Annotated in this window: 99 protein-coding genes, 3 tRNA genes and 1 other RNA gene (2 of these 103 only partly in view); 42 read left to right on the top strand and 61 right to left on the bottom strand. The window is 72.4% G+C overall.

Features of this window, described 5'->3' with window-relative positions:
• The 4 genes from ITJ40_RS08570 to ITJ40_RS08555 form a co-directional block, all read right to left on the bottom strand.
• Positions 1-939, bottom strand: partial view of a carbohydrate ABC transporter permease gene (locus ITJ40_RS08570; RefSeq protein ID WP_194666625.1) — the 5' portion only. The gene continues 24 nt to the left of window position 1, outside the view; the window shows 939 of its 963 coding nt (coding positions 1-939); its start codon is at positions 937-939; its stop codon lies beyond the left edge, outside the window.
• Positions 940-1,015: 76 nt separating this feature from the next.
• On the bottom strand, positions 1,016-2,332 hold the full coding sequence (locus tag ITJ40_RS08565) for an ABC transporter substrate-binding protein (protein ID WP_194666624.1): 1,317 nt from the start codon (positions 2,330-2,332) through the stop codon (positions 1,016-1,018).
• A complete protein-coding gene (locus tag ITJ40_RS08560; RefSeq protein WP_194666623.1) occupies positions 2,329-4,491 on the bottom strand; it encodes a glycoside hydrolase family 36 protein in 2,163 nt (720 codons plus the stop codon). Before ITJ40_RS08560 ends, ITJ40_RS08565 begins: the two co-directional genes overlap by 4 nt.
• A gap of 72 nt (positions 4,492-4,563) precedes the next feature.
• On the bottom strand, positions 4,564-7,272 hold the full coding sequence (locus tag ITJ40_RS08555; protein ID WP_370532017.1) for a CBM35 domain-containing protein: 2,709 nt from the start codon (positions 7,270-7,272) through the stop codon (positions 4,564-4,566).
• Between the two features lie 603 nt (positions 7,273-7,875).
• On the opposite strand from ITJ40_RS08555, the gene ITJ40_RS08550 reads away from it, so the two are divergent.
• Complete coding sequence (locus ITJ40_RS08550; RefSeq protein ID WP_194666621.1) at positions 7,876-8,706, top strand: siderophore-interacting protein; 831 nt, start codon at positions 7,876-7,878, stop codon at positions 8,704-8,706.
• Here the strand turns inward: ITJ40_RS08550 and ITJ40_RS08545 are convergent.
• From ITJ40_RS08545 to zapE, 9 genes are all read right to left on the bottom strand, one after another.
• Positions 8,672-9,577 (bottom strand): SDR family oxidoreductase, encoded by a 906-nt coding sequence (locus ITJ40_RS08545; protein ID WP_194666620.1) that lies wholly within the window; start codon positions 9,575-9,577, stop codon positions 8,672-8,674. The genes ITJ40_RS08550 and ITJ40_RS08545 overlap by 35 nt on opposite strands.
• Before the next feature lie 139 nt (positions 9,578-9,716).
• Entirely contained in the window at positions 9,717-11,726 is a 2,010-nt protein-coding gene (locus ITJ40_RS08540) for an endo-1,4-beta-xylanase (protein WP_194666619.1), read from the bottom strand.
• Positions 11,727-11,896: 170 nt separating this feature from the next.
• On the bottom strand, positions 11,897-13,192 hold the full coding sequence (locus ITJ40_RS08535) for an endo-1,4-beta-xylanase (RefSeq protein ID WP_194666618.1): 1,296 nt from the start codon (positions 13,190-13,192) through the stop codon (positions 11,897-11,899).
• A 141-nt stretch (positions 13,193-13,333) separates the two neighbouring features.
• Positions 13,334-14,194, bottom strand: a complete 861-nt coding sequence (locus tag ITJ40_RS08530; RefSeq protein ID WP_194666982.1) for a putative protein N(5)-glutamine methyltransferase — start codon at positions 14,192-14,194, stop codon at positions 13,334-13,336.
• Positions 14,191-14,388: a hypothetical protein gene (locus ITJ40_RS17045; protein ID WP_228511883.1), complete on the bottom strand. Its 198-nt coding sequence runs from the start codon at positions 14,386-14,388 to the stop codon at positions 14,191-14,193. The genes ITJ40_RS08530 and ITJ40_RS17045 overlap by 4 nt, the downstream gene beginning before the upstream one ends.
• 6 nt (positions 14,389-14,394) lie before the next feature.
• On the bottom strand, positions 14,395-14,622 hold the full coding sequence (locus ITJ40_RS17040; protein ID WP_228511881.1) for a hypothetical protein: 228 nt from the start codon (positions 14,620-14,622) through the stop codon (positions 14,395-14,397).
• A 195-nt stretch (positions 14,623-14,817) separates the two neighbouring features.
• Positions 14,818-15,657: an aldo/keto reductase gene (locus tag ITJ40_RS08520; RefSeq protein WP_194666617.1), complete on the bottom strand. Its 840-nt coding sequence runs from the start codon at positions 15,655-15,657 to the stop codon at positions 14,818-14,820.
• Positions 15,658-15,900: 243 nt separating this feature from the next.
• A complete protein-coding gene (locus ITJ40_RS08515; protein ID WP_194666616.1) occupies positions 15,901-17,187 on the bottom strand; it encodes an ammonium transporter in 1,287 nt (428 codons plus the stop codon).
• 251 nt (positions 17,188-17,438) lie between these two features.
• On the bottom strand, positions 17,439-18,503 hold the full coding sequence (zapE, locus tag ITJ40_RS08510) for a cell division protein ZapE (protein ID WP_194666615.1): 1,065 nt from the start codon (positions 18,501-18,503) through the stop codon (positions 17,439-17,441).
• A gap of 167 nt (positions 18,504-18,670) precedes the next feature.
• Here zapE and ITJ40_RS08505 point away from each other — a divergent pair, with 167 nt between their 5' ends.
• The 7 genes from ITJ40_RS08505 to ITJ40_RS08475 all read left to right on the top strand — a co-directional run bounded on the left by ITJ40_RS08505 (position 18,671) and on the right by ITJ40_RS08475 (position 26,354).
• Complete coding sequence (locus ITJ40_RS08505) at positions 18,671-19,582, top strand: sulfurtransferase (protein ID WP_194666614.1); 912 nt, start codon at positions 18,671-18,673, stop codon at positions 19,580-19,582.
• Positions 19,579-20,019 carry a SufE family protein gene (locus ITJ40_RS08500; RefSeq protein ID WP_194666613.1) on the top strand — a complete coding sequence of 147 codons (441 nt, stop codon included), beginning with the start codon at positions 19,579-19,581 and terminating at the stop codon, positions 20,017-20,019. The genes ITJ40_RS08505 and ITJ40_RS08500 overlap by 4 nt, the downstream gene beginning before the upstream one ends.
• A complete protein-coding gene (locus ITJ40_RS08495; RefSeq protein WP_194666612.1) occupies positions 20,016-20,762 on the top strand; it encodes a dihydrofolate reductase family protein in 747 nt (248 codons plus the stop codon). Before ITJ40_RS08500 ends, ITJ40_RS08495 begins: the two co-directional genes overlap by 4 nt.
• A 93-nt stretch (positions 20,763-20,855) precedes the next feature.
• Positions 20,856-21,452 carry a DUF3000 domain-containing protein gene (locus tag ITJ40_RS08490; protein WP_194666611.1) on the top strand — a complete coding sequence of 199 codons (597 nt, stop codon included), beginning with the start codon at positions 20,856-20,858 and terminating at the stop codon, positions 21,450-21,452.
• Positions 21,449-22,948, top strand: coding sequence for an HRDC domain-containing protein (locus ITJ40_RS08485; RefSeq protein ID WP_194666610.1), 1,500 nt, complete (start codon positions 21,449-21,451; stop codon positions 22,946-22,948). The genes ITJ40_RS08490 and ITJ40_RS08485 overlap by 4 nt, the downstream gene beginning before the upstream one ends.
• Positions 22,949-23,019: 71 nt before the next feature.
• Positions 23,020-24,228, top strand: coding sequence for a thiolase family protein (locus tag ITJ40_RS08480; protein ID WP_194666609.1), 1,209 nt, complete (start codon positions 23,020-23,022; stop codon positions 24,226-24,228).
• Entirely contained in the window at positions 24,225-26,354 is a 2,130-nt protein-coding gene (locus ITJ40_RS08475) for a 3-hydroxyacyl-CoA dehydrogenase NAD-binding domain-containing protein (RefSeq protein WP_194666608.1), read from the top strand. The genes ITJ40_RS08480 and ITJ40_RS08475 overlap by 4 nt, the downstream gene beginning before the upstream one ends.
• A gap of 64 nt (positions 26,355-26,418) precedes the next feature.
• Here ITJ40_RS08475 and dxs read toward each other — a convergent pair whose 3' ends face one another.
• From dxs to dut, 5 genes are all read right to left on the bottom strand, one after another.
• On the bottom strand, positions 26,419-28,371 hold the full coding sequence (dxs, locus tag ITJ40_RS08470; protein WP_194666607.1) for a 1-deoxy-D-xylulose-5-phosphate synthase: 1,953 nt from the start codon (positions 28,369-28,371) through the stop codon (positions 26,419-26,421).
• A gap of 114 nt (positions 28,372-28,485) precedes the next feature.
• Positions 28,486-31,299: an aconitate hydratase AcnA gene (gene acnA, locus ITJ40_RS08465; protein ID WP_194666606.1), complete on the bottom strand. Its 2,814-nt coding sequence runs from the start codon at positions 31,297-31,299 to the stop codon at positions 28,486-28,488.
• Positions 31,300-31,524: 225 nt separating this feature from the next.
• Positions 31,525-32,193 (bottom strand): DUF3159 domain-containing protein, encoded by a 669-nt coding sequence (locus ITJ40_RS08460; protein ID WP_228511875.1) that lies wholly within the window; start codon positions 32,191-32,193, stop codon positions 31,525-31,527.
• A 119-nt stretch (positions 32,194-32,312) separates the two neighbouring features.
• The gene (locus ITJ40_RS08455) at positions 32,313-33,005 is read right to left on the bottom strand and encodes a DUF3710 domain-containing protein (protein WP_194666604.1); all 693 of its coding nucleotides are present in this window, start codon (positions 33,003-33,005) and stop codon (positions 32,313-32,315) included.
• Positions 33,002-33,472, bottom strand: coding sequence for a dUTP diphosphatase (dut, locus tag ITJ40_RS08450; RefSeq protein ID WP_194666603.1), 471 nt, complete (start codon positions 33,470-33,472; stop codon positions 33,002-33,004). The genes ITJ40_RS08455 and dut overlap by 4 nt, the downstream gene beginning before the upstream one ends.
• Positions 33,473-33,510: 38 nt before the next feature.
• Here dut and ITJ40_RS08445 point away from each other — a divergent pair, with 38 nt between their 5' ends.
• Positions 33,511-33,960: a DUF3093 domain-containing protein gene (locus ITJ40_RS08445; protein ID WP_194666602.1), complete on the top strand. Its 450-nt coding sequence runs from the start codon at positions 33,511-33,513 to the stop codon at positions 33,958-33,960.
• 46 nt (positions 33,961-34,006) lie between these two features.
• Here the strand turns inward: ITJ40_RS08445 and ITJ40_RS08440 are convergent, their stop codons facing one another.
• Positions 34,007-34,300 carry a DUF4193 domain-containing protein gene (locus ITJ40_RS08440; RefSeq protein ID WP_012038342.1) on the bottom strand — a complete coding sequence of 98 codons (294 nt, stop codon included), beginning with the start codon at positions 34,298-34,300 and terminating at the stop codon, positions 34,007-34,009.
• A gap of 325 nt (positions 34,301-34,625) precedes the next feature.
• On the opposite strand from ITJ40_RS08440, the gene sepH reads away from it, so the two are divergent.
• A complete protein-coding gene (gene sepH / locus ITJ40_RS08435) occupies positions 34,626-35,810 on the top strand; it encodes a septation protein SepH (protein ID WP_194666601.1) in 1,185 nt (394 codons plus the stop codon).
• 59 nt (positions 35,811-35,869) lie between these two features.
• Here sepH and ITJ40_RS08430 read toward each other — a convergent pair whose 3' ends face one another.
• On the bottom strand, positions 35,870-37,009 hold the full coding sequence (locus ITJ40_RS08430) for an alkaline phosphatase family protein (RefSeq protein WP_194666600.1): 1,140 nt from the start codon (positions 37,007-37,009) through the stop codon (positions 35,870-35,872).
• 69 nt (positions 37,010-37,078) lie between these two features.
• Between ITJ40_RS08430 and ITJ40_RS08425 the strand changes: the two genes are divergently transcribed.
• Positions 37,079-39,625: a DNA topoisomerase (ATP-hydrolyzing) subunit A gene (locus ITJ40_RS08425; RefSeq protein ID WP_194666599.1), complete on the top strand. Its 2,547-nt coding sequence runs from the start codon at positions 37,079-37,081 to the stop codon at positions 39,623-39,625.
• An 81-nt stretch (positions 39,626-39,706) separates the two neighbouring features.
• Here the strand turns inward: ITJ40_RS08425 and ITJ40_RS08420 are convergent, their stop codons facing one another.
• Positions 39,707-41,785 carry a DNA topoisomerase IV subunit B gene (locus ITJ40_RS08420; protein ID WP_194666598.1) on the bottom strand — a complete coding sequence of 693 codons (2,079 nt, stop codon included), beginning with the start codon at positions 41,783-41,785 and terminating at the stop codon, positions 39,707-39,709.
• Between the two features lie 213 nt (positions 41,786-41,998).
• Between ITJ40_RS08420 and ITJ40_RS08415 the strand changes: the two genes are divergently transcribed.
• Positions 41,999-42,226 (top strand): hypothetical protein, encoded by a 228-nt coding sequence (locus ITJ40_RS08415; RefSeq protein ID WP_012038337.1) that lies wholly within the window; start codon positions 41,999-42,001, stop codon positions 42,224-42,226.
• A gap of 114 nt (positions 42,227-42,340) precedes the next feature.
• Here ITJ40_RS08415 and ITJ40_RS08410 read toward each other — a convergent pair whose 3' ends face one another.
• From ITJ40_RS08410 to ITJ40_RS08390, 5 genes are all read right to left on the bottom strand, one after another.
• The gene (locus ITJ40_RS08410) at positions 42,341-43,075 is read right to left on the bottom strand and encodes a glutamine amidotransferase (RefSeq protein ID WP_194666597.1); all 735 of its coding nucleotides are present in this window, start codon (positions 43,073-43,075) and stop codon (positions 42,341-42,343) included.
• A complete protein-coding gene (locus ITJ40_RS08405; RefSeq protein ID WP_194666596.1) occupies positions 43,072-44,352 on the bottom strand; it encodes a Mur ligase family protein in 1,281 nt (426 codons plus the stop codon). The genes ITJ40_RS08410 and ITJ40_RS08405 overlap by 4 nt, the downstream gene beginning before the upstream one ends.
• A 3-nt stretch (positions 44,353-44,355) precedes the next feature.
• Positions 44,356-45,825, bottom strand: a complete 1,470-nt coding sequence (locus ITJ40_RS08400; protein WP_194666595.1) for an RNA polymerase sigma factor — start codon at positions 45,823-45,825, stop codon at positions 44,356-44,358.
• A gap of 247 nt (positions 45,826-46,072) precedes the next feature.
• The gene (locus ITJ40_RS08395; protein WP_194666594.1) at positions 46,073-47,395 is read right to left on the bottom strand and encodes a nitrate/nitrite transporter; all 1,323 of its coding nucleotides are present in this window, start codon (positions 47,393-47,395) and stop codon (positions 46,073-46,075) included.
• A gap of 75 nt (positions 47,396-47,470) precedes the next feature.
• Positions 47,471-48,391 carry a proteasome assembly chaperone family protein gene (locus ITJ40_RS08390; protein ID WP_012038332.1) on the bottom strand — a complete coding sequence of 307 codons (921 nt, stop codon included), beginning with the start codon at positions 48,389-48,391 and terminating at the stop codon, positions 47,471-47,473.
• A 173-nt stretch (positions 48,392-48,564) separates the two neighbouring features.
• Here ITJ40_RS08390 and ITJ40_RS08385 point away from each other — a divergent pair, with 173 nt between their 5' ends.
• The 3 genes from ITJ40_RS08385 to sucB all read left to right on the top strand — a co-directional run bounded on the left by ITJ40_RS08385 (position 48,565) and on the right by sucB (position 53,038).
• The gene (locus ITJ40_RS08385; RefSeq protein ID WP_194666593.1) at positions 48,565-50,073 is read left to right on the top strand and encodes a leucyl aminopeptidase; all 1,509 of its coding nucleotides are present in this window, start codon (positions 48,565-48,567) and stop codon (positions 50,071-50,073) included.
• Positions 50,074-50,164: 91 nt separating this feature from the next.
• On the top strand, positions 50,165-51,538 hold the full coding sequence (gene lpdA, locus ITJ40_RS08380) for a dihydrolipoyl dehydrogenase (protein ID WP_194666592.1): 1,374 nt from the start codon (positions 50,165-50,167) through the stop codon (positions 51,536-51,538).
• 60 nt (positions 51,539-51,598) lie between these two features.
• Entirely contained in the window at positions 51,599-53,038 is a 1,440-nt protein-coding gene (gene sucB / locus ITJ40_RS08375) for a 2-oxoglutarate dehydrogenase, E2 component, dihydrolipoamide succinyltransferase (protein WP_194666591.1), read from the top strand.
• 25 nt (positions 53,039-53,063) lie between these two features.
• Here sucB and ITJ40_RS08370 read toward each other — a convergent pair whose 3' ends face one another.
• Entirely contained in the window at positions 53,064-54,470 is a 1,407-nt protein-coding gene (locus ITJ40_RS08370) for a serine/threonine protein kinase (protein ID WP_370532016.1), read from the bottom strand.
• 498 nt (positions 54,471-54,968) lie between these two features.
• Between ITJ40_RS08370 and ITJ40_RS08365 the strand changes: the two genes are divergently transcribed.
• The gene (locus tag ITJ40_RS08365) at positions 54,969-55,679 is read left to right on the top strand and encodes a DUF4191 domain-containing protein (RefSeq protein WP_194666590.1); all 711 of its coding nucleotides are present in this window, start codon (positions 54,969-54,971) and stop codon (positions 55,677-55,679) included.
• Between the two features lie 54 nt (positions 55,680-55,733).
• Positions 55,734-56,465 (top strand): DnaJ family molecular chaperone, encoded by a 732-nt coding sequence (locus ITJ40_RS08360; protein ID WP_194666589.1) that lies wholly within the window; start codon positions 55,734-55,736, stop codon positions 56,463-56,465.
• 24 nt (positions 56,466-56,489) lie between these two features.
• Here ITJ40_RS08360 and ITJ40_RS08355 read toward each other — a convergent pair whose 3' ends face one another.
• Positions 56,490-56,918, bottom strand: a complete 429-nt coding sequence (locus ITJ40_RS08355; RefSeq protein WP_194666588.1) for an RDD family protein — start codon at positions 56,916-56,918, stop codon at positions 56,490-56,492.
• 193 nt (positions 56,919-57,111) lie between these two features.
• On the opposite strand from ITJ40_RS08355, the gene glnA reads away from it, so the two are divergent.
• A complete protein-coding gene (gene glnA, locus ITJ40_RS08350) occupies positions 57,112-58,536 on the top strand; it encodes a type I glutamate--ammonia ligase (protein WP_194666587.1) in 1,425 nt (474 codons plus the stop codon).
• Positions 58,537-58,628: 92 nt separating this feature from the next.
• Here the strand turns inward: glnA and ITJ40_RS08345 are convergent, their stop codons facing one another.
• Positions 58,629-61,649 carry a bifunctional [glutamine synthetase] adenylyltransferase/[glutamine synthetase]-adenylyl-L-tyrosine phosphorylase gene (locus ITJ40_RS08345; RefSeq protein WP_194666586.1) on the bottom strand — a complete coding sequence of 1,007 codons (3,021 nt, stop codon included), beginning with the start codon at positions 61,647-61,649 and terminating at the stop codon, positions 58,629-58,631.
• Positions 61,650-61,707: 58 nt separating this feature from the next.
• On the bottom strand, positions 61,708-63,045 hold the full coding sequence (locus ITJ40_RS08340; protein ID WP_194666585.1) for a glutamine synthetase family protein: 1,338 nt from the start codon (positions 63,043-63,045) through the stop codon (positions 61,708-61,710).
• Between the two features lie 85 nt (positions 63,046-63,130).
• On the opposite strand from ITJ40_RS08340, the gene panB reads away from it, so the two are divergent.
• The gene (gene panB, locus ITJ40_RS08335) at positions 63,131-64,000 is read left to right on the top strand and encodes a 3-methyl-2-oxobutanoate hydroxymethyltransferase (protein WP_194666584.1); all 870 of its coding nucleotides are present in this window, start codon (positions 63,131-63,133) and stop codon (positions 63,998-64,000) included.
• A gap of 9 nt (positions 64,001-64,009) precedes the next feature.
• On the opposite strand, the gene ITJ40_RS08330 is transcribed toward panB, so the two are convergent.
• Positions 64,010-64,192, bottom strand: coding sequence for a hypothetical protein (locus ITJ40_RS08330; RefSeq protein ID WP_086513456.1), 183 nt, complete (start codon positions 64,190-64,192; stop codon positions 64,010-64,012).
• Positions 64,193-64,266: 74 nt separating this feature from the next.
• Between ITJ40_RS08330 and ppgK the strand changes: the two genes are divergently transcribed.
• Positions 64,267-65,088: a polyphosphate--glucose phosphotransferase gene (ppgK, locus tag ITJ40_RS08325; protein WP_194666583.1), complete on the top strand. Its 822-nt coding sequence runs from the start codon at positions 64,267-64,269 to the stop codon at positions 65,086-65,088.
• A gap of 68 nt (positions 65,089-65,156) precedes the next feature.
• On the opposite strand, the gene rnpB is transcribed toward ppgK, so the two are convergent.
• The 7 genes from rnpB to ITJ40_RS08290 all read right to left on the bottom strand — a co-directional run bounded on the left by rnpB (position 65,157) and on the right by ITJ40_RS08290 (position 69,514).
• An RNA gene (rnpB, locus tag ITJ40_RS08320) (RNase P RNA component class A) lies at positions 65,157-65,537 on the bottom strand.
• Between the two features lie 43 nt (positions 65,538-65,580).
• Positions 65,581-66,315: a zinc ribbon domain-containing protein gene (locus tag ITJ40_RS08315; protein ID WP_194666582.1), complete on the bottom strand. Its 735-nt coding sequence runs from the start codon at positions 66,313-66,315 to the stop codon at positions 65,581-65,583.
• Between the two features lie 91 nt (positions 66,316-66,406).
• On the bottom strand, positions 66,407-67,234 hold the full coding sequence (locus ITJ40_RS08310) for a Nif3-like dinuclear metal center hexameric protein (protein ID WP_194666581.1): 828 nt from the start codon (positions 67,232-67,234) through the stop codon (positions 66,407-66,409).
• Positions 67,235-67,286: 52 nt separating this feature from the next.
• Positions 67,287-67,478, bottom strand: coding sequence for a hypothetical protein (locus ITJ40_RS08305; protein ID WP_194666580.1), 192 nt, complete (start codon positions 67,476-67,478; stop codon positions 67,287-67,289).
• An 85-nt stretch (positions 67,479-67,563) separates the two neighbouring features.
• Entirely contained in the window at positions 67,564-68,175 is a 612-nt protein-coding gene (locus ITJ40_RS08300) for an energy-coupling factor transporter transmembrane component T (RefSeq protein ID WP_194666579.1), read from the bottom strand.
• Positions 68,172-68,876 (bottom strand): ABC transporter ATP-binding protein, encoded by a 705-nt coding sequence (locus ITJ40_RS08295; RefSeq protein WP_194666578.1) that lies wholly within the window; start codon positions 68,874-68,876, stop codon positions 68,172-68,174. The genes ITJ40_RS08300 and ITJ40_RS08295 overlap by 4 nt, the downstream gene beginning before the upstream one ends.
• Positions 68,873-69,514 carry a biotin transporter BioY gene (locus ITJ40_RS08290; RefSeq protein WP_194666577.1) on the bottom strand — a complete coding sequence of 214 codons (642 nt, stop codon included), beginning with the start codon at positions 69,512-69,514 and terminating at the stop codon, positions 68,873-68,875. Before ITJ40_RS08290 ends, ITJ40_RS08295 begins: the two co-directional genes overlap by 4 nt.
• A gap of 77 nt (positions 69,515-69,591) precedes the next feature.
• On the opposite strand from ITJ40_RS08290, the gene ITJ40_RS08285 reads away from it, so the two are divergent.
• Positions 69,592-70,185 carry a TetR/AcrR family transcriptional regulator C-terminal domain-containing protein gene (locus ITJ40_RS08285; protein WP_194666576.1) on the top strand — a complete coding sequence of 198 codons (594 nt, stop codon included), beginning with the start codon at positions 69,592-69,594 and terminating at the stop codon, positions 70,183-70,185.
• Positions 70,186-70,226: 41 nt separating this feature from the next.
• Here ITJ40_RS08285 and ITJ40_RS08280 read toward each other — a convergent pair.
• Positions 70,227-70,299: transfer RNA gene (locus ITJ40_RS08280), tRNA-Val, on the bottom strand.
• A 92-nt stretch (positions 70,300-70,391) separates the two neighbouring features.
• Here ITJ40_RS08280 and ITJ40_RS08275 point away from each other — a divergent pair.
• Entirely contained in the window at positions 70,392-71,081 is a 690-nt protein-coding gene (locus ITJ40_RS08275; RefSeq protein WP_194666575.1) for a hypothetical protein, read from the top strand.
• Between the two features lie 18 nt (positions 71,082-71,099).
• On the opposite strand, the gene ITJ40_RS08270 is transcribed toward ITJ40_RS08275, so the two are convergent.
• On the bottom strand, positions 71,100-71,573 hold the full coding sequence (locus ITJ40_RS08270; protein ID WP_012038310.1) for a peroxiredoxin: 474 nt from the start codon (positions 71,571-71,573) through the stop codon (positions 71,100-71,102).
• Between the two features lie 241 nt (positions 71,574-71,814).
• Between ITJ40_RS08270 and aceE the strand changes: the two genes are divergently transcribed.
• The 6 genes from aceE to ITJ40_RS08240 all read left to right on the top strand — a co-directional run bounded on the left by aceE (position 71,815) and on the right by ITJ40_RS08240 (position 79,514).
• Entirely contained in the window at positions 71,815-74,541 is a 2,727-nt protein-coding gene (aceE, locus tag ITJ40_RS08265) for a pyruvate dehydrogenase (acetyl-transferring), homodimeric type (RefSeq protein WP_194666574.1), read from the top strand.
• A 16-nt stretch (positions 74,542-74,557) separates the two neighbouring features.
• The gene (locus ITJ40_RS08260) at positions 74,558-75,832 is read left to right on the top strand and encodes a helix-turn-helix domain-containing protein (protein ID WP_194666573.1); all 1,275 of its coding nucleotides are present in this window, start codon (positions 74,558-74,560) and stop codon (positions 75,830-75,832) included.
• 94 nt (positions 75,833-75,926) lie between these two features.
• The gene (locus tag ITJ40_RS08255) at positions 75,927-76,847 is read left to right on the top strand and encodes an ACP S-malonyltransferase (protein ID WP_194666572.1); all 921 of its coding nucleotides are present in this window, start codon (positions 75,927-75,929) and stop codon (positions 76,845-76,847) included.
• Between the two features lie 30 nt (positions 76,848-76,877).
• Positions 76,878-77,891, top strand: a complete 1,014-nt coding sequence (locus tag ITJ40_RS08250; RefSeq protein WP_194666571.1) for a beta-ketoacyl-ACP synthase III — start codon at positions 76,878-76,880, stop codon at positions 77,889-77,891.
• Between the two features lie 53 nt (positions 77,892-77,944).
• Positions 77,945-78,193: an acyl carrier protein gene (locus tag ITJ40_RS08245; RefSeq protein ID WP_012038305.1), complete on the top strand. Its 249-nt coding sequence runs from the start codon at positions 77,945-77,947 to the stop codon at positions 78,191-78,193.
• Positions 78,194-78,272: 79 nt separating this feature from the next.
• The gene (locus tag ITJ40_RS08240) at positions 78,273-79,514 is read left to right on the top strand and encodes a beta-ketoacyl synthase (protein ID WP_194666570.1); all 1,242 of its coding nucleotides are present in this window, start codon (positions 78,273-78,275) and stop codon (positions 79,512-79,514) included.
• 85 nt (positions 79,515-79,599) lie between these two features.
• Here the strand turns inward: ITJ40_RS08240 and ITJ40_RS08235 are convergent, their stop codons facing one another.
• The gene (locus ITJ40_RS08235) at positions 79,600-80,118 is read right to left on the bottom strand and encodes a DUF3145 domain-containing protein (RefSeq protein ID WP_012038303.1); all 519 of its coding nucleotides are present in this window, start codon (positions 80,116-80,118) and stop codon (positions 79,600-79,602) included.
• A 260-nt stretch (positions 80,119-80,378) separates the two neighbouring features.
• Here ITJ40_RS08235 and ITJ40_RS08230 point away from each other — a divergent pair, with 260 nt between their 5' ends.
• Positions 80,379-80,981: a PadR family transcriptional regulator gene (locus tag ITJ40_RS08230; protein WP_194666569.1), complete on the top strand. Its 603-nt coding sequence runs from the start codon at positions 80,379-80,381 to the stop codon at positions 80,979-80,981.
• Between the two features lies 1 nt (position 80,982).
• Here ITJ40_RS08230 and ITJ40_RS08225 read toward each other — a convergent pair whose 3' ends face one another.
• Complete coding sequence (locus tag ITJ40_RS08225; protein WP_194666568.1) at positions 80,983-81,834, bottom strand: DUF1684 domain-containing protein; 852 nt, start codon at positions 81,832-81,834, stop codon at positions 80,983-80,985.
• A gap of 95 nt (positions 81,835-81,929) precedes the next feature.
• Here ITJ40_RS08225 and ITJ40_RS08220 point away from each other — a divergent pair, with 95 nt between their 5' ends.
• A complete protein-coding gene (locus ITJ40_RS08220; RefSeq protein ID WP_194666567.1) occupies positions 81,930-82,118 on the top strand; it encodes a hypothetical protein in 189 nt (62 codons plus the stop codon).
• A 64-nt stretch (positions 82,119-82,182) separates the two neighbouring features.
• Here ITJ40_RS08220 and ITJ40_RS08215 read toward each other — a convergent pair whose 3' ends face one another.
• Positions 82,183-83,853: a bifunctional 3'-5' exonuclease/DNA polymerase gene (locus ITJ40_RS08215; protein ID WP_194666566.1), complete on the bottom strand. Its 1,671-nt coding sequence runs from the start codon at positions 83,851-83,853 to the stop codon at positions 82,183-82,185.
• 257 nt (positions 83,854-84,110) lie between these two features.
• On the opposite strand from ITJ40_RS08215, the gene ITJ40_RS08210 reads away from it, so the two are divergent.
• From ITJ40_RS08210 to ITJ40_RS08195, 4 genes are all read left to right on the top strand, one after another.
• Complete coding sequence (locus ITJ40_RS08210; protein WP_012038298.1) at positions 84,111-84,314, top strand: cold-shock protein; 204 nt, start codon at positions 84,111-84,113, stop codon at positions 84,312-84,314.
• Positions 84,315-84,431: 117 nt separating this feature from the next.
• Complete coding sequence (locus ITJ40_RS08205; protein WP_194666565.1) at positions 84,432-84,719, top strand: hypothetical protein; 288 nt, start codon at positions 84,432-84,434, stop codon at positions 84,717-84,719.
• 144 nt (positions 84,720-84,863) lie between these two features.
• Complete coding sequence (locus tag ITJ40_RS08200) at positions 84,864-86,429, top strand: sugar transferase (protein WP_194666564.1); 1,566 nt, start codon at positions 84,864-84,866, stop codon at positions 86,427-86,429.
• Between the two features lie 121 nt (positions 86,430-86,550).
• A complete protein-coding gene (locus ITJ40_RS08195; protein WP_194666563.1) occupies positions 86,551-87,861 on the top strand; it encodes an O-antigen ligase in 1,311 nt (436 codons plus the stop codon).
• 185 nt (positions 87,862-88,046) lie between these two features.
• Here the strand turns inward: ITJ40_RS08195 and ITJ40_RS08190 are convergent, their stop codons facing one another.
• From ITJ40_RS08190 to ITJ40_RS08180, 3 genes are read right to left on the bottom strand one after another with little or no spacing between them, the layout of a single operon-like run.
• The gene (locus ITJ40_RS08190; protein ID WP_194666562.1) at positions 88,047-89,066 is read right to left on the bottom strand and encodes a glycosyltransferase family 4 protein; all 1,020 of its coding nucleotides are present in this window, start codon (positions 89,064-89,066) and stop codon (positions 88,047-88,049) included.
• Positions 89,063-90,283 carry an oligosaccharide flippase family protein gene (locus ITJ40_RS08185; protein WP_194666561.1) on the bottom strand — a complete coding sequence of 407 codons (1,221 nt, stop codon included), beginning with the start codon at positions 90,281-90,283 and terminating at the stop codon, positions 89,063-89,065. The genes ITJ40_RS08190 and ITJ40_RS08185 overlap by 4 nt, the downstream gene beginning before the upstream one ends.
• Entirely contained in the window at positions 90,280-91,371 is a 1,092-nt protein-coding gene (locus tag ITJ40_RS08180) for a hypothetical protein (RefSeq protein WP_194666560.1), read from the bottom strand. Before ITJ40_RS08180 ends, ITJ40_RS08185 begins: the two co-directional genes overlap by 4 nt.
• A 463-nt stretch (positions 91,372-91,834) precedes the next feature.
• On the opposite strand from ITJ40_RS08180, the gene ITJ40_RS08175 reads away from it, so the two are divergent.
• Entirely contained in the window at positions 91,835-92,950 is a 1,116-nt protein-coding gene (locus ITJ40_RS08175; protein WP_194666559.1) for a glycosyltransferase, read from the top strand.
• A 154-nt stretch (positions 92,951-93,104) separates the two neighbouring features.
• Positions 93,105-94,304, top strand: coding sequence for a glycosyltransferase (locus ITJ40_RS17430; protein ID WP_194666558.1), 1,200 nt, complete (start codon positions 93,105-93,107; stop codon positions 94,302-94,304).
• 64 nt (positions 94,305-94,368) lie between these two features.
• Here ITJ40_RS17430 and ITJ40_RS08165 read toward each other — a convergent pair whose 3' ends face one another.
• From ITJ40_RS08165 to ITJ40_RS08150, 4 genes are read right to left on the bottom strand one after another with little or no spacing between them, the layout of a single operon-like run.
• Positions 94,369-95,484 carry an acyltransferase gene (locus ITJ40_RS08165; protein WP_194666557.1) on the bottom strand — a complete coding sequence of 372 codons (1,116 nt, stop codon included), beginning with the start codon at positions 95,482-95,484 and terminating at the stop codon, positions 94,369-94,371.
• Positions 95,481-96,602 carry a glycosyltransferase gene (locus ITJ40_RS08160; protein WP_194666556.1) on the bottom strand — a complete coding sequence of 374 codons (1,122 nt, stop codon included), beginning with the start codon at positions 96,600-96,602 and terminating at the stop codon, positions 95,481-95,483. The genes ITJ40_RS08165 and ITJ40_RS08160 overlap by 4 nt, the downstream gene beginning before the upstream one ends.
• Positions 96,599-97,180, bottom strand: coding sequence for an acetyltransferase (locus ITJ40_RS08155; RefSeq protein ID WP_194666555.1), 582 nt, complete (start codon positions 97,178-97,180; stop codon positions 96,599-96,601). Before ITJ40_RS08155 ends, ITJ40_RS08160 begins: the two co-directional genes overlap by 4 nt.
• Positions 97,177-98,463 carry a glycosyltransferase family 4 protein gene (locus ITJ40_RS08150; protein ID WP_194666554.1) on the bottom strand — a complete coding sequence of 429 codons (1,287 nt, stop codon included), beginning with the start codon at positions 98,461-98,463 and terminating at the stop codon, positions 97,177-97,179. Before ITJ40_RS08150 ends, ITJ40_RS08155 begins: the two co-directional genes overlap by 4 nt.
• A 170-nt stretch (positions 98,464-98,633) precedes the next feature.
• Here ITJ40_RS08150 and gmd point away from each other — a divergent pair, with 170 nt between their 5' ends.
• From gmd to ITJ40_RS08135, 3 genes are all read left to right on the top strand, one after another.
• Positions 98,634-99,686 carry a GDP-mannose 4,6-dehydratase gene (gmd, locus tag ITJ40_RS08145; RefSeq protein ID WP_194666553.1) on the top strand — a complete coding sequence of 351 codons (1,053 nt, stop codon included), beginning with the start codon at positions 98,634-98,636 and terminating at the stop codon, positions 99,684-99,686.
• Positions 99,683-100,696, top strand: coding sequence for a GDP-L-fucose synthase family protein (locus ITJ40_RS08140; RefSeq protein WP_370532015.1), 1,014 nt, complete (start codon positions 99,683-99,685; stop codon positions 100,694-100,696). Before gmd ends, ITJ40_RS08140 begins: the two co-directional genes overlap by 4 nt.
• A gap of 79 nt (positions 100,697-100,775) precedes the next feature.
• The gene (locus ITJ40_RS08135) at positions 100,776-101,705 is read left to right on the top strand and encodes a beta-1,6-N-acetylglucosaminyltransferase (RefSeq protein WP_228511869.1); all 930 of its coding nucleotides are present in this window, start codon (positions 100,776-100,778) and stop codon (positions 101,703-101,705) included.
• 9 nt (positions 101,706-101,714) lie between these two features.
• Here the strand turns inward: ITJ40_RS08135 and ITJ40_RS08130 are convergent, their stop codons facing one another.
• The 4 genes from ITJ40_RS08130 to ITJ40_RS08115 all read right to left on the bottom strand — a co-directional run bounded on the left by ITJ40_RS08130 (position 101,715) and on the right by ITJ40_RS08115 (position 106,608).
• The gene (locus tag ITJ40_RS08130) at positions 101,715-103,913 is read right to left on the bottom strand and encodes an acyltransferase family protein (protein WP_194666551.1); all 2,199 of its coding nucleotides are present in this window, start codon (positions 103,911-103,913) and stop codon (positions 101,715-101,717) included.
• A 258-nt stretch (positions 103,914-104,171) separates the two neighbouring features.
• Positions 104,172-104,245: transfer RNA gene (locus tag ITJ40_RS08125), tRNA-Ile, on the bottom strand.
• A gap of 12 nt (positions 104,246-104,257) precedes the next feature.
• Positions 104,258-105,517 (bottom strand): glycosyltransferase, encoded by a 1,260-nt coding sequence (locus ITJ40_RS08120; RefSeq protein WP_194666550.1) that lies wholly within the window; start codon positions 105,515-105,517, stop codon positions 104,258-104,260.
• A gap of 179 nt (positions 105,518-105,696) precedes the next feature.
• Positions 105,697-106,608 (bottom strand): DMT family transporter, encoded by a 912-nt coding sequence (locus tag ITJ40_RS08115; RefSeq protein ID WP_194666549.1) that lies wholly within the window; start codon positions 106,606-106,608, stop codon positions 105,697-105,699.
• Between the two features lie 39 nt (positions 106,609-106,647).
• Here ITJ40_RS08115 and def point away from each other — a divergent pair, with 39 nt between their 5' ends.
• From def to ITJ40_RS08100, 3 genes are all read left to right on the top strand, one after another.
• Positions 106,648-107,214 (top strand): peptide deformylase, encoded by a 567-nt coding sequence (def, locus tag ITJ40_RS08110; RefSeq protein ID WP_194666548.1) that lies wholly within the window; start codon positions 106,648-106,650, stop codon positions 107,212-107,214.
• Between the two features lie 77 nt (positions 107,215-107,291).
• A tRNA-Asn gene (locus tag ITJ40_RS08105) sits at positions 107,292-107,364 on the top strand.
• Positions 107,365-107,442: 78 nt separating this feature from the next.
• Positions 107,443-107,808, top strand: coding sequence for a hypothetical protein (locus ITJ40_RS08100; protein ID WP_194666547.1), 366 nt, complete (start codon positions 107,443-107,445; stop codon positions 107,806-107,808).
• A gap of 12 nt (positions 107,809-107,820) precedes the next feature.
• Here the strand turns inward: ITJ40_RS08100 and ITJ40_RS08095 are convergent, their stop codons facing one another.
• From ITJ40_RS08095 to ITJ40_RS08065, 7 genes are all read right to left on the bottom strand, one after another.
• Positions 107,821-108,849, bottom strand: a complete 1,029-nt coding sequence (locus ITJ40_RS08095) for a beta-propeller fold lactonase family protein (protein ID WP_194666546.1) — start codon at positions 108,847-108,849, stop codon at positions 107,821-107,823.
• Positions 108,850-108,916: 67 nt separating this feature from the next.
• Positions 108,917-109,822, bottom strand: coding sequence for a D-isomer specific 2-hydroxyacid dehydrogenase family protein (locus tag ITJ40_RS08090; RefSeq protein ID WP_194666979.1), 906 nt, complete (start codon positions 109,820-109,822; stop codon positions 108,917-108,919).
• A gap of 110 nt (positions 109,823-109,932) precedes the next feature.
• Positions 109,933-110,880, bottom strand: coding sequence for an ABC transporter ATP-binding protein (locus ITJ40_RS08085; protein WP_194666545.1), 948 nt, complete (start codon positions 110,878-110,880; stop codon positions 109,933-109,935).
• 112 nt (positions 110,881-110,992) lie between these two features.
• Positions 110,993-112,705 (bottom strand): ABC transporter ATP-binding protein, encoded by a 1,713-nt coding sequence (locus ITJ40_RS08080; protein ID WP_194666544.1) that lies wholly within the window; start codon positions 112,703-112,705, stop codon positions 110,993-110,995.
• Positions 112,702-113,685 (bottom strand): ABC transporter permease, encoded by a 984-nt coding sequence (locus ITJ40_RS08075; RefSeq protein ID WP_194666543.1) that lies wholly within the window; start codon positions 113,683-113,685, stop codon positions 112,702-112,704. Before ITJ40_RS08075 ends, ITJ40_RS08080 begins: the two co-directional genes overlap by 4 nt.
• A 1-nt stretch (position 113,686) precedes the next feature.
• Entirely contained in the window at positions 113,687-114,778 is a 1,092-nt protein-coding gene (locus ITJ40_RS08070; protein WP_194666542.1) for an ABC transporter permease, read from the bottom strand.
• Between the two features lie 148 nt (positions 114,779-114,926).
• Positions 114,927-114,977: the end of an ABC transporter substrate-binding protein gene (locus ITJ40_RS08065; RefSeq protein ID WP_194666541.1), read on the bottom strand. Its footprint extends 1,605 nt past the window's final position; the window shows 51 of its 1,656 coding nt (coding positions 1,606-1,656); its start codon lies beyond the right edge, outside the window; the stop codon is at positions 114,927-114,929.

Raw genomic sequence — 114,977 nt, 5'->3', positions numbered from 1 at the left:
GCGCAGGATGCGGATGACCGGGAAGGCGAGCACCGCGACCAGGAGGAAGAGCGCGAGGCTCATCGTCGTGGCCTGGGCGAAGAGCCCCTGCCCGAAGGTGCGGAAGATGAAGATGTTGAGGAGCTCCGTGGTCCCGCCCGGGCCGCCCTCCGTGGTGGCCTGCACCACGTCGAAGCCGTTCATGGAGCCGAGCAGCGAGGTCGCGACGTTGAACGTGACCGCGGGCGCGAGGAGGGGGAAGCGGATGGTGCGGAAGGTGGCCCACCAGCCCGCGCCGTCGAGGCGGGCCGCCTCGAGGACGTCGCCGCTGATGGTCTTGAGGCCGGCGAGGTAGATGAGCATCGAGAGGCCCATCCACTTCCACGCGTGGATCAGGGCGACGACGACGATGGTCCAGGTGGTGCTGCCGAGCCACGCGGTCGTGACCTCGGTGCCGGTGACGGCGCCGAGGATCGCGTTCAGGGCGCCGTCGGGCTTGAGGAGCGCCTGGAAGACGTAGCCGACGGCCAGGGCGGACATGACGACGGGGACGAAGAACGCGACGCGCGCCATGCGGTTCACGCGCGTGTCCGCCTCCAGGACGAGGGCGAGCACGAGCCCGAAGAGGTTCTGGAAGACGGCCACGAGGACGGCGTACACGAGCGTGATCCGGAGGCCGCCGATGAGGCTGCCGTCGGCGAGCAGGGAGGCGAAGTTGTCCGTGCCGACGAACGCGATGCTCGACTTGAAGCCCGACCAGTCCGTGAACGCGTAGACGAAGTCGGAGACGGTCGGGATGAGGAAGAACACCACGAGCACGACGAGGGCGGGGATGAGGAACCACGCGGGATGGTCGTGGGACTGGCGCCGGGTCGTCCCGCCGCGCCGCCCGGCGGCGGGGGGAGGGGTGGCCGATGGGCGCGCGGTCGGGGCGTGGAGTGCGGTCGGCGATGCGGTCATGGGGGCTCCTCGAGGATGCGGGGGTCAGGGCGGCGCTCGGCCGTCGCGTCGGGACGTGCGGGAGGGGCGGGCGGGATCAGAAGCCCGTCGCGCCCTGCGCCTTGGCGAGCTCGGCGAACTGCCGCTGGGTGGTCTCCGCGACCTGCTGGGGCGTCATCGTCCCCTGCAGCATGTCGGCGAGGTCGAGGTAGAGGTCCGGATTGGCGATGGCGAGCACCTGCATGGATCCCACGGCATCGGGGACGGACGCGGCCGCGGCCCGGAGCGCCTCGGGCACGTCGGACGGGGTGTCCACCCCCGTGAGGACCGGAACGGTCGACTGGTCCTGGACGAAGGCGGGGTAGCCCTCGCCCATCCAGTAGGAGAGGAACTGGCGCGCGGCGGCCTCCCGCTTCGCGTCGCCGGTGCGGAACGCGACGAGCGCGTTGCTCTGGTCGGGGATGAAGGTGGCGACGTTGCCCGTGGGGGAGATGGGGAAGAAGCCGATCTTCTGGTCCAGCTCGGCGGTGTCGGCCTTCGCCTGGAGCTGCGTGAAGAAGCTGTTCACCTGCATGACCATGGCGGAGCGGCCGGACAGGAGGGCATCGCCCTGGTCCTCGAATGTGGCCGTCCGGATGTCGGAGTTGAACAGGCCCTCGTCGACGAGCCCCTGGTATCCGTCGATGGCTCCCTGGATGGTGGGGTCGGTGAACTTCTCCTTCCCGGAGTCGACGCGGTCCCAGAGGCCGCCCTTCGCCGCGTCGGCGAGGGCGACGGAGACCCACCACTGCGTGGCCCACTTGTCGCCGCCCATCTCGAAGAAGGGCGTGACGCCCCTGGCCTTGAGCTCGCGTGCGTCGGCGAGGAACTCGTCCCAGCCGGTCGGGGTCGTGGTGATGCCGGCATCGGCCAGGACCTGCTTGTTGTAGTAGACGCCCTCGACGGCGGGGGTCGTGATGAGCGCGGCGTAGCGCGTGTCGTCGAGCAGGCCGGTGATGTCGGCGTAGTCCGCGGCGTACGAGCCGAGCCACGGGGCGCCGTCGAGGGGCTGGAGCTTCTGCTTCGCGTTCAGCGCCGTGAGGCTCGACGCGGTGGGCTGCCAGAAGGCGAGGTCGGGCTCGTCGCCGGTCGCGACCTTGGTCTGGACCCCCTGTTCGTAGGGGTCGGGGATGGTCTGCACCTCGACCTTGGCGCCGGTCGCCGCCTCGAAGCCCGCGACGACGCTGTCGGGGGTCTTCGTGCTGTTCTGGGCAGCCCAGATGGTGAGGGTCGTGCCGGTCAGGTCGGCGTCCTGGGCCGGCCAGGTCACGGGTCCGGCGGCGGGGCCTCCGGCTCCGGGATCGGTGCACGCGGTGAGCGCGAGGGCGGCGGTGAGGGCGAGTGCCGTCGCGCCGGTCTTCCAGGTGAGCTTCATCGGTCGTCCTTCGAGATGGGGTGGTGCGGGGAGGGGGAGGTGAGGGAGAACGTGCGGGCACCGACGGAGCCGGCGGGGGAGCGGACGGTGAGCGTGCCGGTCGCGGCGTCCCACCGGGTGGACCACCGGGCCAGCCGCCGCGGGAAGACGACGTCGACGTCGACCTCCCGGCCCCGGAGCGCCGGGAAGGCGAGCGCCTGCTCCCCGTCCGCGTCCCCGCGGTCCCAGACCGAGACGAGGGTGACGCGATCGGTGGAGAGCGCCGTGCTGACGAACCGGTCCTCCCATCCGGGCAGCCCGGTGGGCCAGGAGGGCACGGCGTCGACGAGCTCGGGACGGAGGGACCGCGCGGCCGAGACGGCCGCGCGGACGAGGTCCAGCTGCCGGCCGTCCATCCGGTTGAGGTAGCCGGACAGGAAGTAGCGGCCGAGCAGGCTCGTCACGAGGCAGAAGGCCGACTCCTCCTCCGTCATCGACGGCTGGGGGTAGGCCCAGCTCGCCGCCTGCTCGGGGAGCATCGACAGGGGGGCCGCCGCCGCGATGGGCGGGTACAGCAGGAAGTCCTGCTGGTCGGAGGTGGACTGCGACTGGACGCGGGACAGGATCGCCGGGTCGGCGCGCATGGCCCCGGAGGAGCAGGCCTCCAGGACGAGGTCGGGGTGGCGGTCGAGGACGCCGTCGAGCCAGGTCAGCACGGCGCGGGAGTGGCCGAGCAGCCCCGCGCCGGCGCTGGGGGCGTCGACGTCGGTCCCGGCCCCGGCGTCGATGTTGTAGTCGAGCTTGAGGTAGCCGACGCCGAGGTCGCGCACCAGGCGGTCGACGACCTCGTCGAGGTGGGCACGCGCCGCGGGGTGGCGGAGGTCGAGGTGCAGCCGCTCCTGCTCCTGGATCCGTCGGCCCGCGCGCTGGAGGAACGCGTCGTGGGGGAGGGACGAGGCGACGGGGCTCCGGACCCCGACGGACTCCGGCTCGAGCCAGAGCCCCGGCACCATGCCGTGGGAGCGGATCCGGTCGGTGACCTCGGCGAGGCCGCCCGCGAACCGGACGCGCGACGGCTGCCAGGCGCCGACGCTCGGCCACCAGTCGCCTCCGTCGTCGTACCAGCCGGCGTCGATGCAGAACACCTCGGCTCCCACGGTCGCAGCCGCGTCGACGAGCGGGAGCAGCTTCTCGGTCGTCGGATCGCCGTCCAGGGTGTTCATGTAGTCGTTGAAGACGATGGCCGGGCGCGCGTCGTCCGGATGCGCTCGCCGCGTCGCGCGACGGTGGCGCGTCAGCGCGGCGGCGGCCGCGTCGAGGTCGGCCCCGAGGGCGATGGTGACCGGCACGGTCGTGAAGGCCTCCCCGGGAGCGAGCGGCTGCTGCCACTGGTGGTCGACGTCGGTGGGGCCGGAGAGGGCGACGAACACGTCGTCGACGTGCTCGCCCACCTCCCAGCGCCATGGCCCGTTGTTCTCGACCTGCCACAGCCACGTCATCCCGCTCGCCGCGGAGACGGCGCCGCCGAGGGGGAGCGCGCCCCCGGTCGACCAGGTGCCATGCGCGGTGCGCCGGACGGCCGCTCGCGGCGTGTGGCCGGTCAGGTCCTGGTGGATGGCGGGCAGGTCGTCGCGCAGGCGGGTCGTCGTCCATCGCCCTTCGCCCAGCCAGTCGCTGCGGCCCTGGAGGAGCGACCACGCGTCGGCCGTCGGGAGCGACCCGTCCCGGGATCCGAGGGCGTGGGCCCAGGAGCTGACGGAGTGGAGGGTGAGCGGCGCGTCTCCCGTGTTCTCGATCGTGGTGGACGCGCTGAACGCCGCGTGCCCCGCGGCGCGGAGGCGGAGGGTGCTCCGGATCCCGTCGGGGGAGTCGGAGACGAGGTCCAGGCCGCCGTCCGGCGCGGTGCGCGCATCGGCGAGCCGGAGGGTCGCGCCGAGTCGCGACTGCACGAGGCGGGATCCGACGAGGGTGCGCCCGTGGCCGGCGGCGAGGACGTCCGTCACCGGGATGGCCCCGGGGATGCGCACCTCGACCCCGGCGGCTCGGGCGCCCACGAGGCGGACGGGCGCGTCCCCGTGCGCGAGCTCGAGGGTGAGGCCGGGGGTGCTCCAGAGGATCTCGCCGGACGGGAGCGACGTCGTCCGGTCGTCCCGGGGGAGCAGGAGGGGGTCGAGGGTCATGGGGGTCCTTTCGTCCCGCGTGACGGGAGGGGAGCCGGCCGGCGGCCTCGCGGTCGCCGGCCGGCGCGGGCGTCAGCGGGCGGTGGTGACGGGCGTGCCGACGACCTGCTTGGCGAGCGTGACGGTGTCGATGTCGGGGGCGTAGGCGCTCGCGTTGCCGAGGGTCAGCGCACCGCCCGCCGTGGTGAGGGTGATCGGCTGCGCGTAGTCCCAGAAGCTGCTCCAGGAGTAGTCGTGCCGGACGGTCACCCGGGATCGGGCTCCGCCGGCCTCGGAGACGTCGACGAAGCGGCTGATCACCTGCGGGTTGTAGTTGATCGCTGCCGTCTTGTCGGCGTTGGCCGCGGAGAGGGTGAGGACGTAGTCGCCCGCCCCCAGCCCGGACGGCCGGGTCATCGTCGCGGTGTTGCCCGCTCCGCCGCCCAGGCTGCCCAGGACGCCGACCGCGCCCTGCGCGTCGGCCGAGCCGTTCGACCCGCTCGACGCCGGGAGGGTGCGGACCGCCGTGGCGCCGGCTCGGGCGAGCTGCTCGGCCTCGACGCGGACGGCGTTCCCCGGCGCGGTGTCCGCGGCCCGCTGGCTGGAGCCGCGCGTGGTCGTGACGTCCGTGACGGTCGCCCCCATCGCCGAGGAGACGCCGATCTCGTTCACGCCCTGGGTCAGCCACACGCGGACCGTGGTGCTCCACGCGCCGGCCCCGGAGACGCCGCCCGCGGGCACCGACCGGTCGCCGACCTTCAACCCGAGCGAGGAGGCGCCGTCGGTCGTGTACCGCACGGCGACGTCGTGGTAGCCGTTCTCGGCCGCCGAGACGAAGAACGAGGCCGAGGCCGATCCGCCGAGCCGCGCACCGCCGTCCGCCGCGGCGCGGGGCTGCTGGTACACGAGACGGGCGCCGGACGCGAGGCGGGCCTCGGTCGCGGGGTACGTCGTGGGCTCGCCGTCGGTGGCGTCGCGCAGCTCGAAGCGGTCCAGCGTGACGCCGCTCCCCGGGAGCCTCGTCGTCCCGTCGCGGCTCGCCCGGAGCGAGAGCGAGTGGGTCCCGGCGCGGAGCGGGACGAGGACGTCGGTGCTGCCCCGGTACGTGGAGGACAGGTCGGCCGAGTACTTCACGAGCTGGCCGAAGGCGCCGTCCACGAAGAGCGCGTGCTGTCCGGGGGCCTGGCCGGCGCCGGCGAGCACGGACAGGCGGTAGGTGCCGTCACGGGGCACCGTGACGTTCCACGTGGCGGAGGATCCGACCTGGTCGAACCCGCCGACGTCGCTCCCGCCGGAGGCCATGAAGGACCACTCGCGCGTGGGATCCTGCGCCTGGACGGTGGCGTCGTGGAGTGCGGTGGACTCCGCCTCCACGCTGCTGACGAGCGAGGTGTCCACGGCGGGCCGCTGGGCGAGCGGCTTGGTGATCTGCACCTCGTAGGCGGAGTACCGGTCGCTGTTCGGGATGGTGAGGGTGGTCGCCCCGGAGGTGAGCGAGGCGCGCGTCGAGAGGACGACCGGGGGCTGCCCGGAGAGGCCCTCCGCGCCGTTCAGCCGCGCGGCGCGGACGACGACGTCGACGCTCGTGCCGAAGGTCGCCGGATCCAGGCCGGTCAGGTCGAGGCCGATGTCGGACGATCCGCCGCCGACGAGCACGGTCGCCTTGCCGTCGGCGTCGTCGCGCGCGCCGATCGCCTGCACCGTGTCGGCGACGTCGGCCTGCGGGGGAGTGACCTTCACGGTGCGGCTGCCGGCGAGGTCGCCGTACCACTTGAACATCCACCAGCCGCCGTTGGCGCCGTTGCTGCGGGCGGAGTTGTCGGAAAGGTTCCCGGCGTAGTTCCAGTAGGCGGTCTGGGCGTCGACCTTGCGGTCCTCGAACATCGAGAGCCACTGGACGAGCTGTCCGGGCACGCCCATGTCGCGGAGCATGCCGTACTCGGTGATGTCGACGGGGATGTCCGGCAGGCCGAGGTCGCGGAGGATCCCGCGGTACTGGTCGTCGTGCCCGCGGAAGGTGGCGAGGTTCTGGGTCCCGAGCTCGTGCCAGATGAAGACGTCGGGGAGCTCGGACCTCTGCTTGGCGTAGGCGAGCAGGTCGCGGCTGCGATCGGCGCGCCAGACCGAGTCTCCGGGCCCGCCGATCCTCGCCTTGCCGAGGCCGTGGGCCGCGTAGATCTGCTGGATCGCGTCGTACGCCGCGGACCAGTCGGCGAGGAACTGCGGCTTCTGGTTCGCCCAGTCGGGGTACCAGTTGCCGCCGTCGGGCTCGTTGAACGGGATGAACACGTACTTCTCGGGGTGCTCGGACTTCGTGGCCACCGCCTCCACGGCCTTGCGGAGGAGGGGCAGGTAGTCCCACTCGCCGTCGCCGTTCGCGTCACCGGGGCGCGTGCCGCCGTTGTAGGCCCAGTCGGGGTACTCGTCCTGCAGGTAGACGTACAGGTCCTGGCCGCCGGCGGCGAAGAAGCCCCGCTCGACATCGAGCGCGTCGCCGTTGGGGTGCTGGGTGCCCTGCGGCGGCTTCTGCGACGTGTTCGTGACGTGGGCGCCGGCGAGGACGGCGGGCGACGGGGAGCCGTCGTCGCCGAGCCCGTACAGCGTTCCCGTCGCGCCGCCGCGGAAGGCGCCGGTGCTGGTGCCGAAGTCGACGGCCACGCGACTGGTCGCGGCGGATGCGGATGCGGGGGACGCGACCAGCGACGCGCCGGAGAGCGCGAGCGACAGCGCGCCGGCGGCTGCGGTGCAACCGAGCAGCGCCCGTCGGAGGGGGGACCGGGTGGACTTCGACAACGTGGGCACTCCTTCGTACTTCCTCGAGGCGTTCACGGCGGCGTGAAAGCGCTGTCATGGATCATGACCGACGGCCATCTCCTGCGCAAGCGCTTTCAGGGATATTGCGCGGCTGTTCACGGAAGCGCTCGCGAGCTGCGCGCCGGGTCGAGCGCATCGTCCTGGCGGCGGTGCAGCTCGCGCGGGAGCGTCCCGACGCGGAGTCCTGGCGCACATCGCGGCCGTGGTGATCCCAGCGATGCGCGAGGCATCGGACCGGACATGATGGCCGGCGGCGTCTCGCCGTGGACCGCGCGCAGAATCCATCACCGATAATGCACATTATGTCACGTAACGTGTCAGGCCACCCCGCTTGCGCCTGCGGCGTCCCCCGAGGGCGCGCCGACGGGATCCGCGGCCCGGAGTCCCGTCCCGGCGCGATGCACGGGCCGGCATGCTCGAGGCCACCATGTCACCTGCGTTGTCTCCGGCGACGCCGTACGGGCCGAGCGGCGTCTGCTCGGCAGGGCTCGATGTCGGACCCCAGGCTCGCGTCGGCTCCCCCCGATGTCGGATGTCGAGCCGAGGCGGCTGCACGCACGAGGCGGCGGCGGTTAGGTTAGGCTTACCTTCATGCAGCGGACCAACATGCGGGCGACACGGACGAAGCCGGAGCGCGCGGAGCTCCTCATGCTCCGAGTGGTGCGTACCGAACGGGTGTCCCCGTCCTTCGTCCGAGTCGTGTTCACGGGTGATGACCTCGCCGGGTTCCGGCCCATGGGCTACGACCAGTGGTTCCGTCTCTTCCTGCCGCTCGACGGGGGCGACCTGACGCGGGCTCCGCGGAAGCTCGACGCCGTGAGCTTCGTGACGTACCTGACCGCGGCGAAGTCCGCGCGTCCGATGTTCCGGAGCTACACCGTGCGGGCGTTCCGACGGCTGCCCGACGGCGACGAGCTCGATGTCGACTTCGTCCTCCACGACGCGGGTGGCGGCCACCTCGCATCCGAGCCGACGGCGGCGGCCTGGGCGGTGGGTGCCCAGCCGGGTGACCTCGCGGGGATGATCGACGAGGGGATCGGGTTCGACCGGAACGTGCTCGGCCGGCCGATCGTGGTGGTGGCGGACGAGAGCGCCCTGCCGGCGGCCGCGGGCATCCTGGCGTCCTTGCCGCGCACCACTCGCGGGACCGCCATCCTCGAGATCCCCACGGAGGCCGATGTCCGGCCGATCGATGCGCCCCACGGGATCGACGTGCGCTGGATCGCTCGCGGCCCCGATCGTCCGCCCGGCGCCGCGGCGCTCGACGCGACCGCGCTGCTCCCCGTCGATGGCGACCACGCGGCCTGGGTCGCCGGCGAGCAGTCACTCGCGCGTGACGCACGACGCCACTGGGTCTCTGCCGGCATCCCGAAGGACCGGATCGCGTTCACCGGGTACTGGCGGTCCGGGCGCTCCAGCTGACACCGGACCCGCTCTCGCCCCGCCCCTCCGCCGCCAGGAACTCCGCCAGGCTCGTGGGCCGGCGGCCGAGCACGCGCTCGACGTCGCCGCTCACGTGCTCCATCTCGCCGGCGGCCATGGCGGTGTACGTGCTGATCCACGCATCCAGCTGCCACTCCGGCGCCTGCCACACGGCACGCGACGCGCGCGCCTCCTCGAGGGTCTCGTCCCGGTACGTGACGGGGCGACCCTGGGCGGCGGCGACCGTGGCGGCGATCTCCCCCATCGTCAGCGCCTCCGGCCCGGTGAGCTCGTAGGCGGCGCCGGCGTGGGCCTCCGGATCCCGCAGGGCCGTCGCCGCCACCTCGGCGACGTCGGCGCGCGTGACCGCTGCCACGCGTCCGTCGCCGGCGGGACCGCGGATAACGCCGTCCTCGCCGACGAGCTGGCTCACGAAGTCGATGTAGAAGGCGTCGCGCAGGAAGGTCCAGGCCATGCCGGACCCCCGGATCCGCTCCTCGGTCGCGTGGTGGTCGCGCGCCAGCGTGAACGTCGCGTCGGGGGCGGCACCCTGGAAGGACGTGTAGACCACGTGACGGACCCCGGCCTCCGCCGCCGCGTCGACGAAGGCGATGTGCTGCGCCCGCCGGTGCTCGTCCTCGGCGGCGGACACCATGAGCAGCGTCGACACGCCGGTGAGCGCCGCGACGGAGGCCGCGCGGTCTCCGTAGGACACCTGGTGCACGGTGGCGCCGGGTAGCTCGGGAGCGCGCGACGGCGTGCGCGCGAGCAGCCTCTGCGGGAGCCCCGCGTCGGCGAGGCGGCGGGCCACCGCTCCCCCGACGGCCCCCGTGACGCCGGTGACGGCGACGAGGCGGTTCTGCGTGGACATGTGCTCTCCCCTCCGCGCGGCGGCGGGCGGTCCGGACGGGATCCGGCGCGTCGCGCGATCGTCCGACACTATCCCGGCGCGCGACGCGGCCCCCGGCTCGCGAGGCGCCGGGGGCCGCGTCCTGACGTGCGTCAGGACGTCACGAGCCGGCGCGCGTCACGATCACGTCGAACTCGCTCGTCCGCACGTTGCCCGCGCGGTCCTTCGCGGTGCAGGTGACCGTCGTGGTGCCGACGGGGAGGATGGCGCTCCGCGGGGGCGCGCACACGACCCGCACGTTCCCGTCGCGCGTGTCGATCGCCGACGGCAGCGCGTACGGCACGCGCACGCCCGCGGTCTTCGTCGCCACGGCCGTGATGTCCTCGACGTCCTCGATGCGCGGCGCCGACAGGTCGGCCGGACGCGCGGGCAGCTGCTTCGGATCCACGATGCCCCAGTACGCGGGCGCGGCCTGCAGGTCGTTGTCGAACGGCAGCGGCTGCTCCCACGGACGCGCGATCGGCCACGTGCGCAGCCAGCTGCGCGCGTTGCCCACGCCCCAGAAGGTGACCGAGTCGATCGACGCGGCCTGCTGGCGGATCATCTGGAAGAGGTCGCGGTAGTAGTAGCCGACCTCGGCCGCCGCCTGCGCGTCGTCCGCGTAGACCGGCGTGTACGGATCCTGCGGCGCGCCGCTCACGTCGGCGCCCTCGTTCTGGTTCGACGCGTTGACGTCGAGCTCGGTGATGGCCTGCAGCAGGCGCGGGTCGACGCGCTCCACCGCGCGGATCGAGTCGCGCAGCCACGAGACGGGCCGCGCGAAGTCCACGTGCGCCTGGTGGCCCACCCCGTCGACCGGCACGCCGCGGGCCACGAGCGCGGAGATCAGCTCGAGGTAGTCGGCGCGCTTGGTCGGCACCTCGGTGTTGTAGTCGTTGATGAACAGCTTCACGCCCGGGAAGTGCGCGCGCGCCAGACGGAAGCCCTCGTCGACGAACCCCTCCCCCAGCACCTGGTACCAGCGGCTGTCGCGCATGTCGTGCGCGTTGGCGTTCGGGCCGTCGTCGATGACCTCGTTGACGACGTCCATCGCCCAGATGGGGCTCCCGCCGTCGGGGTAGCGCGCGGCGATGTGATCGGCGATGCCCGTGACGTGCGCCTCCATGCGCGCCTTCAGGATCGCCTGGTCGGCGGGGCTGTCGGTGAGGGGGCGGTCGCCGTCGAGGAAGAACCACGCCGGCGTCTGCGAGTGCCAGAACAGCACGTGGTAGTAGACCTTCGTGCCGGTGCGGTCGGCGTGGTCGAGCAGCTGGTCGATCTGCGCGAACGTGAAGCGGCCCTCCTCCGGCTGGACGCTCTCGGGCTTCCCGGCGTTCTCCGGCGTGAGCGCGTTGAACTGCCGGCCCACGAGGTCCGCTCCGGCGCCGACGGTCTCGCGCCCGTCGACGGCGACGCCCACGTGCTCGATGCCGCGGGCGCCGAGGACGTCCTTGAGCGCCGGGATGTCGGTCTGCACCGGGGTGCCGACGGCGTCGCCGAGCTGGAAGTCGTCGAGGAGGAAGTCGGCGCCGACCGTCCCCTCCACGTAGACCTGGGCCGTGTCGACCGGGCCGCCGAGCGTGTACGTGCCCGTCAGCTCGGTCCAGGCGTCGGCGGTGACGCGCGCGGCGGCGCCCGCCACCCCGTCGTAGCCGCTGCCGCCGTCGGTGTCGCGCTGCACGGAGAGCTTGAGCGACGCGGGCGCCTCCCCCGGTGTCAGGCGTGCCCAGACGGTCACCTCGACCTCCTGGCCGACGGCGAGCGACGACGTGACGTCGAGGGCGGCGCCGTGCCACTCCTGCGTGCGGTCGGTGACGAGCAGGCTGCCGGATCCGGTGCGCGCGGTCGTGCTGGGCGCGATCGCCACGCCGTCGCCGCGCGGGGCCCAGTCGCCGGTGCCGGACTCGAAGTCGGACCCCACCCTGGCGGGGGCGACGGCGTCGGCCGCCTGCGCTGGCGGTGCGCCGAGGGCGCCCGCGCCCACGACGAGGCCCAGCGCCGTGAGGACGGAGATGCCCCGCCGGCGGGCGGGATGGGTGCCGACGGGTCGGCTGCCGGTGGACCTGCTGCGGTCCGGGCTCGGAGGGCTGACGTCCGCGGGCGCGGACGTGCTGGTGCGGGGAATGCTCATCGTCGAACACCTCTCATGTGGTCCGACTTCGCTGTCGGATGCTCGCACCGTAGGCACCCGCACCTGCGGGGAGCAAGGTATTCGAAAACCTTTGTTGTGTTAGGCAACGAACGCGACGCGGCCCCCGTCCTCGGTGAGGACGGGGGCCGCGGTCGTGCAGCGTGCGGTGATCAGCCCTTCGGTAGCGGCGGACGCGGCGGGAGCTTCGACGCGTCCACGATGCCCCAGTACGCGGGCATGGCCTCCTGATGGATCCCGAACGGGAGCGGCTGGTCCCACGGCTGGTCGATCGACGGGCTGTGCAGCCAGGTCCGCGAGTTGTCGGAGCCCCAGAAGGTGACCGACTCGAGGTTGCCGGCCTCCTGCCGGATCATCGAGAACAGGTCCTTGTAGACCCAGCCCACGGCCGCGGCGGTGTCGTCGGGGTTCGAGTAGATCGGCGCCGTGTGGGCGCGATTCTGGCTGTTGCCCGTCGCGGCCGCCTGCGACGCGCTGACGTCCAGCTCGGAGATGGCCTGGAGGAGGTGCGGGTCGAGGGCCTTCACCGCGTGGATCGTGTTCCTCAGCTCCTCGATGTTGCTCCGGAGCCCGATGTGGCTCTGCTGCGACACGCCCATGACCGGGATGTTGCGCTTCAGGAGGTCGGAGACGAGACCGAGGTAGTCGGCGCGCTTGCTCGGCGAGTCGGTGTTGTACTCGTTGATGAAGAGCTTGACGCCCGGGAAGTACTTCTTCGCGAGCTGGAAGCCCTCGTCGACGAAGCCCTCGCCGAGCACCCGGAAGAAGGGCGTGTTCTTCATGTCGTGCGGGTTGCCGTTGGGGCCGTCGTCGATGACCTCGTTGACGACGTCCATGGCCCAGATGGGGCTGTTCCCCTTGGGGTACTTCGCCGCGATGTGGTCGGAGATCGCCTTGACGTGGGCCTCCATGCGCGCCCGGAGCAGCGCCTGGTCGGCGGGGCTGTTCGTGAGCGGACGACCGTGGTCGAGGAAGAACCAGCCGGGCGTCTGCGGTGGCCAGAAGTCCACGTGGAAGTACATCTTCATGCCGTGCGCGTCGGCGAAGTCGAGCAGCTTGTCGATGCCGGAGAAGTCGAACCGACCCTCGACGGGCTGGATCGCATCCGCCTTGCCCTCGTTCTCCGGCGTCATGGCGTTGAAGTGACGGGCGATGAGGTCGGCGGAGGCGCCCTGCACCTCGCCGCTGCCCATCGCCACGCCGACGTGCTCGATGCCGGCGGCACCGAGGACGTCCTTGAGGGCGGGGACCGCCATGCCGGAGACGGGGGTGCTCGGTGCGGCGGCGGACGCGGAGCCCACGGGGACGCCGACGGCGACAGCGGTGAGGACGGCGGCGGCCGACGCGAGGGCGGCGAGGCCGCGACGGGGGCGACGGCGGGCGTCGCGGTTCGGGAGGGACGGCGTCGTGCGGACGGACGCCTCGGGACGGGGTGGGGTGAAGGTCACTGGTGCCTCTCGTAGGGTGGATGGGACACGGCGACCCTAGGGAGGACCGGCAGCCCGCCGAGGGGTTTGTGGACAGGAGGCTACGAGATCCGCGGCAGCGCGCGGATCCCGTCCCCGCCTCGCCGTGGCGCGCGACGACGGTCAGCGCGGGCGGCTGCCCGTGACGACCCGGGTGCCGTCGTCCTCGTCGGCGCTCGCGTCGCTCGGTGCGAGCTGCGCGTCCAGGCCGGCAGCCGCGACGGCGTCGAGAGCGGCGTCGAGCTGCGCATCCGCGACCTCGACGAGGAGCAGCCCGCCGGGCGCGAGCCACGACACGCTCCCGCGCGCCACCCGCCGGAGCACGTCGAGCCCGTCGGAGCCGCCGTCGCGCGTGGCCTCCGGCTCGTGCAGGCGCGCTTCGGGCGGCATGAGGTCGAGCGCGGCGTGCGGCACGTAGGGGACGTTGGCCACGAGGACGCGGATCCGCCCCTGGAGGCCGTCGGGCAGGGCGTCGAGCAGGTCGCCACGGTGCACGTCGGCGCCGCGCGGCACGAGGTTCTCCGCTGCGCAGGCGACCGCGACCGGGTCCACGTCTGCCGCGTGCACGACCGCGCCCGGCACGTCGTCCGCGACCACGGCCGCGATGGCGCCCGATCCGCAGCACAGGTCGACGACGACCGATCCGTCGGCCGCCCGCGCCGCGGCGACGGCGGCCCGGGCCAGGCGCTCGGTGCGCCGGCGCGGCACGAAGACGCCGGGACGCACGATGATCCGGCGCCCGGCGAACGCCGCCCAGCCGAGGACGGTCTCGAGGGGCTCCCCCGCCACGCGGGCCGCGGTCATCCGCGCGAGCGCGGTCGCGCGGGCAGCTCCCCCGTCGCCCGGGTCGGCATCAGGATGCCGGTCCTCCGACTCGGCGACGAGCAGGGCGGCCTCCTCCTCCGCGAACACGCACCCGGCCGCCCGCAGCCGGGAGACCAGGTCGTCGCCGCGCCCGCCGTCGGTCGCGGCGTGGCCGCTCAGATGCGCTCCGTGGTGCCGAGGTGCTCCAGCAGCGCGGCGGCCCGCAGGAGGTCGTCGCCGCGCACGGGCGGCCTCGCCTGGAGCGCCGCGCGCTCGACCCACTCGGCGCGGGCGGCGCGGACGTCCATCAGGAGCGCCCGACCGCCGTCGGAGAGGTGCAGGTACGACCCCACCGGGTCCTCGGACTCGAGCACGAACCCCTACTGGATGAGCGACGCGAGGCTCGGCACGGTGGCGGCGCGGGCCGTCCGCGTGTCGAGGGCGAGGGACGCCCGGTCCATCCGCTCGGCGCCGGAGAGCCGTCGGAGGATGAGGATCTGCACACCCGTGAGGCCGTCCCAGCTGGCGTCGACGGACGCGTCGATGCGCTCGGACACGGCGCTGATCGCGTCGGCGAGGCGAGCGTGCGGGACGGCGTGATCGGTCACGATGCTCCTGACGGTGGTCCGCGCCCCACCCGGTCCGAGGCTCTTGCCCCCGGCCTGAGGGAGCGTCGTGTCGCTCACGCTAGCCCCTCGGGACTCCACGCACGAGCGTCGCGTCGGACGGGGGCGCCGACACGACGACGCCCGCCAGGCGGAGGGCCGGACGGGCGTCGTGCGGCCGGCGTGCCGGCGGTCCGATCAGGACGGGAACTGCGTGAAGTCCGCCGTCGCCGGGTCGGCGCCGAGGCGCGTGCCGGTCTCGAGGGTGTCGATCTGGGCGAGCTCCTCGACCGAGAGCTCGACCTCGATGGCCCGGAAGTTGGCGACGATGCGCTCGGGCGTGACCGACTTGGGGATCACGATGCGGCCCTGTGCGAGGTGCCAGGCGAGCACGATCTGCGCGGGGGTGGCGTCGTGCTCCTTCGCGAGGCGCGTGACGATCTCGGACTCGAGGTCGGCGCCCTGGCCGAGCGGGCTGTACGCCTCGACCTCGATGCCGCGCTCGACCGAGAAGGTCGAGAGGTCGTGCTGCTGGAACGTCGGGTGCACCTCGATCTGGTTGACCGCGGGCACGACGTCGGACTCGGCGGCCAGCTTCTCCAGGTGCTCCGGGAGGAAGTTGGACACGCCGATGGCACGGATGAGGCCCTCGGCGTGCAGCGCCTCGAACGTCTTCCACGTCTCGACGTAGAGCCCGTGCTTCGGGTAGGGCCAGTGGATGAGGTACAGGTCCACCGCGTCGACGCCGAGCTTGCGGCGGCTGTCCTCGAACGCGCTGCGGGCGCTGTCCGCGCCCTGGTCGCCGTTGCGGAGCTTGGTGGTGATGAAGAGCTCCTCGCGCGGGATGCCCGTCGCCGCGATGGCGGCGCCCACGCCCTCCTCGTTGTAGTAGCCGGCGGCGGTGTCGATGTGGCGGTAACCCGCCTCGAATGCGCGCTCCACGGCCTGCTGCGTCTCGGCCGGCGGGGTCTGGAAGACGCCGAAGCCCAGCTGCGGGATGGTGACGCCGTTGTTCAGGGTGATGAGGGGGGATGCCATGTGCTCTCGTCTTCTTCGTCTCGATGGTCACGTCGGGGCGGGAGGCATGGTCGTCCGCGCCTCACCGCCTCCGACCACCGTACGCCCGGGCCGCGCCCCACCCACCGGCTCGGGCGCCCGCTCCGCGCAGGGCGAACAGGTCGTGTCGCCGGATGCCCGGGCTGCGGAGCGGCGGCGGCACGACGGACGGGCGCCGCCCTCTCGCGAGGTGCGGCGCCCGTCATGGTCGATCTGCGGAGCGGGTCAGCGGCCGGAGGTCTCCAGCACGTAGCCCTCCTCGCCGTGGACGATGGTGTCGATCCCGGCGATCTCGTCCTCGTTCTTCACCCGGAAGCCCATGGTCTTCTGGATGATCGTGCCGATGACGTACGAGAGCACGAACGAGTAGATCAGCACCGCGAAGGCGGCCAGCGCCTGCTTGCCGAGCTGGTCGAGGGAGCCCGAGTAGATGAGGCCGACCTTGGTCGCGAAGATGCCGATGTACAGCGTGCCGATGAGGCCGCCGATGAGGTGGATGCCCACCACGTCGAGCGAGTCGTCGAAGCCGAGCTTGAACTTCAGCTCGATCGCGACGGCGCAGACGGCGCCCGCGACCAGGCCGAGGACGATCGCCCAGGTCGGCGAGAGCGCGGCGCACGCCGGGGTGATGGCGACGAGGCCCGCGACCGCGCCGGACGCGGCGCCCACCGAGGTCGGCTTGCCGTCGCGGATCTTCTCGACCACGAGCCAGCCGAGGATCGCGGCGGCGGGGGCGGCGATGGTGTTGAGGAACGCGATGGCCGCGATGCCGTCGGCCGCGAGCTCGGAGCCGGCGTTGAAGCCGAACCATCCGAACCAGAGGAGGCCGGCGCCGAGGAGCACGAACGGCGGGTTGTGCGGCACGTGCATGCCCTTGGCGAAGCCGACGCGCTTGCCGAGGACCAGCGAGAGGGCGAGCGCCGCGGCACCCGCGTTGATGTGGACCGCCGTGCCGCCTGCGAAGTCGATGGCGCCGACGTTGTAGGCGATCCACCCGCCGTCGACGGTGGATCCGTCGGCGACCGTGAAGTTGAAGACCCAGCTGGCGACCGGGAAGTAGACGACCGTGGCCCACACGCCCGCGAAGACCATCCACGCGCCGAACTTGGCGCGGTCCGCGATGGCACCGGAGATGAGGGCCACCGTGATGATCGCGAACGTGGCCTGGAAGGCGGCGAAGGCGAGGGTCGGGTACGACGACGTCTGGTCGCCGAGGGCCGCGGTGTAGGCGTCGCCGAGGCCGAGCTGGCCGAGGTCGATGCCGAGGACGCCGTCGATGCCGACGAAGCGCGGGTTGCCCGCTGCGCCGTCTGGCCCGTTGCCGAACGCGATGGCGTAGCCGTACAGGACCCAGAGGAGCCCGATGAGGCCCATGGCCCCGAAGCTCATCATCATCATGCTGATGACGCTCTTGGCCTTGACGAGCCCGCCGTAGAAGAACGCCAGACCCGGCGTCATCAGGAGGACCAGCGCCGCGGCGATCAGGAGGAAGGCGGTGTTGCCTTGATCCATGGTGTTTCACCTCTCGTAGATCGTGCAGGGGGTCGCACCGGACGGTGGCGAGCGGCCGCCCGTGTGGTCGGGAGCGTCGGCGCGAGCCGGGTGCCGGGTACGCGTCCAGTGTCGGGGGGCGAGGTTTCGCGGGCTCGCCGGACGTGTTTCCGGCGCGTTACACGACCGACGCGCACGTGAACATCGTGTTTCCGGGTGCGGCGGGGATGCCCGCGACGGCCCCCGATCCAGGGACGACGGAGCGCGGTGGGCTAGAGGTCGCGTCCGGCCGCGGTGAGCGAGATGAGCCGCGAGATCGCGCGCAGGTACTTCTTGCGGTAGCCGCCCGCGAGCATCTCGGCCGAGAACGCCTCGTCGAAGGGCGTGCCGGTCGCGAGCAGCGGGATCTGCGCGTCGTAGACCCGGTCGACGAAGGCGACGAACCGGAGCGCGTCGGTCTGGCCCTGCAGCTGGGTGACGTCGCGGAGGGCGATGGCGTCCACGCCCTCGATGACCTTCACGTACTTGGAGGGGTGCAGCCGCGAGAGGTGCGCGACGAGCTCCGGGAACCCGTCGACGGTCACGGCGCGGCCGCCGGCCTGGGCGGCAGCCGCGCGCGCGTCGAGGTCCTCGGCCTCCACCGTGACGGCGTGGCCCTCGAACGCCCGGCGCCGGTAGTCGAGCCCGTCGATGCGGATCGTGTCGAACCGGTCGCTCATGGCCTGGATCTCGCGCAGGAAGTCGGCCGCGGCGAAGCGTCCCTCCCCCAGCGCGTTCGGCGGCGTGTTGCTCGTCGCGGCGATGCGGGTGCCGTCGGCCACCAGGTCGGACAGCAGGCGCGTCATCATCATGGTGTCGCCCGGGTCGTCCAGCTCGAACTCGTCGATGGCCACGAGCGTCGCGCCGCGGAGGATCCCGACGGCGCCCTGGTAGCCGAGGGCCCCGACGAGCGCCGTGTACTCGATGAACGTGCCGAAGTACTTCGGTCCCGGCATGGCGTGCCAGAGCGACGCGAGGAGGTGCGTCTTGCCGACGCCGAACCCGCCGTCGAGGTAGACGCCGGGCTTGAGGGCGGGCGCCTTCCTCCGCGAGAAGAGTCCGCCGCGGGATCCGGCGCGGTCGCCGGAGAACGCCCGCAGCACCTCGACGGCCTGCGCCTGCGTGTCGTACTCGGGGTCGGGCCGGTAGGTGTCGAACCTGGCCTCGTCGAACTGGCGCGGGGGCACGAGGTGCGCGGCGATCTCGGCTCCCGTGATGCTCGGCGAGCGGCCGACGAGGGCGCCGGGCCCGGTCCCCTGCGCGTCGTGGCTGCGGGATCCGATGTCGGCGTTCGTCACAGGTGGGTCTCCGGCTGTCATGTGGCGGTCTCGGGAAGTCCCGCGCAGGGCGAACCGTTACCGTGGATGGTGGTCGACGCGGCGCGCGATGCGCCCGCGGGACACCCACCAGACTAATCCGCGTCCCACCAGCGCGGCCCCACCGGCCGCGAGATCAGGAGAGCCCCATGGCCGTCGAGCCGGACACCACCCCCAGGTTCGCCGAGTACGCCCACCCGGAGCGGCTCGTGAGCGGCGACTGGCTCCAGGAGCGCCTCGCCGACGGCGCGCTGACGCCGGGTCTCGTGGTCGTCGAGTCCGACGAGGACGTGCTGCTCTACGAGACCGGCCACATCCCCGGCGCCGTGAAGCTCGACTGGCACACCGACCTCAACGACCCCGTGCAGCGCGACTACGTCGACGGCGAGCGGTTCGCGCAGCTCATGTCGGAGCGCGGCATCGCGCGCGACAGCACGGTCGTCATCTACGGCGACAAGAGCAACTGGTGGGCCGCGTACGCCCTCTGGGTCTTCACGCTGTTCGGCCACGAGGACGTGCGCCTGCTGGACGGGGGCCGCGACAAGTGGATCGCCGAGGGGCGCCCCACCACGACCGACCGCCCCGAGGTCGCCCCGGTCGAGTACCCCGTCGTCGAGCGTCGCGACGAGGAGATCCGCGCGTTCAAGGACGACGTGCTCGCGCACCTCGGCAACCCCCTCATCGACGTCCGCAGCCCCGAGGAGTACACGGGCCAGCGCACCACCGCGCCCGCCTACCCCGAGGAGGGCGCGCTCCGCGCCGGCCACATCCCCACGTCGCAGAACGTGCCGTGGGCCAAGGCCGCGGCCGAGGACGGGTCGTTCAAGACGCGCGCGGAGCTCGACGCGGTGTACCGCGACGGCGCGGGTCTCGCCGACGGCGACGACGTGGTGGTCCTCTGCCGCATCGGGGAGCGCTCGAGCCACACGTGGTTCGTGCTGACGCACCTGCTCGGCTTCGAGGGGGTCCGCAACTACGACGGCTCGTGGACCGAGTGGGGCTCCGCCGTCCGCGTCCCCATCGTCCAGGGCGCCGAGCCCGGGGAGCTGCCCGCCCGATGACCGCATCCCCCGAGCTGCCTGCGGCGCTCGCCGAGATCCGCGACGACTTCCTCGCCCTCGAGCAGCGCGACCGTCTGCTGCTCCTCCTCGACTTCAGCAACGAGCTGCCCGAGCTGCCCGCGCGGTACGCCGAGCACCCCGACCTGCTCGAGCGCGTCGAGGAGTGCCAGTCGCCGGTGTTCATGTTCGTGGAGGTCGTCGACGGCGACGTGCACGTGCACGCCCAGGCGCCGGCCGAGGCGCCGACGAGCCGCGGGTTCGCGTCGATCCTCGCCCAGGGGCTCGACGGGCTCCCGGCCGACGAGGTGCTCGCGGTGCCCGACGACTACCCGTCGACCATCGGACTCGACGCGGCCGTGTCGCCGCTGCGCATGCGCGGCATGACCGCGATGCTGGGGCGGGTCAAGCGCCAGGTGCGCGAGCGGCTCGCCGGGTGAGGATCACCCGCGTCCTGCCCGTCCCGGGGCCGGGCGACGCGGCGCACGCGCGCGGGCTGGACGAGGACGGCACCAGGGAGTGGCTCGAGGACCTCTACCGCCCGGGATCCGCCGACCACGTGCGCCTCAACTTCGTGGCGTCCGTCGACGGCAGTGTCGTCGGCGCGGACGGCACATCCGACAGCCTCTCGAGCGTGGTCGACCGGCGGATCCTCGGGGTCATCCGCGAGCTCGCCGACGTCGTCCTCGTGGGCGCGGGCACGGTGCGCGCCGAGCGCTACGTCCTCCCCCGCCGGACCCCCCTGGCCGTCGCGACCTCCTCGGGCGACCTGGAGGGGCACCGGTTCGACCCCGATGCCGGAGCCGGCCGCCTCCTCGTTCTCTGCCCGCCCGAGGCGCGTGACCGCGCCGTCGCGACGCTGGGCGGCGTGCCCGCCGAGATCGTGTCGGTGCCGCTGGGCGCCGCGGCCGACGGCCGGATGGGGGGCGACGACGTCGTCGACGCGCTCCGCGGACGCGGCATGACCCACGTGGTGTGCGAGGGCGGGCCCGCGCTCGCCGCGTCCCTCCTCGCGGCGGGTCGCGTCGACGAGCTCTGCCTGACCACGTCGCCCGAGCTCGTGACGCCGCTGACGCCGCTCGTGCCATCGGGATCCGGCGTCCACGCGGCGATGCGGATCGACCAGCTGCTCGTCGACGACGACCATCGCACCTACGCGCGCTGGAGGGTGACGCGGGGCTGATCCCCTGGTCGCGCTGCCATCGGCGGTCGTGCCGCGTGTCCCCGTCGCGGCGTGGCTCCCGGGCCGGGGCGCGCCGGAACGTAGTCTGCCCACGTGGTAGACACCCGTGACAGTGCCGAGGATCCGCCCGAGTTCCGCGCGGCGCTGGACGCGCTACGGCGCGCGACCACGCGATCCGAGCTGGTGCTGACGGAGATCCCCTCGCCCTCGAGCAACCTGGCGCCCTACGCCGTGGCGCTCGCCGCCGACGTCTCGCCCTCGGGCCACGCCGTCGACTCGGAGCTCGGCACCGGCCGGTTCATCCTGCTGCACGACCCGGAGGAGCCGGAGGCATGGGGCGGCGCCTTCCGCGTCGTCTGCTTCGCGCAGGCGCCGCTGGAGACCGACATGGGGACGGATCCGTTCCTCGCCGACGTCGCGTGGTCCTGGCTCGTCGACGGCCTCGCCTCGCGCGGCGCCCGGTACTCCTCGCCGTCGGGGACCGCCACGCGGATCATCTCGACCGGCTACGGCGAGCTCGCCCGCCAGGGCAGCGGAGCCAAGATCGAGCTGCGCGCCTCGTGGACACCCGCGGACGCCGACGTGACAGCCCATGTGGAAGGCTGGGGGGAACTACTGTGCATGCTCGCAGGGCTCCCTCCCGCGGGCGAAGGAGTGACACTGCTATCAGCGCGACGCACCCGGACGTGAACGCCCCGTCCGACACCCCCGACCCCGACGCGACCGGCGGCGACGCCGCTGCGACCTCGACCCCGACCGGTCTGAGCCGACCGGCCATGGGCACGTCCCTGTTCTCCGACGTCCCCGGATCCACCGCGACCGACGCTGTCGTCGCCCGCACCCGGACGCGGACGCGCCGTGCGGAGCCGGCACGGGCCGCCGACCCCGCTCCCGCATCCTCGCCATCGGAGCCCGCTGACCCCGCGGACGCCGTCCCGCGCGTCGCCGCCGACGCGCCCGCCCGCCCGCCCCTCCGCGAGGCCGCGGCCACGGGCGACCTCACCGTGATCGACACGCGCGAGGAGTACCTGCGCGCCGTCGCGGCGATCGCCGCGGGCACGGGGCCCATCGCCGTCGACGCCGAGCGCGCCTCGGGCTTCCGCTACAGCCAGCGCGCCTACCTCATCCAGGTGTTCCGCCGCGGTGCCGGCACGTTCCTCTTCGACCCGCCCGCGGTCGGCGACTTCTCGGAGCTCGACGAGGTCATCCGCGACGTCGAGTGGGTCCTGCACGCCGCCAGTCAGGACCTCGCGTGCCTCCGCGAGGTCGGGCTCGACCCGCAGCGGATCTTCGACACCGAGCTCGCCTCCCGCCTGCTCGGCCTGCCGCGCGTCGGGCTCGGCACGGTCGTGGAGGAGCTGCTCGGGATCCACCTGGCCAAGGAGCACTCCGCGGCCGACTGGTCGACCCGCCCGCTCCCCCGCGCCTGGCTCGTCTACGCCGCGCTCGACGTGGAGCTGCTCGTCGACGTGCGCGACGAGATCGCCCGGCGGCTCGAGGAGCAGGGCAAGACGAGCATCGCCGAGCAGGAGTTCGCCGCGACGATCGCCAAGGAGGCGAAGCCCGCCCGGGTCGAGCCGTGGCGCCGGCTCAGCGGCCTGCACGGGGTGCGCGGTGGGCGCAACCTCGCGGTCGCGAAGGAGCTGTGGGAGGCGCGCGACGCGTACGCGCGCGAGGTCGACACGAGCCCCGGACGCCTCGTGCCCGACGGATCCCTCGTCGCGGTGGCGCGCGTCCTGCCGCAGACCAAGCGGGACCTGGCCGCCGTGCGCGAGTTCTCCGGCCGAGCGAGCCGCAGCGAGATCGACCGCTGGTGGGCCGCCGTCGAACGGGGCCTCGCCGCGACCGAGTTCCCGCAGCTCCGCGGCACGGGTGAGACCATGCCGCCGCCCAAGGCCTGGGCCGACAAGGACCCCGCCGCCGATCGCCGCCTCAAGCGCGCCCGCGTGGCCGTGCAGGAGGTCGCGACCGGGATGGGCGTGCCGCAGGAGAACCTGCTCACCCCCGAGGTGCTGCGTCGCGTCGCCTGGACGCCGCCCGCCGACCTCGCGCCGGATGCGGTCGCGGAGGCCCTGGCGTCATGGGGCGCCCGGCCCTGGCAGATCGAGGCGACGGCCGCGCCGGTGGCGGCGGCCTTTGTGGATGCTGGCCAAGCCGACGACGCGACCGACGACGGGGCCTCGTAGGAACAGTCAACGGATTCGGCGCCCGTCCGGCTTCTTCCTAGGGTGGGGGAAATCGATGCGAGGAGGCGTCAGTGGTCGAGAGAGCCGAAGTCCATTTCGTGGACGGGGTCCGCACCCCGTTCGGACGAGCGGGTGAGAAGGGCATGTACTGGCGGACCCGCGCCGACGACCTGGTGGTCAAGGCCATGATCGGGTTGCTCGAGCGGAATCCGCAGGTGCCGAAGGACCGCATCGACGAGGTCGCCATCGCGGCCACGACGCAGACGGGCGACCAGGGCCTCACGCTCGGTCGCACGGCGGCGCTGCTGGCCGGGCTCCCCCGGTCCGTGCCGGGCTTCGCCATCGACCGGATGTGCGCGGGCGCCATGACGAGCGTCACCGCCACCGCGGGCGGGATCGCGTTCGGCGCCTACGACCTCGCGATCGCGGGCGGCGTCGAGCACATGGGTCGCCACCCGATGGGCTTCGACGCGGACCCGAACCCCCGCTTCCTGGCCGAGCGCCTCGTGAGCCAGGACGCCCTGAACATGGGCAACACGGCCGAGCGCATCCACGACCGGTTCCCGGCGCTCACCCGCGAGCGCGCCGACCGCTACTCGCTGGCGAGCCAGCAGAAGACCGCCCTCGCGTACGCGAACGGCGACATCCAACCGGACCTCGTGCCCGTCGCGACCCGGTCCGACCAGGGCTGGGGCCTCGCGACGCGCGACGAGGCCATGCGCCCGGAGACCACGCTGGAGGGCCTCGCCGGGCTCCGCACCCCGTTCCGCCCGCACGGCCGCGTCACGGCCGGCAACTCCTCGGGCCTCAACGACGGCGCCACGGCCGCCCTCCTCGCGAGCGGCGACGCCGTGAAGGAGCTCGGCCTCGCGCCGAAGATGACCCTGGTGTCGTTCGCGTTCGCGGGCATCGAGCCGGAGATCATGGGCATCGGACCCGTGCCGAGCACCGAGAAGGCGCTCCGGAAGGCCGGGCTCACGATCGACGACATCGGGCTCTTCGAGCTCAACGAGGCGTTCGCGATCCAGGTGCTCAGCCTCCTCGACCACTTCGGGATCGACGACGACGACCCGCGCGTCAACGAGTACGGCGGCGCCATCGCCGTCGGCCACCCGCTCGCGTCCAGCGGCGTCCGGCTGATGAACCAGCTCGCGCGCCAGTTCGAGCAGCACCCCGAGGTCCGCTACGGCCTCACGGCGATGTGCGTCGGCCTCGGCCAGGGCGGCAGCGTCATCTGGGAGAACCCGCACTTCACCGGCAAGAGGAAGAGGAACAAGTGACCGACACCAGCCGCTTCCGGGAGCTCGTCGCGCTCGATCCCGACGAGGTCGTGACGCACTCGTTCGTCCGCGACGTGCCGCTGCCCTCGGGCGGCGTGCTCGCGCTCGTCACGCTCGACAACGGGCGCGACCACACGCGCCCGTCCACGCTCGGGCCGGCCACCCTGCTGGAGCTCGCCGACGCGCTCGACGGCCTGGCGGCCCGGGCGGCCGCCGGGGAGATCCGCGGCGTCGCGATCACCGGCAAGCCGTTCATCCTCGCGGCGGGTGCGGACCTCAGCAAGGTCGGCGAGATCCCCAGCCGCGAGGTCGGCAGGCAGATGGCGCAGCTCGGGCACGACACCCTCGGCCGGCTGCACCGTCTCGGCGTGCCGTCGTTCACGTTCGTCAACGGGCTCGCGCTCGGCGGCGGGCTCGAGATCGGCCTGAACTCCGACTACCGCACGGTGGACGAGTCCGTGCCCGCCGTCGCGCTGCCCGAGGTGTTCCTCGGCATCATCCCCGGTTGGGGCGGCGCGTGGCTGCTGCCGAACCTCATCGGCATCGAGAACGCGCTCAAGGTGATCATCGAGAACCCGCTCAAGAACAACCGCACGCTGAAGGCCGCGGACGTGATGGAGCTCGGCATCGCCGACGCGTCCTTCCCCTCCGCCTCGTTCCTCGAGCAGTCGATCCGTTGGGCCGACGGCGTCATCTCCGGCGCGATCCAGGTGAAGCGCCCGAACGCCCCGGGGCGCCTCGAGCGCACGCTCAAGTGGGACATCGCCATCGGCATCGCCCGCAAATCGCTCGAGCAGCGGATCGGCACGGTCGCCCACTCGCCGTACCGCGCGCTCGACCTGCTGAAGGCCGCACGCGACACGACGCGCGAGGAGGGCTTCGCCGCCGAGGACGAGGCCCTCGCGGACCTGATCTCGGGCGACCAGCTCCGCGCCAGCATCTACGCGTTCGACCTGGTGCAGAAGCGCGCGAAGCGACCGGCGGGAGCACCGGACAAGTCCCTGGCCCGCCCCGTCACCAAGGTCGGCGTCGTCGGCGCCGGGCTCATGGCGTCGCAGTTCGCGCTGCTGTTCGTGCGCCGGCTGCAGGTGCCCGTGGTCATCACGGACCTCGACCAGGCGCGCGTCGACGCAGGGGTCGCGGGCATCCACGGCGAGATCCGGAAGCTCGCCGAGAAGGGGCGCATCTCCCCCGACGAGGCCAACCGGCTCACCGCGCTCGTCACGGGCACGACCGACAAGGCCGACTTCGCCGACGCGGACTGGGTCATCGAGGCCGTGTTCGAGGAGCTGGGCGTCAAGCAGGCCGTGTTCGCCGAGATCGAGCAGCACGTCTCCGAGACCGCCATCCTCGCCACGAACACGTCGAGCCTCTCGGTCGAGCGCATCGCCGAGCGGCTGCGGCACCCGGAGCGCGTGGTGGGCTTCCACTTCTTCAACCCGGTCGCCGTGATGCCGCTCATCGAGGTCGTGCGCACGCCGCAGACCACCGACGAGACGCTGTCGACCGCGATGCGGGTGGCGAAGGATCTCCGGAAGAACGCCGTCATCACGAGGGACACCCCCGGCTTCGTGGTCAACCGGATCCTCGCGAAGGTCCTCGGCGAGGCCATGCACGCGGTGGACACGGGCACGCCCTTCGAGGTCGTCGACCGGTCGCTCGCGCCGTTCGGCCTGCCGATGACGCCGTTCGAGCTGCTCGAGCTGGTGGGCCTCAAGGTCGGCGCGCACGTGCTCGACACGCATCACGCCGCGTTCCCCGACCGGTTCTTCGAGAGCCCGAACCTGCACCGGCTCGCCGAGCTGGGGCGCATCTTCGCGCGTGACGCCAAGGGCCGTCCCACGGGCTTCGACAAGGAGGCCGTGCGGATCGTGAAGGGCGGCACGGAGCCGATGACGGCCGAGCAGATCCGCGAGCGCGTGGAGACGGGGCTCGCCGACGAGGTGCACCGCATGCTCGAGGACGACGTCGTGCACGCGGCGGAGGACATCGACCTGTGCCTCATCCTCGGTGCCGGCTACCCGTTCCAGATGGGCGGGCTCACGCCCTACCTCGACCGCGTCGGGGCGAGCGACCGGGCGTTCGGCGACACGTTCCACCACCCGCCGATCCGCGGCGTGGCGTAGCGCCACCGGCACGCCAGGAGGGCCCGGCCGCATCGGCCGGGCCCTCCTCGCGTGCGACGGGCGATCAGGCCTGCTCGTCGTCCTCCGCGCGGATCGACACGCGCTCCTCGTCCTCCGGCAGCGGCCGCGCCGAGGGCACCCGGCTCCCGAGCACCTGGCCGACGACGTCGCGCGCGATGTGCTGCGGGGTGAGGCCGACGCGCTCGAGGATCTCCGAACGCGTGCCGTGGTCGAGGAACTCGTCCGGGAGGCCCAGCTCCGTCACGCCCGTGTCGATGCCCGCCTCGCGGAGGTCCTGGCGGATGCGCGTCCCGATGCCGCCGACCACGACGCCGTCCTCGATCGTCACGACGAGGCGGTGGGCCGCCCCCAGCTCCACGACGCTGCGCGGCACGGGCACGACCCACCGGGGATCCACGACGGTCGCGCCGATGCCCTGCGCCGCCAGCCGCTCGGCGACCTCGATGCCCATGGCTGCCATGGGCCCGACCGTCACGATGAGCACGTCCTGCGATGCCGACTCGTGCAGCACGTCGACGCCGTCGTCGAGGCGTCGCAGCGCCTCGAGCTCGTCCCCGACGTTGCCCTTGGAGAAGCGCACGACCGTGGGGCCGTCGTCGATCCTGACGGCCTCCCCCAGCTCCTCGCGGAGCCGGGTGGCGTCACGCGGGGCGCTCAGGCGGATGTGGGGCACGATCTGCAGCAGCGCCAGGTCCCACATGCCGTGGTGGCTCGGCCCGTCGGGGCCGGTGACGCCCGCGCGGTCGAGCACGAACGTCACGCCCGCGCCGTGCAGCGCCACGTCCATGAGCACCTGGTCGAAGGCCCGGTTGACGAAGGTGGCGTAGAGCGCGACGACGGGGTGCAGGCCGCCGTACGCGAGTCCCGCCGCGCTCGTCACGGCGTGCTGCTCCGCGATGCCCACGTCGTGCACGCGCTCCGGGTGCTTCTCGGCGAACTTGTGCAGGCCGACCGGACGGAGCATCGCGGCGGTGATGCCGACGATGCGGGGGTCCTCGTCCGCGAGGGCCAGGATCTCGTCCGCGAACACGCTCGTCCAGCTCACGGCCTGCGACGGGTCGATGGGCTCGCCGGTCTCGGGGTCGATCTGTCCCACCGCGTGGAACTGGTCGGCCACGTCCCGGCGGGCGGGCTCGTAGCCGCGGCCCTTCTCGGTGATGGCGTGCACGATGACCGGCGCGCCGTAGTCGCGCGCCTGCTGGAGCGCCTCCTCCATCGCCTGCTGGTCGTGTCCGTCGATGGGCCCGAGGTACTTGATGTCGAGGTTGGAGTACAGCGCCTCGTTGTCGGTGACGCGGGTGAGGAACCCGTGCAGCCCGCCGCGGAGGCCGCGGTACAGGCTGTCCCCCGGTGCGCCGAAGACGCCGAACACGCGCTGGCTCGTCTCGTACAGCCCGCGGTACGTGCGTCGGGTGCGCACGGTGTTGAGGAACCGCGCCATGCCCCCGATGGTCGGCGCGTAGGAGCGGCCGTTGTCGTTGACGACGATGATCAGCTTCCGCGTGTTGTCGTCGGAGATGTTGTTGAGGGCCTCCCACGTCATGCCGCCCGTGAGGGCGCCGTCGCCCACCACCGCGACCACGTGCCGGTCGGTCTGGCCCGTGATCCCGAACGCCCGCGAGATGCCGTCGGCCCAGCTCAACGAGCTCGACGCGTGCGAGCTCTCGACGATGTCGTGCTCGGACTCGGAGCGCTGCGGGTACCCGGCGAGGCCGCCGGACTCGCGGAGCCGGGAGAAGTCCTGCCGACCCGTGAGCAGCTTGTGGACGTACGACTGGTGGCCGGTGTCGAAGACGATGGGGTCCCGCGGCGAGTCGAAGACCCGGTGGATGGCGAGCGTCGTCTCGACGACGCCGAGGTTCGGCCCCAGGTGACCGCCCGTCTTGGAGACCTCCGCGACGAGGAACTGCCGGATCTCGGCGGCGAGCTCGAGCATCTGCTCGCGGCTCAGCCGGTCGAGGTCCCGGGGTCCCGTGATCGTCTCGAGGATTCCCATGCTGACCGCCTTCCATCGGGAGCCATGTCGCGACTCCCGCCTCCTCGAGTGTACGCAGGGCCCTGCGTGCACGAAGGAGGCCGGGCGTCGCCGCCCGGCCTCCTCAGGCTGCTGTTACGCGACCAGGCTGCGCAGCACGTACTGCAGGATCCCGCCGTTGCGGTAGTAGTCCGCCTCGCCGGGGGTGTCGATGCGCACGACCGCGTCGAACTCGACCGTCTGCTTGCCCGCGGGCGAGTCGCCGGTGGGCGCCGCGACGACGCGGACCGTGCGCGGCGTGGTGCCGGAGTTCAGCGCCTCGAGCCCGGTGATGCTGATCTCCTCGGTGCCGTCGAGCCCGAGCGAGGCCCAGGTCTCGCCGACCGGGAACTGCAGCGGGACGACGCCCATGCCGATGAGGTTGGACCGGTGGATCCGCTCGAAGCTCTCGGTGATGACCGCCTTGACGCCCAGCAGGCTCGTGCCCTTCGCGGCCCAGTCGCGCGACGAGCCGGAGCCGTACTCCTTGCCGCCGAGGATCACGAGCGGGGTGCCCGCCGACTGGTAGTTCTCGGACGCGTCGTAGATGAACGACTGCGGTCCGCCCTCCTGCGTGAAGTCGCGGGTGTAGCCGCCCTCGACGCCGTCGAGCAGCTGGTTGCGCAGGCGGATGTTCGCGAACGTGCCGCGGATCATGACCTCGTGGTTGCCGCGGCGCGAGCCGTAGGAGTTGTAGTCCTTGCGGCCGACGCCGTGCTCGTCGAGGTAGCGGCCCGCGGGGCTGTCCGCCTTGATGGAGCCGGCGGGGCTGATGTGATCGGTCGTGACCGAGTCGCCCAGCTTGGCGAGCACGCGCGCGCCGGAGATGTCGGACACCGGGGTGATCTCCATGGTGAGGCCCTCGAAGTACGGGGGCTTCCGCACGTAGGTCGACTCCGCGTCCCACTCGAACGTCGCGCCCGTGGGCGTGGGGAGCGAGCGCCAGCGCTCGTCGCCGTCGAAGACGCCGGCGTACTGGTGCGTGAACATGCCCGTGTCGATCGAGCTGTCGATGGTCGACTGGACCTCGTCCGCGTCCGGCCAGATGTCCTTGAGGAACACCTCGTTGCCGTCGGTGTCGGTGCCGAGCGCGTCGGAGTCGAAGTCGAAGTTCATCGATCCGGCCAGCGCGTACGCGATCACGAGCGGCGGGCTCGCGAGGTAGTTCATCTTCACGTCGGGGTTGATGCGGCCCTCGAAGTTCCGGTTGCCCGAGAGGACGGCCGTGACGGCGAGGTCGTTGTCCTGCACCGCGGTCGAGATCTCGTCGATCAGCGGGCCCGAGTTGCCGATGCAGGTGGTGCAGCCGTAGCCGACCGTGTAGAAGCCGAGGTCCTCGAGGTACGTGGTGAGCCCGGACTTCTCGTAGTAGTCCGTGACGACCTTGGATCCGGGCGCGAGGGTGGTCTTCACCCACGGCTTGACCTTGAGGCCCTTCTTGCTGGCGTTGCGGGCGAGGAGCCCGGCCGCGAGCATGACCGACGGGTTCGACGTGTTGGTGCACGAGGTGATGGCGGCGATGGCGACCGCTCCGTGGTCCAGCGTGAAGTCGCTGCCGTCCTGGAGGGTGACGCGCGTGGGCTTCGTGACGGTGGCGGGGCTCTGCGACGCGTGGTGGTGCTCGTGCGACGAGTGCTCGTCCTCCGGCTGCAGCTCGCCCGGGTCGGACGCGGGGAAGCTCATCGCCGTCGTGAGGTCGACGATGTCGTGGTCGACCTGCGCGTAGTCGTTGAGGTCGCGCTCGAACTGCGACTTCGCGTCCGTCAGCTCGATGCGGTCCTGCGGGCGCTTCGGGCCGGCGATGGACGGGACGACCGTGGAGAGGTCGAGCTCGAGGTACTCGCTGAACGACGGCTCGACGTCCGCGTCGTGCCACAGCTTCTGCTCTTTGGCGTACGCCTCGACGAGCGCGACCTGCTCCTCGCTGCGGCCGGTGAGGCGCAGGTACTCGAGCGTGACGTCGTCGATGGGGAACACCGCGGCGGTGGAGCCGAACTCGGGGCTCATGTTGCCGATGGTGGCGCGGTTGGCAAGGGGCACGGCGCCGACGCCCGTGCCGTAGAACTCGACGAACTTGCCGACGACGCCGTGCTTGCGCAGCATCTGCGTGATGGTGAGCACCACGTCGGTCGCGGTGACGCCCGTCGGGATCTCGCCCGAGAGCTTGAAGCCGACGACCTTGGGGATGAGCATCGAGACGGGCTGACCGAGCATGGCCGCCTCCGCCTCGATCCCGCCGACACCCCAGCCCAGCACGCCCAGGCCGTTGACCATGGTGGTGTGCGAGTCGGTGCCGACGCACGTGTCCGGGTACGCCTGGAGGACGCCGCCCACCTCGCGGGTCATGGTGACGCGGGCGAGGTGCTCGATGTTGACCTGGTGGACGATGCCCGTGCCGGGCGGGACGACCTTGAAGTCCTCGAACGCCGTCTGGCCCCAGCGCAGGAACTGGTACCGCTCGCCGTTGCGCTCGTACTCGATGTCGACGTTGCGCTCGAGCGCGTCCTCGGAGCCGAAGAGGTCGGCGATGACGGAGTGGTCGATCACGAGCTCGGCGGGCGCCAGCGGGTTGATCTTGGTCGGGTCGCCGCCCAGCTCGCCGACGGCCTCGCGCATGGTGGCGAGGTCGACGATGCAGGGCACGCCCGTGAAGTCCTGCATCACGACGCGCGCGGGCGTGAACTGGATCTCGGTGTCGGGCTCCGACTCGGGGGCCCAGTCACCGAGGGCGCTGATCTGGCTGCCGGTGACGTTCTTGCCGTCCTCGGTGCGGAGGAGGTTCTCCAGCAGCACCTTGAGGCTGAACGGGAGACGCTCGTGGCCCGCCACGGTGTCGATGCGGTAGATCTCGTAGTCGGTGTCCCCGACGCGGAGTGTGTCCTTCGCGCCGAAGCTGTTGATTGCAGACACGTGGCCCTCTTCCCTCACTGGATGGGCGCGGAAAGTCCATTCCGCCCGTCATCCGATCTTGGTCGCCCGCCGCGGCCGGGTCCAGTAAGGCGACCCTGATCGGGCGCGCCGGCACGAGGCGGGACGGCGCCGATGTATCTCGACGTCGAGATGAATCTACCATCGCGCCGCCGTGCCGGACGCAGCGGCGCGCGGCGACGTCGGCGAGGGGGTGGCGGGCCGGGATCAGTCGGTCGGGGGCGTCGCCGGGTCCTTCGCGTACACGGCCCGCACGAAGAGCCATGACAGGACGAGGAGCACGCCGTAGAGCGGCGTGCCCATCACGAGGCGGGCGACGCCGAGCGCGTCGATCGCGTCGGCGAGGTAGAGCGGGAGCTGCACCGCCAGGCGCAGGGCGAAGAACGCGACCCAGACGAGGGTGAGCAGGCGCAGCGCCCTGGCCTTCCTGCGGTCCTGCCGCCATGCCGTGCCGTCGCCCATGAGGAAGCCCACGGCGACGCCGACGAGCGGCCAGCCGACCACGACCGAGACCAGGAGCACCGCGAAGTACGCGCCGTTGGTCCAGAGGCCGAGCGCGTAGAAGTCCCGCCCCTCCCCGGAGCGGAGCGCCAGGAAGGCGGAGATGACGATGCCGACGAGCCCTCCAACCGCGGGCGCGACGGCCGAGCGCTGCACCAGCCGCGCCACGACTGCCACGACGGCCACGACGACGGGCACGGCGACCGACAGCCCGATGTCGCGCGTGATGGTGAAGGCGACGAGGAAGAGGAGCCCGGGCACGATCGCCTCGAGGACGCCGCGCACGCCGCCCATCGCGGTGAGGAGGGTCGCGGCGGTCATGGTCTCGCCGCGCGCCGCCTGCCCGAGGCCGGCCCGCTCGGCGGCCTGCGCCATGCTCGCGCCGAGCGCCTCGGAGGGCGCGGGTGCAGGGGGCGGGGTATCGGGCGCGAGCGGTCCGTCCGCGGGCTCCGGGTGCCGGGGGTCCTCCCCGACCGGACCCTGCCCCGACACGCTCAGGCGCCCAGCGCGGACGCCGGGCTCTCGCCGGCCGGAGCCGCGCCCGGCGCGGTGCCGACCTGGGCCGCCGGCATCTTCAGCGGGATGAGGTCGCGCGGGGGCATGGGCGAGGATCCGCGCACCACGACGACGCTGCGGAACAGGTCCTCGACGGCGGCGGCGGCCTCCGGGTCCGTCACGGCTCGGCCGGTGATGACGCCCCGCAGGAACCAGCGCGGGCCGTCCACGCCGATGAACCGGGCATCGCGCGTGGTCGCCGCCGGCTGGCCGGGCTGCTGCACGACCGGGATGACGGCGTGGAGCTCGGGACCGAACGGGCCGTCGGCCAGGCGCGTCGTGCCGCCCTGCCGCTGGATCTGCTCCCCGATGGTCGTGCGGATCTCGTGCCACAGCCCGCTCGAGCGCGGCGCGGCGAACGGCTGCACCTGCAGGCTCGATTCGGCGAAGTCGAGGCCGATCGCGACGACCTGCTGCGTGCCCTCTGCCACCTCGAGGCGCAGGTGGAGGCCCTCGCGCGGCAGGATCTTGATCCCGCCGAGGTCGACGTAGGGACGCACGGGGTTCGCCTCGGTCTCGTCGAGCGGGCCCTCGTCGGCGCGGTCGTCGGGAGCGGACTTGGCGTCCAGGACGTGCTCGGCGTCGTCCGCGAGGGCGGCGTCGTCCGGCTGGTTCGCGTTCTCGTCGGTCATGTTCGGTCTCCTGGATCTCGGGCGGGGAGGGCGCCGGTGCCCGTGGAGCCGAAGCCCCCCGTGCCGCGGTGGCTCCCGGGCAGCTTCTCGACGGGCACGAAGCGCACCCGGCTGACGGGCATGACGACGACCTGCGCGATGCGGTCGCCGACCGCGACATCGTACGCGGCGTCGGCGTCGGTGTTGAGGAGGGTGACGCGGATCTCGCCGCGGTAGCCGGCGTCGACCGTGCCGGGCGCGTTGACGATCGTGATCCCGTGCCGCGCGGCGAGGCCGCTGCGGGGCAGGACGAAGGCGGCGTACCCGTCGGGGAGGGCGATCGACACGCCCGTGCCGACGGTGGCCCGCTGTCCGGGCTCGAGGCGCAGGGACTCCGCGCTCACGAGGTCGGCGCCGGCGTCGCCGGGATGCGCGTAGGCCGGGATCGGGGCGTCGCCCGCGATGAGGACGTCGACGGGATCGGGCACGGTCCGAGGCTAGTGCAGGAATCTGATCGAATAGGCGCATGCCCGCATCCCCCTACAGCGAGCGGCTCTGGCCTGCTCCCTGGCTCTTCGTCTCCACCGCCCTCGTCATCCCCGCGAGCCTGCTCGTGTTCCTCCCCATCAGCGTCGTCGCCGGGGTGATCGTCGCGATCGTGCTGTACGCGGGCGTCGTCGCCACGCTCGTGCTCACGAGCCCGGTCATCGAGGTGTCCGGCGGACGACTGCGCGCGGGCCGCGCGTCCATCGACGTCGACCAGGTCGGCGAGCCCGAGGCCTTCCGGGGCGCCCAGGCGACGGCCGAGCGCGGGATGCGGCTGCACGCGCGGGCGTACCTGGTGATCCGCGGGTGGGTGGACCCGGTGGTGAAGGTGCCGCTGATGGATGCGACCGATCCCGCTCCCTACTGGCTCATCTCCACACGGACCCCGGAACGACTGATCGCCGCGATCCGGGGATCGCGGCGATCATGACGTGCGGTCAGGCGCGGGGCCTGGAGGGGTTCCCCCCGGCGTCGCTCTAGGCGGCGCACTCCTGGCAGATGGGCCCGAGCTTCTCCTGGTGGTCGATCTGCGAGCGGTGCTTCACGAGGAAGCAGCTCACGCAGGTGAACTCGTCCGCCTGGGGCGGGAGCACCACCGTCTCGAGCTCGAGGTCGGAGAGGTCGGCTCCGGCGAGGTCGAAGCTCCCGGGGTTGTCGGCATCGTCGACGTCCACGACCCCGGACATGCGGTCCGGGACGCGCTCCTTCAGAGCCTCGATCGAGTCGGAGTCGTCCTCCGTCTTGCGCGGGGCGTCGTAATCAGTTGCCATTCCTGTCCACTTCTCGAATAACCGCCGAACGGAATCGGCGGGCACAGTTTGCATGAATCGCATCCGGATAGCAAACCGTCCCGAGACCCCCGTCGGGGGCCCTGATCGGCGGTTTGGATGCGGGGAGCCAGCCCGTCCCCGGGCCGCGGATGCGGACTCACACGGTACACCGTTCGCGCACGAACAACCTGCGCCCGGGGCCCGCGATCCCGCCCTCCGGCGCTCTCGTCGGACCCAAGTCGCGGCGCGCCACGCGTATTCCCCGGAAGAGGGGTCGAGTCGTGCGATCGTGAATCGTCCAGTGAGCGCGAGAGGCGTGGAACCCATGCAGGATCTGAAAATCGTCGGAGTCGAGGACGGCGCCCTCGTCGTCGAGGCCGCGGGCGGTGATCGGCACCGTCTCGTCATGGACGACGCGTTCCGCTCCGCGCTGCGCCGCCAGTCCGCCGACGGCGGTGCCACGCGCAAGGCCGCACCGCGCATCATCCAGTCCTTCATCCGCCAGGGCATGAGCGCCGAGGACGTCGCGCGGGAGACCGGCGCGTCCGTCGAGTACGTGCGCAAGTTCGAGGGTCCTGTCGTCGCCGAACGCGAGCACGTCGTGCGCAGCGCGATGAAGGTGCCCGTGCACACCGCCATCGAGGTCGACCCGATGGGCCAGGGCACGCTGTTCGGCCAGGTCATCGAGGAGCGCCTCGAGTCCCTCGGCGCCCAGGCGGTGCGCTGGAGCAGCTGGAAGGAGCAGCTCGGGGGCTGGGTGGTGAAGGTCGCCTTCACGAGCGAGGACATCGAGCACGACGCCCGCTGGTCCTACGACGCCAAGAAGCACGCCCTCTCCCCCGCCAACAACGAGGCGATCACCCTCTCGCAGCAGGGCGAGATCCGCGGTGCCCTCATCCCGCGCCTCCGGGCGCTGCCGCCGGAGGCCGCGGACACGCACGAGGAGGCGGGCGTGACCCGGTTCGACAGCGGTGCGTTCCGCCTGCCCGAGCCGACCGCGTCGAGCACGCAGGACACGGCTCCCCAGCCGTGGGAGGCGCCCCGCCGCGACGAGGGGGCGTCCGTCTCGCACCTCGGACGGCAGGGCAACCACCCCGCGGGCAGCCAGCAGCCGGCGCGCGTCGCGCAGGTCGAGCTGAACGAGACAGCCGACCTGCTGGAGGCCCTGCGCCGCCGCCGGGGCGAGCGGGAGTCCGTGCCGCGCGACGACGAGGGCGACGATCCGGTCGAGGACGCGCCCGCCGCCCGTCGCGACGAGCCGCTGTCCCGCCCGCGCGGCGGCCAGCGCTCCGTGCCGCCGCTGCGGTCCGCGGTGATCCCCGGGATCGGTCGCGTCGACCCCGCGCGGGACCGGTCGCGCGAGGAGTCCGAGGACGAGGGCCTGCGCACGCCCGGCAGCGGCGAGGGCCGTGGGTCCGGCAAGCCGTCCGGCCGACGCGGACGCACCGCGATGCCGAGCTGGGACGAGATCGTCTTCGGCGCCCGCAGCGACGACGACCACCTGGCCTGATCCCCGCGCCGTCCGGCCGGGTCGCCCGGACGGCGGCCCTGCCGTCGTCGTCTTTCCGGTCAGCCGCGCGCGAACGCGCCGGCGCGGATGAGCGGCACCAGGCGCTCCTCGTCCGAGAACGAGCCGTGCTGGCCGATCATGCGGCGGGCGCCCTGGTCACGCGGACGGCCGTCGTAGTACGCGATGAGCGCACGCGTCGCGACGACCACGTCGCCGATGCGCGCCGCCACGCCCTCGCGGATCGGGCCGTACCAGTCGGCGGCGACCGCCTCCGCGCGCGTCGCGACGTGCGCCCTCGTGCCCTCGGACGCGCGCCACGCGGCGGCGAGGGCGTGCGCGTCGAGGCCGGGCTCCAGATGGAGGTGCAGGCAGCGCGGCTCCCCCGCCACGTGTCGGACGCCCGCGACCAGCTCCGGCACCCGGTCGAACAGCACCTGGGATCCGGCGGGCACGTCGACGATGCCGTGGTCCGCGGTGATCAGCGCGCCCTCGCGGGGGCCGAGGCGGTCGAGGAAGGGACCGGCCGCCTGGTCGAGCTCCTCCAGGGACCGGAGCCAGCGGTCCGACTCCCAGCCGTGCGAGTGGGCGACCTGGTCGAGCTCGGGGACGTAGAGGTAGACGAGCGCGCGCGGCTCCCGGTCCAGGAGCGCCCGCGTGGTGGCGAAGCGGTCCGCGATCGACTCGGCGGCGACGTAGGTGGCGCCCCGCAGCGCCGCGCGGGAGAAGCCGGATCCGGCGTAGCGGGCGGAGCCGACGACGTACGCGGGGACGCCCGCGGCGACCGCCCGCTCGAACACGGTCGGCACCGGCTGCCACTCCTCCGGCACGCTCCTGGCGTCCCATCCGGACAGCAGCTTGAGGACGCGGTCGTGCGCGGGGTCCAGCGCGGTGTAGCCGACGAGGCCGTGCTCGCCCGCGCGCACCCCCGTGGTCAGCGACGTGATGCTGGCGGCGGTCGTGGTGGGGAAGCCCACGTCCACGACGTCCTTCTTCCGCCAGCCCGTCACGAGGTGGCGCGCGTGCCCGGCGCGGGCGCGGAGGGCGGAGGAGCCGAGCCCGTCCACGAGGACGACCACGGCCCGATCGACGGGCGGGAGGCCCGCCTCCGACTCCTCCCCCACGAGGGCGGCGAGGCAACCCGGCATCACCGCGGTGAGGCTCATCCGGCTGGATCCGGGCGCCGGTAGCATGGGGGCCATCCGGCCCAGTCTGCCACAGCAGCCCGGCGCGCATCCGCGTCACGACGCCGATCCCGACCCAGAGAGTCCATGAGTCCCTCCACCACGAACACCACGCCCGACGAGCCCTCCGAGCGCATCGAGGACGTCGACGTCTCCACCGAGATGGAGAACTCGTTCCTCGAGTACGCGTACTCGGTCATCTACTCCCGCGCCCTGCCCGACGCGCGCGACGGGCTGAAGCCGGTGCAGCGCCGCATCCTCTACCAGATGAGCGAGATGGGCCTGCGCCCCGACCGCGGGCACGTCAAGTCCGCCCGCGTCACGGGCGAGGTGATGGGCAAGCTCCACCCGCACGGCGACTCGGCCATCTACGACGCGATGGTGCGCATGGCCCAGCCGTTCACGCTGCGGGTGCCGCTCATCGACGGGCACGGCAACTTCGGGTCGCTGGACGACGGACCCGCGGCGCCCCGCTACACGGAGGCCCGGCTCGCCGCGTCCGCGCTCGCGATGGTCGAGGGCCTCGACGAGGACGTCGTCGACTTCGTCCCGAACTACGACAACGCGTTCATGCAGCCGGCCGTGCTCCCCGCGGCGTTCCCGAACCTGCTCGTGAACGGCGCCAGCGGCATCGCCGTCGGCATGGCGACGAACATGGTCCCCCACAACCTGATCGAGGTCGTGGGCGCCGCGCGTCACCTCATCGACCACCCCGACGCCACCCTCGACGACCTCATGGCGTTCGTGCCGGGGCCGGACCTCCCCACGGGCGGCACGATCATCGGGCTGTCGGGCGTCAAGGACGCGTACCTCACGGGCCGCGGCAGCTTCAAGACCCGCGCGCGCGTCTCCGTCGAGAGCCTCACGCCGCGGAAGTCGGGGCTCGTGGTCACCGAGCTGCCGTACCTCGTCGGACCCGAGAAGGTCATCGAGAAGATCAAGGACGGCGTCCAGAACAAGAAGCTGTCCGGCATCACCAACGTCACCGACCTCACCGACCGCACGCACGGGCTGCGGCTCGTGATCGAGATCAAGACGGGCTTCAACCCCGAGGCGGTGCTCGAGCAGCTGTACCGCTACACGCCGCTCGAGGACGGCTTCAGCATCAACAACGTCGCGCTCGTCGACGGCAGCCCGCAGACGCTCGGGCTGAAGGAGCTGCTGCAGGTCTACGTGGCGCACCGGCTCGACGTGGTCACGCGCCGGACGCGCTACCGGCTCGCCCGCCGGCAGGAGCGGCTGCACCTCGTGCTCGGGCTCCTCATCGCCATCCTCGACATCGACGAGGTCATCCAGGTCATCCGCGGCAGCGACGACACCGAGCAGGCGCGCGCGCGGCTCATGGACGTGTTCGACCTGTCGACGCTGCAGGCCGACTACATCCTGGAGCTCCGCCTCCGCCGGCTCACGCGGTTCAGCCGCATCGAGCTCGAGGAGGAGCGGGACAGGCTCCAGGCGGAGATCGCCGAGCTCGAGGCGATCCTGGCCGACCCGCGTCGGCTCCGCGCGCTCGTCTCGACCGAGCTCCAGGAGGTCGCGGACCGCTTCGGCACGCCGCGCCGCACGCTGCTCACCGAGGCGGCGCCGAGCGTCGCGGGAGCGGCGAGCCGCCGGTCGGCGCCCGTGCTCGAGATCGCCGACGTCCCCTGCCGGGTGCTGCTGTCGACCACGGGCCGTGCGGTCCGCGTCGACCTGCCGGCCGACGCGCCGGGCACGCCTCTCCAAACGGTCCGTCGCAGCTCGCACGACGCGGTCCTCACGGCGATCGAGACCACGAGCCGCACGCGCATCGGCGCGATCACGAACACCGGCCGGCTCATCACGATGACGCCCGTCGACCTGCCCGTGGTGCCCGTCGCGAGCGTGCAGCTCGGGGCCGGTGTCCGGATCCGCGACTACCTCGGCCTCACCGACAAGAAGGAGCGCGTCATCGCGCTCGTGGCGCTCGGCACGGAGGAGGCGATCGCCCTCGGCACGCGCCAGGGCGTCGTCAAGCGCATCGCCCCGTCCGCCCTGCCCGCCAAGCCCGAGTTCGAGGTCATCGCGCTGAAGAAGGGCGACGAGGTGGTCGGCGCGCGTCAGGGGGCGGAGACCGACGAGCTCGTGTTCGTCACCAGCGAGGCGCAGCTGCTGCACTTCCCCGCGGTCTCCGTGCGGCCGCAGGGCATCCAGGCCGGCGGTGTCGCCGGGGTGAACCTCGGAGCAGGCGCGCGCGTGCTGTTCTTCTCCTCCGTCGCCCCCGAGGGCGCCCAGGTCGTGACGATCTCGGCGTCGTCGGACACCATCGCCGGCGTGGATCCCGGGCGCGCGAAGGTCAGCGGGTTCGGCGACTTCCCGCGCAAGGGCCGGGCCACGGGCGGGGTGCGGGCGCACGCCTACCTGAAGGGCGAGGACCACCTGGCCCTCGCCTGGGTCGGTCCCGGGCCCGCCCTCGCGGTGGGGCCGGCCGGCGAGGTCAGGCAGCTGCCGCCCACGGGCATGAAGCGCGACGGATCGGGCATCCCGCTCGAGAAGGCGGTCGGGAGCGTCGGCCAGGCGGTCACCCCCGACGAGGCGCCCGACGCCGCGTCGGGCGCGGCCGCGGGTGTCGTGGAGGTCGCGGCCGAGGACGGCCAGGCTCCGCTCGAGACCTAGGCGCCTCGGCGCGCGACATGCGGACGGCCGCGGACCACCAGGGTCCGCGGCCGTCCGCGCGTCCGGCTCATGGCCGGAGGATCACACGTCGATGCGGTCCCGCACGGAGCCGGCGCCGTCGATGATGAACTCCTTGCGGGGCGCGACGTCGTTGCCCATCAGCAGCTCGAACATGCGGGTGGCCGCCTCGGCGTCGTCGACGCGCACGCGACGGAGCGTCCGGTTGCGGCGGTCCATCGTGGTCGTGGCCAGCTGGTCGGCGTCCATCTCCCCCAGGCCCTTGTAGCGCTGGATGGGATCCTGGTACCGCTTGCCCTGCCTCTTCGCCTGGGCGAGGACAGCTGCGAGCTCGCGCTCCGAGTAGGTGTAGATCACGTCGTTGGGCTTCGAGCCCGGGTTCATGACCACCACGCGGTGCAGCGGCGGCACGGCGGCGAAGACCCGGCCCTCGTCGATCATCGGCCGCATGTAGCGGAAGAAGAGCGTGAGCAGGAGCGTGCGGATGTGGGCGCCGTCGACATCGGCGTCGCTCATGATGATGATCTTCCCGTAGCGCGCCGCCGACAGGTCGAACGTGCGGCCGGATCCGGCGCCCAGCACCTGGATGATCGAGGCGCATTCGGTGTTGGAGAGCATGTCGGGCAGCGACGCCTTCTGCACGTTGAGGATCTTGCCCCGGATCGGGAGCAGGGCCTGGTACTCGCTGTCCCGCGCGAGCTTCGCCGTGCCGAGCGCCGAGTCGCCCTCGACGATGAAGAGCTCGCTGTTCGCGACGTCGTTCGAGCGGCAGTCCACGAGCTTGGCGGGCAGCGACGAGCTCTCGAGGGCGTTCTTCCGCCGCTGCGTCTCCTTGTGGGTGCGCGCGGAGATCCGCGACTTCATCTCGCCCACGACCTTCTCGAGGAGGACCGCGGTCTGGGCCTTGTCCTCGCGGCGCGTCGACGCGAAGCGCTCGGCCATGGCCTTCTGCACGACCTGCGACACGATGGCACGCACGGCGGGCGTGCCGAGCACCTCCTTGGTCTGCCCCTCGAACTGCGGCTCGGGGAAGCGGACCGTGAGGACGGCGGTGAGGCCCGCGAGCACGTCGTCCTTCTCGAGCTTGTCGGTGCCGACCTTGAGCTTGCGCGCGTTGGCCTCGACCTGCGCGCGCACGAACTTGAGCAGGCCCGCCTCGAATCCCGCCTGGTGCGTGCCGCCCTTCGGCGTGGAGATGATGTTGACGAACGACTTGAACCGGGTGTCGTAGCCCGTGCCCCAGCGGAGCGCGATGTCGACGGCGCACTCGCGCGTCAGCTCGGTCGGCACCATGGCACCGCCGTCGGTCAGGACGGGGACGGTCTCGGTGAAGGTGCCCGATCCCTCGAGCCGCCACGTGTCCGTGAGCGGCGCGTCGACGGCGAGGTGGTCCACGAACTCCGCGATCCCGCCGTCGAAGCGGAAGGACTCGTGCACGGGCTGCTCGCCGCGCAGGTCCTCGATGTCGATGCGGAGCCCCGGCACGAGGAACGCCGTCTGGCGCGCGCGGCCGAGGAGCTCCTCGGTGAGGAAGGACGCGCCGCGCGTGAAGATCTGCCGGTCGGCCCAGTAGCGGATCCTCGTGCCGGTGACGCCCTTGCGCACCTTGCCGACGACGCGCAGCTCGCTGCCGGACGTGAAGGCCCGGAACGGCGCATCGGGACTCGCCTCGCCCCGGTCCTCGAAGATGCCCGGCTCGCCGCGCCGGAAGGACATGGCGTACGTCTTGCCGCCGCGGTCGACCTCGACGTCGAGGCGCTCCGACAGGGCGTTCACGACGGACGCGCCGACGCCGTGGAGGCCGCCGGACGAGGCGTAGGAGCCGGATCCGAACTTGCCGCCGGCGTGCAGCTTGGTGAACACGACCTCGACGCCGGAGAGCCCGGTCTTGGGCTCGATGTCGACCGGCACGCCGCGCGCGGTGTCCCGCACCTCGACGCTCCCGTCGGGGTGGAGCCGCACGTCGATCAGGTCGCCGTGCCCGCCGAGCGCCTCGTCGACGCTGTTGTCGATGATCTCCCAGAGGCAGTGCATGAGACCGCGCGAGTCGGTGGATCCGATGTACATGCCGGGCCGCTTGCGCACCGCCTCGAGACCCTCGAGGACGGAGAGATGGCGGGCGGAATAATCGGATGCTGCCACGTGCTGTCCTCCATGTACGTCCGGCATTCGCCGGACGCGAGCCGCATCGATCTTAACCGCCGCCCGCCGCCTCCCCCTCCGAATCGCCGTCCATCGTCCCGCGACCTACGCGCAGAGCGAAACAGGCGGCCGAGGTCGGGTCGTCTGCCGGGAGCACGTGGTCTACTTGATCCATTCGGCTCGACCCAGACCCGACCCGGAGGGGAGCATCACATGACACCGACCGCGACCGAGCGTCCCGTGGACGAGCTCGACAACCACCAGCTCACCGCCAACGACCGCTGCGACAGCTGCGGTGCCCAGGCTTACATCCGCGTCGAGGTGAACAGCAGCGAGCTCCTCTTCTGCGCCCACCACGGCAAGAAGTACCAGGAGAAGCTGTCGGCCATCGCCACGAGCTGGCACGACGAGTCGAGCCGCCTGCTCGACGAGCGCGCCTAGGACGACCCGCACCGGCTCCGGCTGGAGCACGACGAAGGGCGCATCCCGCGAGGGATGCGCCCTTCGTCATGTCGCGACGCTCGCGACCGCGACCGCCGCCGGACGGACGACGCGTCAGTAGTGCGCGGGCCGCGCCATGACGGTCGCACGCGCCTCGCGCGCCCACTCGTCGAGCCGGTCGAGCGTCCCCGAGATGTCCGCGGGCAGCTCGCGACCGTCGCGGGCGAGGGCGGAGGACAGCAGCTCGTCCGCGAGCCGCGGGTTGAGCGCCAGGACGGGGCCGCCGAGGTGCGTGCCGATGGACGCGCCCACGCGCACGCCTTCCCCGCCGCCCTCGCCCGTGTTGCCGAAGCCGGCGCGCACCGTCCCGAGGGGCGTGCACGCACCGACGTCGAGGGTGGATCCGTGGTTCTCGTAGCCGACGACCTCGCCCCCCGGCGTGTCGAGCACGAGGTCGCCCACGCGTCGCTCGGCCGTCAGCGTGGTGCGCACCGGCAGCACGCCGGCGCCCACGAGCTCGCCGCCGTCGACGAGCCGCACGGACTCGCCCAGGAGCTGCAGGCCGCCGCCCACCGCGAGCAGCGGGACGCCGGCCTCCTGGAGGGAGACGAGGCGCGGGGCGTGCGCGACGAGATCCGGGAGGACGGCGCGCTGGGCCGTGAGCGGTCCGGATCCGACGACGACCAGGTCGGCGTCGCCCGGATCCCCGCCGCCCGGAGAGTGCCGGACGACCTCGGCGCGGATGCCGCGGATGCGCGCGCGCTCGACGAGCACGGTCACGTTGCCGCGGTCGCCGTTGATGCCGAGCTCATCGGGGTACAGGTGCAGGATGCGCAGGGCGTCGCTCACGCGGGTCCTCCCTCGAGGTCCGTGTACCCGAGGATGCGGCGGATGGCCATCATCTGCTCGTAGTTGACGATCATGGTCTTGACCCCGCGAGACGGCTTCTCCATCGCGAGGAACGCCTGCACGGCGCGGCGCAGGTCGGGCTCGACCCTGCCGACCTCCAGGCCCTCGTAGCCGAAGCGCACGGCCAGCTGGTAGCCCTTCGTCCCGGAGACGACGTCGGCGTGGGTGAGCGCGGAGAGGTCCGTGTCGTAGATCCACGAGGGGTCGGGCGTGCCGTCGTCGACGGCCAGCAGCACCTGCTCGGGGGGATCGCCCAGGGCGTCGAGGTTCATCTGCAGGCTGGCCGGGTTCTTCATCATGATGATCTCGATGTCCTCGTCGCCCGCGCGCAGCATCTCGCCGCGCCCGTAGACGGCGGCGACGGAGCCGAGGCCCTCGGCGGCCCGCGCCGGGTCGAAGCGGTCGCCGAGCACGCGACGCGCCGTGGCCAGCGCTCCCGCGGCGTCGACGGCGTAGTGCAGGCCGCGCGACGGCAGCGTCACCGGGAGGTCGCCGGACGCCAGCCGGAACACGGCGTCGCGACCCGAGAGCCCCACGGCCTCGACGCCCGCGGCCACGTGGACCGGGTCGGGATCCTCGGAGCCGAACCGCGGCGCGGAGGCCAGCCCGTGCTTGCTGTCGCCGAGGAGCTCCTCCGACACGCCGAACCAGTCGACGGCGGCGCGCCCGGATCGCGCGGTGTGGGCGGCGATGGCGTTGACGTGCGCGTCGTCCCGGTTGGCGACGACCGCCTCGGTCGCCGTGGAGGCGATCCGCTCGAGCATGCCGACCACGCGGTCCGGCTCGTGGAACCGGTTGAGCTGGTCGATCTGGATGTTGAGCAGCAGCACGGTGCGCGGCGTCAGCAGCGCGGAGAGGGCGACGCCGTAGGCCTCGTCGATCTCGAGGACGGCCACGTCGGCGTCCAGCCGGCCCGACGCGTCGGCGTCCGCGAGCACCGCGGACGCGATGCCCTGCGGCAGGTTGCCGCCCGACGGGTTCGTGAAGACGCGGAGGCCGTGGGCCCGCAGCACGGCCGTGAGCATGTGCGTGGTCGTCGACTTGCCGTTCGAGCCCGTGACCGCGACCACGCCGTGGGGCAGGTCGGCGATCGTGCGCTCGAGGAAGCGGGGATCGAGGCGCAGGGCGACGACGCCGGGCACGGCGGAGCCGCCACCGCGGAGACGGGCGGCCCAGCGGGCGGCCCGTCCCGCGGCGACGGCGAGGCGCAGGGGCACGGCCTACTCGAGGTAGTCGCGCAGCGACTGCGAGCGCGACGGGTGGCGCAGCTTGGCCATGGTCTTCGACTCGATCTGGCGGATCCGCTCGCGCGTGACGCCGAACGTGTCGCCGATCTGGTCGAGGGTCTTCGGCATGCCGTCGCCCAGGCCGAAGCGCATGCGGATCACCCCGGCCTCGCGCTCGGAGAGCGAGTCGAGCAGCGACTCCAGCTGCTTCTGCAGCATGGTGAAGCCGACCGCGTCGGCCGGGACGACCGCCTCGGTGTCCTCGATGAGGTCGCCGAACTCGCTGTCGCCGTCCTCGCCGAGGGGCGTGTGCAGCGAGATCGGCTCGCGGCCGTACTTCTGGACCTCGATGACCTTCTCGGGCGTCATGTCGAGCTCGCGCGACAGCTCCTCGGGCGTGGGCTCGCGGCCCAGGTCCTGCAGCATCTGGCGCTGCACGCGGGCCAGCTTGTTGATGACCTCCACCATGTGCACGGGGATGCGGATGGTGCGGGCCTGGTCGGCCATGGCGCGCGTGATCGCCTGGCGGATCCACCACGTCGCGTACGTGGAGAACTTGAAGCCCTTGGTGTAGTCGAACTTCTCGACCGCGCGGATGAGGCCGAGGTTGCCCTCCTGGATGAGGTCGAGGAACTGCATGCCGCGACCCGTGTAGCGCTTGGCGAGGCTGACCACGAGGCGGAGGTTCGCGCCGAGCAGGTGGCTCTTCGCGCGCTGGCCGTCGCGCGCGACCCAGCGGAGCTCGCGCTCCAGCTCCCGCGAGATGCCGGGGGTGTTCGCGAGCTTGTCCTCCGCGAACAGGCCCGCCTCGATGCGCATGGCGAGCTCGACCTCCTCGGCGGCGTTGAGCAGGGCGACCTTGCCGATCTGCTTGAGGTAGTCCTTGACGGGATCCGCCGTGGCGCCCGTGATGGTCGTCGAGTAGACGGGGACGTCCTCGTCCTCCTCCTTGTTCGACAGCACCATGGCCCCGGTGGGCAGCGGCTCGAGCACGACCGGCGGCTTGGCGGCGCCGTCCTCAACGGCGTCGTCGTCCGTGTCGTCGTCGGCGGCGGGGACCACGACCTCCTCGGCGTCGTCCTCGGAGGCCTCCCCGGAACCGGCGGTGTCGGTCTTCTTCGCGGCGGTCTTGCGCGTCGTCGTGGCGGGAGCGGCGTCGCCGGACGCGGCGGCGGCCTTCTTGGCGGCGGCGGCCTTGGCACGGGCGGTGGGCGCCTTGGCGGGGGCCGCGGGAGCGTCAGCGGAGACGGCCTCCTCGGCCTCGGCCGCTGCCGCTGCCTTGGCCGCTGCCGCCTTGGTCGGGGCCTTCGCCGCGGTCTTGGTCGCCGCGGACTTCGAGGCCGCGGGCTTGCGGGCGGGGGCGCGCTTCGCGGGTGCCTTCGCCTCGCCCGTCGCGGCGTCGTCGGCCGTGCCGGGCGCGGCAGCCGCGTCCAGGGTGGCGGACGGGGTGGAGGGGGTGGCCATGCGAACACCTTTCGTCCCCACGACGACCGGTCGCGCGCTCCGCGGTGATGCTGCGGGGTGACCTGCCGGAGGTGGGTCGGGGTTGTTTTCGGACATTGCTAGGACCCATGTCAAGTCCGCTGCTCGCGCATCACTGATGTGATGCCACCACCGAGGTGGTGCGAGATGCAGGACATGAACGGGTCCGTACCTGATTATTGCACGGATGGGCGCGGGGGCGAGCCAGGGCGCCCTGTGCGTGCCGACGTCACGCGCGGCGTCGGCGTCGCCTGTCGAGGTAGGCAACCCAGAGGGGCCCCACCCGTATTCCCTCGTCGGCCAGCCGCCGCCGGGTCCTCTTCCGGGTGCGCAGCAGCATGAGCGCCCCGAACCCGACGACGAGGTACTGCACGGCGAAGGCGACGCGGAACGAGTCGAACGCGTAGAGGTCGCTCGGCGCACCGCCCGCGACCCGCGCCGCGTCCTGCAGGTCGAGCGCGATGCCGATGAGCAGCATCATCGTGAAGCTCGCCGTGAATCCCCCGACGTTCACGATGCCGGACGCCGCGCCCAGGCTGCGGGGAGGGTTGAAGGTGCGCGCGAAGTCCAGGCCGACCTGCGACCCGGGTCCGCCGACGCCGATCGCCGTCACCACGAGCACCACGATCGCGAGCGGCGGGGGGCCCGGCCAGAGGAGCAGCACGGCCCAGGCCGCGCCCATCATCGCGACGAGTCCGAGGACGAGGTTCGAGCGTCGGAACGGGAAGCGCCCGGTGAGGATCCCGATCACGGGCCCCACGACCATTCCGGAGGCCACGATCACGATGAGGAGGCCCGACGCGAGCGCCGGGCTGTAGCCGAGGCCGTCCACGAGGAACGGGAAGCCCCACAGCAGGCTGAACACCGCGCCGGACGACTGCGTGACGAAGTGGGACCAGAAGCCGAGCTGCGTGCCGGGCCGACGCAGGCTCCTGCCGAGCTCGCGCATGGAGTCGCCCCAGGGGACTCGTCGAGGCGGGGTGTCCCCCGTCGGCCTGTCGCGCACCGCGACGACGACCGCGATGAAGGCGACCACCGCGACGGACGCGGATCCGAGGAACGCGGGCGTCCAGCCCGCCGTGTGCAGCACGAGCGAGAGCGGGATCGCCGAGAGCACCTGCCCGAGCTGGCCGACGTTGGCGAACCACTGGGACAGCACCGGAACGCGGGGACCCGAGAACCAGGAGTTGATGAGACGCAGACCCGACACGAACGTCATCGCATCGCCGGCACCCACGAGCATGCGCCCCGGGATCGCGACCTCGAGCGACGTGGAGAGGGCCAGGGTGACCTGACCGGCGACCATGAGGAGCGCGCCGGTCGCGAGCAGCGCGCGCGGGCCGATCCGGTCGGTGAGGACGCCGACCGGGATCTGCAGAGCCGCGTAGACGACGAGCTGCGTCACCGCGAGCGTTGAGAGCAGCGACGCCGAGACGTGGAACCGCTCCCCCGCTTCGACGGAGGCGATGCCGAGCGAGCCGCGCTGGAGGACGGATGAGAGGTACGCCGTCATCGCGACGCCGAGGACGATGCGGGCGCGGCGGGTGCTCATCGGGACGAGGATACCGACCCCGCGGGGGCCTCCTCGCCGGCCCGGGTGGCCTGCGCGGCGATCAGCTCGAGGGCGTCAGGCCGCGTCCCCGTCGCCGGGGCGACGGCGCGCGAGGAACTTCTCCAGCTCGGCGGCGATCTCGTCGGCCGTCGGCAGGGCGCCGTCCTCGTCGGTCAGCGGCGACTTGAGGGGCGTGTCCTCCATGTAGCTGTCGTAGCGCTCCTCGAGGGTCGTGACGAGGCGCGCCAGCTCCTGGTTGCCCGCGACCTGCTCGTCGATGCGGCCCACGAAGTCGCGGCCCTCCTCCCGGAGCCGGTCGGTCGGGAAGATGAGGCCGGTGGCGGCGCTGATGCTCTCGAGCGCCGCCACAGCGGCGAGGGGGAACTCCGTGTCCGCGAGGTAGTGCGGGACGAGGAGCACGAAGCCCGCGACGGGGTGTCCGGCGTCGTGCAGGCGGTGCTCCACCAGGTGGAGCGCGTTCGCCGGCACCTGGGTGTGCGGCTTCCACACGCTGAGCGCGTCGATGAGCTCCGTGCGGTTTCCGCTCACGGTGACGTTGATGTCGCGGGTGTGCGGCACGGGCATCGGGATGGCGTGCACCCACGTGGTGGTGGAGACCCGGTAGCGGTCGACGATGCCGAGGACGGCCGCGGTGAACGCCTCCCAGCGGAAGTCCGGCTCGAACCCGGTGAGCAGGAGGAACGGCTGCCCGATCTCGTCGTGCGCGAGGTAGAGGGCCAGCCGGGCCGGACGGTAGTCGGCGAGATGGTCCTGGTCGAAGTAGATCGTGGGTCGGCGTGCCCGGTAGTCGAGCAGGGTGTCGGTGTCGAAGCGCAGGACGTCGCGGTGGCTCAGGGTGCTCAGCAGGTACTCGCTCACCTGGGACACCCCGGACCCGGCGTCGGAGAAGCCCGTGAGCCCGGCGACCAGCGGCAGTCCGGTCGGCACCTCGCCGATGTCGGTGTCGATCTCGTACAGTCCGTCCGCGTCTGCCATGCATCAACTCTACGGCGCGCCTCCGACGGCCCCTCCCGGACCGGGTGCCGCCCGTGCCGCCGAGAGCGAACACGGCCGCCGGGTCGCGCGGGAGGGTCGCCCCCCGACGGGCGCGGAGGAGGCGCGAGCGCTCCCAGCCACGGCGCCTGCGCGCGTCGCTAGGCTCGACGCCCATGACCATCCCCCTTCTCTCCGTGTCCTCCGACCGTGCCGTCGACGTGGAGGCGGACGCGCTCGTCGTCGCCGTCTCCAGCGAGAAGGAGGGGATCCGGGTGCACGCTCCCGAGGGCCTCGAGCTGGACGCGGACGGACTGTCCGCCATCGGCGTCACCGGAGGCCGGGACGAGGTCGTCCGCGTCGCGGGGACGGGTACTGCCGCGCGCGCGATCGCGCTGGTGGGCGTGGGGTCGGGGCCGCTGGACGCGGTTGCCCTCCGCTACGCCGTCGGCAGCGCGACCCGCCAGCTGCGGGGCGTGGAGAGCGTGGCCGTCGCGGTACCGGTGACCTCGCTCGTCGAGCTCACCGCCGTGCTCGAGGGCGCCGCCCTCGGGGTCTACTCCTTCGACTCCTACCGCCGGGACTCGCTCGCCGGCCAGAAGCCGCGCGCCTCCTCCGTCACCGTGGTCGCCGCGGGCGGTCGGTGGACCGCCGAGGACGCGGACGAGGCCGTGGCACGCGCGGTCGCGGTCGCCGGCGCGGTCGCGGGGACCAAGGACCTCGTCAACACCCCGCCGCTCGACCTCTATCCCGCGACCTTCGTCGACGCGGTCCGGGAGCGCACGACGGGGCTGCCCGTGGACGTCCGCGTGTGGGACGAGGACGCGCTCGCGGCCGAGGGCTTCGGCGGCATCCTCGGCGTGGGCCAGGGTTCGTCGCGCCCGCCCCGCCTCGTGAAGGTCTCCTACTCCCCCGCCGGCGCGACCCGGCACCTCGCGCTCGTGGGCAAGGGCATCACCTACGACACCGGCGGCATCTCGCTGAAGCCCGCCGTGCCCATGATCGGCATGAAGTACGACATGACCGGCGCCGCGACGATCCTCGAGGTCGTCGTCGCCGCCGCACGGCTCGAGCTGCCCGTCCGCCTCACCGCGTGGCTCTGCATCGCCGAGAACATGCCCTCCGGCTCGGCCATCCGTCCGGACGACGTCCTGCGCATGCGCGGCGGCACGACCGTCGAGGTCCTCAACACGGATGCCGAGGGCCGGCTCGTCATGGCGGACGGCATCGTCGCGGCGAGCGAGGAGCACCCGGACGCCATCGTCGACATCGCGACGCTGACGGGAGCCCAGGTCGTGGCGCTCGGCGAGCGGTACTCCGCCGTCATGGGCGAGGACGCCCTCGTCGCCCGTCTCCTCGACGCGGCCCGTGAGCAGGGCGAGAGCATGTGGGGCATGCCGCTCCCGGAGGAGATGCGCGCGCTTCTCAACTCCGACATCGCGGACATCGCCAACGTGAAGCCGGGCAATCCCGCTGGCGGCATGCTCGTCGCCGGTGTGTTCCTCAAGGAGTTCGTCGGCCGGACCGGCGACGCGGACGACGCACCCCGGATCCCGTGGGCGCACATCGACATCGCGGGTCCGTCGCACAACAAGGGCGGGGGCCACGGCTTCACGGGGAAGGGCCCGACCGGCGTGGCGGTCCGCACGCTGCTGGCCCTGGCCTCCGGGTTTTCGCGCGCGTAGTAGGCTCGGAGAGGCCTCCTGAGGGGGTCCCGCGCCTGCCCGGTCGGGCGGTCGCATGAGACGACCTTGATGCATACGAGGGAGATCCTGGGTGTCGGAACAGAACTTTGACGTGGTGGTGCTCGGCGGCGGGAGCGGCGGCTACGCAGCAGCGCTCCGTGCGGTGCAGCTGGGCAAGACCGTGGGCCTCGTGGAGAAGGGCAAGCTGGGCGGCACCTGCCTCCACCGCGGCTGCATCCCCACGAAGGCGCTCCTGCACTCGGCCGAGGTCGCCGACGTGTCGCGGGAGTCGGAGAAGTACGGCGTCAACGTCACGTTCGACGGGGTCGACATCGCCCGGGTCAACGCCTACCGCGAGGCCATCGTCGCCAGCAAGTACAAGGGCCTCCAGGGGCTCATCAAGGCCCGCGGCATCACCGTCATCGAGGGAGAGGGCCGCCTGACCTCCGGCACGACCGTCCAGGTCGGCGACCAGACCATCACGGGGAAGAGCGTCGTCCTCGCGACGGGCTCCTACTCGCGGACGCTGCCCGGCCTCGAGATCGGCGGCCGCGTCATCACGAGCGAGCAGGCCCTCGAGCTGGACTACATCCCCAAGAAGGTCGCGATCCTCGGCGGCGGCGTCATCGGCGTCGAGTTCGCCTCCGTCTGGCGCTCCTTCGGCGTCGACGTGCAGATCATCGAGGCCCTCCCCCACCTCGTGCCCAACGAGGAGGAGTCGATCAGCAAGCAGTTCGAGCGGGCGTTCCGCAAGCGCGGCATCGCCTTCTCGCTCGGTGTGCGCTTCAAGTCGGTCACCCAGGACGACCAGGGCGTCCAGGTCGCCCTCGAGGACGGCACGACGTACGACGCCGACCTCCTGCTCGTCGCCGTGGGCCGCGGCCCGGCGACCCAGGGGCTCGGCTTCGAGGAGGCGGGCGTGAAGACCGACCGCGGCTTCGTCCTGACGGACGAGCGGCTCCAGACCAGCGTCCCCGGCGTCTACGCCGTCGGCGACATCGTCCCCGGCCTGCAGCTCGCTCACCGCGGGTTCCAGCAGGGGATCTTCGTCGCCGAGGAGATCGCGGGCAACAAGCCCGTGGTCGTCGAGGACATCAACATCCCCAAGGTCACCTACTCCGACCCCGAGGTCGCGAGCGTCGGCTACAGCGAGGCCAAGGCCGTCGAGAAGTTCGGCGCCGACAAGGTCTCCAGCTACGAGTACAACCTCGGCGGCAACGGCAAGAGCTCGATCCTCGGCACGGCCGGATCCATCAAGGTGGTCCGCGTCCAGGACGGCCCCGTCGTCGGCATCCACATGATCGGCGCCCGGGTCGGCGAGCTCATCGGCGAAGGCCAGCTCATCGTCAACTGGGAGGCCTACCCCGAGGACGTCGCCAACCTGGTGCACGCCCACCCCACCCAGAACGAGGCGCTCGGCGAGGCCCACCTGGCACTCGCCGGGACTCCGTTGCACGCCCTGTAGCACCCCGCCACCACCGACACACAAGCCGGGTCCGGAGTCGGGCCTGAAGGAGACAACAGCATGAGCGAATCCGTCAACCTCCCCGCACTCGGCGAGAGCGTCACCGAGGGCACGGTGACCCGTTGGCTCAAGAACGTCGGCGACCACGTCGAGGTCGACGAGCCCCTGCTCGAGGTGTCGACCGACAAGGTCGACACCGAGATCCCGTCGCCGGTCGCCGGCGTCATCGAGGAGATCCTCGTCCAGGAGGACGAGACCGTCGAGGTCGGCGCCGTGCTGGTGCGCATCGGCGACGGCTCGGGTGGAGGCGACGCCCCCGCCGAGGAGCCCGCCGCGGCGCCCTCCGAGGAGCCGGCGGCCGAGGAGGCCGTGGAGGACACCGTCACCCCGTCCACCGAGGCGGACGACGACACGGAGGCGCCCGCGCCCGTGGAGCCCGAGCCGGCACCTGCGGCCGCGCAGGAGGCACCCGCAGCCGAGGAGACGCCCGCTCCTGCCCCGGCGACCCCGGCGCCCGTCGCCGCGACGCCGGCCCCCGCCGCTGCTCCCGCGCCCGCGGCTGCCCCGGCTCCCGCCGCATCCGGCAACGCCGGATATGTGACGCCGCTCGTCCGCAAGCTCGCCAACGAGCGCGGCGTGGACATCAGCTCGGTCGTCGGCACCGGTGTGGGAGGACGCATCCGCAAGGAGGACGTCCTCGCCGCTGCCGAGGCCGCGGCGTCCGCCAGCGCCCCGGCGGGAACCGCACCGGCCGCTCCCGTCGCTGCCCCCCTCGAGACGTCTCCCCTGCGCGGTACCACCGCGAAGATGTCCCGCATGCGGAAGCTCATCGCCGACCGCGCGGTCGTGTCGATGCAGTCGACGGCGCAGCTCACCTCGGTGGTGGAGGTCGATGTCACCAAGGTGGCCCGCTTCCGCGACCGCGTGAAGGTCGACTTCCTGGAGAAGACCGGCGTCAAGCTGTCGTTCCTGCCGTTCTTCGCCCTCGCCGCCGCCGAGGCCCTCAAGGCCTACCCCGTCGTCAACGCGACGGTCGACGGCGACAGCATCATCTACCCCGATCACGAGAACATCAGCATCGCCGTCGACACGGAGCGCGGCCTGCTGACGCCCGTCGTCAAGAACGCGGAGGGCAAGAACCTGGCCCAGTTCGCGTCGGAGATCGCCGACCTCGCCGCACGGACGCGTGACAACAAGCTGTCCCCCGACGAGCTGGCCGGCGGCACCTTCACGCTGACCAACACCGGCTCGCGCGGTGCGCTGTTCGACACCCCCGTGGTGTTCCTCCCGCAGTCCGCCATCCTCGGCACCGGCATCGTCACCAAGCGCCCCGTGGTCATCACGGCGGACGGGCAGGACACCATCGCCATCCGCTCGACCGTGTACCTCGCGCTCTCCTACGACCACCGGATCGTCGACGGGGCCGACGCCTCGCGCTTCCTCGTGGCCGTGAAGAACCGTCTCGAGGCAGGTGCCTTCGACGCCGACCTGGGCATCTAGGTCCCTCGGGCCACGAAGGCGTCCCTCATCGGTCGTCCATCAGGTCCCTGATCCGCCATCCGGCCTCTCCCCTGACGATCAGGAGGGAGGCCGGTCGGCGTCCGGGCGCGGGTGGCGCGGATCCGGACGCGCCCTGCGGGAGGAGGCCGATGAGCGCGCTGTCACCGAGTCGCTGAGCAGGGCCCAGGGCATCCGCGACGTGGAGCGCGGCGTCGTCGAGGGCAGCCGTGGCTGCCGATCCGACGGCGCTGCGGTCGGCGTCCTCCACTGCGGAGCCGGCCTCGTCGATGTCGTCCAGGCAGCCTGCGTCGTCATGGCGGAGACAGGAGGCGCGGAGCCGGAGGAGCGCGGGGGCGGCGATGTCCGGATCCGGCGAGGCGGCTGCTTCGACGTCGGGATCCGTCGCAGTCGCCGGTCGGTCCGCGCTGCTCGACGTCGGCGCTGATGCCGGTGTCGTCGGCGCGCTCGTCGGAGACGCAGTCACCCCGTGAGCGGGTCCGGTGAGGACGGGCACCACGACGACGCCCGCGAGCAGGAGCAGGAGCGCGGAGGCCCCCAGCGCCCAGATGCGGGGGCGCACCGCTCTGAGCTCGCTCGCGAGACGCGATCGGACCGCCGACCCAGGGGATCCCGCTGCGCCTGCCCCGCGTTCGCCCTCCGCGCGATGGCGACGACGACCGCTCCGCGTGCTGCGAGGGCTGCGAGGGATGCGCGGCCACGCGCGGCGGCGCGAGATCGGCCCTCCGACACCGGTGTCGACGGCACGGGGGTGGACGACGGGGAGGGCCGCGTCACGCGATCGGAGGTGATCGTCGCCGCCGGGGTCCGGGGGTCCTCCCGTGTCGGCCAGCGGGGCCGCGTCCGCGACGTCGAGCAGGCGGTCCGCCAGGTCATGCGCGGTGAGATCGGACTCCCCGTGGATGGCGGCGTCGAGGAGCGCCAGCCATGCGTCCCACCGGTCATCGGACGCGCGCCCTCGTGCATCGGCCGGGTCGCGCAGGGCCTGCACGATGCGCGACACCCGCACCAGGTCCTGTTCCACGGGGTCGACCCCGGGCAGCCCGTCCGCCGGTGCATCTCCGGCGATGGCGTGGGAGGAGCCGAGCCCTGCCAGAAGGGGACGTCCCGCGGCATCGAGGACGACGTGGGTGAGGTCGACCGCGCCGTGCGCGATGCCCGCCTCGTGGAGGTCCCCCAGTCCTCGGAGCACGGAGGCCACGAGGGTCACGGTCTCGCCGGGTGTGATGCTGCCGCGTCGGCCGAGCAGGGCCGATGCCGTACCGCGTCGGCCGATCGACTGCACGATGCAGAGGCTGCCGTCGGCCAGCGTGGCGATGTCGCGGAGCTCGACGACGTGCTCGGACGTCACCGCCTGCAGGGCCACGATCTCCGCCTCGCCCCGGCTGCGCTCGGTCGCCGGCACGATCTTCACGGCGAAGTTGTCGGCCGAACCGCTCGCGCCGTCCGCGGGACGGCAGGGCCGGCCCAGGTGCACCTCGCAGCGGGCGCCCCTCCCGACGAGCCGCACGAGGCGATACCCCGCGACGACCGCGCCGGAGGGGTCCAGCCCGTCGGGAGCCGGGTCCGTGCCGATCCTCCGCCTCCGAGGCGCTCCTCCCCGCGCCGATCCCGATCGACCCGGACCGGCCGCCCCGCCGTGGGGCCCCTCTCCGCGATCCCGACCGACCCGTCCCTCGTGCGTGCGCGCGCGCCCCTCCGCCATGGCCTCACGTCCCCTCGTCATCTCCGCTCCGTCCGCCGTCGCGACGGCGTGTCCGTCGACCGGAGTGTGCCGAGGGCAGGGCCGGATGGTCGCTTCGAGAGCGAGCGGTGGGCATCACGGCCGCCCGGAGCGCCTGTGAGGGGACCGGAAGGGGCATCGTCCTCCGTCCGTCCCAGCTGCCGCCCGCGCACCGGTATCCTGGGCTCCATGGCCCGCAAGACAGCCTCGAAGAAGGCACCCAAGGAACCCGGCCGCATCAAGCAGATGTGGCAGGTCTTCCAGATGACCCGGCGGTACGACAAGAGCTCGGTCTGGTGGATGCTCCTGGCGCTGCTGGGCCCCATCCTCATCGGGGTGCTCCTGGCGGTGTTCGCGACCGGCGGGAGCTGGCTGACCGCCATCCTCTTCGTCATCGCCGGCGTGTTCGCGGGCATCCTCGCGTTCCTCATCGTCCTCGGCCGCAAGGCGGAGCGCGCGGCGTACCTGCAGATCAAGGGGCAGCCCGGAGCCGTCGGCGTCGTCCTCCGCAGCTCGCTGAAGCGCGGGTGGGTCGGCAGCGAGATGCCCGTCGCGGTCAACGGCAAGTCGCAGGACGCCGTGTACCGCGCCGTCGGGCGTCCCGGTGTCGCCCTCATCGGCGAGGGCCCGAAGAGCCGCACCACGCGCATGCTCGAGGACGAGCGTCGCAAGATCGCCCGCGTGCTCCCGAACGTGCCCGTCCACTTCGTGTTCGTCGGCCCCGACGCCGACTCGGTCGAGCTCCACAAGCTGGCCGGTCGCCTGCAGCGGTTCTCCCGTACCATCACCAAGGCGGAGGTCCTGGCCGTGAACAACCGCCTGACCTCCCTCGGGCAGAACAGCATGCCCATCCCCAAGGGCGTCGACCCGTTCAAGGTCCGCCCTTCCCGGGCACGCTGATCCCTCGAGTGCGGGGCGTTTGCGCGGGCACCGTGCCCGGCGCAGACTGAGCCCATGGATCCGGCCTCCGCTGCGGCGCTGCTCGGCGTCGACGTGGATGCCGATCGCCCCACCGTCAGCCGCGCCTACCTCAGGCACGCGCGGGAGACGCATCCCGATCGCCTCCCCGGCGCGACACCGCAGCAGCTGCGGGCCGCCCACGAGCGCTTCGTGCAGCTCACGCTCGCCCGGGACGCGCTCCTCATCGGACAGCGCACGGCGACCGGCCACGGGCGTCCTGCCGCGGCGGGTCGTGGACCATCCCACCCAGGACGCCCGTCCCCGTCCCCGTATTCGTCCCCGCCACGGGCGACGCACGAGCGCCTGTCGCCCTACGGGAGGTCGCGGCGCGAGCGGGCTCGACGTGGTCTCGGGCCGTCCATCGCGGCGGTCTGCGCATTGGCGGGGGTCCTGGTGGTCCTCGTCAGCTTCCAGGACTCGACGCGCGCGCGGTTCACGACCGTCGGCGCCGACCTGACCCAGGGCGCGACCGTCGTCCCCGTCGTGGACCCCGCCTCCCGAGCGAGCGAGTGCGTGGACACGACGTCGTGCACGCTCCTCGACATGACCGCGCCGGAGGACTGCAGCGCGGCGCTCGTCCGCTTCGAGGTCACGACCGGGAGGTCGGACGACGGACGGGAGACCGAGAGCCGTGAGCTCGGCGCGGTCCGCGCGGGGTCCCCCGCCCGTGTGGTCCTGGGCGGGATCGACCCGGAGCTCGTGTACCTCGGGTGCGAGCCCGGCTGACCCCTCGTCGACGCCGGTTCCGGGTCAGGACGTGCGGACGAGCACCGTCCCCGAGAACACGTCGTGCAGGCCCCGCTGGTCGGCGTTCCACACGACCGAGGGCACCACCAGGCACAGGAGCACGGTGCGCAGGGCAGGTCGCCACAGTGACACGTACCCCCCGCCGAGCGGGCGCACGCGCATCCCGAGCACGACGTGCCCGACGCTGCCTCCGAGCGTGACGATGAGGACGTACTGCATCACGGCGAAGATCGCGAGCGTCGCCGTGGCGTCGTACGAGAAGAAGGCCCAGGAGACCAGCACGGCGAGGGCCCAGTCGATGCAGATCCCCACGATGCGGCGGCCGGCGCGGGCGACGGATCCCCGCCCCTGCTCCGGCAGCCCGAGCCGCTCCCCCGGCCAGCGGTTGCGGCCGGGATCGCCGAGGTCGGGGTTCGTGGGAGTGGCGGGCACCCTGTGATCCTAGGCGCGCGCGACGCGGATCCCCTGGTCCTGACGCCCTGGGAACGGTCGCCGACTCGCCCGGGACAGCCCGCGTAACATCGCGGAAACACGGCGGTTATGGCGAGGTAACCCCGTCCCCCTAGGGTCGGAGAGGCTGAAACCGTCAGTCTCATCCGCTCCGGCCCCCTTTTGGAGACACCACATGTTCAGAGACTCATCCGAGGTGCTCGCGTTCATCAAGGACACCGACGTCAAGTTCCTCGACCTCCGGTTCACCGACCTCCCCGGCGTCCAGCAGCACTTCAACATCCCGGCCTCCACCGTCGACGAGGAGTTCTTCTCCGTCGGCCAGATGTTCGACGGATCGTCCATCCGCGGCTTCGCGAGCATCCACGAGTCGGACATGCAGCTCATCCCCGACGTGACGACGGCCTACATCGACCCGTTCCGCATCGAGCGCACCCTCATCATGGTGTTCGACATCTACAACCCCCGCAACGGCGAGATCTACGCCCGCGACCCGCGCCAGGTGGCCAAGAAGGCGGAGAAGTACCTGGCCGCGACGGGCATCGCCGACACCGCGTTCTTCGCCCCCGAGGCGGAGTTCTACATCTTCGACGACGTCCGCTACGAGGTGAACCAGCACACGAGCTTCTACTCGGTCGACTCCGAGGAGGGCGCCTGGAACTCGGGCCGCGAGGAGGAGGGCGGGAACCTCGGCAACAAGACGCCCTACAAGGGCGGCTACTTCCCCGTCAGCCCGGTCGACAAGCAGGCCGACCTCCGCGACGACATCAGCCTCAAGCTGATCGACGCCGGACTCATCCTCGAGCGCGCGCACCACGAGGTGGGCACGGGCGGCCAGGCGGAGATCAACTACCGCTTCAACACGATGGTGCACGCGGCGGACGACGTGCTGAAGTTCAAGTACATCGTCAAGAACACGGCCGAGCAGTGGGGCAAGACGGCCACGTTCATGCCGAAGCCGCTGTTCGGCGACAACGGGTCGGGCATGCACACGCACCAGTCGCTGTGGAACGACGGCAAGCCGCTGTTCTACGACGAGGCCGGCTACGGAGGCCTGTCGGACGTCGCGCGGTGGTACATCGGCGGCATCCTCAAGCACGCGCCCGCCATCCTCGCCTTCACGAACCCGACGGTGAACTCCTACCACCGCCTCGTGCCCGGCTTCGAGGCGCCCGTCAACCTCGTGTACTCGGCAGGCAACCGCTCGGCGTCGATCCGCATCCCGATCACGGGCACCAACCCGAAGGCGAAGCGCATCGAGTTCCGGGCGCCGGATGCGTCGGGCAACCCGTACCTCGCGTTCGCGGCGCAGCTGATGGCGGGCCTCGACGGCATCAAGAACCGGATCGAGCCGCACGAGCCCGTCGACAAGGACCTCTACGAGCTCCCGCCCGAGGAGGCCAAGAACATCCCGCAGGTGCCCGCATCGCTCGGCGCCGCCCTGGATGCGCTGGAGGCCGACCATGAGTTCCTCACGGCCGGCAACGTGTTCACACCCGACCTCATCGAGACCTGGATCGAGTACAAGCGCGAGAAGGAGATCAAGCCCCTCGCGCAGCGCCCGCACCCGTTCGAGTTCGAGCTGTACTACGGCGTCTGATCCCCCAAGCACCGGCGACGGTGCCTGATGCACGGGCCGTCCTCCTCCGGGAGGGCGGCCCGTCGTCGTGCGGGTCGGGCGGCCCTGCGTGATCAGGCGCCGCGCGGGTCCGGCTGCTCGTCGACGCCGTAGAAGAGCCGCTCGAACACGGCGCGAGAGCGGCGCGTCACGCCGAGGTACTCCTCCTCGAGCACGGACGCGGACCCGGGCGGGTACTCCAGGAGCCGGGCGATGGCGTCGAGGGCGGCGCGATCGGCAGGGAGGACGTCGGCCGTGCGATTGGTCCACAGCGTCATGGCGGAGCGGACCCGCGACGCGAGGACCCAGGCGTCCTGGAGGCGGGCGGCGTCGCCCACGCCCACGATCCCGGCTGCGACGGCCGCGTCGAGCGCGCCGAGGGTGGTCGGAGTGCGGAGGGCGGGGTGCGCGTGCGCGTGCTGCAGCTGGAGCAGCTGGACCAGCCACTCCACGTCGCTGAGCGAACCACGACCCAGCTTCAGGTGCCGCGTGGGATCCGCGCCCTGCGGGAGCCGTTCGTTCTCCACGCGCGCCTTGATGCGCTTGATCTCGCGCACCTCCGCGTCGCCGATGGCGTCGGGGTAGCGGATGCGGTCGGCCAGCGCCGTGAAGTCCGCTATGAGGCCGCTGTCGCCGACGACGCCCCGAGCGCGCAGCAGAGCCTGCGCCTCCCAGGTGAGGGACCAGCGCTCGTAGTACGCGCGATACGAGGCGAACGAGCGCACGACCGGCCCGTTCCGGCCCTCGGGCCGGAGACCGGTGTCGAGGTCCAGGGGCAGGCGCGCGTCCTCCGTGAGACGCGTCAGCTCGGACACGATGAGCTGGGCGCGGCGCTGGGCGAGCTCGGGATCCATGCCGGCGATCGGGCGGAACACGTACACGACGTCGGCGTCGGATCCGAACCCGAGCTCGGCCCCGCCGTAGCGGCCCATGGCGACCACGGCGAACTCGGGCCAGGGGCCGTCCTCGCGGCGGATGGCGCGCATGACGCCGCGGAGCGTCGCCGTGGTGATGTCGGCCAGCGAGGGTCCGAGGGTCTCGACGTGCGTGACTCCCACGATGGCGCCGATGGCGAGGCGCAGGACCTCCCGTCTCCGGAGCGTGCGCAGCGCGGCGGCCGCGGCATCGGCGGTGGGGTGCCGGTTCACGGTGGCGACGGCCTCCTCCTCGAGGGCCGCCCAGGAGCGGGGCCGCAGGTCCTCGTCGCGGGCGAGCCACGCGGCGGTCTCGGGGACGCGGTCGAGGAGCTCCGAGACGAAGCGGGATCCCGAGAGCACCTGCGCGAGGCGCTGCGCGGCGCCCGCCGAGTCCCGGAGCATCCGGAGGAACCAGTTCGACTCCCCCAACGCCTCGCTGAGCCGCCGGAACGCGAGCAGGCCGTGATCGGGATCCGGGCCGTCGGCGAACCACTGCAGGAGCACGGGCAGGAGGTGGCGCTGGATGGCGGAGCTGCGCGAGACCCCCTGCGTGAGGGCGCGGATGTGCGCGAGCGCCCCGCGCGCGTCGACGAAGCCGATGGCCGAGAGGCGCGCGGCCGCCTGGTCGCTAGTGAGCGCGAGCGACTCCTCGGGGAGCGACGCCACGGCGGCCAGGAGCGGCCGGTAGAACAGGCGCTCGTGCAGCGTGCGGACGGCCGTCTTGGTGGCGGTCCACCGCGACGTCAGCTCCTCCGCGCGTCCATCGAGGCCGGTGCTGCGCGCGAGGATGCGCAGCCGCTCCTCGTCGGTGGGCATGAGGTGGGTGCGCCGCAGCTGATCCAGCTGCAGCCGGTGCTCCAGGAGCCGGAGGTAGCGGTAGTCCTTCGCGAACTCGCCGGCCTCCGTGCGGCCGATGTAGCCCCCGTCCGCGAGGGCCACGAGCGCGGCGAGCGTGCTGCGGTCACGGACGGACTCGTCGCCCTGCCCGTGCACGAGCTGCAGGAGCTGCACGGTGAACTCGATGTCGCGGATCCCGCCCGGTCCGAGCTTGATCTGCTGGTGCAGCTGCTCCGCGGGGATGTTGTCGGTGACGCGCGTGCGCATCCGCTGCACCTGCCCCACGAAGCCCTCGCGTGACGCGCTCGACCAGACGAGGGGCGCGACGGCGTCGGCGTACCGCTCCCCCAGCTCGACGTCGCCGGCCAGCGGCCGGGCCTTGAGCAGCGCCTGGAACTCCCAGTCCTTCGCCCACCGCTCGTAGTACGCGAGGTGCGAGTCGAGCGTGCGGACGAGCGCGCCCGCCTTCCCCTCGGGCCGCAGGTTGGCGTCGACCTCCCAGAGGGCCGGCTCGATCTCGTGCTCGTCGATGCCGCGCATGGTCAGCACGGCGAGACGCGTCGCGAGCTCGACCGCGCGGGCCGGCTCGACCACCGGCTCGCCGTCGGCGTCCGTCGCCGCCTCGGCGACGAAGATGACGTCGACGTCGCTGACGTAGTTGAGCTCGCGGGCGCCGGCCTTGCCCATGCCGATGACGGCGAGACGCGTCGCGGCGATCTCCTCGGGTCGCGCGCGTCCGAAGATCCCGGGTGCCGACAGCTCCGCGCGGGCGACGGCGAGCGATGCCTCGAGGGCCGCCCCCGCGAGGTCGGCGAGGGCCGCGGTGACGGGCCGCACGGCCGCGAGCGGGTCCGGGTGCACGAGGTCCCACGCGGCCACCCGGGCGACGAGCGCGCGGTAGCGGACCCGGAGCGCGGTCCGGGCAGCCGGACCTGTCATCGAGGCCACGCCGTCGACGGCGCCGACCGCCTCCAGCAGGCGCGCACGGACGTCGGCGGGAGCGGGCATGCCCTCCAGCGGGCGGGCGAACGCGTCGAGCTCGACGGTGTGGCGGGCGAGGAACTCGGCGAGACCACGCGAGGACCCGAGCACCCGCGCCAGGCGGTGGCACGCGTCAGGGTCGGCGAGCACGGCGCGCGTGCGATCGGGATCCGCGCGGAGCAGGCGGAGGAGGGCGTCCAGGGCGCCGTCCGGATCCGCGCTCGAGTGCAGCGCCGCCACCAGGTCGGCCTCCGCCCACCCGGACAGCGCAGCGGCCTCCTCGAGGGCTTCGCCGACCTCGCTCAGCCGTGCGAAGCCGGCGCGCGCCAGGGCACCGAGCAGGGTCTGCCCACGTCTCATGGCTCGCTCCGGCCTCGTCGTCGGATGTGGTTCGTGGTGCTCCTGCCGGCGGTCCGGCTCAGAGCATCTCGAGGTTGGAGCGCAACTCGTACGGCGTGACCTGGGCGCGGTAGTCGCGCCACTCCTGCCGCTTGTTGAGCAGCACGTAGTTGAACACCTGCTCGCCCAGCGTCTCGGCGACGAGCTCGGAGCGCTCCATGAGCTGGATCGCGTGGTCGAGGCTCGACGGCAGCGGCGCGTACCCGAGGGCGCGTCGCTCGGCGTCGCTCAGGCTCCACACGTTGTCCTCGGCCTCGGCCGGGAGCTCGTAGCCCTCCTCGATGCCCTTGAGGCCCGCGGCCAGCATGAGCGAGAACGAGAGGTACGGGTTGGCGGCGGAGTCGATGGCGCGGTACTCGACGCGGGAGCTGTTGCCCTTGTTGGGCTTGTACAGCGGCACGCGCACGAGCGCGGAGCGGTTGTTGTGGCCCCACGTCACGAAGCTCGGCGCCTCACCGCCGCCCCACAGGCGCTTGTACGAGTTCACGAACTGGTTCGTCACCGCGGTGATCTCGGGAGCGTGCTTGAGCAGGCCCGCGATGAACTGACGCCCGATGGTGGAGAGCTGGTACTCGGCGCCCGATGCGTAGAACGCGTTGACGTCTCCCTCGAAGAGCGACATGTGCGTGTGCATCCCGCTGCCGGGGTGCGCGGCGAGCGGCTTCGGCATGAACGTCGCGTAGACGCCCTGCTCGATGGCCACCTCCTTGATGACCGTGCGGAAGGTCATGATGTTGTCGGCCGTGGTGAGCGCGTCCGCGTAGCGGAGGTCGATCTCGTTCTGGCCGGGGCCCGCCTCGTGGTGGCTGAACTCCACGGAGATGCCGAGGTCCTCGAGCATGCGCACCGAGCGGCGGCGGAAGTCGTGGGCCGTGCCGCCGGGGACGTTGTCGAAATAGCCCGCGGCGTCGACCGGCTCGGGTCCGTCGACGCCGAACTCGCTCGACTTGAGGAGGTAGAACTCGATCTCGGGGTGCGTGTAGAAGGTGAAGCCGCGGTCGGCCGCCTTCTCCAGGGTGCGCTTGAGGACGTTGCGCGGATCCGCGATGGCGGGCTGCCCGTCGGGCGTCGAGATGTCGCAGAACATGCGCGCGGTGGGGTCGATCTCGCCGCGCCACGGGAGGATCTGGAACGTCGTCGGATCCGGGTGGGCCAGCATGTCGGCCTCGTACGAGCGGGTGAGACCCTCGATGGCCGACCCGTCGAACCCGAGGCCCTCCGCGAACGCGCCCTCGACCTCCGCCGGGGCGATGGCCACCGACTTGAGGGTGCCGGTCACGTCGGTGAACCACAGGCGCACGAACTTGATCCCGCGCTCCTCGATCGTCCGCAGGACGAAGTCACGCTGCTTGTCCATCCACCACCCTCTCGTCGGTGTCCAACCTACCGGCTGACCAGGGGTCGGGCCGAGCCCGCGCGGGGCCGGCCGTAGACTCCGAGGCATGCAGAGCCCCGACGCTGCCGTCTCCCCGTCCGATCCCGCCCGCCTCCCGAGCGAGCCCGACGCGGGTCCCCGGCGGGTCCGGATCCGGCACTTCGCCCGGGCCAAGGAGCAGGGCCTCAAGATCACGGGGCTCACCAGCTACGACATGCTCACGGCCGGCGTCTTCGACGAGGCCGGCATCGACTTCCTGCTCGTCGGCGACTCCGCCGGGAACACCGTGCTCGGGTACGACACGACCGTCCCCGTCACGGTGGACGAGCTGATCCCGCTCGCGCGCGCCGTCGCCGGAGCGGCCGCCCGCGCCCTCGTGGTCGCGGACCTCCCGTTCGGGTCGTACGAGTCGGGACCCGACCAGGCCCTCGCGACCTCCGTCCGCTTCATGAAGGAGGCGCGCGCGCACGCCGTGAAGCTCGAGGGCGGGGTGCGCAGCGCCGAGCAGATCCGTCGCGTCGTCTCGTCGGGCATCCCCGTGATGGGCCACATCGGCTTCACCCCGCAGAGCGAGCACGGGCTGGGCGGCCACATCATCCAGGGCCGCGGGGACGCTGCCCGGGCGCTGCTCGCCGACGCGCGGGCCGTCCAGGACGCCGGCGCGTTCGCCGTCGTGCTCGAGATGGTGCCCCAGGAGATCGCCCGGCGCGTGAGCGCGGAGCTGCGCATCCCCACCATCGGCATCGGCGCCGGGAACGGCACGGACGGCCAGATCCTCGTGTGGACCGACTTCGCCGGCCTCACGAGCGGCCGCGTGCCGCGCTTCGTCCGGCGCTACGCGGACATGCGCGCGGTGCTCCTCGACGCGGCCGCCCGATACCGGGACGACGTCGTCTCGGGCGCGTTCCCCGCCGAGGCGGAGAGCTACTCCGACTGAGCGCCGGGCTCAGTCGTCGTCGCGGTCCTCGGCGGCCCACTGCTCCGCCCGCTCGCGGAGTCGCTGCGGCGCCCGGGCCGCCTCCTCCGCCGTGGCGAAGGGGCCGATCCGATGGGCAGCCGGGGACAGCATCCCCTTCTCCACCTCGCCGGTCCGGTCGTCGTACCAGTACTGCTCGTCGCTGTCGCTCATGCTGCCGATGCTAGGCCCGTCCGCACCGCGCGCGACGGCCGGACGGCGTCGGGCGAGCCGGTAGGGTCGCTTCCATGAGCGAGGACGCGACGACCGCAATCGGCATCGACATCGGCGGGACCGGCATCAAGGGCGCCATCGTGGACGTCGCGACGGGCGAGCTGCGCAGCGAGCGCGTCAAGCTGCCGACGCCCCAGGGTGGCGAGCCGGACGACATCGTCGCGACCGTGAAGCAGATCCTCGACGCGCTCGGTGACGTGCCCGCCGGCACGCCCCTCGGCGTGTGCTTCCCCGCGGCGATCGTGCACGGCACGACCATGTCGGCCGCCAACGTCTCCCCCAGCTGGATCGGCCTCGAGGCCGAGAAGCTGTTCGAGGAGCGCCTGGGGCTCGAGATCACGTTCGTCAACGACGCGGACGCGGCCGGCTACGCGGAGGCCCGCTACGGCGCGGCCAAGGACGTCCGCGGCCTCGTCATCATGACGACGCTCGGAACCGGGATCGGCACGGCCCTCATCCACGACGGCGTCCTCATCCCGAACGCCGAGCTCGGACACATGGACGTGGCGGGCCGCCGCGACTTCGAGCGCCGCGCGTCGTACGCGGCCAAGGAGCGCGCGCACCTCAACTGGAAGCGCTGGGCCGCCCGGCTGCAGGTGTACTACGGCCAGCTCGAGAAGCTCATGTGGCCCGAGCTGTTCATCGTCGGCGGCGGCGTGTCCAAGAACCACAAGCACTTCCTGCCGCTGCTGCGCCTGCGCACCCCGATCGTGCCGGCGGAGCTGCGGAACAACGCGGGCATCATGGGCGCAGCGGCCCTCGCCGCGCACGCGGTCGGCGCGAGCACGCACGCGCCCGCGGCGGACCTCGTCGACAAGACCAAGCCCGAGGACTGAGCGCCACAGCACCGCACGGAGAAGCGGCCGGATCCCGAGGGGATCCGGCCGCTTCGTCGTGCGGGGTGCGGATGGGCCGGCTGATACGCCGGGTTCTGTCCCGGTGCCTCAGGCACCATGGACGGCCATCTATCTCGGAGCTGCGTCACCGCAGCCCTCCAGCGGTCTACCCGGGGACTGGACGAGCAGCCTGTGCGTCCCCTGTTCGACCTTGCTCCGGGCGAGGTTTGCATAGCCGACCCGATCACTCGGGCCGCTGGTGGTCTCTTACACCGCCGTTTCACCCTCACCCGCCGCTCGCGCGACGGGCGGTCTGCTCTCTGTTGCACTGTCTCGCGGGTCGCCCCGGGTGGGTGTTACCCACCGCCCTGCTCTACGGAGCCCGGACGTTCCTCGACGCGGACTCGCCCTCTCGGGATCCTCCGCGGCGCGACCGTCTTGCCGACCCATCCGCGGGATCGAGTCTAGGGCAGCATGCGGGCGGCGCTCCCGCTAGAGGCCGGACTCGTCCGTCCGCACGAGGATCGCGTTGCTCTCGGGGTCGATGACGACGTCGTCGGGCGCGCGCTTGCGCAGCGCGTCGAGGTCGCTCTGGTGCAGGGCGATGTTGCTGCCGAGCGAGATGCCGCGATGCAGCATCGCGGCGCCCACGCCGTACCGCGCGCGCTGCTTCTCGTAGAGCGCGAGGAGGTCCTCGGGGAACCGCGGCGCGAGCGCGTCCCTGTCCTTCCGCGCCTGCTCGGCCTGCGCGCGCAGCTCGACGGCCGCGGCGTCCCGCTCCGCCTCGACGGCGGCGAGGCGCTCCGCGAGGGCATCCCGCTCCGCGACGACCTCCGCCTGCGCGGCCTGGGCCTCCTCGAGCCGCTGCATCACCTCGAGCTCGACCTCCTCGAGGGTGTCGCGGCGACGCAGCAGCGACTCGAGCTCGCGCTCCAGCGCCTGCACGTCCTTCGAGCTGCCGCCCGCCTCGATCCGGGTGCGGTCCCGGTCCATGCGCGCCTGCACGACCGCCACGTCCGACTCGATGCGCGCGAGCTCGGTCCGGGCGTCCTCCACGACTCCCGTCCTCTCTCCGAGCCGCCGGCGCACGAGCTCCATCTCCCGCTGCAGCTCGTCGATCCGCTTCAGCTGCGGGAGTTGGGCGAGCTGGCGCGTGAGGTGCGTGAGCCGGGTGTCGATCTCCTGCAGGTCGAGGAGCTCCTTCTGGATGCTCGGATCGGCTTTCATGCTCTCCCTCTCGTGGTGCGGCTCCGCCGGTGTGCGGCGTGCACGCGATGCGTGTGTCGTGGATGCGCGCGGTCGTCCGCGCGAGGGCCGGTCACTGCGTGACGGTGAAGTCCCAGGGGTCGGTGCGGATGTCGCTGACGGTGACCTCCACGTCGGGGAGCGCCGCGCGCAGCGTCTCCGCGGCCTGGTCGAGCCAGAGCCATTCGCTCGCCCAGTGGGAGGTGTCGATGAGGAACGGGGTGCCGCCGCGGAGCGCGGCGGACTCGCGGGCCTCGCTGGCCGGGTGGTGACGGAGGTCGGAGGTGATGTAGACGTCGGCGGCGACCACCTCGGTCGCGGCGAGCAGCGAGTCGCCGGCTCCCCCGCAGAGGGCGACGCGGGTGACGGGGGCGTCGTAGGGCCCCGCGACGCGGATCCCCGTCGCGGTGGGCGGGAGGATCCGGGCCAGCTCGCCGGCGAGGCGTCCGAGCGTCGTCGGCGCGGGCAGGTCGCCGACGCGGCCGATGCCCCGCACGCCGTCCGCGGCCGGGTCGATCGGCCGCAGGCTCTCGGGCACGAGGCCGAGGAGCGCCGCGAGCCGACCGGAGGTGCCCTCCTCCACGACGTCGGCGGTGGTGTGCGCGGCGTGCAGGGCGCAGCCGGCCCGCACGAGGTCGGCGAGGAGCGCTCCCTTGTAGCCGGTCTCGGCGATGGTCGTGACCCCGCGGAGCAGCAGGGGGTGGTGCACGAGCAGCAGGTCGGCGTCGGCGGCGACCGCCTCGTCGACCGTCGCGCGGACGGCGTCGACCGCGAGGTGGATGCGGCGGACCGGCTGACGCGGATCCCCCGAGACGAGCCCGGACGCGTCCCACTCGGATGCGCCCGCGGGCGGCCATGCCCCCTCGACGATCCGGACGACGTCGGCGAGGGTGGGTTTCACGTGCCCATCGTAACGAAGGGGCGGCGTCGGCCCGTCGCCGCCCGTGCGCCGGTCAGCCGCGGCGCGCGCCGCGGCGGGGGGTCCGCTCGTCCCGGGGTGCGTCTGGCTGGACGTCCGGCGAGGGCACGAGGGGCTCGAGCGGCCAGAGGCTGCGCTGCGCGGATCCGCGGTGGGTGCTCGACCCGTGGGTCGCGGCGTCGACGACCGACCAGCTGGCGGCGCCATCGGCCGTGTCGGAGCTCATGGGTGGATGCTACCGCGACACGCCCGCGGCGACGCGGCCCACGCGGCCCGCGGACATCGCGATCGGGTGGGTGCGCACCGGCGCGTCATCTCACGCCGCGGGCGGTGAGCGCGTCGCCCAGCTGGTCGGCGTGCTTGAGGGCGACGACGAGGAAGGGGACGACGAACGTCCGGATGCCGGGACGGGCGCCGCGCGCGCGCTGGGCCTCGCGGACGTCGGCGGCCAGGCGCCCGAGGATCGGGACCGTGCCGGCGGTCACGGTGAGGAGCAGCGAGATCCGCTCCGTGTCGACGCCGAGCCGCCGCAACGGACGCAGGCCGCGCTCGACGCTGTCGAGGAGCGCGGTCATGGAGGTCGTGAGGACGAGCAGGCCGGCGATCGCGATCGCCGACGTGACGCGCGCCGTGTTCGCCACCGCGGGCTCGGGCCCGAGCAGGAGGAGCTGGCTGACGAGCGTGAACAGCATCAGCCAGCGCACGGCGCGCACCTGGCCGGCGAGGCGGCGGAGGCCCATGAGACCGTCCCCGAGCTGCGCCGCCGCGTAGGCGGCGACCGCGACGGCGACCGCGGTCCCCGCCGCCCACCAGGTGGACGGCAGGAGCGAGACGCCGAGCACGACCACCATGAGCGCGATCAGCTCGGGTCCGGCCGCCATACGCTCGAGGCGGCCGGGGCGACGCGGCTCCGTCGGCGTCACTCGAGCATCGCCTCGTACTCGGCGATGACGGCGGCGGGCGCTCCTGTGCGGATCAGCCGGCCGTCGGCGAACAGGACGGCGGCGTCGCATCGGGCAGCGGCAGCGAGGTCGTGGGTGACGAGAACGAGTCGGTGGCCGTCCTCGAAGAGGTGGTCGGCGACCCGGCGGGCGTTCCGGGCGTCGAGGTACGCGGTGGGCTCGTCGGCGATCACGAGCTCGGGGCGCCGCACGAAGGCCCCCGCCAGTGCGAGCAGCTGCTTCTGCCCGCCGGACAGCTCGTGCGACGAGCGCTCGGCGAGGTGCTCGATGCCGAGCCGGCGGAGGGCTCCGGCCACCCGGGCGTCCGCGTCGGCGCGGTTCAGGCGCTCCGGCCGCAGCGAGAACGCGACGTCCTCGGCGACGGTGGGCATGACGATCTGCGCGTCGGGGTTGCTGAACACGACCGCGACGCGTCGTCGCAGCTCGCGGGTCCCGCGATCCGGGTCGATGCCCAGGACGGCGAGCTCTCCCGAGGTCCGGCCGACGAGCCCGCCGACGAGCCGGGCGAACGTGCTCTTGCCCGAGCCGTTCTCCCCGATCACGGCGAGCGTGCGCGCCCCCACGTCGAGCGTGACGTCGCGGAGCGCCTTGACGTCGCCGAGGCGCACGCCCACGCCCGCGAGGTGCAGGGCCGCGGCGCCGCTGCCGTCCGCCGGGCTCACCTGGCGGTCGCCGCCGTGGCGTCCTGGCGTCCCGTCGTCCAGCCGGACGGGCGGCGGAAGGCGCGGGGGTAGCCGCGGACCAGCGTCATCACGATCGCCGTGGCGATGGCCGCCTTGATCAGGTCGCCGGGGAGGAACACCAGGCTGGTGTACGCGGTCTCGAGCAGGGGCAGGCGGGTGACGAGGCTCTGCACAGGGATCCCCACGGCGTAGATGACGACGATCCCGCCGACCACCATGGCCACGGCCGTGCGCCATGCGGTGGGCCGCCGGCCGCCGAGGTGGACGAGGAGGCCCACCACGGATGCCCCGGCGATCCAGCCCACCAGGTAGCCGGCGGACGGGCCGAGGAAGACGCCCAGGCCGCCGGTCCCCCCGGCGAGCAGCGGCAGCCCCACCGCGACGAGCGCGAGGAGGACGGCGATGGCCAGGGCCCCGAGACGCGCCCCGAGGACGGCGCCCGCGAGCATCACGCCGAGCGTCTGCGCCGTGATGGGAACGCCGCCCAGGACGCTGACGCTGCCGGGGAGCCCGAGCACCGCGACGACCGCGGCGAGGACGGCCACCCGCGCGAGGTCGGTGGCGTCGAGGTTGGCGCGTCGGTCGGCGCGGACGTGCAGGGAGCGGGACGGCGTCATGGGCTTCCTTCTGCGTGATGCGGCCGGAGACGACCTGACCGAGTGTTCACCTGAACGGCGTTCACTATAGTGGCGCCATGGCACGGGCGCAGGCGGCGGGGCGGCACAACCGCGACGACGTCGCCCGCACCGCCCTGCGGATCCTCGACGAGCACGGCCTCCCGGACTTCACGATGCGCCGCCTCGGCGCCGCCCTCGACGTCCAGCCCAGCGCGCTCTACTGGCACTTCCCGGACAAGCAGAGCCTCCTGGCGGAGCTGGCCGACCTCATCGTCGCGGAGGCGGCGACCGTCACGACGGACACGAGCCGCCCGCAGGAGGACTGGCGCGAGCGGGTCCGCGATGCCGCGATGTCCCTCCGTGCCGCCCTCCTCGCCCATCGCGACGGCGCCGAGGTCGTGGCGAGCACCACGGCGCTGGGGCTCGGCGCGACGGCGGCGCGCGACACGCTGTCCGCGGCCGTCGCCGGGGGCGGATTCGGGGACGCCGACTGCGCCCGCGCGGCGTCGGCGCTCCTGCACTTCGTGCTCGGTCACGTGGCGCACGAGCAGCAGCGCGTCCAGCTCGACCGGCTCGGCCTGCTGCCCGCGCCGACGGACGAGGAGGATCCGGCCGGCGACTTCGCCTTCGGGGTCGACCTGCTGGTGCGGGGCCTGGGGACCCGGACCTGACCCCGTGCGATGGAGCGACCGGCAGCGGCCGGGACGCGAGGTGGGCCCTGCCGGGCTCGAACCGACGACATCCACGGTGTAAACGTGGCGCTCTACCAACTGAGCTAAAGGCCCGCGTCGCCCGGTCGCCGGGCGCCCGGCCATGCTAGCCGACCGCGTCGGCGCGCCACGGCAGCCCGGCCCGCACGCGCCGTAGCCTCTCCCCCGTGCCCATCCACCCCTCCCGCCGCACCGTCGCGGAGCCCCGCTGGCCCGCTGCCGTCGGCCTCGTCGTCGCCGTCGTCCTCTACGGGATCGCGCCGACCGCCGTCCCCGCAGGTGTCCGCATCTCCGTGGCGGTGATCGCCGTGGCCCTGCTCGTGCCGCTGGTCGCGCTCAACCCCCGTCGGTTCGTGCGCGAGACGCCGTGGTCCCGCGGGCTCGGCCTCGCGCTGGGCTGCCTCCTCGTGGTGGCGAACCAGGTGAGCCTCGTGGTCCTGGTCATCGCGCTGGTCGACGCCTCGGAGGCGGGACCGGAGCTGCTGCTCACGGCCCTGCAGGTGTGGGCGACCAACGTGCTGGCCTTCGCGCTCGTCTTCTGGGAGCTGGACCGGGGCGGTCCCGTGGCCCGCCGCACGCACGCCCGCGCCGAGCTCGCCCCCGCCGATTTCCGCTTCCCGCAGGACGAGGACTCGGGCGCCGTGTCGGAGGTCGCGCGCCGCTCCTCGGAGCACGCGGACTGGGTGCCCGGGTTTGTCGACTACGCGTACTTCTCGCTCACGAACTCGATGGCGTACAGCCCCACCGACGTGATGCCGCTGTCCCACCGCGCGAAGGCGCTCATGGCGCTCGAGGCGTTCGCCGGCTTCGTGATCCTCGCGCTGGTCATCGCCCGCGCGGTGAACATCCTCAGCTGACGCGCCGCGGGAGCCGGATCAGGCCGGGACGAGCGCCAGGTCGCGGATGGCGGTGCGGTACGCCTCGAGCTCGCGCGCCTCGCCCGGCGCCGTGATGAAGCTGCCGCGGATGATGCCGCGCGTGTCGATGAGGAACGTCGCGCGGTTCGCGAAGCCCTTCTCCTCGAGGAACACGCCGTACTCCTTCGCCACCTGCCCGTGGGGCCAGAAGTCCGCGAGGAGCTGGAAGTCGATCCCCTGCTGCTGGGCCCACGCGCGCAGCGTGTGCTTGCTGTCGACGCTGATGCCGATGAGCTCGACGCGGCTGTCCGCGAAGAGGCCGAGGTTCTCCTCCAGCTGGCACATCTCGCCGGTGCACGTGCCCGAGAACGCGAGGGGGAAGAAGACGAGGGCGACCGCGCGGTGTCCGCGGTACTCGCTCAACCGGACGCGCTCGCCGAACTGGTTGGCGAGCTCGAAGTCGGGAGCCTGTGTGTCGTTGGCCAGGGCCATGGGGTGCGGATCCTTCCGTGCCGGCAGATGTCCCCTGTCTGGCACGAGGATCGAGCTTACGCCGGGGATCCGCGAAGTCCAGCTCCCGGGGCTCCGGGCCGGCCCGACCGGCCGCGCCGCCGGTAGTCCTGGACCGTCGGTCGGCATGGGTAGGCTGGCCCTCGGCGTACGCGCGGTCTCGCACCCTTCGAGCCCCGTGGCACCGAAGACGATGTCTGCACACCACAGGAAGAGGTCGAGGGTGACTGTCAACGACCAGGATCCGTACTCGGTGAACCACACCGACCAGGATCCGGAAGAGACCGCCGAATGGAACGAGTCGCTCGACGGGCTCGTGGAGACGCAGGGCCGGGGTCGCGCGCGCGACGTCATGCTCAGCCTCCTGAAGCGCTCGAAGGAGCTCCACCTCGGTGTGCCGATGGTCCCGACCACGGACTACATCAACACCATCGCGCCGGAGAACGAGCCCGACTTCCCCGGTGACGAGGACCTCGAGCGCCGCTACCGCGCATGGATCCGCTGGAACGCGGCCGTCACCGTGCACCGGGCCCAGCGCCCCGGCATCGCGGTCGGCGGGCACATCGCCACCTACGCGTCCTCCGCGGCGCTCTACGAGGTCGGCTACAACCACTTCTTCCGCGGCCAGGACCACCCGGGCGGCGGCGACCAGGTCTTCGTGCAGGGTCACGCCTCCCCCGGCACCTACGCCCGCGCGTTCCTCGAGGGACGCCTGAGCGAGCACCAGCTCGACGGCTTCCGCCAGGAGAAGAGCCATGCGGGCGGCGGCCTCTCCTCCTACCCGCACCCGCGCCTCATGCCGGAGTTCTGGCAGTTCCCCACGGTGTCGATGGGCCTCGGCCCGATCAACGCGATCTACCAGGCGCAGGCGAACAAGTACCTCACCAACCGCGGCATCAAGGACGCGTCCGACCAGCAGGTCTGGGCGTTCCTCGGCGACGGCGAGATGGACGAGGTGGAGAGCCGCGGCCAGCTCCAGGTGGCGGCGAACGAGAAGCTCGACAACCTGAACTTCGTCATCAACTGCAACCTGCAGCGCCTCGACGGACCCGTCCGCGGCAACGGCAAGATCATCCAGGAGCTCGAGAGCTTCTTCCGCGGCGCCGGCTGGAACGTCATCAAGGTCGTCTGGGGCCGCGAGTGGGACGACCTGCTCGCCCGCGACACCGACGGCGCGCTCCTCGACCTGATGAACCGTACGCCCGACGGCGACTACCAGACCTACAAGGCCGAGAGCGGCGCCTACATCCGCGAGAACTTCTTCGGCCGCGACGAGCGCACCGCGAAGCTCGTCGAGGGCTATACCGACGACCAGATCTGGAACCTCAAGCGCGGCGGCCACGACTACCGCAAGGTCTACGCGGCCTTCAAGGCGGCCAGCGAGCACACGGGCCAGCCCACGGTCATCCTCGCGAAGACCGTCAAGGGCTATGGCCTCGGCCCGAGCTTCGAGGGCCGCAACGCGACCCACCAGATGAAGAAGCTCACGCTCGACAACCTCAAGCAGTTCCGCGACGAGATGCGCGTGCCCATCACGGACGCCCAGCTCGAGGCCGACCCGTACCTGCCGCCGTACTACCACCCCGGTCAGGACGACGAGGCGATCCAGTACATGCAGGAGCGCCGCCGCGCGCTCGGCGGCTACTCGCCCGAGCGCCGCACGTCGCACACCGCGATCACGCTCCCGGACGACTCCGCGTACCGCATCTCCAAGAAGGGATCCGGCACGCAGGAGATCGCCACCACCATGGCGTTCGTCCGCCTCCTGAAGGACCTGATCCGCTCGAAGGACTTCGGCAACCGCGTCGTCCCGATCATCCCGGACGAGGCCCGCACGTTCGGCATAGACGCCTTCTTCCCGACGGCGAAGATCTACAACCCGAACGGCCAGCACTACACGTCGGTCGACCGCGAGCTGCTGCTGTCCTACAAGGAGAGCCCGCAGGGCCAGATCGTGCACGTGGGGATCAACGAGGCGGGAGCGCTGGCGGCGTTCACGAACCTCGGCACCACGTACTCCACGCAGGGTGAGCCCCTCATCCCGATCTACGTCTTCTACTCGATGTTCGGGTTCCAGCGCACGGGCGACGCGATCTGGGCGGCGGGCGACCAGATGGCGCGCGGCTTCCTCATCGGCGCCACCGCGGGACGCACCACGCTCACGGGCGAGGGCCTCCAGCACGCCGACGGGCACTCGCTCGTCCTGTCGCAGACGAACCCGGCGGTCGTGTCCTACGACCCCGCGTACGCCTACGAGATCGGCCACATCGTGCGGTCCGGCCTCGAGCGCATGTACGGCGGGGAGCACGAGGACCCGAACGTCATGTACTACCTCACGGTCTACAACGAGCCGATCATCCATCCGAGCGAGCCCGAGGGCGTGGACGTGGACGGCATCGTCCGCGGCGTGTACAAGCTCAAGGACGGCTGGGTCGACGGACCGAAGGCGCAGCTCATGGCGTCCGGCGTCGCGGTCCCGTGGGCCCTGGAGGCGCAGCAGCTCCTGGCCGACGACTGGGGCGTCTCCGCCGACGTCTGGTCGGTCACGTCGTGGGGCGAGCTGCGCCGCGACGGCCTGGCCGCGGAGGAGCACAACATGCTCCACCCGCACTCCGAGACCCGGGTCCCGTACCTGGAGGAGAAGCTGCGTCACGCCGAGGGCCCGTTCGTCGCGGTCACCGACTTCTCGCACGCGGTGCCCGACCAGATCCGCCAGTTCGTGCCCGGCGACTACTCGACGCTCGGCGCCGACGGCTTCGGCTTCTCGGACACGCGTCCCGCAGCCCGTCGGTTCTTCGCGATCGACGGTCCGTCGATGGTCGTCAAGACGCTGCAGCGCCTCGCCAAGCAGGGCAAGGTCGACCAGGACGCGCCGAAGTGGGCGATCGACAAGTACCGCCTGCTCGACGTGAACGCCGGCACGACCGGATCGGCGGGCGGCGAGGCGTGAGCTGCGCCGACCTGACGTGACACCGAGCGACCGGCACGACACCGACGTGGAGACCGGGGAGACGAAGGCGGAGACGCTCGCGTGGCTCCGGTCCCTGTCGGGTGAGCTCGCGAGCGCCACGCTCCGACGCCTGGAGGACACGCTGCCCTGGTACGGCGAGATGCCGCCGGGGCGGCGGTCCGCCGTCGGGCTGGTCGCGCAGGCGGGCATCACGTCCTTCGTGCACTGGTACGACGATCCCGACTCGACGCCGTGGATCGCGGCGGACGTGTTCGGCGCCGCGCCCCGCGAGCTCCTCCGATCGGTGAGCCTGCAGCAGACGCTGCAGCTCATCCGCGTCACGGTGGAGGTGGTCGAGGACCGTGTCCGCGACCGGCACCGCACGGTGCGCGACGCGATCCTGCTGTACTCGCGGGAGATCGCGTTCGCCGCGGCGGACGTCTACGCGCGCGCCGCCGAGGCCCGCGGGCTCTGGGATGCCCGGCTCGAGGCCCTCGTCGTCGACAGCATCCTGTCCGGCGAGTACGACGACGAGCTGCCCTCGCGGATCGCGGCGCTCGGCTGGCACGGGCACGGCGAGGTCTCCGTGCTCGTCGGCACGGCACCGGCTGTGCTCGACGTCGACCAGCTCCGGCGCACGGCGCGGCACCTCGAGGCCGACGTGCTCATCGGGGTCCAGGGCAGCCGGCTGGTCCTCGTCATCGGACGCGCGTCCCCGGCGGTGGTCGACCCGGAGGCCGTCGGGGCCGAGACCCCGCCGGTCGCCTTCCTCGAGATCGCGACCCAGCTCGAGCCGGGGTTCGGGGCGGGCCACCTCGTCCTCGGCCACGAGGTGCCCAGCCTCGTCGAGGCCTCGCGGAGCGCACGGGCGGCACTGGCCGGATTCGCCGTCGCCCGCTCGTGGCGGAACGCGCCGCGGCCCACGCTCGCCGACGACCTGCTCCCCGAGCGCGCCCTCGCCGGCGACCCGCTCGCGCGGTCCACGCTCATCAACCGGGTCTACAAGCCGCTGCAGGCGCACTCGACCGAGCTGCTCGCGACGCTGTGGTGCTACCTCGACACCGGCCGCTCCCTGGAGGCCACCGCGCGTGAGCTGTTCGTGCACCCCAACACGGTGCGGTACCGGCTGAAGCGCGTCTCGGACGTCATCGGCTGGGATGCGACGGGTGCCCGGGAGGCCCTCATCCTGCAGGCGGCGCTGATCATCGGCAGCATCGCCGAGGCGGGCACCACGGTCCCCAAGCAGCAGGGGTCCGGCCGGGCCCGCCCCAAGCGCCAGGCCGCCAGGTGACGCGCCCACCGTGTGGCATCGTCACAATGTCCTGGCGGATCCTCTGTAGGACGTCGACTCAGATGCGCCTCACCGCGGGCGGGAGGATGGACGGATGATCATCGTCGTCTGCCCGGGACAGGGCTCCCAGAAGCCCGGCTTCCTCTCCTCCTGGCTCGAGCACCCCGAGCACGCACGACGGCTGGGCGAGCTGGGCGACGCGGCCGGGCTCGACCTCGTCACGCACGGCACCACCTCCGACGCCGACACCATCCGCGACACGGCCGTCGCGCAGCCGCTCATCGTCGCCGCCGGCATCGTCGCCCTGCACGCCCTCCTCGCCGACGGGCGTGACGCCTACGTGGCCGGGATCGCCGGCCACTCGGTCGGCGAGATCACAGCCGCCGCCGGCGCGGGCATCCTGACGGACGACGAGGCGATGCGCGTCGTGCGCACGCGCGGCGACGCCATGGCGGATGCCGCCGCGATCACCCGCACGGGCATGAGCGCCGTCGTCGGTGGTGATCAGGACGCCGTCCTCGCCCGGCTCGCGGAGCTCGACCTCGAGCCCGCGAACTTCAACGGCGGCGGCCAGATCGTGGTCGCCGGAGCTCCGGACGCCCTCGCCGCGCTCCAGGCCGAGCCCCTCCGCGGCACCCGCGTCATCCCGCTCCAGGTCGCCGGCGCGTTCCACACGCGCCACATGGCCCCCGCGGTCGACGCCCTGCGCACCGCCGTCGCGCCGCTCGCCCCCCGCGACCCGCGCTTCCCCGTCTGGACCAACCGCGACGGCAGCCGCGTCGAGTCCGGCGCCGAGTACCTCGACCTCGTCGTCGGGCAGGTCGCGAGCCCGGTGCGCTGGGACCTCTGCATGGAGGCCTTCGCCGCCGCGGGCGTCACCGGCCTCATCGAGGTCGCCCCCGCCGGAGCGCTCACCGGCCTCGCCAAGCGCGGCCTCAAGGGCCTCCCGACGCTCGCGCTCTCCACGCCCGACGACCTCCCGGCGGCCATCGACATGCTCGACGCGCACGCCTGATCCCGCCTCACCGACACCGAACAGGCACCCATGACCGACCAGCCCCGCCCCACCATCCAGACCGCGCCCGTGGTCGAGCGCTTCACCCGCATCTGGGGCCTCGGCGCCGCCCGCGGCGAGCTCGACGTCCCGAACGACGACCTCGTCGGCCCGATCGACTCGTCCGACGAGTGGATCCGCCAGCGCACCGGCATCATCACGCGCAAGCGCGCCGGCGCCGACGTGGACGCGGTCGACCTCGCGACCACCGCGTCGCTCGAGGCCATCGCGAAGGCGGGCATCCGGTCGGAGCAGATCGGCATCGTGCTCGTCTCGACCGTCAGCAACACGGTCCAGACGCCGTCGATGGCCGCGCTCCTCGCCGACCGCATCGGCGCGAACCCCGCCCCCGCCTACGACATCTCCGCCGCGTGCGCCGGGTACACGTACGGCATCGCGCAGGCCGACTCCTTCATCCGATCGGGTCTCGCGGAGTACGTCCTCGTGGTCGGCGCGGAGAAGCTGTCCGACATCGTCGACCCGACCGACCGCTCCATCTCCTTCCTGCTGGGCGACGGCGCCGGCGCCGCGATCGTCGGCCCGAGCGACACGCCCGGCATCTCGCCGACCGTGTGGGGATCCGACGGCTCGAACTGGGACGCCGTCGGCATGACCGGCACCTTGAAGAGCATGCGCGACGGATCAGCGTGGCCGACGCTCCGCCAGGACGGCCAGAAGGTCTTCCGGTGGGCCGTCTGGGAGATGGTCAAGGTCGCCAAGGAGGCCCTCGACCGCGCAGGGGTCGCGCCCGAGCAACTCGCCGCCTTCATCCCGCACCAGGCCAACATGCGCATCGTCGACGAGTTCGCGAAGCAGCTCGGCCTGCCCGAGTCCGTCGCCATCGCGCGCGACATCGCCACCACGGGCAACACCTCCGCCGCGTCGATCCCGCTCGCCACCCACCGCCTGCTCGAGGAGGACCCGTCGCTGTCCGGCGGCCTCGCCCTGCAGATCGGGTTCGGCGCGGGACTCGTCTTCGGCGCGCAGGTCGTCGTCCTGCCCTGAGCCCCACCGCCCCATAAGCTGTTCCGGTCATCACGAACCACGAGGAGATACACATGGCACTGTCCACCGAAGAAGTCCTGGCCGGCCTGGCCGAGCTCGTCAACGACGAGACCGGGATCGCCACCGACACCGTCGAGATGGACAAGTCGTTCACCGACGACCTGGACATCGACTCGATCTCGATGATGACGATCGTCGTCAACGCCGAGGAGAAGTTCGACGTGAAGATCCCCGACGAGGAAGTCAAGAACCTCAAGACCGTCGGCGACGCGGTCACGTTCATCACCAACGCGCAGTCCTGACCGCGCGGAGCATGGCCGGTCCCGATCACGGGGCCGGCCATCTCCCTCCCCCGTTCCCGACGTCGAGGAGACGCCACGCATGACCACCCCCAAGAAGATCGTCGTCACCGGCATCGGCGCGACGTCTCCGCTCGGCGGCACCGCCGAGGAGACCTGGCAGGCGCTCCTGCGGGGTGAGTCGGGCATCAGCACCCTCGAGCAGGACTGGGTGGCCAAGTGGGAGATCCCCGTCACCTTCGCCGGGCAGGCCAAGGTGCCGTCCTCCGAGGTCATGCAGCGCATCGAGACCAAGCGCCTCGACCCGTCGAGCCAGTTCGCCCTCACGGCCGCGCGCGAGGCGTGGGCCGACGCCGGATCCCCCGAGGTCGACCCGCTGCGCTTCGCCGTGGACTGGGCGACCGGAATCGGCGGCGTGTGGACCCTGCTCGACGCCTGGGACACCCTCCGCGAGAAGGGTCCCCGCCGTGTGCTCCCCATGACGGTCCCCATGCTCATGCCCAACGGACCCGCGGCCGCGGTCGGCATGGACCTCGGCGCGCGCGCCGGCATCCAGACGGTCGTCTCCGCGTGCGCCTCGAGCACCGAGTCCATCGCCAGCGCGTACGAGCACCTCCAGGCGGGACGTGCGGACATCATCGTCGCCGGCGGATCCGAGGCCTCCATCCACCCGCTGCCCATCGCGTCGTTCGCCGCCATGCAGGCGCTCTCCAAGCGCAACGACGACCCCACACGGGCCTCTCGTCCGTACGACATCGCGCGCGACGGCTTCGTGCTCGGCGAGGGCGGCGCCGCCCTGGTGCTGGAGACCGAGGAGCACGCGAAGGCCCGCGGCGCGCGCATCTACGCCGAGCTCGTCGGCGGCGCGGTCACGAGCGATGCGTTCCACATCACGGCGCCCGACCCCGAGGGGACGGCCGCGGCGCGCGCCATGATCCAGAGCATCGAGGGCGCTGGCTACTCCCGCGGCGACGTCTCGCACATCAACGTGCACGCGACGAGCACGCCCGTCGGCGACATCGCCGAGTACAAGGCGCTGGAGCGCGTGTTCGGCGACGCGGTGCACGGGATCCCCGTGAGCGCCACGAAGGCGTCGACGGGCCACCTGCTCGGAGGCGCGGGCGCCATCGAGGCCGTCTTCACCGTCAAGGCCCTGGCAGAGCGCACCGCTCCCCCGACGATCAACCTCACGGAGCAGGACCCCGACATCCCGCTCGACGTGGTGACGTCGCCCCGGTCGCTGGGCGACGGCGACCTTCTCGCGATCAGCAACTCGTTCGGCTTCGGCGGGCACAACGCGGTCGTCGCGTTCCGCAGCGTCTAGCCACGAGCACGACGAGAGGCCCCGACCGGATGGTCGGGGCCTCTCGTCGTGGGGCAGGCGGGGAGGAGCCGCGCGCCTGGCCTGCTCAGCCGACCTTGTGAAGCCAGACGACCGGGCTGAAGTCGCTCGCGTGGCGGAACGCCTCGAGCTCGTCGTCCCAGGCCTGGCCCATGGCGAGGCGCAGCTCCCGGTGGAGCTCCAGCGTGTTGGAGCCGGCGACGTCGAGGGCGTAGCGGATGCGGTCCTCCGGGATGACCGTGTTCCCGGCGGTGTCGGTCTGCGCGAAGAACACCCCGAGGTCGGGAGTGTGCATCCACCGCCCGCCGTCGCGCCCGGGCCCGGCGTCCTCGGTGACCTCGTAGCGGAGATGCTCCCAGCCGCGGAGGCCGCTGGCGATGGCGGCTCCGGATCCCTCCGGACCCTCCCAGTAGTACTCGGCGCGCATGGCGCCCTTCAGCACCGGCTGCGGATCCCACGTGAAGTTCACGGCGTGACCCAGTGCGCGACCGGCGGCCCATTCGACATGGGGGCAGAGCGCGCGAGGGGAGGAGTGCACGTAGAGCACTCCTCGAGCCGGTCTTGAGTTGGCGACGGGTGCTTCCATGGGTCTCCTCCATCCGATCAGATGCGTCTTCCCCAACGATCTGCGTGCGATGGACGAGCTCCACACCTGCCGGTGCGGCCGGCGCGAGCGCCGACCTGCCCATCATGGCGGGTGATCCTGTGCGCGGGCAACATGCGGGTCGCGACGCGCCGCAGCGGATCCGCGCACCCTTCCGCGGACGCGGCGGGTCCGACCGGGATGCATGCCGGGAATGCCTATGCTCCTGGTGACGGCCTGTCGGGCCGGGAGACGAGGCGGGCATGTCGGTGCGACACGCGCTCCTCGCGGTCCTCACCGAGGGCACCTGCTACGGGTACCAGCTGCGGACGGAGTTCTCGCGCCGCACGGGCACCACGGCGCCGCTCAACGTCGGCCAGGTCTACAACACGCTGGACCGGCTCGAGCGTGACGGATTCGTCACGAAGGGCGCCATGGACGACGCGGGGCACGTGCCGTACACGATCACCGCTGCCGGCGCGGCGGAGGTCGAGGCGTGGCTCTCGGCGAGCGTGGGCGGCGTCGGCGCCCGCGACGAGCTGGTGGTCAAGGTCACGCTGGCGCTGTCGCTCCCCGACGCGGACGCGCGCGAGGTCGTGCGGATCCAGCGCGAGGTGTCGCTCGCCGAGGCGGCCGCGCTCGCCCGGGCGCGGGAGCGACTCGAGGCGGAGTCCCGGGATCGCGCGCTCGCGCGCCTCCTGTCCGTGGAGGCGCAGGAGGCGCAGGTGCACGCGCGGCTGGCGTGGCTCGATGCGGCCGAGCGACGGATCGGCGACGCGCGCGCGACGGGCACGCGACCCGCGGGGCTCGCCGCGGCTCCGCGACGAGGGCGTCCGGCGCGCGCTCCGGGTGGATCCGCCGACTGACCTAGTGCAGCAGCCCGCCGTCCTTCGCCAGCACGTTCTTCTCCCCCGCCTCGATGGGGACGGCGAACCGGTTCTGCTTCGGCGGCATCGGGCAGTTGAAGTTGTAGCTGAAGGCGCACGGGGGCAGGTAGGCGCGGTTGAAGTCCAGGGTGATCGTCCCGTCGGGCGACGGCGCGACCATGAGGAAGCGGCCCACGCCGTACGTGGACTCGCCGCTCGTGGCATCCGAGAAGACGAGCAGGAGGGCGCGTCCTTCGCGGAAGGCGGCCAGCGAGTAGTCGACGCCGTCCTTGGTGAAGGTGATCTCGCCGGGGACGATCTTGTCCTTGGTGGCGCCGTCGTCCTTGAGGTGCTCGAAGCCCATCGCACGCCCGCCCTCGATGGGCGTGAAGTCCGCCCGCACCACCCACTCCTCCGAGTACGGGAAGGCGTCGATGCCGCCGAAGTCGCGGATCGCGTCCGACTGCGCGTCCCAGACCCGGAGTGCGTACGCACCCTCCTCGCTCGCGATGACGAACGCCGAGACCGTGTCGCTGGCGACGACGGACGAGGGCTGCGGGTCGTCGCGGCCGCGCACGATCGCCTCGCCGTCGACGAGGACGCCGTCGACGCGCAGCTCGTCTTCCGCGGTCGCCCGGACCCGGAGGCCGGAGACGCCGGGCTCGAGGGGCGACCACGTCCCGGGGATCCCGTAGACGGGCTGCGGATCGGCGTCATGGGAGATCCACTGCGTGTTGACGAGGGCCAGGTTGCCCTGCGGGAGGACCACCATCTGCTCGCGACGCGAGCGGTAGACGGCGAGCACCTCCGCGGGGTCGGTGGGAGCGGGCGCGGCGGGTGCGGGATCGGTCATGGACCCATCCTCGCCGCCCGCGAGGCCGCGGCCAAGTCGGCCGCGCGTGCGCCGGCGGGGTTCCCCGAGGAGCACCGCGAGCGTACGGTCGGACCATGAGCACAGATCACGAGAGCACCTCGACCGACGACGACGGCACGACGACGCACACCGAGGAGCACTCGGAGTCGTCCTCGTCCTCGGTCACGACGGAGAGCGGCTCGGACGGGTCGACCCCCGACGGCTCCGGCAGCAACACCGGCGAGGGCGACGACCACTCGGGCGACGTCGCCTCCGGCGGCTGATCCTCCCCACGGCATCGCGACGCCCGGCCCCGAGGGGCCGGGCGTCGTCGTGTCCGGGCTCGGATCACTTGGCCTGGGCGTAGTCGTCGACCACCGCGATCGTGACGGGGAAGTCCACCGGCGCGTCGCCGAACAGCAGGCGGCCCGCCTCCGCGGCGGCGTCGGCCACGGCCGCGCGGACCTCGTCGACGCGGTCGTCCGGGGTGTGCACCATGACCTCGTCGTGCAGGAAGAAGACGAGGTGCGGGCGGGATCCCGGCCGCTCCATCGCGGCGAGGCGGCGCCGGAGCCCGGCGAGCCAGCAGAGCGCCCACTCGGCGGCGCTGCCCTGGACGACGAAGTTGCGGGTGAACCTGCCCTGATCGCGAGAGGACGTCCGGGCGCGGGCGGCATCCGCCGGGGACGCCTCGCCTGCGCGGCCGATCTGCTGCACGTCCACCCACGCGTCGCCGGGCGGCGGCGATGACCGCCCGAGCCGCGTGCTCACGACACCCCCGCTCTCCCCCGCCCGCGCCGCGCGCTCCACGAAGCCGGTGGCGCGCGGGTAGGCCCGGACGAGTCGCGGCATGAGGCGCCCGCTCTCGCCGGAGGTGGCGCCGTACATGGCGCCGAGCATCGCGACCTTGGCGTGCGCGCGGGTGTCCACGACGCCGGCGTCGACGAGGCCCTGGTAGAGGTCGGTCCCCCGGCCCGCGTCGGCCATGGCACGGTCCTCCGCCAGCGCCGCGAGCACGCGCGGCTCGAGCTGCGCGGCGTCGGCGACGACGAGCCGCCAGCCGGGATCCGCCCGGACCGCCGACCTGATCTGACGCGGCAGCTGCAGCGCGCCCCCGCCGCTGGCGGCCCAGCGTCCGGTGACGACGCCGCCCGGAACGTACTCGGGGTGGAAGCGGCCGTCCCGGATCCACGTCTCCATCCAGGCCCACCCGTTGGCCGTGAGGAGGCGGGACAGCTTCTTGTGCTCCAGCAGAGGGGCGATGACGGGGTGGTCGATCTCCTGGAGCTCCCACTGCCGCGTGCTCGTCGCGTCGATCCCGGCACGGCGCAGCGCCCGGAGCACGTCGGGCGGGCTGTCGACGTTGAGGTCGGGTGCGGCGAGGAGCTCCCGGATCCGCGCGGCGAGCCGGATGAGCGCGGGTGGCGCGCCGCCGTGCGCGGGGCGTCCCCCGAGCAGGTCGACCAGGAGCGCGTCGTGGACGGCCGTGTCCCACGGCAGGCCGTCGGCGGACATCTCGGCGGCGACGAGGGCGCCCGCCGACTCGGCGGCGAGGAGGAGGCGCAGGCGGCCGGGCTCCGCGCTTCCCGCGACCGCGTCCAGCTGCAGCCGGAGCTCGGCCACGAGCTCGTCCGGCGAGCGGCCCTCCGGCGCGTCGAGGTCGTCGAAGAGCGTCGCCGTCGTCTGCGGCTCCCGCTCCGACGGGGCGGCCCGGTCCCAGGTGCTGGCGGGGAGACGGGCGAGGGCGCTGTCGGCGGTCTGCGTCGAGAGCCGCAGGATCGCGTGGCAGAGCCGCAGGTCGTGGCAGCGGGCGACGCGGACGCCCGCGGCGATGAGCCCACGCGCCCACACCGCGGTGTCGTCCCACACCCACCGCGGCGCGGGATCGGCTCGCTCACGCGAGGCGGCGACGGCCGGCCACTCGTCGGACGGGACGTCGCTCGTGCCGGTCACGGTCCCCGCCGCATCGATGTCGACGAGCCGCACGCCGGAGGGCGTCCGCGCGACCAGGATGTGCATGCCCTCATCATCCCGTGCGCGTCCGACGTCGGAGGCGGGCGGCGACGCCCGCGGCTCCCCCACACGGCGACACGGAGGGAAACAACCGACGGGAATGTGGCCGCATCCCCCGCTGGCGCGGTTTCACCCGCTAGGGTTGGTCACAAGTCGTCAGGTCCTCACGATCCGCCCGGTCCGCCGGAGGGGTCACGAGGGGCGGACGACCCGCGGTCCCGGGTCCCGGGATCGATGCATCTCTTTTTGAAGGAAATTTCGTCATGGCAACAGGCACCGTCAAGTGGTTCAACGCTGAAAAGGGCTTCGGCTTCATCGCTCCCGACAACGGAACCGCGGATGTGTTCGCTCACTACTCCGCGATCGCGACGGGCGGCTACAAGTCGCTCGACGAGAACCAGAAGGTCGAGTTCGAGGTCGCCCAGGGCCCCAAGGGTCCCCAGGCTGAGAACATCCGCCCGCTCTAATGCCACCCGCTCGCCTCTGGTGAGCGCAGCACGCTGAGCTTCCGAGAACGGCTCCGACCACGTGGTCGGAGCCGTTCTCCAGTTAACGCAGCACTCGTGCGTGCGGGACCATGGACCGTGCCCTCCTACCGCATCACCATGACCGTCGGCGCGCTGCGTCCCGGCGCCGACCCCTCAGCCGTCCTCCCCGCCGCCGCCGCCGAGGCCGCCCGCATCGCGACCCTCGAGGCGAACGACATCCAGGTGGTGCGCGGCGAACCCCGCCTCACGGTGCGCTTCACCGCGGACGACGACGCGGCGGCCGAGCGGATAGCCGGTGCGGTCCGATCCCGGGCGGGCGAGCTCGTGGACGTCCCCCGGGCGAGCATCACGCGTCGCGACGGAGGCGCGTGGATCCGGATCTGATCCGGCCGGGCGCCTCGTGTCCCCCGACGGTCCCCTCACGGACGCATCCGACACGCGCCGCCGAGCATCGGCGGCAACGCCTGTAGTCTCGATCCCAAGATCCGACGACGCCTCAGGGGGACGCACCATCGGCTTGGGGGGACGATGATCGAACAGAAGACCACGCAGGACACGGGAGCACGGGAGACCGGCACCCGCCGACGCATCACGGACAGGTCCGCGAAGGGCCTGCGCGCCGACGCCGGACCGCTCACCGAGGCGGACGGACAACGGGCGCACGACTGGCGCCGCACCTACGCGGTGGGGCTCGCCGTCACCGACCTCCTCGTCCTCGTCTGGGTCGTCTTCGGCGTCCAGATCGCCTGGTTCGGCATGGAGACCTCCGACGTGGCCTTCAACGGCGACTACCAGGGCGTCGCCGTCAGCTACTCGCTCATCTCCGTGGTGATCATCGTCAGCTGGATGGTCGCCCTCGGCCTGTATGGCACCCGCGGCTACCGCGTGCTCGGCACCGGACCCCAGGAGTACCGGCTCATCCTCGACGCCACCGTGCGGCTGTTCGGGCTGGTCGCCATCGTCGCTTTCCTCGGCCGCATCGACTTCGCCCGCGGCTACATCATCATCGCCCTCCCGCTCGGGCTCGTGACCCTCGTGCTCAGCCGCTGGATGTGGCGGCAGTGGCTCAACGTGCAGCGCGCCAAGGGCAGGTACTCGTCCCGCGTGCTGCTCATCGGATCCGAGGCGTCCACGGGCTTCCTGGCCCGGGAGCTCGCGCGCCAGCCCTACGCCGGCTACCACGTGGTCGGGGCCTGCATCCCGTCCGGCGTGATCGCGGCGACGCTGCCCGGGACCGGGATCCCCGTCCTGGGCAAGCTCGACGATCTGCAGGCCGCCATGCGCGCGGTCGACGCCGACACCATCGTCATCGCCAGCAACGACGAGCTGTCGCCGGAGCGGATCCGCGAGCTCAGCTGGTCGCTCGAGCCGGGCCGCCAGCACCTCGTGGTGGCGCCCAGCCTGACCGACATCGGCGGGCCGCGGATCCACACCCGTCCCGTCGCCGGCCTGCCCCTGATCCACGTGGAGACCCCGCGCTACGAGGGCACGAAGCTCTTCGCGAAGCGGGCGTTCGACATCGTCGCGAGCACGCTGATCCTCGTCGTCGCCTCCCCTCTCTTCCTCGCCATCGCCGTCACCATCCGGCTGAGCACGCCGGGACCCGTCCTCTTCCGCCAGGAGCGCGTGGGCATCAACGGGCGTCCGTTCCAGATGCTGAAGTTCCGCACGATGGTGACGGATGCGGAGGCGCGTCTGCTGGAGCTCGAGAAGCAGTCGCGCGACGCGGGCAACTCCGTGCTCTTCAAGATGAAGGACGATCCCCGCGTCACGCCCATCGGCCGATTCCTGCGTCGCTACAGCCTCGACGAGCTGATGCAGCTCGTGAACGTCCTCAACGGCAGCATGTCCCTCGTGGGTCCGCGGCCTCCGCTGGCCCGCGAGGTGGAGGAGTACGAGACGAAGGTGCACCGGCGCTTCCTCGTGAAGCCGGGCATCACGGGCCTCTGGCAGGTGAGCGGCCGGTCGAACCTCTCGTGGGAGGACAGCGTGCGCCTCGACCTCTACTACGTCGAGAACTGGTCCATCGTGGGGGATCTCGTGATCCTGTGGAAGACGGCGCGGGCCGTCCTCCATCGTGATGGCGCCTACTGATGGCCGCAGCCGGTTCGCTCCAGCCGTCCCGCTGGAGATCGAACCTCCTGGAACTCGATAGCCTCAACAGAGTTGCCCACAAATCCCGTGCCGCCCACGTCGTATCGAGAGGCGCCTGCTGATGGCCCAGATCGTCCTTCTCATCTCAGCGATACTCCTCGTCCTCATGCCGACGAACGGACCGAGGTTCCGGGATGTCTGGCGCTCGGCTCACTACCTGTGGATCGTCGCCGGCTTCGGGCTTCCCGGTGTCTTGCGCGTGACCGAACTCACGCAGCAGAGCACGGGCAGCGCAAACGAGCTGCTCTCCATCATCAGGTTCGTGCCGATGCTGCTCATAGGCGCGATCATCGGCGTTAGGAGTCTGAGTCGGGGAAGGCTCTACGGCGGACACCTCCTGCTGCTGCTCGCCATATGCATACCTGTCGCGTTCGCGTCTGGGGACTTCTCCCCGACACCGTTTGTCGCTGCATTTGCGTTCCTCCCGGCACTCGCCGTGGATCGTGAGCCCGTCGACGTGCGGGTCATTCTGTTGGCTCTCGTGCACTCGCTGAAAGCCGTGGTCGTCCTCGTCGGCTTCTATGGCGTCGGGGGCACGATCATCGGTGCCTGCCGACTGGACAAGTGCTCCCTCTGGGGCCAGCAGCTCGGCGAGTTCGGGTCCGGCAACGCACTCGGGGTCGCGATCGCGGTCCTGGCGTTCGCCTCCATCGTGACCGCGCGGAACAGCGCCTGGATACTCGTCGCCGTCGTTGCGTCCGGCCTCCTGGTCGACCTGTGCAGCAGCCGTTCAGCGCTGATCATCTGGGCCCTGGCCTCCGTGGCCGCGGTGCTCATCCGAACGACGGGGAGGATGCGTCTCGTGACGCGTACGCGCCTCATGGCAGCGCTCACGACCGTCGCCGCCCTTCTCGTCTGTGCCGTCGCCGTCACCTCTTGGCGACCGGACGCCTTCACCTATCGAGGGATCCTCTGGCTCAAAGCGCAGGAGCTCATCCTCGAGAACCCTCTGCTCGGGTGGGGTTCCACCTACTGGGTCAGGCAGCCCATCACGACGGCGCTCAGCGCCAACTACAGCGCGCACAACCTTGCGTTGGAGACGTTCGTATCAACTGGTTTGGTCGGTGCCCTTGCACTCACGGCGGCGTTCATTGCGTGCGTCCGACGAACGGCACCTGATGTCAGGATGATCGCTCTGGGAATGGCGGTCGTTTGGCTGGCAGGTGGCATCACTGAGGTCACGAGCGCACCGGGACGCCTCTACCTCGTCCCGGCTCTCCTCCCTCTTGTATTCGTGCTCTTCAACGCGCGGAGCCGATCCTCGGCCCGTCTGCAGCTGGATGTCGGGCGACTGTCCGGCTCCCGGCCGACGTGGTCAGTGGCGTCTTCGAGCGACGCCGCGCGGGCGATCTCAGCCGTTCCGACTACGTGACGGTCGGGCCATCGGCAATAGAGCGTTCGGTGAGACTTGCGCCACCATCGCGGTCTTGTGAGACCGACTAGCATCGAAGGTCCGATTTCGTCCAAATCCGCCGGTTTTCCGTGACAACGCGCGCCCGGGCTGCACGACCAGAAAAGGGGCGCTGCTCGCGACGACAAGGGCGACTAGGGACGGCCCTAGATTCTGGATCCTGTGTCAAAACCGGCTACCTGCAGGTACGCATTGGCGGTCGCCGCGATGCTGAATTCGACACGGACGCGATCCGCCGCTGCCTTCGCCACGGCGCGAGCTGTGACGTCGTCGTCGATCACTCTCTGGATCGCTGCCACCGCCGAGGATTCGTCACCTGAGATGAAGGTCGCGGCGGGGACGTAGGACGGCAGCGTCGCCGCGACGTCTGCGCTGCAGACGACGGGGAGACCCACTGCGGCCGCCTCGAGGACGCCGATGCTGTGCGCTTCCCGGCTCGACGGGTGGAAGTAGACGTCCGAGGCGGCGAGGTCGGCCCCCACGTCCGACGAAGGTCCCGTGAGCAGGTGCGCGAACCCCCGTGATCGGGCGTCCGCGCAGAACCGCTCGATGCGGGGGTCCGAGTCGAGGATCGGTCCCGTCCAGGAGAAGCGGAGGTCGGGATCGAGGGCGGCGAAGCGGTCGACCACCTCGAGCCACAGCTCCGGCTCCTTCTGGCTCGCCACGCGCGCCATGGTGATCACCCTCGTGGGTCGAGCCGGCGCATCCAGCTTGCGCGGCAGGTCGTCGCTGATGCCGTTGGGGATCAGCACGGGCGGAGGCCGGCGCGGGAAGTGGGCGACGTACTCGTCCACCTGCTTCCGGCTCACGGCGACCACGGTCCGAGCCCGGCGACGGCTCCGCGACTCCGCGTTCCTCAGCAGCGGCGAGGCGAAGTCGTCGGTGGCGCTGTGCAGCACGGACAGCAACGGCGTGCCACGAGGCGTCACGATGCTCGAGTAGAGGTTCGGGAGGGCGGAGTGGCTGACGACGAGGTCGGGGCGCACCGCGCGGATCACCCGACGCAGCCGCCGACCGCGTGCCAGCTTGCCGGTCGGTTCCCCCTCGGGATCCAGGTAGGCCAGCTCGGTGTCGTGGCCCAGTCGGCCCCACTCGACGGCGAGGCTCGCCACCAGGGTCTCGGCTCCTCCGATCTGGGGGCGGAGGAGCAGCTGGAGGATCTTCATCGGCGGCCTCTCCTGCCGGTCCGGGTGAGCGAGAGCAGCAGGAGGAGCATGACCGCCTGCGCGACGAGGAAGGCGAATGCGGCACCGACGGAGCCGTAGACAGAGGCCAGGACGGCGACCAGGGCGAGCTGCAGTGCGACCAGGCCGAGCGTGACGAACGAGACCTCCCTGTCGCGGCCGAGGCTCTGGAGGAAGACGGCGACGGGCTGGTTGACGATCGCGAAGAGCGTGCCGAACGCGAGTACGCGGAGGACCGTCGCCGACTCGGCGTATGCGTCCCCCACCAGTATGTCGACGAAGGTGGGAGCGCCGATGATCACCACGACGCAGGCCGCCAGGGCAGCGCCCGGGAGCCACAACGCCCGCTTGACCTGGGGCCACGCGGCGCTCCAGGACTGCGCGCGGGCGACGACGGGCACCGCCGCGGCGGCGAACGCCGACACGGCGAGCCCCATGGGCTGCGTCCACCTGTTGACGGCTCCGTAGATCCCCGCCGCCGCCGGCCCGGCCACCGCGGACATGATGGCGACGTCGAGGACCTGGGACGTCGCCGCCATCGAGCTGAGTCCGTAGAAGCCCGAGCCGCGCCATGGGAGGCGACGGAGCTCGGGGGTCACCAGGAGGCGCTTGCGGCCCGGCATCTGCGAGAGCAGCAGCAGGGTGCTGCCGATCGACCCGCAGACGAGCGCCAGCCAGAGCGACGCGGCGCCGTCCGCGCCCATCAGCATTCCGGCGAAGAGGACGAGCATCCCGACCACGCGATCCGTGACGAGGGAGAGCGCGACGACGCCGATGCGGGAGTGGGCGCGGAGCGGCACCTGCGCCGTCTGCGAGATCAGCAGGAACAGGCCGATGGGACCGGCGGTCCACAGCCACGGGTTCGGGGAGACGAGGTACAGGACGACTGCGCCCACGGAGAAGACGACCAGGGCGATCACGATCTTCGCGAGAGCACGGCGCGCGAGGTCGTGCGTGGTCAGGGCTCCCTTGGCCGTCTCGCGGATCCAGAGGGAATTGGTCCCGAAGTCGAGGACCCCCACCGCGCTGGTGGCGATGGCGATGGCCGTGACGACCTGGCCGAAGTCGGTCGGACCGCTGACCCGGGCGGCGAACAGGTAGATCAACGCCGTGAGGATCTGGGCGCCGGCGGTCGAGGCGGCGAGGAAGGTCGCCTGACGGCCCAGGCCGCCGGCCGATGCGGGCGCCGACGCCGTCACAGCAGCGCCGACGTGAAGCGGGAGGTGCCCATGTCCGGCACCGCTGGCGGGCGATCGGCGTCCACCGCGTCCTCGATGGCCCGCGCCAGCCCGGCGACCGTCAGGGGCGTCCAGGTCGCGTGCGACGGGACGGCCTCGGCGTCGCGTCGGAGGCTGGACGCCCCGGACAGGATGAGGCGCGTGCCCGCCATGACGGCCTTGCCGAGGATGCCGCTCGGACCCTCGTTGGAGTGGGCGAGGACCACGCAGTCCACCGCGGCGATGGCGGAGTCGAGCTCCACGTCCTCGAGCATCCGGTCGACGACCTGGACGCGCGCGCCGCGTCGCCTGGCCTCCGCGAGGTGCGGCTCCGCCTCGGCCAGCTGGCCGTCGAGGACGGCGCCGGCGACGAGCAGCCCCATCCCCTCGTCGGCCACGCGGGCGAACGCCTCCGCGACCATCGGGAGGTTCTTCCGGGCGGTGATGGCGCCGGCGACCGCGAACCACCGACGGTCGCCGTCGAGGCCCCACTGCGCGCGGACGGCCGTGACGTCGTCCGGCGTGGCCGCCGACGTCACGGGGTCCTGGGCCACGGGGAAGGCGGAGCGACCCGCCCAGACGGAGGACTTGAGGACGGTGACGGTCGTCGACGGTCGCAGGGCTGCCAGGGACATCGTCGCGCGCTTCGCCCACTGACGGGCGAGCGGGCGGATGGCCTGGCCGCGACGCAGGTCGGGCTCGCGCATCACCAGCGCCGTGACGTGCGGGAGGTGACGGCCGCGTCGCATCAGCAGGGACACCAGGTCCAGGTCCCCGTCGGGGATGACGACATGGCGCGCCCCCGTCTCCCGGGCGATGCGCGACGCCGTCGTCACGTCGGCGCGGGAGACCTCCGCCACGGTGAAGGGCGCGGGCAGGTCGCGGAGGAACTCCGCGGCCTGCGCGCCGTCCATCTGGCCGGACGTCGTCACGAGCACGGGCCTGCGGCCCTCGGCGATGATCGCCTCCGCGAGCAGGCGCACGTAGTAGAAGCGGTGGCCGTCGCCGTTCCCCTCGAGGATCAGGACGGGTGCCCCGTCGGCGCCGGAACGCGGTCGGGTGGCGCTCATGCGCGGCCCCCGACGGCGGTCGATCGAGCGGGTGATGCGCTCAGCACGCGTGCCCGAGACGACTCGCCGCAGTGCGTCGAGGCCCGGCGCCACGTGCCGACACGCCCGATCCGCGTCCCGTCGGCAGCACCCTGCATCCCCACTCCCCCATGAGACTCCGTCCCCTCCTGACGTCGGTCACGGGGCGCGCCCCGCGTGGCCACCAGTATGCCGGACCGCATCCGGGCGTCCGCCCGCCGGACGGCCTCGCAGAGGCCGGTCGCCGCCGCATGCCTGCACTAGGGTCGTCGGACGGGGATGTCATCGCCGGATGACGAGCACGAGGTCCGCTCACCGGCGCGTGTCGACGCCGGGGGACGGGGACCGACAGCGGCATCCCCGATCGTCGAAGGGGGAAGACGATGGGGATCGTCGTGTCGCATGGGGCAGCCAGCGGGAGCGCATGCAGGGGCGGGAGTTCCGCATGAGCCGGCGCGTCGCCGTCACCCAGCCGTACATCCCGGGATACCGGGAGCGGCTCTGGTCGCTGGTCATCGATGAGCTGCGCGAGGCGGACGTGGAATGCCGCGTCTTCTACGGCGGCGACCGCGAACAGGAAGCCGCCGTCGCCGCGCGCGGCGACGGCATCGAACCGGGCTGGGCCAGCCGGGTGTCCGCGCTCACCGTGCAGCCGATCCGCTCCATCCCGAAGTTCATGTTCCGCCGACTCCCCCGCACGTGGCGTGGGCGCCGCGTGCTCCTCGTGACGGAGATGCAGGGCACCAACCTCAACGCCTGGCTGCGCGCGGGGCTGCGCCAGCCCTACGTCACGCTCGGGCACGGGATCTCGGCGACGACGACCCAGTCCACGCTCGCCGACGCCGCGGAGAACATCCTCAACTCCCAGGCCACACGGGCGCTCACCTACACGGAGACGGGGCGACGGCACGTGCTCGCCTCCACGCGGCTGCGGGATGACCAGGTCCAGGCCTTCCGCAACGCGACCGACACGTCGCGGCTGCAGCGCGCGATGGCCGCGGTCACCGCCGCGGACGAGGCGTCGTTCCGCGCGCGCCACGGCATTCCGGCTGATGCGCGCGTCTCCCTGTTCCTCGGTGCCCTGAACCGCTTCAAGGCCGTCGACCTCCTCGTCGATGCTGCGCGCCTGGTGCTCGCGGCCGATCCGACGCGATGGCTCGTCGTCGCCGGCGACGGGGAGTCCCGTGGACTGCTGGAGGAGCTGGCGCGGGACACGCAGCGGGTCGTGCTCCTGGGGCAGGCGGGTCCGCGGGACTTCGCGCCCGCGGCCGCGATGTCGCGTTCGCTCCTGAATCCGGGGAGGGTCGGTCTCGTGGCGGTGGATGCCCTCGTCATGGGCCTGCGGGTCCTCACGACGACGGGCGCCGCGCACGCCCCCGAGTTCGAGTACCTGCGTCCCGGCGTGGACGTCGTCGAGGTTGCGCCGACGCCGGAGGCCTTCGCCGCCGCCTGGGTCGCCGACGAGGAGCGTGGGGACGCGCCCGCCGCCGACTACCCGACCATCGAGGCGGCAGCGCGCACGATCAGCTCCACGATCCTGGACGCGCTGGGTCCTGGCTGACACCCGCGGACGCTCCCCGCGCGGCGGCTCCGGCCGGTTGTGGGTGGTGGGATGCGGTTCGTCCGGCCCGACCTCCTAAGATGCGACGTCCGCAGCGATCGCCGTTGTCTCGGACGCGCACGGATCCGCCCGAGGTCCGCGACGAAGGGGAGCCGTGCCGCAGGACGACGATCGAGTCGATGGACTGCCCGAGGTCACGGAGCACCGCCCGTCGATCGTGTGGATGACCAACCTGGCCCCGCCGTACCGCGTCCCCGTGTGGGACGCGATCGCGCGCGACGCCCGGCTCGAGGTCTGGCTCCTCGAGAGCGATGAGCGCCTTCGACGCGACGACAACAACCGGGGGGACGACTGGACCGCCGGTGACCGCGTCGCCGCGTACACGACGCGGTTCCTGCCGAACCGCGTGATCCGCCGCGGCGAGGCGCGGCACTACGTGACCGGCTGGATCCGGCCGTCGTCGCTCCGGGGCACGGACGCGATCCTGCTCGGAGGGTGGGACTCCCCCGCCTACTGGGTGGCGTCGTGGTCCGCCAAGCTCGCGGGCGTGCGGCGCGTGGGGTTCTACGAGTCGCACCGGCTCTCGCAGGCCCACCACGGCGGAATCGTGGCTCGCGTCCGACGTGCCTTCTACGCCGCCATGGACGAGACGGTCGTACCCGGTGTCGCCGCACGCGACGCCCTCGTCGCCGAGGGCATCGACGCCGGGCGCATCCGGGTCGGCTTCAACGCCGTCGACGTCGAGAGGATCCACGCGCGCACGGCGGACGCCCGTCGCGCGGCCGGTCCTCCCCGGGGCCCCGTCGGTCGTCGCCTGCTCTGCATCGGACAGCTGATCCCGCGGAAGAACGTCGCGAGCCTCATCGAGGCGCTTTCCGCGCCGGAGCTCGCCGACTGCACGTTGACGGTCGTGGGCACGGGCCCGGAGCGCCCGGAGCTCGAGCGGCTCACGGGGCAGCTCGGCCTCGCGGGGCGGGTGTCCTTCGTCGGCTACGTCCCCTCGGCCGACTTGCCGGGGTGCTTCGCGAGCCACGACATCCTCGTTCATCCCGCGCTGCAGGAGGTGTGGGGGCTGACGGTGAACGAGGCCCTGGCTGCCGGCCTGAGCGTCGTCGTCGGCGAGCACGCGGGCGTGACGCCGTCCGTCCGCGGGATGCGGGGGGTGTCCACGACGGAGGTCACGGTCGACGGGCTGCGCCGCGGGATCCTCGGCGCGGTCCCGGCCGAGCCCATCGACCACCCGGAGATCCTCGCGCACACGCCCACGGCGTTCGCGGCAACGTTCCTCCATGCGATGCTGCCCGGGCATGTCAGCCGGCGGCCGGTCGACCACGCCGACGGTGGACGTCCGTGACGGTCGCCGGATACCGTCGCGAGGGAGCGGCCGGGAACACCGAGGAGGGCCGGTCCCGCGGCCGTCACGCCGTGGCCGCGGCCGGTGCTCGCCGTGGGCCCCGGAGCCGCCGCTCGAACGGCACCTCGACGAACCGGTGGACGAGGTGCGACGCGATCAGGGTGAGCACGAGGGCGAGGACGAAGGCCGCCGGTCCGTCGAGCCCGAGGTCGCGGATCCCCGGCTGCGCGAGGCGGACGATGAAGATGTGGTGGAGGAGGTAGAAGCAGTAGGACTCCTCCCCCAACCGGACGGGGAGGCGCCCCCGAAGGAGGCCGGGAGCACCCGCGAGGTCTCGCTGGGCCGCCGCGACGATCAGCACCCCGAAGGGCAGCACGACGAGGGCCGCGACGCCGTAGGTGGACGGCCAGATGCCGACGGACAGGTAGGCGGCGGATGCGATGACGATTGCCGCCGACCAGTCGACCGCCGGGAACGCGCCGCGCTTGCACAGCAGTCCCAGGATCATGCCGACCACGAACTCCGGGAGGCGTGACGGAGGGAAGTAGTAGGCGAGCCACACCCACACGGAGTCCTGGTCGAGATCGGTGGGGGCCACCCGCGTCGATGCCACGGCGGCCAAGGCGACGGACACCACCACCATCGCCAGCAGGCAGACCCAGAGCCCTCGTGTCGAGAGGCGCCGTAGCCCCAGGATGACCAGGGGGAAGGCGACGTAGAAGAACGCCTCGACGGACAGCGACCACGCGGGCACGTTGATCGCGAAGTAGGACTGGGATGTCGGCACCCACGCCTGCAGCAGGAACGGCGTGAGGATCCCACGACGCAGGGCTGCCGGGTCGAGGATCGCCCAGAGCGACGCCGCGAAGACCAGCGAGACCAGATACGCGGGGTAGATCCGGGCGAAGCGCCGTCGGTAGAAGGGGAAGGCGCGGTCACCCGGGCGCGCGGACCAGGCGAGCAGGAATCCGCTCAGGACGAAGAAGAACGTGACCCCGCTGCGTCCCTGGCCCACCAGGTAGCCGAGGGCCAGCCGTGTCGGTTCGTCGAAGAACACGAGGCCGTGGAACCCGAAGACCACGAGGGCGGCGAGGAAGCGCAGGCTCGTGAGCCGGTCGAGACGCGGTGGCGTCTCGGGCCCCGGGACGCCGGGGTCGACGTGAGGAGCGGGCGAGGTCATCGTGTGCCGGTGGAGTAGACGCCCGCGAGGTCGGCCGCCACCCGCTCGATGCCGAACGATCCCGTGATCGCGTCGCGCATGCCGTCGAGGAGCCCGGCGCGCGTCTCGTCGTCGGTCAGGATCGAGGACACGGCCTCCGCCATCGACCGGGGCGATCCGTCGGTGACCCGGGCGGCTCCCGCCCGGTCAAGCTCGTCGGACAGGCCGCAGTCATCGGTGATGACGACGGGGGTGCCCACGGCCATGGCCTCGAGCACCGTCATGGGGAACACCTCGCGCACGCTCGGCAGCACGTAGACGTCCGCCGCGGCGAGCCGGGCGGTGGACGCTCCGGGCGCGATGCTCCCCGCGTAGGCGAGCGGGAGCCCCGGGCGTGCGGCGATGAACGCCGTCAGCGCGGCGAGGTCGCCCTCATCGGGGCCGATCACGGTGAAGCGCGCATCCACGCCCCGGTCGTGCAGCAGCGCCGCGGTCTCGGCGAACGCGAGCACGCGCTTGCGGGGGTGCAGACGCGCGAGGAACAGGACCTCGGGCGTCGCGTCGGCATCGCGGTGCCGAGGGACCGACACGGGCGCCACGCCGTTGCGGATCCGGACGACGTGCGCGCGTCCCCGCGAGACGACGCCGAGCGCCTCCTCCTCGGCGTCCGTCAGCGCGAGCACCGCGCGGGCTCCCGCGAGCACGCGGCGGACCGCGACGGCGTCCAGCACCCGCGACTTCGGTCGTGAGTCGGCCGTCACCATGCCGTGCGTCTGCAGCACGTAGGGGACGCCCGCGCGTCGGCAGACCTCGGCGGCAGCGAGGGCCAGCAGGTGCCGTCCGAGGTGGACGTGGACGACGTCGAACTCGCGGACATGGCGGCGGAGCCCCGCGACCAGGGCGGGCGAGACCAGCCCGCTGAAGCCGAGGCCGGGGAGCGCGTGCGCGCGGAACAGCCGCACGTCGACGTCGTCCACCGTGAGGTCGACGTCGCCGTCCCATCCGGCGATGAGCACGACTCGGTGGCCCTGCCGGGCGAGCTCCCGGCACTGCTCCACGGCCACGGCCACCGGGCCGCCGAAGGCACCGTCCGCGGAGACGTAGGGCAGGACGTGGGCGATGCGCAGGGGGTGCGTCACGATGCGGCGAAGCGCGAGCCGACGACGGCGCAGTCCGGGCCGGAGACGATCGCGTCGGCGGGCACGTCGCCCGCGACCACGGTCATCGGCCGGGCGAGCGCCGAGCGGCCCACGTGCGCGCCGCCGAGGACCAGGCAGCGCGACGTGATCCACGCGCCCGGCTCGATGACGATGGGGCGCGTGATCAGGGCCATGTCTCGCCGGTGGGCGTGGCTGCCCGTGGTGAGCATCGTCTCCTGCGAGAGGACGACGTCGTGGCCGACGCTGATGAGGTCCTGGTTGTGGAACCAGACCCCCTCGCCGATCCAGGAGCGGTCGCCGATGCGGAGCTTCCACGGGAACTTGACCCGCGTGCGGGGCCGGAAGACAACCCCGTCGCCGATCTCGGCGCCGAACGCGCGGAGCGCCCTGACCCGGAGCGACGAGCTGATCTGCCACGGGTTCGTGACGAGGAGCAGCTCCACCGCGGCCCAGAGGTACACCGTGCGCTTCGGGCGGTCCCAGGCCTGGTGCTCGCCGGGGGCGAGGGAGAGGTCGATCACCGGGATGTCGGTCGTGGGATCCGATGCCGCCGTCACGCGCGCACCCCGGCTCCCATGGTGGCCAGCGATTGCGCGAAGCGCACGTACCTGGCGTGGGCGCTGACGGGCGAGTAGCGGTTCTGGTACATCCGCTGGGCTGCGGTGGTGAGGACGGCGGCGCCGTCGCTGTCGCTGCGCAGGTCCTGCGCCGCCTGCAGGAGCCGCTCGGGATCGCCCGGCGGGATGACGGCCGCCGCCTGGTGCTCGCGCACGACGCTCTCGGTGATGCCGCCGTCCTCGACCGCGGCGATGATCGGGCGTCGGCTGCTCGTGTACGACGTGAGCTTCGACGGCATGCTCATCTCGCGCACGCCCGGCTTCTCGTTCAGCAGGAGCGCGTCGGCCGCGGCCAGCGCGTACGGGTAGTCGTCGCCGTCGAGCGGCGGGACGAAGCGCAGCGAGCGGATCCCCGCGCCCTGGGCCTCGAGCGCGGCCCGCTGGTTGCCGTCGCCCACGAGCACGAACTCGATCCCGAGGTCGCGCGCGTCCGAGAGGCGCGCGGCCTCGACGACCGACTCCAGCCCCTGCTTCATGCCCATGTTGCCGGTGTGCACGACGGTGAAGGCGTCTCGGGTCCAGCCGAGGCGGGTGCGGGCGGCTGCGGTGGAGACGTCCACCGGCGTGATGTGCGTGAAGTTCGGGAGCCCCGAGATGGATCCGTCGGGCAGGCCCTGCTGGATGAGCAGGTCGCCGAAGCGGGGCGTGATGACGCCGATCCGGTCGGCGCGACGCAGGAGCGCGTACTCCCCCGAGGCGATGAGCCGGGAGGCGCGGCCTCCCGTGGTGCCGGACTCCCCCGCGGCGTTGCCCGTGAGGTCCTGCACCAGGACCCCGAAGGGACGGCGTCCGCGTCCGAGCGCGCCGGCGGCGAGGCCGGCGAGCGACGGCGTGACCGCGATGACGATCTCGCTCGTGTCCCGCCGCACCTCGCGCAGCGCCCCGCGCAGGAAGCTCGCCTCGAGCTTGGCCCGGCCCGCGAGGTCCGGCGTCTCCGGGATGGTGTGGCGGACGCGGGTGATGCGGACGCCGTCGCGCATCTCCTCCCAGCGCCTGCCCTCGGCGTACCGCTCGTCCTGCAGCTTCCACTGCGGGTAGTGCGGTATCCCGGTGACCACGTGCACCGACGCCCCCGCGTCGGTGAGCGCCTCGGCCATCGCGGTCGTGTACGGCGCGATGCCCGTGGTCTCCGGCCAGTAGTTGATGCCGACCAGGCAGACCGTGAGGCCCCCCAGGTCCGCCGTCTGCGCGCGCGCAGCGTCGGTCGTGCTCAAATCCCCCATGGCCCCATTCTGGTGCCTGGAGGTTTCGATGTCGTTAACGGACCGCGCGGCGCCGTACCCCGATTCCCGCCGGGTGCCGCCGTCACGTTAGATTCGACCGTACGGACGGCCGCGCCGGGCGACTGCCCCGCCGCCGTCGCGTCGCATCGCATGAGAATCTGGGGGGATCCATGGCCAAGAAGGCTTTCATCACCGGCATCACCGGGCAGGACGGCTCCTACCTGGCGGAGCTGCTGCTCGCCAAGGGCTACGAGGTCCACGGCCTCATCCGCCGCTCGTCGACGTTCAACACGTCCCGCATCGACCACCTGTACCAGGACCCGCACGAGGACGGCGCGAAGCTCTTCCTCCACTACGGCGACCTGAGCGACGGCTCGCGTCTCACGACGCTGATGATGCAGATCCAGCCCGACGAGGTCTACAACCTCGCCGCGCAGTCGCACGTGCGCGTCTCGTTCGACGAGCCGGAGCACACCGCGGACACGACGGGCACCGGCACCATCCGCCTGCTCGAGGCCGTGCGCCTCTCGGGCATCGACACGCGCTTCTACCAGGCCTCCTCGAGCGAGCTGTACGGGGCCACTCCCCCGCCGCAGAGCGAGACCACGCCGTTCTACCCGCGCTCGCCCTACGGGGCCGCGAAGCTCTACAGCTTCTGGATCACGAAGAACTACCGCGAGGCGTACGACATGTTCGCCGTCAACGGGATCCTCTTCAACCACGAGTCCCCCCGCCGCGGCGAGACGTTCGTGACCCGCAAGATCACGCGCGCGGTCGCCGCCATCCAGGCCGGCAAGCAGGACCACGTCTACCTCGGCAACCTCGACAGCATCCGCGACTGGGGCTACGCCGCCGAGTACGTCGAGGGCATGTGGCGGATGCTGCAGGCCGACGAGCCCGACGACTTCGTGCTGGCGACCGGCGGGAACTTCACCGTGCGCGACTTCCTCGAGACCGCGTTCTCGCACGCGGGGCTCGACTGGTCCGAGCACGTCCGCTTCGACCCGCGCTACCTCCGCCCGACCGAGGTCGACGCCCTCGTGGGCGACGCCACGAAGGCCGAGGAGAAGCTGGGCTGGAAGGCCACGGTCGACACCACGATGCTCGCCCGGATCATGGTCGACGCGGACATCGCCGCGCTCGAGGCCGAGGGACGCCCGTGGATCGACTCCGTGAAGCTCGCGAGCTGGGGCACGGCCGACGCGACCGCGGTCGACGCGTGAGCGCGGCCCCCGCGTCCGCCGCGTCCGCCGCGGACGAGCGGGATGCCGTCGCGTACACGCCCGCTCCGCTCGACCGCTCGGCCCGCGTCTACGTGGCCGGCCACCGCGGCCTCGTCGGCTCGGCGATCGTCCGGCGGCTCGAGGCCGAGGGCTTCACCGACGTGATCGGCCGCACCTCCGCCGAGCTCGACCTCAAGGACCGCGACGCGGTCTTCGCGTTCTTCGCCGAGGAGAAGCCCGTGCACGTGGTGCTCGCGGCCGCGAAGGTCGGCGGGATCCTCGCGAACAGCACCTACCCGGTCGACTTCCTGAGCGACAACCTCCGGATCCAGGTCAACGTGCTCGACGCCGCGCTCGCGCACGGCGTCGACCGCCTGCTGTTCCTCGGCTCCTCGTGCATCTACCCGAAGCTCGCGCCGCAGCCGATCACGGAGGACAGCCTCCTCACTGGGCACCTCGAGCCCACCAACGACGCCTACGCGATCGCGAAGATCGCGGGCATCATGCAGATCCAGGCCGTGCGCCGCCAGTACGGGCTGCCGTGGATCTCGGCGATGCCGACGAACCTCTACGGGCCGGGCGACAACTTCTCGCCGCAGGGGTCCCACGTGCTGCCCGCGCTCATCCGCCGCTACGACGAGGCGCGCGCGTCCGGGGCGGAGTCGGTGACGAACTGGGGCACCGGCACGCCGCGCCGCGAGTTCCTGCACGTCGACGACATGGCCGCCGCGTGCCTCCACCTGCTGGAGCACTACGACGGGCCCGAGCAGGTCAACGTGGGCACGGGCAGCGACGTCACGATCCGCGAGATCGCGGAGACCATCGCGCGCGTCGTCGGCTACGAGGGCCGCACGGAGTGGGACACATCGAAGCCGGACGGCACGCCGCAGAAGCTGCTCGACGTGTCCAAGCTCGCCGACGCCGGGTGGACCTCGTCCATCGGGCTCGACGAGGGCCTGCGGTCGACGGTCGAGTGGTACCGGGAGCACATCACGACGCTGCGGGAGTAGCAGGTGTCGATGCGACGAACCTACGTCGTCGCATCACCTAACGAGCAGACGAGAGACCGTCCTAGAGACAGGTGTTGCCATGTCCGTATTCCTCATCTACACCTTCCGGGAGCCCGAACTCCTCGCCCGCACGATTCGGAGGCTCGCTCCACATCCGGTTGTCGTGCATGTCGACGAGAAGGTGGATCAGGCGCCCTTCGCCGCCGCCGTCGCGGCCGAGGACAACGCCCGCGTCGAATTCATCTCGGATCGTGTTCGTGTCAACTGGGGTGGATACTCGCAGGTCGAGGCCATTCGACGTCTCGTGCAGGCCGGGATATCTCAGGCGCGGCCGGATGAGTACCTCGTCCTGCTCTCCGGTCAGGACTATCCGATCCGGCCCGTGGCGGAGCTGGAGGAGATGCTCGCGGGCTCCGCAGGGAAGCAGTTCTTGCGGTACTTCGACGTCGCGGGATCCGAAGTGAAGTACACCTCGCAGGTGGATCGCCGCTATCACCGCGACCTGTCCCTCCTCAGCACCCGGACGACGGACGCGAAGCTGAGACGTGCCCGCAACCTCGCGATCCGCGTGCTCGAGGCTGGTTCCCGGGCTGCCGGCCCTCTACGGCCTCCCGCGGGCTTCCGCGTCGCGCACGGCGTGACCCACTTCGCCATGACGGCGGACTTCGCAGCGCACCTCGAGTCCTCGGTGACGCCCGAGCTGGAGCGGTACTTCCGGAGGATCTTCGTCGCGGAGGAGAAGTTCTACCAGTCGCTCGCCCTCAACTCCCCCCGCGGACGCGAGACCGGCGGTGCGGACCTGGATGGGTCAGAGCCCTATGCGGGACCGGGCAACTGGCGCTACGCCAACTTGCACCACATCGACCCGTCGCTCACGAAGGTCTACACAGAGTCCGACTGGCCCGAGGTGGCGTCATCGTCAGCGTGGTTCCTCCGCAAGCTCGAAGCCGGCCGGAGCGCGGCTCTCCTCGATCGGATCGATCGCGAGCTACTGCACGCCGAGCAGTAGCGGGCGAATTCAGGATCCGGCCGCGACGCCCGCCAGCGCCTCGTCGAGCATCTGGCGGAACGCCGGCGTGATGACGGCCGCGTACTGCGGCGTGGTGTGGACGCTGTCGCGCTTCGTGGGCGTGCTGCCGACGAAGGACGGGCAGCGCTCCTCCCAGCAGAACAGCGACGAGGTGTCGACGTAGGCGATGCCCATCGCGGCGGCCGCGTCCTCCTGCGCGCGGTCCCCCACCTTCCAGGCGCCGGGGATGGAGGCCTGACAGTCGGCGGGCGTGGAGACCTTCGTGGCGCAGGTCTCGAGCGGCTGGCCGGTGGGAGGCGAGGACACCAGGACGACCTTGCCGACGCTGTCGCGGACCTGGCCCACCGTGCTCTGGACGCCCGTGGACCACTCGGCCACCGCGTCGTCGCCCGTGGCCTTCGATGCGAGCTTGAGGATCTGCCCGTAGCTGTTGCTGACGAACAGGATCTCCGGCTTCTCCTCCTGGATCGCGGCGATCGCCTGCGTCCGGAAGTCCAGGCACCCGCTCTTCGTGGATGCGTCCGGGAAGTCCCACTTCACGTCCATGACGGCGCAGCCGGCGTAGGTGAGGCCGCGGATGTGGTGCGTCGCCTCGAACATGGCCCGCACGGTGGGCAGCAGGGTGATGCCGGTGGAGTCCCCGAGGACCATGATCGTCGGCTTCCGGCTGTCGCCGAAGGAGCAGGAGCGCGGGTTCGCCACGTCGGTCCGGCCGCAGCCCTGGCCGTCCTCCACGGGGACGGCGGACTTCTCCAGGCCGTCGATCGCGGGGTCGAGCGCCGGCCAGCTGGTGGCCCCGAGGGCGTCGCGGATCTGGACCTGCAGCGCGCCGAGGTCGCCGGCCGCGAGCACGGCGGGGTCGGTGGGATCCTCCTCGCCGGACGCCACCTGACCCGGCGCGAGGCGCGAGGCCTCCTGGATCTCCTGCTGCCGCACGACCGCGAGGCTGATGAACGTGACCGTGAGGAGCGCGGCGGTGCCGAGGGCGGCGACCTTCGTGCCCGTGGACGCGCCGAAGCCGGGACGGCGTCGCGCGCGCCGCTTCTTCCGGCGCGCGGCGGCGCCCGGCTCGAGCCAGTGCGAGCGGCGGATGGGGTCCTCGAGGCCGTGGTACGAGAGCACCGAGAGGCCGAGGGTCAGCACGAGCACGATGACCGGGTAGCCGAGCTCCGCGGTGTCGGAGACGGCCGCGAGGATCACGATCACCGGGAAGTGCCAGAGATACAGCGAGTAGGAGATGTCGCCGAGGTAGCGCGAGACGGGGTTCGTCAGCGGCCACAGGAAGCGCTGCGCGCCGCCCGTCCCCCCGGCGATGACGAGCGCGGCGCCGACGACGGGGATCGCGGATCCCGGCGCCGGGATGGGCGATGCGCTGCTCAGCGCGAAGAGCCCGTACGCGATCACCGCGAGGCCGGCGTACGCCATGACGGGACGTGCGGCGTCCGGGATCCGCCGCAGCAGCGGCGTGGCGACGGCCAGCAGGGCGCCGATGCCGAGCTCCCACGCGCGGGAGAACGTGGAGAAGTACGCGACCGCCGCGTTGCCCGCGGTGTCGGCCATGGCCCACGCGAACGAGCCGGCCGTGACGACGAGGAGGATCGCGGTGAGGATCCCGCGGTACCGGCCGGGCCCGCGGAGGCGGAGCGACAGCGCGAGGCCGAGCGTGAGGAGGATCGGCCAGACGACGTAGAACTGCTCCTCGACGCCGAGCGACCAGTAGTGCTGGACGGGTGAGACGGCGCTGTCGGCGGCCCAGTAGTCGGTGTCGGTCGCGGCGAAGCGCCAGTTGGCGACGAAGAAGAACGCGGCGACGCTGTCCCCCGCGATCGCCGACGCGCGGCCGGAGAGGAACACCATCCAGCTCGCGAGCACGGTGACGAGGAGCACGGCGGTCGAGGCCGGGAGGATGCGCTTGACGCGCTTGCGGTAGAACTCGGCGAACGAGATCCGGCCGCGCTTGTCGTGCTGGCGCAGCAGGAGCGACGTGATGATGAAGCCCGAGATCACGAAGAACACGTCGACGCCGAGGAAGCCGCCGGACGGCCAGGCGAGCAGGTGGTCGAGGATGACGGCGATCACGGCGAGGGCGCGGAGGCCCTGGATATCCCCGCGGAACGACCTCGTGCTCGCGCCCTCCGGCGCGACCGTGGTGGATCGGCTCGTGCTGCTGGGTCGCGTGCTCGTCATCGTGTCCTCGCGGGTGGCGGCGGGCCCGACGGGTGCGCTGGCGCCTCGTCGGCGGGTGGCCGGTGGCGGTCGTCGGCGGCCCTCGGGAGCCCCGCGACCGGGGTGATTTCGATACCCATGGTAATCGAGGGGACATCACCGTGGCGCTCGGCTCGGCACCGTGATAGTGCGCGGGCGCACCCCAGTCCGAGGGGTGACGCGGCGGCCGGGGCGCTCCAGGTGGCTGCGGGACGACGCGCGGGATCCCCGGCGCGGGAGTAGGGCGGATGGGACTTGAACCCATGACCGACGGATTATGAGTCCGCTGCTCTGACCAGCTGAGCTACCGCCCCGAGACGGTGGGCCTAGACGCCGCTGTGGCCGTCCGTGCGTCCGCGTGCCTCGTCCGTGACCGGCGCGGCCACGGACTCGCCACGATACAGGCTCTCGAACGTCGAGATCGTGCGCTCGATGTCGTGCGTGGCGACCACCGCGAGGCTCTCGCGCTTCATGCGCTGGAGCTCCCCCTCGGGGAGCTCCAGCACCTGGCGCAGCTTCGCCGCGAGGTCGTCCACGTCGCCGGGGCGGAAGAGGTAGCCGTTCTCGCCGTCGTGGACGAGGTGCGGGAGGGCCATGGCGTCGGCGGCCACGACGGGCAGCGCGGAGGCCATCGCCTCCATCGTGACGATGGACTGCAGCTCGGCGATGCTCGGCATGGCGAGCACGGTGGCGCGCGTGTAGGCGCGGCGCAGCTCCTCGTCGGACACGTAGCCGGTGAAGGTGGTGCGGTCGGCGATGCCGAGCTCGGCGGCCAGCTTCTCGAGCGCGCCCTTCTGGTCTCCCCCGCCGACGATCTCGAGCTCGGCGTCGAGCGCCAGGGGCAGGATCGCGAAGGCGCGGAGCAGCACGTCGATCTGCTTCTCCCCCGTCACCCGGCCGACGAACACGATGCGGTTGCGCGTGCGCGGGGAGAAGTCCGGCGTGTAGTTGCCGGCGTCGATGCCGCACGAGATGGGGATCACGCCCGTGAGGCCCGTGTACTTCTCGAGGAACTGCGCGGCCCGCCGCGTGGGCGTCGTGACCGCCTCGGCGCGCCCGAAGGTGCGGCGCGCGGCCTTCCACGCCATCGAGATGGCCTTGTCCTGCCAGGCGGCCGGCAGGAGCGTGTGCTGGAGCATGTTCTCCGGCATGAAGTGGTTGGTGCCGATGATGCGGATGCCGCGCTTCTCCGCCTCGATGCTGAGGCCGCGGCCCGTGAGGATGTGGGACTGGAAGTGCACCACGTCGGGCTGCACGGCGTCGAGGATGCGGGCCGAGTCCTGGTTGATCGACCACGGCTGGGCGAACCGCAGCCAGTCGTGCGGGTACCAGCGGTAGCTGCGGAGGCGGTGCGCCGTCATCTCCTGGCCGTCGTGGACCTCGGTCCACGTGCCGTGCTTGCGGCTGGCCGCCGGCGCGACGATGTGCACCTCGTGGCCACGGCGGACGAGGCCCCCGGCGAGGCGCTCGGCGAAGCGCGCGGCCCCGTTCACGTCCGGCGGGAAGGTGTCCGCGCCGATGAGGATGCGCAGGGGGCGACCGGTGGCGATCGGCTCGCGCGGGGTCTGCCCTGAGGTGTTCGGCAAGAAGTGTCTCTCCAGTGGTGTCGGCGTCCGGCGCGCGTCACGTGGATCCGGGTGGCGCGGGCCGGGTGTCGCAGAGCAACGTATCGCACGGTCCCGGCCGCGGCCCGACGGCGCACCGGTGCCGCGGCACCCGCGGCCCAGGCGCCGTCACCGGCTCGACGGCCGCGCGGGCGGATGCGTCAGGACGCGTGCGGGTGGTGCTTCGCGAGCTGGAACACCCCGGCGACCGCGACGGCGCCCGCGACCAGGAAGGCCACCCCCGCGTAGAACGGCGCGTCGGCGGCCTCGCCGAGGACGGTCACGCCGATGCAGACGGCCACGAGCGGGTCGACCACCGTGAGTCCCGCGATCACGAGGTCGGGCGGCCCCGACGAGTACGCGGTCTGCACGAAGTAGGCGCCGAGCAGGGTCGCCGCGACGAGGGCGACGATGCACACGGCGGTGAGCACGTCGAAGTCGCCCGTCGTGAGGCGGTTGATGACGACCTTGGCGAGCGTGGCGACGAAGCCGTAGAGCACGCCGGCGCTGATGATGTAGAAGATGGCGCGCACGTGGCGGCGGAAGTAGAGGAAGAGGCCGCCGAGCAGGGCGAGCACGAGGCTGAGGATCACCAGGATGGTGATGAGCTCGGGGGTGCGGATGGGCGTCTCCTTCGCGAAGACGGCCGCGAAGACCACGAACAGGCCGACGCCGCCGATGCAGAGCCCGACCGCCCGCTTGGCCTTGCGGTCGAGCCGCTTGCCCGTGGCGCGCGAGTTGAGGATGGCCGTGACCACGAGCGCGACCGCGCCGAGCGGCTGCACGACGATGAGCGGCGCGAGGCGCAGGCTCGCGAGCTGGAACACGATGGCGAGGCCGAGCATCACGGTGCCGGCGACCCACGACGGGCGGCCGAGCAGCGCGCCGAGCTGGCGGAGGCTGAGCCCGGCCGTGCTCTTCTTCCCGCGCGCCTCCATCTTCGCGACGCCCTGCGACTGCAGCTGCGCGCCCAGGGACAGGAACACGGCGCCGACGAGCGCGATCGGGATCCCGAGCGCCTGGTAGGGGGTCAACGAGGCGGCCTGGAGAACGGGGCTGGCGTCGAAGGGCACGACCCGACCCTACCCGGCGGCCCGCCTATCATCGGCAGCATGGCCGTCCTCCCCATCCGGATCACCGGAGACCCCGTCCTGCACGCCCCGGCCCGCGCGGTGGAGGCGTTCGACGACGACCTGCGCGCCCTCGTGGCCGACATGTACGACACCATGGACGAGGCGCCGGGCGTGGGCCTCGCGGCCCCCCAGGTGGGCGTGCCGCTGCGCGTGTTCGTGTACTCGTACGAGACCGACGAGGGCGAGCCGCTGCGGGGCGTCGCCGTGAACCCGGACCTGTTCATCACGCCCGTCGCCGTGCGCGAGGCCGACGAGGACACCGAGGAGGAGGGCTGCCTGTCGTTCCCGGGCGAGCGCTTCCCGCTCGTGCGGGCCGACCGGGCGATCCTCCGCGCGGTGGACCTCGACGGCCGACCGTTCGAGATCGAGGCGGCGGGCTGGTTCGCGCGCATCCTGCAGCACGAGTACGACCACCTCGACGGCCTGCTCTACACCGACCGGCTCGCGCACGAGCACCGGAAGCCGGTGGCGAAGGTCATCCGCAAGAGCGGTTGGGGCGTGTCCGGGCAGTCGTGGCTGCCGGGGCGCGACCACCTCGAGGACTGAGGACGCGCCCGGGCGTCGCGCCCGGTGAGCGGAGGAGCCCGATTTCTTTGCTACGCTTTCCAGGTTGCTCCACGTGATCCTCGATAGCTCAATTGGCAGAGCAGCCGGCTGTTAACCGGCAGGTTGTTGGTTCGAGTCCAACTCGGGGAGCGAAGGCCTCGCGGCTCCACCCGCGGGGCCTTTTCCTTTGCCCGGCGGTCCTCCCCCTCCGGCCGGTAGCGTCGGGACATGGGGATGTTCCAGGTCGTGGTCGCGCGTCCGAACGACGCGGATCGGCTCTGGTCGCTGCTGGACGAGGACCTGCGCTCGCGCGACGCCCCGGCGGACGATCCGGTGGCGGACGCGATCCTGCCCCGAGCGACCGACGGGCCCGCCGACACGCTCCCCGTCCTCGAGGCCCGGCGCGAGCGCATCGTGCGCCTCGTCGCGGACCCCGTGCGTCCCGTGCTCATCGCCTACTCGGGGATCCGCGCGGTCGGCTTCGCCCTGATGGACCGCAACGGGGTCGACGGCCGGGCGTTCACGTCCGCCGGCTGGCGCGGGCTCGGGGTCGAGGAGGAGATCCGGGCGGCCGCTCCCCTGCTGCTGCGCTGAGTCGCCCGTCGGCTAGTCGACGGGCAGCAGGCAGGTCGGGCTCGGCACGGCGATCACGTCCGGCCCCGCGGTGGGCAGTCCCGTCGCCGGGTCGAGGCGGAACGACGCGACCGTGCCGGACGCCTGGTTCGCGACGTGCAACCGCTCCTCGACGAGCACGTGATGGCGCGGCATCCGGCCGCCGCAGTCGAACGCGGCGACGGGGGCGAGCGCGCCGTCTTCGGCGATGCCGACCACCGCGATCCGCTCGGAGCCGCGGAGGCCGACGTAGGCGAGGCGCTCGTCGGCGGACACCCGCACCTCGGCGGCGGAGTCGCGCGCGTCGGGTTCTGCCGCGCACGGCGTGGAGGCGGCCACGCGCCAGGAGCCCGCCGTGCCCTCGAGCGCGTGCAGGGTGCCGTCGAGCTCGCCCACGAGGAGCACGCGGCCCGACGTCAGGAGGGCCATGTGCCGCGGCCCGGTGCCGGGCGGCAGGGCGAGCGCGCCGATGCGGTCGAGCCGGCCGGCGCGGAGGGCGTGGACGTGGACGGTGTCGGTGCCGAGGTCGGCGCTGAGGACGATCCCGCCGCCGACGTGGAGCGTGGCGTGCGCGTGCGGGCCGTCCTGCTGCGGGCGGGGGCCGGATCCCTCGGCGGCGAGCAGCTGCACGGCCGCGCCGAGGGATCCGTCGCCCGCGATGGGGTGGACGGCGATCGTGCCGTCGCCGTAGTGCGAGGTGAGGAGCAGGTCGCCCACGACGTGGAGGTGGCAGGGGCCGGACCCGCCGCTCGGCTGGCCACCCGCCCACTGGAGCGAGCTGCCGGGTCCGCGGCGGAACGCCTCCACGCGGTCGGCCGCCTCGCCCACGGCGTAGACCATGTCCCCGTGCGCGAGGAGGAACGAGGGCGACGGCGTCTCGACCGCGGTGCCGACGACCGCGATCTCGCCCGTGAGGGGATCCGCGGTGAGGGCCGTGATCCCGACGCCCGATCCGCCGGCGTCGGCCGTGTAGCCCCCCGCCCACATCGAGACCTCGGGCACGGCGGCTTCCTCGGGCGTCATCACGCCGCTCACCCTACGGGGCCGACGCGCCGCGAGGCGGGCGCCGGGGCCGGCGACGGGGCGGGCGTCAGTAGCCCGAGGTCGGCTCGACGATCCCGACGAAGCCGCCCGTCCGGAGGAACGCCTCGGTGTTGAGGCGGATCCGCTCGGCCAGCAGCGGCCGCACCATGTCCGGGGTGTCCGCGGTGTGCGGAGTGACGATGCAGCGCGGCTCGGAGAACAGCGGGTGGCCGTCGGGCAGCGGCTCGGGCGACGTGACGTCGAGGCCCGCGCCGTGGATCGCGCCGGAGCGGAGCGCCTCGAGCAGCGCGTCGGGGTCGACGAGCGCGCCGCGGGCGATGTTGACGAGGACCGCCGTGTCCTTCATGGCCGCGAGCTGGGCGGCGCCGATGAGGCCGGCGGTGTCGTCGGTGCTGGCGGCGGCGAGCATCACGACGTCGGCATCCGGGAGCACCTCGTCGAGGCGGTCGGCCGTGACGGTGCGGTCGGCGCCCTCGACCGGGTCGCCGCTCCGGCGGACGACCGTCACGGAGCAGTCGAACGGGGCGAGCAGCCGGATGTACTCCAGCGCGATGCCGCCCGCGCCGACCACGACGACCTCGGAGCGGTACAGCGAGAGGCCGGCGGAGGATCCCCAGGAGGTCGCCCGCGCGCGCTCCGGCAGCTGCCGCAGGGTCGCGAGGGTCAGCGCGAGGGCGTGCTCGGCGACGGGCTCGGAGTAGGCGCCCTTCGCGCTCGTCCAGACGAGGTCGGGGCGGTCGCACTCCCGGAGGGTGTCGGCGAAGGCGTCGACGCCCGCGAACGGCAGCTGCACCCACTGGACCTGCGGGTTCGCGGCGAGCGTGTCGGTGAGCTCCGCGGCGCGGCGGATGGAGAGCCAGACGATGCCGCGCGTCTCCTCCGACAGCTCGGCGACCTCGCCGCCGGCGTCGCGGACGGCCTCGAGGTAGGCGTCCTCGGTGCGCGGCAGCATCGCGATGGGGCCGGGCGTGGGGCGCGCGTCGCCCGTGAGGCGGTGCGGGGTGGCGCCGTCGACCGCGCGGTGGACGCGGCGGGACGCGGGAGCGGATGCGGTGGTGTCGGTCATGCGAGGGGCCTCCGGGGGTGCGGGACGCGGGCGGGCGGTTCGGGCGATCGCAGCACGACGCCCGCGGCGGGATCGGTCTCGGTCGCGTCGGCGGCGGGCTCCCCCGCGGTCCGCGACTCCGCGAGCCCCCGCACGTAGGGGTGCGTGGGATCCGCGAGCACGTCGTCGATCGCGCCGTAGCCGACCAGCGTGCCGCGGTGCAGCACGGCGAGGCGGTCGGTGAGGCGCTCGACGACGGCGAGGTCGTGGCTGACCACGAGGGCGGAGAACCCGCCCCGGGACTGCAGGTCGCGCAGCAGGTCGAGCACGGCGACGCGGCTCATCACGTCGACGCCCGACGTGGGCTCGTCGGCGATGAGGAGGCGCGGGCCGAGCACGAGCGCGCGCGCGAGGGCGACGCGCTGGCGCTGGCCGCTCGAGAGCTCGTGCGGGTACCTGTCCTGCGTGCCCGGCGGCAGGTCGAGCGCCGTCAGGAGGGTGACCACGCGGCGCGCGGCCACCTGGCTGTCGAAGCGGCGGTCGCGCGAGAAGATCGGCTCCGCGATCGCCTCGCTCGCGGTGAGCTGCGGGTGCAGCGTGGTGCCGGCGTCCTGCGGCACGTAGCCGATGCCGTAGGTGGTGCGCGTGCGCGCGCGGCGGCCCATGCGGCGGAGGCCCTGGCCGAGGACGGAGGCGTCGCCGCCCGTGATCCGCGGCACGGCGGCGCCCTCCTCGCCCGACGTGTCGAGGCCCGCCAGGACGCGCGCGAGGGACGACTTCCCGGATCCGCTCGCCCCGACCACGCCGAGCACCTCGCCCGGCATGATGCGCAGCGTGATCCCGTCCACGGCCGGCGGCGTCTCGGCGCCGCGGCGGGCCGGGTACGCCAGCCGCAGGTCGCGCGCGTCGAGCACGGGCTCGACGGGGCCGCCGTCCGCGTCGGCGTCTCGGGGGGTGTGCGTCATGCGCTGCTCCGTCCTCGGCGTTGTCGTGCGGCCGGCCGGCGTGGCCGGCCGCACGACGGTTGCGGGTTCGGACCCATCATGCCGGGGTCGGCCGGGAGATGCTCGGAGCCGCCTAGCCCGCCGCCTTCTCGGCGGCCCGGAGCGCGTGCAGCCGGGCGCGGCGCTCGGCCTGCTCGGCCGGATCCGGCACGGGCAGCGACGCCAGCAGACGCTGCGTGTACGGGTGCTGGGGATTCCCGAGCACCTCGGCGCCCGTCCCCTCCTCCACGAGCTCGCCGCGGTACAGCACGGCGATGCGGTCGGCGAGCAGGTCGACGACGGCGAGGTCGTGGCTGATGAACAGCGCCGCGAAGCCGAGCTCGCGCTGCAGCTCGGCGAAGAGCTCCAGCACGCGCGCCTGCACCGACACGTCGAGCGCGCTCGTCGGCTCGTCGGCCACGAGCAGCGACGGCTCGAGCGCGAGGCCACGGGCCAGGCTCGCGCGCTGGCGCTGACCGCCCGAGAGCTCGTGCGGGTACCTGTCGCCGAAGGCCTTCGGCAGCTGCACGGCCTCCAGCAGCTCGTCGACTCGGCCACGGGCGGCCTGCGGCGACTTCGCGCGGCCGTGGACGATGAGCGGCTCGGCGACGCACTCGGCGATGGTGAGGCGCGGGTTGAAGCTCGTCGCCGGATCCTGGAACACGAACCCGATGTCGGCGCGGAGCTTGCGGAAGTCCCGCTCGCGGACGCCCAGCATCTCCGTGCCGAGCACCTTCAGGGACCCGCCGGTCACGTTGGTGAGCCCCGCGATCGCGCGCCCGATGGTGGTCTTGCCCGAGCCCGACTCCCCCACCAGCCCGAGGACCTCGCCGGCCTCGATGCGCAGGTCGACGCCCTTCACGGCGCGGAAGGCGGGCGAGCCCAGGCGCCCGGGGTACTCGATCTCGAGCCCCGACGCCACGACGACCGGCGCCGCCTCCGTGGCCGACGCCGCGCGAGCCCGGGTGCGCACCGCGGCGCGCTCCACGGTCGCCGCGACGCCCTCGCCGAGCTTCGGCACGGATGCCAGCAGGTTCCGCGTGTACTCCTCCTTCGGCGACGAGAAGAGCGTGGCCACGTCGGCCTGCTCGACGAGCCGCGAGCGGTACATGACGGCCACGCGGTCGGCGAGGTCGGCCACCACGCCCATGTTGTGGGTGATGAGGATCACCGCGGCGCCGAACTCGTCGCGGCAGCGGCGCAGCAGGTCGAGGATCTCGGCCTGCACCGTGACGTCGAGCGCGGTGGTGGGCTCGTCGGCGACGATGAGCCCCGGATCCAGCACGAGCGCCATGGCGATGACGACGCGCTGCTTCTGCCCGCCGGAGAACTGGTGCGGGTAGTGGTCGACGCGGGTCTCGGGGTCGGGGATGCCCACCCGCCGGAGGATGTCGATGGCCTTCGCGCGGCCCTCCTTCTTCGAGACGCGGCCGTGGGCGCGGAGGCCCTCGACGATCTGCCAGCCCACCGTGTGCACGGGATTGAGGGCCGTGGATGGCTCCTGGAACACCATCGCGACGTCGCGGCCGCGCGCGCGGCGCAGCTCGTCGGCGGAGATCGACAGCACGTCGACCGCGCCCGCGCCCGTCCGGTCGCTGAGCAGGACGGCGCCGTCGGTGACGGCGGTGTCGGGCAGGAGCCCGAGGATCGTGCGGGCGGTGACGGACTTGCCCGACCCCGACTCCCCCACGATGGCGAGGATCTCGCCGGGCGACACCGTGAGGGACACCCCGTCGACCGCGCGGACGTCGCCGCCGTCGGTCGCGAAGGTCACCCCGAGGTCGCGGATGGAGACGACGTCGCTCATGCGGACACCTTCTTCTTGTCGGCGCGCGTGCGGGCGCGCAGCTTGGGGTCGGAGATGTCGTTCACGCTCTCGCCCACGAGCGTGAGCCCGAGGACGAGCATGACGATGGCGACGCCGGGGAAGACGCCCGTCCACCAGACGCCGCTCGCGGTGTCCGCGAGCGCGCGGTTGAGGTCGTAGCCCCACTCGGCTGCCGACGTCGGCGAGATGCCGAAGCCGAGGAAGCCGAGGCCCGCGAGCGTGAGGATCGCCTCGGACGCGTTGAGCGTGAGGATGAGCGGGAGCGTGCGCGTGGAGTTCCGCAGGACGTGCACGAACATGATCCGCGGCGTCGACGTGCCGATGACCTTGGCGCTCTCGACGAACGCCTCCGCCTTCAGCCGCACGACCTCGGCGCGGATCACCCGGAAGTACTGCGGGATGTAGACGACCGTGATGCTCACGGCCGCCGCGAGGATGCCGCCCCAGAGGCTCGACTGCCCGCCGGTGAGCACGATGCTCACGACGATGGCCAGCAGCAGCGTCGGGAACGGGTAGATGGCGTCGGCGATGACCACGAGGATCCGGTCGAGCCAGCCGCCGAGGTAGCCCGAGACGACGCCGAGCAGCACGCCGGCGAACAGCGACAGGACCACGGCGATCACGACGACCGAGAGCGCGGTCTGGGTGCCCCAGACGACCCGGGAGAACACGTCGTAGCCGCCGACCGTGGTGCCCCAGATGTGCGCCGCGTCGGGGGCGGCCTGGCGGACGAAGGAACCCGCGTCATCCCTGTCCTGGTCGAAGCCGAACGGCGCGATGAGCGGCGCGAACGCCGCGAGCAGGATGAAGATCCCCGTGATGACCATGCCGGCGACGAGCATGCCGCGCTGGAGGCCCACGCTCTGCCGCACGTGCGAGATGAGGGGCAGGCGCTGGAACAGGGTGCGTCGCGCGGGGGCGGGGGCGGGCGCGGTGGTGGTGGCGGTGGTGCCGGTCATGTCAGTACCTCACTCGCGGGTCGATGAGCGCCGCGATGACGTCGACGATGAAGTTGGTGACCGCCACGATCACGGCCAGGAGCGCGACGATGCCCTGAACGGCGACGAAGTCGCGCGCCGCCAGGTACTGCGCGAGCTGGAACCCGAGGCCGCGCCACTCGAACGTGGTCTCGGTGAGCACCGCGCCGCCGAGCATCACGGCGATCTGCAGGCCCACGACCGTGATGATCGGGATGAGCGCGGGCTTCAGCGCATGCCGGGTGGTGAGCCGGAACTCGCCGACGCCGCGTGAGCGGGCCGCGTCCACGTACTCGGTGCCGAGCGTGGAGATGACGTTGGTGCGCACGAGCCGCAGGAAGATGCCCGCGGTGAGGAGCCCCAGCGCGAGCGCCGGCAGCACCGCGTGCTCGAGCACGTCGCCCACGGCGGTGGGGCTGCCGAGGCGGAGCGCGTCGATCAGGTAGATGCCGGTCGGGTTGTCCAGCCTCCCGAGCGCGACCTCGACGCGGGTGTCGGCGCGGCCGGACAGCGGCAGGATCCCGAGCCAGACGGAGAAGACGAGCTTCAGCAGCAGGCCCGCGAAGAAGACGGGCGTGGCGTAGGCGAGGATCGCGAGGATCCGCAGCACGGCGTCGGGCGTGCGGTCCTTGAAGTAGGCGGCGACGAGGCCGAGCGGGATGCCGATGAGGAACGCGACGATGAGCGAGTAGACGACGAGCTCGAGCGTGGCCGAGCCGTACTGCAGCAGCACCTCGCTGATGAGCCGGTTGTCGGTGAGCGAGCGGCCGAAGTTCCCCGTCGCGATCTGGCCCAGGTACTCGAGGTACTGGACGATGAGCGGCCGGTCGAACCCGGCGGTCGCGAGGCGCTCCTGCAGCTGCTCCGGCGTGAGGCGGTCGCCGACGGCGGCGGAGATCGGGTCGCCCACGATGCGCATGAGGAAGAAGACCAGCGTCACGAGGATGAACACGGTCGGGATGATGAGCACGGCGCGGATGAGGATGTACTGGCCGAGCCCGATCCCCTGCTTCCGGGCCTTGGGCTGCGCCCCGGGGGGCGCGGACGCGGGTACGGCGTCCGGGATGACGGTCACGGCGGATGGGCCTTTCGGGTCGTCGGAGGAACGGGGCGGAGCCGGCGTCTGCGGCACCGCGGGTGACACAGGAGTGGGGCGTCCCGCCGCAGCGGGACGCCCCATCGGGGAGGTCGTCAGCCTATCGAGCGCCCTCCCGTCGGACCGCTCAGCCCTTGGTGATCGGGGCGTAGCGGAACTTGAAGGACGCGTCGAGCGT

The sequence above is a fragment of the Clavibacter sp. VKM Ac-2872 genome, assembly GCF_015351105.1.
Classification (GTDB): domain Bacteria; phylum Actinomycetota; class Actinomycetes; order Actinomycetales; family Microbacteriaceae; genus Clavibacter.
This window is presented reverse-complemented; position numbering and strand designations above follow the sequence as displayed.

Coding starts and splice junctions, on each gene's coding strand:
- ITJ40_RS08565 (WP_194666624.1), bottom strand. CDS start 2,332: ATGAAGCTCACCTGGAAGACCGGCGCGACGGCACTCGCCCTCACCGCC.
- ITJ40_RS08560 (WP_194666623.1), bottom strand. CDS start 4,491: ATGACCCTCGACCCCCTCCTGCTCCCCCGGGACGACCGGACGACGTCG.
- ITJ40_RS08550 (WP_194666621.1), top strand. CDS start 7,876: ATGCAGCGGACCAACATGCGGGCGACACGGACGAAGCCGGAGCGCGCG.
- ITJ40_RS08545 (WP_194666620.1), bottom strand. CDS start 9,577: ATGTCCACGCAGAACCGCCTCGTCGCCGTCACCGGCGTCACGGGGGCC.
- ITJ40_RS08540 (WP_194666619.1), bottom strand. CDS start 11,726: ATGAGCATTCCCCGCACCAGCACGTCCGCGCCCGCGGACGTCAGCCCT.
- ITJ40_RS08520 (WP_194666617.1), bottom strand. CDS start 15,657: ATGGCATCCCCCCTCATCACCCTGAACAACGGCGTCACCATCCCGCAG.
- ITJ40_RS08515 (WP_194666616.1), bottom strand. CDS start 17,187: ATGGATCAAGGCAACACCGCCTTCCTCCTGATCGCCGCGGCGCTGGTC.
- ITJ40_RS08505 (WP_194666614.1), top strand. CDS start 18,671: ATGGCCGTCGAGCCGGACACCACCCCCAGGTTCGCCGAGTACGCCCAC.
- ITJ40_RS08500 (WP_194666613.1), top strand. CDS start 19,579: ATGACCGCATCCCCCGAGCTGCCTGCGGCGCTCGCCGAGATCCGCGAC.
- dxs (WP_194666607.1), bottom strand. CDS start 28,371: ATGGGAATCCTCGAGACGATCACGGGACCCCGGGACCTCGACCGGCTG.
- ITJ40_RS08460 (WP_228511875.1), bottom strand. CDS start 32,193: ATGGCGCAGGCCGCCGAGCGGGCCGGCCTCGGGCAGGCGGCGCGCGGC.
- ITJ40_RS08455 (WP_194666604.1), bottom strand. CDS start 33,005: ATGACCGACGAGAACGCGAACCAGCCGGACGACGCCGCCCTCGCGGAC.
- ITJ40_RS08445 (WP_194666602.1), top strand. CDS start 33,511: ATGCCCGCATCCCCCTACAGCGAGCGGCTCTGGCCTGCTCCCTGGCTC.
- ITJ40_RS08440 (WP_012038342.1), bottom strand. CDS start 34,300: ATGGCAACTGATTACGACGCCCCGCGCAAGACGGAGGACGACTCCGAC.
- sepH (WP_194666601.1), top strand. CDS start 34,626: ATGCAGGATCTGAAAATCGTCGGAGTCGAGGACGGCGCCCTCGTCGTC.
- ITJ40_RS08430 (WP_194666600.1), bottom strand. CDS start 37,009: ATGGCCCCCATGCTACCGGCGCCCGGATCCAGCCGGATGAGCCTCACC.
- ITJ40_RS08425 (WP_194666599.1), top strand. CDS start 37,079: ATGAGTCCCTCCACCACGAACACCACGCCCGACGAGCCCTCCGAGCGC.
- ITJ40_RS08415 (WP_012038337.1), top strand. CDS start 41,999: ATGACACCGACCGCGACCGAGCGTCCCGTGGACGAGCTCGACAACCAC.
- ITJ40_RS08400 (WP_194666595.1), bottom strand. CDS start 45,825: ATGGCCACCCCCTCCACCCCGTCCGCCACCCTGGACGCGGCTGCCGCG.
- ITJ40_RS08395 (WP_194666594.1), bottom strand. CDS start 47,395: ATGAGCACCCGCCGCGCCCGCATCGTCCTCGGCGTCGCGATGACGGCG.
- ITJ40_RS08390 (WP_012038332.1), bottom strand. CDS start 48,391: ATGGCAGACGCGGACGGACTGTACGAGATCGACACCGACATCGGCGAG.
- ITJ40_RS08385 (WP_194666593.1), top strand. CDS start 48,565: ATGACCATCCCCCTTCTCTCCGTGTCCTCCGACCGTGCCGTCGACGTG.
- sucB (WP_194666591.1), top strand. CDS start 51,599: ATGAGCGAATCCGTCAACCTCCCCGCACTCGGCGAGAGCGTCACCGAG.
- ITJ40_RS08365 (WP_194666590.1), top strand. CDS start 54,969: ATGGCCCGCAAGACAGCCTCGAAGAAGGCACCCAAGGAACCCGGCCGC.
- ITJ40_RS08360 (WP_194666589.1), top strand. CDS start 55,734: ATGGATCCGGCCTCCGCTGCGGCGCTGCTCGGCGTCGACGTGGATGCC.
- glnA (WP_194666587.1), top strand. CDS start 57,112: ATGTTCAGAGACTCATCCGAGGTGCTCGCGTTCATCAAGGACACCGAC.
- ITJ40_RS08345 (WP_194666586.1), bottom strand. CDS start 61,649: ATGAGACGTGGGCAGACCCTGCTCGGTGCCCTGGCGCGCGCCGGCTTC.
- ITJ40_RS08340 (WP_194666585.1), bottom strand. CDS start 63,045: ATGGACAAGCAGCGTGACTTCGTCCTGCGGACGATCGAGGAGCGCGGG.
- panB (WP_194666584.1), top strand. CDS start 63,131: ATGCAGAGCCCCGACGCTGCCGTCTCCCCGTCCGATCCCGCCCGCCTC.
- ITJ40_RS08330 (WP_086513456.1), bottom strand. CDS start 64,192: ATGAGCGACAGCGACGAGCAGTACTGGTACGACGACCGGACCGGCGAG.
- ppgK (WP_194666583.1), top strand. CDS start 64,267: ATGAGCGAGGACGCGACGACCGCAATCGGCATCGACATCGGCGGGACC.
- ITJ40_RS08315 (WP_194666582.1), bottom strand. CDS start 66,315: ATGAAAGCCGATCCGAGCATCCAGAAGGAGCTCCTCGACCTGCAGGAG.
- ITJ40_RS08305 (WP_194666580.1), bottom strand. CDS start 67,478: ATGAGCTCCGACACGGCCGATGGCGCCGCCAGCTGGTCGGTCGTCGAC.
- ITJ40_RS08290 (WP_194666577.1), bottom strand. CDS start 69,514: ATGACGCCGTCCCGCTCCCTGCACGTCCGCGCCGACCGACGCGCCAAC.
- ITJ40_RS08285 (WP_194666576.1), top strand. CDS start 69,592: ATGGCACGGGCGCAGGCGGCGGGGCGGCACAACCGCGACGACGTCGCC.
- ITJ40_RS08270 (WP_012038310.1), bottom strand. CDS start 71,573: ATGGCCCTGGCCAACGACACACAGGCTCCCGACTTCGAGCTCGCCAAC.
- ITJ40_RS08255 (WP_194666572.1), top strand. CDS start 75,927: ATGATCATCGTCGTCTGCCCGGGACAGGGCTCCCAGAAGCCCGGCTTC.
- ITJ40_RS08250 (WP_194666571.1), top strand. CDS start 76,878: ATGACCGACCAGCCCCGCCCCACCATCCAGACCGCGCCCGTGGTCGAG.
- ITJ40_RS08245 (WP_012038305.1), top strand. CDS start 77,945: ATGGCACTGTCCACCGAAGAAGTCCTGGCCGGCCTGGCCGAGCTCGTC.
- ITJ40_RS08240 (WP_194666570.1), top strand. CDS start 78,273: ATGACCACCCCCAAGAAGATCGTCGTCACCGGCATCGGCGCGACGTCT.
- ITJ40_RS08235 (WP_012038303.1), bottom strand. CDS start 80,118: ATGGAAGCACCCGTCGCCAACTCAAGACCGGCTCGAGGAGTGCTCTAC.
- ITJ40_RS08230 (WP_194666569.1), top strand. CDS start 80,379: ATGTCGGTGCGACACGCGCTCCTCGCGGTCCTCACCGAGGGCACCTGC.
- ITJ40_RS08225 (WP_194666568.1), bottom strand. CDS start 81,834: ATGACCGATCCCGCACCCGCCGCGCCCGCTCCCACCGACCCCGCGGAG.
- ITJ40_RS08220 (WP_194666567.1), top strand. CDS start 81,930: ATGAGCACAGATCACGAGAGCACCTCGACCGACGACGACGGCACGACG.
- ITJ40_RS08215 (WP_194666566.1), bottom strand. CDS start 83,853: ATGCACATCCTGGTCGCGCGGACGCCCTCCGGCGTGCGGCTCGTCGAC.
- ITJ40_RS08210 (WP_012038298.1), top strand. CDS start 84,111: ATGGCAACAGGCACCGTCAAGTGGTTCAACGCTGAAAAGGGCTTCGGC.
- ITJ40_RS08200 (WP_194666564.1), top strand. CDS start 84,864: ATGATCGAACAGAAGACCACGCAGGACACGGGAGCACGGGAGACCGGC.
- ITJ40_RS08195 (WP_194666563.1), top strand. CDS start 86,551: ATGGCCCAGATCGTCCTTCTCATCTCAGCGATACTCCTCGTCCTCATG.
- ITJ40_RS08190 (WP_194666562.1), bottom strand. CDS start 89,066: ATGAAGATCCTCCAGCTGCTCCTCCGCCCCCAGATCGGAGGAGCCGAG.
- ITJ40_RS08180 (WP_194666560.1), bottom strand. CDS start 91,371: ATGAGCGCCACCCGACCGCGTTCCGGCGCCGACGGGGCACCCGTCCTG.
- ITJ40_RS08175 (WP_194666559.1), top strand. CDS start 91,835: ATGAGCCGGCGCGTCGCCGTCACCCAGCCGTACATCCCGGGATACCGG.
- ITJ40_RS08165 (WP_194666557.1), bottom strand. CDS start 95,484: ATGACCTCGCCCGCTCCTCACGTCGACCCCGGCGTCCCGGGGCCCGAG.
- ITJ40_RS08150 (WP_194666554.1), bottom strand. CDS start 98,463: ATGGGGGATTTGAGCACGACCGACGCTGCGCGCGCGCAGACGGCGGAC.
- gmd (WP_194666553.1), top strand. CDS start 98,634: ATGGCCAAGAAGGCTTTCATCACCGGCATCACCGGGCAGGACGGCTCC.
- ITJ40_RS08135 (WP_228511869.1), top strand. CDS start 100,776: ATGTCCGTATTCCTCATCTACACCTTCCGGGAGCCCGAACTCCTCGCC.
- ITJ40_RS08130 (WP_194666551.1), bottom strand. CDS start 103,913: ATGACGAGCACGCGACCCAGCAGCACGAGCCGATCCACCACGGTCGCG.
- def (WP_194666548.1), top strand. CDS start 106,648: ATGGCCGTCCTCCCCATCCGGATCACCGGAGACCCCGTCCTGCACGCC.
- ITJ40_RS08100 (WP_194666547.1), top strand. CDS start 107,443: ATGGGGATGTTCCAGGTCGTGGTCGCGCGTCCGAACGACGCGGATCGG.
- ITJ40_RS08095 (WP_194666546.1), bottom strand. CDS start 108,849: ATGACGCCCGAGGAAGCCGCCGTGCCCGAGGTCTCGATGTGGGCGGGG.
- ITJ40_RS08090 (WP_194666979.1), bottom strand. CDS start 109,822: ATGCTGCCGCGCACCGAGGACGCCTACCTCGAGGCCGTCCGCGACGCC.
- ITJ40_RS08085 (WP_194666545.1), bottom strand. CDS start 110,880: ATGACGCACACCCCCCGAGACGCCGACGCGGACGGCGGCCCCGTCGAG.
- ITJ40_RS08080 (WP_194666544.1), bottom strand. CDS start 112,705: ATGAGCGACGTCGTCTCCATCCGCGACCTCGGGGTGACCTTCGCGACC.
- ITJ40_RS08075 (WP_194666543.1), bottom strand. CDS start 113,685: ATGACCGGCACCACCGCCACCACCACCGCGCCCGCCCCCGCCCCCGCG.